The sequence below is a fragment of the Halomicrococcus pelagicus genome (genome assembly GCF_051917725.1).
GTDB lineage: Archaea > Halobacteriota > Halobacteria > Halobacteriales > Haladaptataceae > Halomicrococcus.
The window spans coordinates 331591-444544 of record NZ_JBQBLX010000004.1 but is presented as its reverse complement, the minus strand read 5'-3'; the positions used below and the strand labels follow the sequence as shown (position 1 = coordinate 444544).

Sequence of the window (112954 nt, the reverse complement as noted above, 5' to 3'; positions counted from 1 at the left end):
CGAACTCCGGCAGGTCGTTCAGCGTCGCGTCGCGATAGCGCTCGACGACGTCGTCGAGCGCGACCCGCACGTCGTCGATGTCGACGAGGTAGCCGAACTCGTTCAGCGACTCGCCCCGCAGGCGGAGGTCGGCCTCGTAGCGGTGCGAGTGCAGTTCGCCCTCCGGGCCGGGGTCCGGCACGGTGAGGTAGTGCTGTGCGACGAAGGTCCGCGAGACGCTCAGTTCGTACATGGTCGGGATGGTCAATCGTAGGTGAAGAGGACGCCGAGGGCGTCTTCGGGGTTGTCGTCGAGCAGTCGATACGCGCGGTCGGCCTCCGCGACCGGAATCCGGTGGGTGACGAGGCGCTCGACGTCGAGGTCGGCGAGGCGTCGCCACGCCACCGACAGCCGCCGGGCCTTGTCCCAGCGCCCCCGGAGTTCGGGCGCGACGGTGCTGACCTGCGTGCTCTCGATGGCGATGCGGCTCCGGTGGAACCGACCGCCGAGGTCGAGGTCGGAGCGCTTCTCGCCGTACCACGAGCCGACGAGCACGCGACCGTCGTAGCCCGTCACGGCCACCGCGTCGTCGAGCGCCGCCGGGTTGCCCGAGAGTTCGAACGTCAGGTCGGCGCCGTCGGGCGTCGCGTCGGCGTCGAGCGCGTCCCGAACTCCGTCCGGTGCGTCCTCGGGGGCGAGCGCGCGGTCCGCCCCCATCTCGCGCGCCAGTTCGCGACGCTCGGGGTAGCGGTCGAGGGTGAGGAGGTCCGCGAGCGGGCAGTCCGCGAGCAGGGCGGTCGTCAGCAGGCCGACGAGGCCCTGGCCGAAGACGACGGCCTGCTCGCCCACGCGCGGGTCGCCGTCGAGCAGGAAGTTCACCGCCGTCTCGACGTTCGGCAGGAAGGCGGCCTCGGCCGTGGACAGCCCCTTCGGCACCCGGTGGAGGTCGTCGGGCGACGCGAGGAAGTGGCTCTGGTGGGGGTGGAACGCGAACGCGCGCTCGTCCGTCCAGTCGTCTGCGACGTTCGCCCCGGTCGCGGTCACGCGCCCGACGGCGGCGTAGCCGTACTGGAGCGGGAACTGGAAGTCGCCGGTGAGCGCGTCGATGGCCTCGTCGGACGCCATCTCCTCCGGCGCATCGCCCCTGTAGACCAGCAGCTCGGTGCCGGGGCTCACGGCCGACACCTCCGTGCGGACGCGCACCTCGTCCGGTCCCGGCTCCGGAACCTCCCGCTCGCACACCGTCACTTCCCGGGGCCCGGTGAACTGGAGTGCTCTGACGGCCGTCACAGCCGCTAGGCGACGGAGACACGGAAATTCGTTTCGGCTGTCACGCTCCGAAGCGGGCGAGGGCGGTCGGCCGGACGTCGCTCGCCCTCGCTCTCCGTCTCGCCCGCCACAATGACTTTTGCCACGCCGACGCAACCCTGCGAGTGAGTACCAATGCCAATACCCGGCGACGACTCGTTCATCGAGGACGAGGTGGAGGAGGCAGCGGGGGAGGAGGACGAGGAAGGGGAAGAAGAGAGCACCGGGACCGCCCCGGACGTCGGCGGCGAGGCGTCCGGAGCCGAGGCGGACGAGGACCAGTCGGACGAGAACGAGGAGGCCTGAGATGCGCGTCGCGGTCGTCGGCGCGGGCGTGGCCGGACTCGGCGTCGCGTGCGCGCTGGGCGACGCCGCCGACGTGACGCTGTTCGAGCGCAGCGACCGTCCGGGCGGTCGTGCGGCGAGCCGTACCGCGGACGACTGTGTCTACGACACCGGCGCGAACTACGTCAAGAGCGACGACGACCGCGTCTCGCGGCTCCTGCGCGACGAACTCGGCGATGGCCTCGCCGCGGTCGAGGGCGACGTGTGGACGTTCGACGCCGACGGCGAGATCTCGGAGGGACGGGGCGACGACGCGCCGAAGTGGACCTACCGCGAGGGGCTGGCGACGCTGGGCGACCGCCTGCTCGACGAGAGCGGGGCGACGCTCGAAGCCGACGTTCCGGCCGAGACGCTCCGCCGGGGGGACGCCGCGTGGCACGTCGAGGACCCCACTGGCCGCCGGTGGGGGCCGTGGAACGCCCTCGTCCTCACGCCACCCGCACCCACGACCGCGTCGCTGCTCGACGGGGCGGACTGGCAGTCGGCCGTGCGCCGGGACCTCCGCGAGCACGTCGGCCACGTCCCCTATCGCCCCCTGCTCTCGGTCGCGCTCCACTACCCCTTCGAGGTCGAGCGGCCCTACTACGCCCTGGTGAACGACGACAAGGACCACGACGTGGGGTGGCTGGGGCGCGAGGACTGCAAGCCCGGACACGTCCCCGACGACGAGAGCCTGCTGGTCGTCCAGATGGCCCCCGACTGGTCGGCCGAGCACTACGACCGCGCGGACGACGACGTCGCCGCCGCCGTCGCCGACCGGGCGGCCGACCTGCTCTCCGACGACGCGCTCGCGGCCCCGGACTGGTTCGACGTGGTGCGCTGGCGCGACGCCCTCCCCAACGACGGCGCGGACCCCGAGACGCTCCGCCGCGCCGAGGACGACGACCTCTGGTTCGCCGGCGACTGGGTGGCGGGCGAGGGTCGCGTCCACAGCGCGCTCCGGAGCGGCCTCGACGCGGGCGAGCGCATCCGGGCGACGCGGTCGGCCGACCGCTGACTCCGTCGCTCCTCTCAGGACCCGGTGCGCTGGACGAACAGTCCCAGGACGAGGTAGGCGAACGCGGCGGCTCCCGCCGCCGTCGCGCCCGCGCCGGCCAGGACGACGCCGGCCGCTCCGGCCGCGAGGCCGAGGAGTTCGAGACCGAGTCCGCCGGCGAGCGCGGCCATCGACGCGAGCGCGGCCCGGTCGCCGGCCCCCGGAAACCGCCCGACTGCCGGTGGATAGAACTGGTACGCGACGCCCACGATGGTGAGGCCGAGGAAGCCGAGCAGGTTCGCGCGGCGGTGGACCAGCGTCAGCGACGCGTCGACGCCGCGGAACGCGAACCAGAGACCGACCGCGACGCCGACGACGCCGAAGGCGGCCCCGGCGAGGACGCCGTAGAAGCCGACGCGGTCGCGGTCCGTGCGGACGAAGAGGACGGCGTACGCGAGCGCGAACCCGCCGACGGCGGTCGCTTCGAGGACCGCGCCGGTGCGGAACCAGGGGCCGCGCCGCAGGAACCCGACGGCGAGCAAGAGCGCCCCGAGCGCGCCGGCCGGCAGGACGACCGCGACGAGCGCCCGCGGCAGCGAGGCGACGAGGAACCGCGGTAGCAGCCGGAACCCGACGGCGAAGAGCACGAGGGCGGCGAAGCCCGCACCGAGGAGGTGGGCGACCTGTGGCGCGTAGGCGACGAACAGCGTCGGCAGGCCGGTCGCGAGCGCCAGCGTCTCGTAGGTGCCGACCGCGAGGTAGGCGAACGCCGCGGGAACGACGGCGTTCGCGGCGCGGTCGACGCCGCGCCGGTGGGCGTTCGCCTCCCCCGTCCCCGTCTCGCCGCCGGTCGGGTTCGTCCGGACCGTCCACGCGAGCGTCCCGAGGAAGACGGCGACGCCGGCGGCCCACAGCACCGCACCGACGCCGTCGAGGCCGCCGAACCGGTCGACCCCCGACGGTCGGACGCCGGCGGCGGACAGCGCGAGCAGCGCCGCGCCGCCGGCCGTCAGCGGCAACTGCACCGCCGGCGCGCGAGCGAACGCCAGTTCGCGGTCGAAGTACGCGGGGACGAGCGAGTACGCCTTCCCGAAGACGACGTGGAGCACGAACCCGTAGAGGCCGAGGACGACCGCCGGAGCGAAGCCGTGCGCTCCGACCGACCGGCCGACGCCCGGCGCGCCGGCGGTCGCCGCGAGGACGAAGAGTTGCCACACGACGAGAAAGAACGCACCCACGGCGACGGTCCGGCGCGCCCAGCGCGAGACGAGTGCCGACGACATCGTCACAACTGGTCGCCGCCGCGACAAAACGTTTCCCCCGAACGCCGCCGCTGTGGGGTCAGCGGGCGTGCCAGTCCAGTTGCGCGGCGACGGCGTCCTGGTACGTCGAATGGCGGAGCAGCGTGACGAGCACGCCGAAGTGGCCGACATCCCACTCGGTGCGGTTCTGCGGCGGCACGCCCCACGTCGACAGCACGTCGCGGGCGTCGCCGTACGGCGCCATGCGGTCCCGGCGACCGGCGAACGGGAACACTCGCTCCGGCGGGACGCCAGGGTCGTCCGGCGGCGTCAGCAGCGGGGCGAACTCGGCGAGGCGGGCGTCGGTCCAGCCGGCGTCGCGGAGCGCCTCGCGGACGCCGAGCAGTCCCGTCAGCTCGCTCCCGGCCAGCACGCGGTCGAGGCGGGCCGACGGCGCCGCCGGGAACGCGAGGTCCGGCGTCATCTCGTCGGGCCAGGGGCCACAGAAGCCGGCGAGCAGGAGGGTGGCGATGCCGCCGAGGCTGATACCGCCGACGCCGACGACCGGCGCGCCCTCCTCGCGCGCCCAGGCCGTCAGCACGGCCCACTCCCGGAGCTGGGCGGCGTAGAGCCGGACGAGCGAGACCGGCGGCTCCGCGAGATACGGTTCCCCGCTGTACCGTCCGGGGCGCTCGCGGCGGCCGTGCCACGGCGACTCCGGGAGAACGACGCGGTATCCTCGGGTGGCGAGTTCGCGCCCGACGTACTCCTCCTCGGGCCAGTACGACAGCAGGTCGTACATCATCCCGAGACCGCTCCCGAAGACGAGCGTCGGCAGGCCGTGCTCCCGCCGCGGCTCGAACACCTTCGCCGACGCCGGTTCCGCGACGTGTTCGGACACCGACGGGAATCGGACCCAGTACTCGGACGTGTCGGGACCGGGCACCGTCGCGGACGTCTCGACCGCAGGAACCCGGTCGGGCGCCGCGTACGCGCTCGCGGGGTCGTCGAGCCGCGACTCCCACGCCGCGAGCGCGTCGTCGGGGTCGGGAACGTCGAAGTCCACGGCCGCGACTCGTTCGGCGTCCGGCGTCGCCTCCAGCAGGTCGCCCGCTCGCGCCCAGCGTCCGCTGACGGTGCGGCGGTCGGTTTCGAGCGCGACACGCCCGTCGAGCGTCGCGTCGCCGCCGTCCCAGAAGACGGTCTCCCAGCGGACTTCGAGCGCGTCCCGGGCGCGCTTGCGACCGCGGTGGCGTTCGAGCGCGTCGCGGACGCGTTTGCGACCCGCGACGCGGTCGATTCCCAGTTCGTCGAGGTAGGCGTCGACGCCCACCGACGCGGTCCGGTCGGCGACCGCGCGGAGTCGCGCCGTCCGGAACTCTCGCGGGAGGTTCCGGCGCTTCAGCCACTCGTAGGGTCGCGTGGTGAGTAGTGCGCCCGCTGGCGATTCGATGGCACGGTGGACGCGCGGCGTTTCGAGGTGGGCTGGCATCGAGGGCCGTACGCCCCCGCCCGGTACGTGCGTTACGGGCGTTCGGGCGACGCGGCGACGGGTCGTCGCCACGCGGCCGCGTCGTCCGTCGGGAGGAGCGACGGCCGGAACGCGGCGTCACTCCTCGCGCTCGTAGGCTCCCTCGCGCCGGAGTTCGCCGCGTTTCGCCAGCACCGAGGGGGTCCGACAGACGCCCGCCGCGCCGGTCGCCTGCGGGACGGTGCAGTTGTTGCAGTTCTCGCAGGCGACGGCGGCCTCCTCCGCGTCGAGGATGCGGGCGGGCAGGCGCGGTTCGGCGTAGAACGGCCGACCCATCCCCACCGCGTCGCAGTCGCCCGCGGCGAGCAACCGATCAATTTGCGGTCGCTCGCGGATGCCGCCCTCCGCGAGCACCGGGACGGCGACGCGCTCGCTGACGCGCCGGGCGAATCGGCGGTTCCACGCCGGTTCGAAGTCGTACTGCAGGGACTGGAGCCAGTTCAGCGCGGCCACGCCGAGCGCGCGGAGTCGGCTTCCGAAGGCCGTCTCGTACCCCTCGCGGAAGCGGTCGTCGCGCCACGCGCGCCCCGGAAACTCGCCGCGGACGATGCTGGCGTCCCAGAACACCGAACACTGGACCGGGACGACCGCGTCGAAGCCGGCGTCGGCGAGGCGTTCGCAGAGCGCCACGCCGTCGTCGAGCGTGAGGTGGCGGCGCACGAACGCGGGGGCGGCCGTCTCGGCGGGCACCTTCGTCATCACCGGCACGTCGGGGCCGACGCGCTCGCGGACCTCGTCGTGGACCAGTTCGAGGAAGCGAGCGCGGGCCGCCCGCGACCCGCCGAACTCGTCGTCGCGGCGGTTGTAGAACGGCGAGAGGAACTGCTGGACGATGCCCATGTTCGCCCCGGCGACGTGGACGCCGTCGTAGCCGGCGTCGACCGCGTACGCGGCACAGCGCCCGAAGTCCGCCGCGAGGTCGTGCACCTCGGCCGTGGTGAGGACGTGCGGGTCGTACTCGAGGAACCCCGCGCGGTCGAGCGCCCGGAGGACCGCGGGCGGCCGCGAGACGGCGAGTTGCCGGAGGTCCGGATTGGCCGCCCGGTACCCGGCGTGCCACGTCTCCATGCTCCGGAGGCCGCCGTGTTCGAGCTGGACGAAGATGCGACTTCCGTGGGCGTGGACGGCCTCCGTGAGGCGTTCGAGGTCGGCGACGAACGAGGGGTCGTGGACGCGGGTCATCCCCGGCGCGGCACAGCCACCCCGCTCGCGGACCACGGTCGCGCCCTGGCATATCAGCCCCGCGCCGGCCGCGGCGGCGGGTTCGAGGTCCGCTATCAGCGTCTCCACGGCGTCCGGGCCGTTGCCGGCGCACTCCAGCAGCGGTGCGCGGTAGAGCCGGTTCGGCAGTTCGACGCCCCCGACGTCGAGGGGGTCTTCGAGTTCTGCCACGGTGGCCGTCGTTCGGTGTTCCGAGGTAAAGGTTTTCCGCGCTGACTCCGGCCCCGTTTCCGGGTCGCCGTCGTCCCTCGAGCGTCACACCGCTGGGAACCTGACGACCCCCGGGAATATCTTCACCGTCTGGCGGAAACGGTAGCCTGTCTCGCCGACGACAGGGCTAGCGATTGACAGGACCGTCCGCGTCTGGATAATCGAGGGAAAGGGACGGGGTGAACCTCTGTGGCCACTATCCTTTTGTCTGTCGGCAGGTTATGTAGCGCGAGGGAGAACCATGCACGACCTGACTGGTTTCCAGCGGGACTTGCTGTACGTCATCGCCGGACTGGACGAGCCGCACGGTCTCGCTATCAAAGAGGAACTCGAAACGTACTACGAGAAGGAGATTCATCACGGCCGTCTCTACCCGAATCTCGACTCGCTGGTCGACAAGGGACTCGTGGAGAAGGGACAGCGGGACCGTCGGACCAACTTCTACACGCTGACGCGCCGGGGAGCACGCGAGATAGAAGCGCGCCGCGAGTGGGAACAGCAGTACGTGAGCGAAGACCTCACGGAAACCCAGACCGCCTGACTCGGACCCCACGATTTCGAGCACTCGGCGTCGCGGCGACCCGCCGGGCCACCGACGGACTCGTCACGGCGACAGCGCCGCACCGACGACGGCCGCATCGAGCGCCCTGACGCCGCCGAACACGGAACTCTTCTCGCCGATCGCGTAGTCGTCGCCGGCCGCCACCAGCACGCCGTACTCCTCCAGGCGGTCGACGTGCATCCAGACCTGTTTGCGAGCGAGACCGCACCACTCGTGGAGGTCGGCCTGGCTCACCCGTTCGTCGTCGGCGTACAGCAGCGCGTCGAGCATCAACCGCACGGCCTCCGAGCGCGCGAGGTCGCGGAACCCCGCGCCGGCCCCCGCGGCGTCGGTGCTCTCCGCCGCGTTCCTGACGGCCGCGTCCAACCTGTCGACGCTCCGGACGACGACGCTGTCGGGATTCGGTCGGTACCCGTCCTCGTCGGCGTGGAACGCCCCCAGCGCGACGAGGTCGTCGAGCGCGCGCTCGACGCGGTCGGCGTCGTGGTCGAGGTCGTCGGCGTACGCCGCGGCCGCGCGCTCGTCGGTCGCCTCCGTGGCGACGGCGACGAGGTCCCGCGTCGCGGCGTCCCGGGTGAGAAAGAGCCAACCGGAGGGGTACGACAGCCGCGCGTCGTGGACGCCCTGCTCGTCGGCGAGCGCCCACATCTCCTCCTCGTTGCGGGCGGTTCTCAGCGACCAGTCCCGCGTGTCGACTTCGAGAGCCATCGGTCACCTTCAGTTCTTCCGGCATAATATTTAAAACTGTGCAAGAGCGCGGCGACAGTCGCGGACTCACCTCCGGCGTCAGGACGGCACGGTGCGGCGCTCGCCGGTCACCCGGGAGAGCGCGAGCGCGACCACCGGCACGAGCAGGACCGCGCCGACGGCGAACGGCGACCAGCGTCCGACGACCGTGTACAGTGCGGCCATGACGGGCGGCCCGACGGTGCGACCGAGGCTGCCCGCCCCCTGCGTGACGCCGAACGCACGACCCTGGGTCGCCCGCCCCGCGCTGGTCGAGACGAGGGTCGTCATCGACACCGTCAGCAGACCGTTGCCGACCGAGAGCACCGGGAGCACCGCCAGCAGCGCGACCAGTTCGGGCGTGAGGAACGGCGGGCCGCCGAGCGGCGGGACGAGCGCCCGCCCGAGGTCGGGCGCGAGCGGGATGGCGACGAGCGCCACCGAGAGCAGCCCCGCACCGGCCAGCGCGACCCGGGCGTCGCCGTACCGCCGCGAGAGCCGACCGACGAGCACGCCCTGGACGACGACGCCGAGCACGCCGACGTAGGTCAAAAGCAGCGCCGTCTCGCTCGCGCCGTACCCGTAGGCGTCGGCCGCGAAGGGGATGAACATCACCTGGACGCCCGAGAACGCCACCGACATGAGGAAAAACGAGACGACCAGCCCCCGGAGAGCGGCGTCCCGGAGCACCGTCGCGAAGTCGGCGAGGAGCGACGTCGGGTCCGGCGCGTCGCCGGGCGCGCCGGTCTCTTCGAGGAACGCGGCGGCGAACCCGAAGTTGACCACCGAGAACCCCGCCGCGGCGAAACTCGGCAGCGAGAACCGCGTGGCCGGGACCGCCGCGGGGAGGACGTCGCGGGCGGCGGCGACGACGGGGTCGCTGGCGAAGAAGCCGCCGATGGCCGGGCCGAAGACGAAGCCGAGGCCGAACGCCGCGCCGACCAGCCCCAGTCCCTTCGCGCGCTCCTCGGGCGGCGTCACGTCCGCGACGTACGCCTGGGCCGCCGCGATGTTACCGCCCATCGCGCCCGCCAGCATCCGCGAGACGAAGAGGACGAGGACGCTCCCGGCCAGTCCGAACAGCGTCCACGCGACCGCGCTGCCGGCGATGGACAGGAGCAGGACCGGTCGCCGACCCCGGGCGTCCGAGAGCCGACCGAGCAGGGGGGCGAACCCGAACTGCATCAGCGAGTAGGAGGCCGCCAACAGCCCGATGTACACGTCGCTGACGCCGAAGCTGCGGACGTAGAACGGCAGGATGGGGATGATGATGCCGAACCCGAGCAGGTCGACGAAGACGACGGCGACGACGGTGACGAGGGCGCGTCGTGGCGAACGGACGGTCCCCGTGGCGGCCGCGGGCGCGCTCATGGCCTCAGCGTTCCTCGATCGTCTCCGGCGTTCCGCTCAGCACGCCCTGGAGGCCGTCGAGCGGGTCGCCGACCGTGACGCCGTCCGTCGTGATGCGGAACTCCCGCAGCGTCCGCTCGAAGTCGCCGGTTCGCTTCTTGAGCACGCCGACGGCCTTGCGCAACTCGCCGGCCAGTTCGAGGTGACGCAAGAAGACGATGTTGTCGGCGAGGTAGCTGATTCCGGCGTCGGTCGCCCGAAAATCGCCGGCGACCGTCTCTACCTCGTTGACGAGGATGACGCTCACGCCCATGTCTTTCAGGTGCCGGGCGAGCGTGTGGAGTTTCCGGACCATCGTCGCCTCGTCGCCGTGCAACGACAGCTTGTACCCCTGGATACCGTCGATCATCACGACGCCGGTGTCGTTCTCCTCGACTTCCTCGCGAACCAGGTGGGCGAACTCCATCGCCGAGTGCTCCAGCGGTTCGACCGCCTCGATGCTCAGGTTGCCCCGCCGCTCCATCTCCTCGATGGGGACGCCGATGGCCTCGTTCCGCTGCACGTACGTCTTCCGCGTTTCCTCGAACATGTAGACGACCGAGCGCTCGCCGCGCCTGGCCGCTTCCTTCAGGAACTGCGTGCCGGCGGTCGTCTTGCCGACGCCCGTCGGCCCGCTCAGCATCGTCACGGTGCCGCGCTCGATCCCCCCGTGGAGCAGTTCGTCGAGCCCGTCGATGCCGGACGGGAGGGGGTCGTCGACGAGTTCGCGGCCGGGCCCGGCGGGCGTGAGTTCGGGGTAGACCGAGATGCCGCCGGACTCGATGCGCAGCGAGTGTTCGCCCTCGTGGATGGCCGACCCGCGGAACTTCGGCACCTGGACCGTGCGCCCCCTCGTCGAGCGTCGCAGTTCGATGATACCGTCGGTCATGTACTCCAGGTCGTCGTCGGGCGACCGCGACGTGTTCTCGGAGGTGAGCAGTATCGTCGCTCCCTGTTCTTTCAGGTAGCGCATGAACGAGATGACCTGCTTGCGGAACTGGTAGTCGTCGGAGGTGAGATACCGGAGCTTCGTCAGCGGGTCGATGAAGACGCGGTCGGGTTCCGTCTCCTCGATGCGTTCCGTTATCCGGCGGGTGAGCGGCTCCTGTTCGACCTCGCTCGGCGTGAAGATGTCGTAGGACTGTCCGTCGACGAACACGTCGGAGTCCGGGCTCAGGTCGAGGAAATGAACGTCCGAGAGGTCGATGTCGAGCGTCGCGGCGTTCTGTCGGATGTCCGACTCTGCTTCCTCCAGGTTGACGAAAAGCACCGTCTCGTCGGCGTCGACCCCGGCGGTGAGATAGTTCATGCCGAGGATGGTCTTGCCCGTTCCCGGGTCGCCCCTGACGAGATAGCTGCGACCGGGTATCAGTCCACCGTCGAGAACTTCGTGGAGACCGGCGACGCCTGTAGGGATTCGCGTCGAGGGAGCGTCCGTCATCGCTTGCCCGAAAATGGTTCGAGGGTGGGTATATGTTTACTGGGCAAAGATATACTGTTTGACACACTCGCGCCCACCGGCCGGGCGCTCGACGTTCGAAGGCGGTCGTCCGCGGTCGCTCGCGCTCCCGGGACGCCCCCGCGACGACCGCGTCGGTGTGGAGCGTTGGCCGACCACCTCCAGCCTTCCCGGGGATATCTAGATAGATTCCCAGAAAGATATCTGGATACGTGGTCGCGTCCTCCGCGCCGGGGGTGGACGGACGGCGGTCGCGGCCGCGACGCAATCGGAAAGAACGTGGGGGAGCGTAGCCGCTTTAGGTGCCTACTACCAAGCGACGGACACGATGAACATGCTCGTCGAGGGGGAGTGGCGGACCGACGCGTACGAGACGACCGACGAGGAGGGAGAGTTCGACCGTCAGGAGACCTCGTTCCGGGACTGGGTCGAGGACGACCCGGACGCCGAGTTCCCCGCGGAGGCCGGCCGGTACCACCTCTACGTCTCCTACGCCTGTCCGTGGGCGCACCGGACGCTGCTCACCCGGGCGCTGAAGGGGCTGGAGGACGCCATCTCCGTGTCCGTCGTCGACCCCTATCGCGAGAACGACGGCTGGGAGTTCTCGCCCGAGCGACTCGGCTGTACCGCCGACCGCATCAACGGCGCGGAGTACCTCCGCGAGGTGTACACCGCCGCCGACCCCGAGTTCACGGGCCGGGTGACGGTGCCCGTGCTATGGGACACAGAGCGCGAGACCATCGTCAACAACGAGTCCGAGGAGATAATGCGGATGTTCGACACGGCGTTCGACGACGTCGCCGCCCGCGACGTGAGCTTCTACCCGGAGGGGTACCGCGAGGCGGTCGACGAGACCATCGACGCCGTCTACGGCCCCATCAACAACGGCGTCTACCGCGCCGGATTCGCCGGAACCCAGTCGGCCTACGAGGCGGCGGTGGCCGACCTCTTCGACGCGCTCGACCACTGGGAGGCGGTCCTCGACGACCAGCGCTACCTCTGCGGACCGGTGCTGACCGAGGCGGACTTCGCCATGTTCGTCACGCTCGTCCGCTTCGACGCGGTGTACCACACCCACTTCAAATGCAACCGGCGACGCATCGTCGACTACCCGAACCTCTGGAACTACCTGAAGGAGCTGTACCAGCTGCCGGGCGTCGCCGAGACGGTGAACCTCGACCACATCAGAGAGCACTACTACCGGAGTCACGGCGACCTCAATCCGAAGCGTATCGTGGCCGTCGGCCCCGACCTCGACTTCGAGGCTCCCCACGACCGCGACCGACTTCCCGGCGGGCCGCCCGAGGCGCTCCAGCGATAACGTCGACGCGCTCGCTCGGGAGTCAGACGCCGTTGGTCTCCGCCGGTTCCTCCAGCGCCGTCGCGACCTTCTCGATGGGCGTCGGGGGCCGGCCCCCTCCGTCGCGTTCGGCGAGTTGCGTCCGGCAGGACGCGCCGGGCGCGACCACCGTCGCGGCGTCGCTCTCCCCGACCTTCTCGAAGAGGATGCGCCCGATGGCCCGCGAGAGGTCGTCGTTCTCGGTGCGGTAGCCGAAGCTACCGGCCATGCCGCAACAGCCCGAGTCGAGGGGGTCGACCGCGTAGCCCGCGCGACGGAGGACGCCGACCGCGTGGTGGTCCCGGCCCAGCGCCTTCTGGTTGCAGTGGCCGTGGTAGGCGAGCGACTCGTCGGGGTCGCCGAACGCGAGGCCGTCGTCCAGTCGCTTGCGGTCGAGGAACTCGCAGACGCCGAACGCGGCGTCGGCGACGCGCTCGACCGCCGCGCCGGAGAGCAGGTCGCGGTACTCGTCCTGGAAGACGGCGGCGTCGGAGGGTTCGACGAAGGCGACCGACCAGCCGTCGGCGACGCGGGGGGCGAGCGTCGCGACGTTCGTCTCGGCGCGCTCGCGGGCCAGATCGAGGAAGCCCTCCGAGTAGGCCGCCCGACCGCTCGGCGCGAGGTCGTCGGGCACCCGCACGTGGACGCCCGCGGCCTCCAGCACGCGGACGGCCGCCTTGCCGGGGCCGGGATAGCTGTAGTTCGTGTAGGTGTCGGGGAACAGCAGGACGCGCTCGTCGGCCTCGCTCGCGGGGACGCGGGGGCCGCGGGCGTCGAACCAGTCGGTCAGCGTCTCCCGCCGGAAGGGAGGGAGGTCGCGGCTCGACGCGACGCCGAACCGCTCCCCGAGGCGGTCGGACCCGGGCAGGTTGGCGAGCCAGTTCGAGACGGGGGCGAGCGCGCTCCCGAGGGCGGCGAGGCGGTCCGCGTTCGCGAACGCGCGCTCGCGGAGGCCGGCCCCGTTGCGGCGGTGGTGTTCGTGTTTGACCTCGGCCTTCAGCTTCGCGAGGTCGACGCCGGTCGGACAGTCGCTCGCGCATCCCTTGCAGCCGAGACAGAGGTCGAGCACCTCGCGCTGGAAGCGCTCCGTGAACAGTTCGTCGGCGGGGAGGTCGCCGCCGATGGCCGCCCGGAGCAGGTTCGCCCGGCCGCGCGTGGTCGTCATCTCGTCCCGCATGCCCCGGTAGGAGGGACACATCGTCTCGCCGTCGGTCTGTCGGCAGGTGCCACAGCCGTTGCAGAGTTCGACGAGGTTCGAGAAGCCGCCCTCGTCGGAGAAGTCCTGGACCGTCCCGGGTTCGAGCGACGAGTACTCGGGACCGTACCGCAGGTGTTCGCGCATGTCGGTCGGTCCCTCCGCGTCGTCGCGGAAGACCACCTTCCCGGGGTTCAGCCGCCAGTCCGGGTCGAACGCAGACTTCAACTCCTTGAACGCCGACCACAGCTCCGGGCCGTACAGCTTCGGGTTGAACTCGGTGCGGGCGAGGCCGTCGCCGTGCTCGCCGGAGAACGCGCCGCGGTGCTCCAGCACCAGCGAGGTGACGTCCTCCGCGATGGCGTGCATCGTCTCCACGCCCGCCTCCTCCTTGAGGTTCAGCACGGGCCGGATGTGCAGGGTTCCGCTGCCGGCGTGGGCGAAGAAGGCTGCCGAGGTGCCGTGGTCGTCCAGTATCGCCCGGAACTCGCGGGCGTAGTCGGCGAGTTCGTCGGGCGGGACGGAGGCGTCCTCGATGAAGGGGTACGGCTTCGGGTCGCCCTCCATGCTCATCAGCAGCGGGATGGCGGCCTTCCGGAGCTTCCAGAGCTTCGCCTGCTCGTCGGGGTCGTACGCCGTCAGGGCGTCGAACGCCGGCCCGTCGTCGAGCAGTCGCGCGTTCGCCCCCGCGACGGCGTCGGCGAAGTCGTCGTGCAGTTCGGAGTCGAACTCCACCATCAGGACCGCCGCGGCGTCCGCGGGAATCAGCTCGGCGTAGGCGGCGTACTCCGTCGACTCGCTGGCCAGCCGGACCACCTCGTCGTCCATCAGTTCGACGGCGCTGGGGGCCAGGTCGAGCGCCTCGGGCACGGCTTCGAGCGCGTCGAGCAGGTCGTCGTAGCAGTACACCGCGAGCGCCGTCTCCTCCGGGCGCGTGACGAGGTCGAGCGTCGCCGCGACGACGACGCCCAGCGTCCCCTCCGCGCCGACGAACAGCTTCGAGAGGTCGATGCAGCGCTCGCCGTCCTCGCGCTCGTAGACGACCTTCTGGAGGTTGTAGCCGGAGACGCTGCGTTTGAGTTCGGGATACCGGCGGTCTATCTCCTCGCGGTTGTCCTCGACGAGCGCCCGGACCGTCCGGTAGAGTTCGGCCTCGCGGTCGTCCCTCGCGACGATGTCGTCCCACTCCGCCGAGTCGAGGACGACCTCGCGGGTGGAGACCAGCGACCCGTCGGCGAGCACCACGTCGAGGCCGGCGACGTAGGCGTCGGTGATGCCGTACCGGACCGAGTGTGCGCCCGTCGAGTTGTTGCCGATACCGCCGCCGACGGTCGCGCGGTTCGAGGAGGCAGGGTCTGGCGCGAACTTCAGCCCCCACTGCGCGAGGTGGTCGTCCAGGTCGTCCTGGACGACGCCCGGTTCGACCACCGCGCGGCGGGCGTCGGGGTCGACGTCGCGGATGGCGTCCATGTGGCGCGAGCAGTCGAGGACGACGCAGCCGGGGCCGACCGCCTGTCCCGCGAGCGACGACCCCGCGCCGCGGGGCAGCACCGGGGCGTCGTGGTCGGCCGCGACGCGCACGGCGGCCTGCACGTCCGCGGCGTTCCGGGGGAAGACGACGCCCGCCGGTCGCGCCTGGTAGACGCTCCCGTCGGTCGCGTACAGCACCTGGGTGTACTCGTCGAACCGTACCTCGCCGTCGACGGCGTCGCGCAGGTCGGCCGCGAGTTCGGGCGACTCGTCCGGCCGGTCGTGGCCCAGCGAGTCGCGGTACCGCTCGAAGTCGGGGGCGTCGTCCGGGGTGGCCATGCCAGTGAGAAACAGGCACGGAACAATAAAACCGAGGCCGGACGAGACGGTTACTTCCACTTGATGGAGCAGCCCCGCGACGGCAGGAACTCCAGGTCGACGTCCTCGCCGGCGAGCACGGCGTCGATGGCGTCGCGGACGTAGAACTCGGTAGGTTCGTCGTCGGGGTTGAGCGCGTCGTCCAGCCGACCGTGGTACGCCAGCGTGAACGTGTCGCCCTCGTTCCGGAGCAGGAACGGGTCGGGGGTGCAGACCGCGCCGTACGCCTCCGCGGCAGTCTGGCTCTCGTCCCGCAGGTAGACGTCGTACCGGATGCGACCCTCCTCGACCCACTCGACCATCGTCTCGAAGGAGTCCTCGGGGTACTCCTCGGCGTCGTTGGGGTTGACGCCGACGACCGCGACGTCGTCGTACTCGTCGGCGACGTCGTTCAGGAGGTCCATCTTCGCCTGGGCGTACGGGCAGTGGTTGCAGGTGAACACGAGCAGGACCGCGTCGTGGTCCGCGAAGTCCCCGAGGGTGTACGTCTCCCCGTCGGTGCCCGGAAGTTCGACGTTCGGTACCGGCTCTCCGCGTTCGAGGGTCTCTTCGGACTCTTTTGCGACCATGTCCGTCGCTTCGCTCGCCGACACCAAAGAAGTTCGCCGCCGGAGATGTCGACGGCGAGACGGGAGGGAAACACTAACGAACCGACCGGGCGTGGGGCCGGGTGTGAGAGAAGCCACCGCGGTTCGGACGAAAACGGGGGACGGAGCGTGACGAGCACCGCCGAACGGGTCGTCGACACCCTCGAGACGCTGGGCGTCGAGTACGTCTTCGGCTACCCCGGCGGTCGCGTCATCGAACTGCTGGACGAACTGCCCGAGTCGGACGTGTCGGTCGTCCGACCCCGCGACGAGCGGGAGGGCAGCGTCATGGCCGAGATGTACGGCCGCCTCCACGGCGAGCCCGCGGTGCTCGCCGGTCAGGGCCCCTGGATAGGGAGCCTCGGCACCATCGGCCAGATGGAGGCCCGCCTCGCGTCCTCGCCGATGGTCGTCCTGACGGAGGCGAGTGAACGCGGCGACTACTCGACGCTCGCACCGTACCAGCAGTCGCGCGGCGACTACGGCGGTCTCGACCTCCCGAAGATTCTGGACGGCGTGACGAAGGAACACTGGTTCCCGCGGTCGCCGACCGAGACGCTGCGGAGCGTCCAGCTGGCGTTCAAGCACGCGACGGCGGGCCGGCCCGGTCCCACGGCGGTCATCTTCGACGGCGACGCCATCACCGAGGCGGTTCCGGAGGACCCGATTCCGCCGGTCTGGAACGCCGACGAGCAGGTGCGAAACTGGGAGTCGAAACCCACCGACTGCGACGTCGACGCGGCGGTCGCGGCGCTCGCCGACGCCGACCGCCCCGTGATAATCGCGGGCAACGGCGTCCACGCCGCCGGAGCCTACGACGACCTCGAAGCGGTCGCGGAGACGTACGACGCCGCGGTCGCCACGTCGTATCTCGGAAAGTCGACGTTCCCCGAGACCCACGACCTCGCGGCGGGCGTCATCGGCTCGTTCGGTCACGAGGGTGCGAACCGGGTGGTCAGCGAGGCCGACGCGCTGCTCGTCGTCGGCTGTCGGATGAACCCGATGGACACCAACTGGCAGGCCCCGGACTTCATCCGACCGGACGAGCAGACCATCGTCCACGCCGACGTCGACACCCGCAACGCGGGCTGGGTGTACCCCGCGGACGTGGGTCTCGTCGGCGACGCGAAAGAGAGCCTGCGGGCGCTCGCCGACGCGGCGGGCGCGGCGGACGCCGGCAACGACTGGGCGCGCGACCGGGCGGCGACGGCCCGCGACTCGTTCCACGCGCCGAACTGCGAGAGCGACGCCGCGCCCATCAAGCCCCAGCGCGCGGTGAAGGAGATCGAGGCAGTGGTCGACGAGGACACCATCGTCACGGCCGACTCCGGCAACAACCGCTTCTGGCTGCTGAACTACCTCCAGACCCCCGCCACGCGAACGTACTTCGGTTCGGGCGGCGTCGGGGGGATGGGGTGGGCGACCCCGGCGGCCGTCAGCGCCGCCATCTCGACCGACAAGGACGTCGTCGGCGTCGCGGGCGACGGCGGGTTCACGATGACGATGACGAGCGTCGAAATCGCCGTCGAGCAGGGCGTCGCGCCCACGTTCGTCGTGCTCAACGACACAAGTCTCGGGATGGTCCGCCAGATGCAGGAGGGCGAGGACGACATCGCCGGCGTGGAGTTCCACGACACCGACTTCGTGACGGTCGCGGAGGGGTTCGGCGCGGACGGTACCCGCGCCGTCTCGCCCGACGAACTCGCTGACGCGCTCGCGGCGGGCCGGGAGAGCGAGGTGCCGTTCGTCGTCGACGTGCGCATCGACCGCGAGGAGGAGATGGCCGAGCAGTTGCAGTCGTCGTTCTACGAGGCGGTCGGCGGGCTACACGAGTAGCGGGGGCAGGTCGCCCGCTTCGCCCTCACCCGCAGGCGTCGCTCCTCGTACCGGGGTCGTCGCTGGGCGGAACCGTGAGGGGGCGAGATTCGGGACCGTCTCAGGCGCTACAGATGCTGTGGAGGTCGTCCAGCGACTCTATCTCCCAGGTGGGCCAGACGTTGAGGTCCCAATCGCGGCGGTGGGGGCGACGGATGAACGCCGAGTCGATGCCGGCGTTCTCGGCGGCCCTGACGTCCGACTCGTTGTCGCCGACGAACAGCGCGGAGTCCGCGTCGAGGTCGGCCAGCGCGCAGTCGATGTAGTAGGAGTTCGGCTTCCGGCGGTCGAGGCTCTTGACGGTCGCCTCGCGACCGTAGGCCGTGCCGAACATGCTCGTGTAGTCGAAGTGGTCGAGGAGGAAGTCGACCGTCTGCTGCTGATTCGAACTGACGATTCCCATCGCGGCGTCGAGGTTGGCCAGCGTGTCGATGTCTCCGTATGGAGTCTTTCGTCCCGCGCGGGCCTCCTCCTGCTGGGCCAGCGAGGACGTGCGGTCGAGTGTGCGCCAGAACGTCTCCCGGTCGAGGTCGTACTCGTCGCAGACGACGTCGACCTGTCTGGGGGTCGTTCCGACGGTCATGTTCTCTACGTGGTCGGGGTCCGGGTCGGTCACACCGAACTGCGCGAACGTCTCCTGCGTGGCTTCCCGCAAGACGTCGAAGCTGGTTCGACCGACGAGGACACCGTCGTTGTCGAAGACGACGGTATCGTAGCTCATATTACTTAGTGGGGTGTCGGGGTGATAAGCTTTTCAGTCCGCTCGCGGCGGACCGCGAATTACTTGCCACGGCCGCCCCTCGTTCGACCGATGGATTCGGAGCTACCGTCGCCCGCACACCTCGTCGCGGCCCACCTCGCCGTCGTCGTCGCAGTCGTCCACCTCACGCTTGGCGTCTTCAACTGGGTCCGGTGGGCGAGCGCCGGCTTCCTCGTTCCGCGCGACCTCCGATGGCCGCTGTTCGTCGTCTCCGGTCTCGCGCTGGTCGCCGGTCTCCTGCTCGCCGCGCAGGGTCGACATCGCCGTCCCCTGTATCTCGGCGGCATCCTCCTGATGGTCGGGTACGTCGTCGGCTACTTCTGGTGGCATCTCGGCGGTCACCGACCGCTACTCGTCGTCGGGTCCGGTACGTACCACCGCGGCCCGCTCGTCCCCTTCCTGCTGGACCACCTCTTCGCCGGACCGGTCGAGTTCCTCGCCATCGCGTCGGAGGTCGCGCTCGCAGTGGTCCTCTCGTACCTCCTCGTCGCGGAGTCGGCGTAGCCGCGACCGACCGCTACACCTCGTCCATCACGTCGTCGGCGAACTCCTCCAAGACCGTCCGGACGTCGCGGTCGGTTCCCCGGACGTTGACGGCCAGGTGGTCGACGCCGCGCTCGGCGAGCGCCCGGAGGTGGTCGACGAACCACTCGCTCCCCGCGGCGAACCCCTGATGGACGTGCTCCATCCCGGCGGCGGGGTCGGCTCGCAGGTCGACGCGCATCGCCTGGGCGAACGGCTTCTCTTCGTCGGTCGCCGCCTGCCAGTCCGCGACGACGCTCTCGACCGTGTTCAGCGGTAGCTGGTAGTGGAGCCAGCCGTCGCCGTGCTCGCCGATCCACTCGACCGACTGGCGGGCGTTGCCGGTGACGAGCAGCGGCAGCGTCTCGGTCGTCGGCTTCGGCACCACGTCGAGTCGCCCGTCCATCGTCCCGAACGACGAGTCCACCTCGGGGAACTCCTCGGACCAGACCGTCCGGAGGACGCGGACGCTCTCGCGGAACAGTTCGCCGCGCTCGTCCTGTTCGACGCCGAACGCGGGGAACTCTGGCGGCCGGTCCCCGCTGGCCACCCCGAGGACCAGCCGTCCGTCCGAGAGCCGGTCGACCGACGCCGCCGACTTCGCGACGTGGAGGGGGTGGCGCAGCGGGAGGACGACGCTCCCGGTCGCGAGCGCGACGTCGTCGGTGTGGGCGGCGACGTGCGAGAGGTAGACCCAGGGGTCGTACACCTGCCCGGCGTCGCCGAACTTCGGCCAGTAGGTCGGGACGTCGCGGAACCAGAGCGCGTCGAACCCCAGTTCGCTGGCGTACCGCGCCAGTTCGACCTGGTCCTCCATCGGCGGTACGTCCTCCGTCGAGGACGTGATGGGGAAGAACAGGCCGACGGAGAGGTCGCCGTCGAACAGCCGCCGGAAGCCGCGGTTCTCGTGGTCGGGCATCGCCGACGGTACGGACGCCACCGGGGAGAAACCAGCGGCTTCGGCGATGGCCACGCTCGCGGTTCGTCGGGCTATCTTGGCGAGTCGTATTGTACACATTTTTTAACACGCCGGACGGACTTCAGGTCGTCATGACCGACACCGAAACGGTGCTGGTGACGGGCGGGACAGGCTTCATCGGGTCGTACGTGGCCGAGGAGTTCCTCGACCGGGGCCACGACGTTGTCGCCTACGACCTCTCGACGGACACGCGAATCCTCGAAAAGCTCGGGGTCGCGGACGACGTCGAGGTGCGACGCGGCGACATCAGCGACCCGACTGACGTGTTCCGGGCCGTCAGGGAGACGGGCACGACCCGCATCGTCCACCTCGCGGCGCTGTTGACCAACACCGCCCGCGAGAACCCCCGGTCGGCCATCGACGTGAACGTCCAGGGGACGAACAACGTCTTCGAGGCGGCGCGCACTCTGGACGACCAGGTCGAGCGCGTCGCGTGGGCCTCCTCGGCCGCCGCGTTCGCGCCGCCGGCGAACTACGACGACGACTGGGTGACCGAGGACGACCTCGTCTACCCCGACACGCTGTACGGCGCGACCAAGGAGTTCAACGAACACCAGGCGAAGGTGTACTTCGAGGACCACGACGTGAGCCACGTCGCCCTGCGCCCCACCGTCGCCTACGGCCCGTACCGCGAGACCGGCGGGTCGGCGTTCCTCGCCAACATCGTCGAGAAACCCGCGCTTGGCGAGTCGTTCAGCGTCGAGTACGGCGACCAGGTCATCGACTGGCAGCACGTCGAGGACATCGCGCAGGCGTTCCGCCTCGCGGCGTTCACGCCCGACGACGACCTGAGCCGGCGCGTCTACAACGTCCGCGGCACCGTGGCCACCATCCGCGAGGCGGCCGAGACTGTACGCGGTATCGTCCCCGACGCCGACCTCGACGTGAGCGACGAGGGCGAACTGCCGTGGACCCAGAAGCTCGACATGACGGCCATCCAGGAGGACATGGGCTACGAGCCGGAGTACGACCTCGAGAGCGGCTTCCGGAAGTACATCGACGTCCTGCGCGAGGAACACGGGCTGGAACCGCTCGGGTAGCGCCACGACGCCAGACCTTTATCGCGACCGGTGCTTTCGTCGCCCGTGAGCAGCGACCAGCGAGCGGCCGACGCGCCGGGCGGCGGTCCGTCGGCAGACAGCGAGCGGGACCAGGCGTCGGTCGACGCCGACGCCGAACCGGACATCGACGACGTGTTCGACGAACTCGAACAACTGGAGGAACTCGTCGACGCCGACGAGGAACTGCGGCAGGTCCGGGAGACGATGCGGGTGCTCCGCCGGGCGCGCCCTCACGGCACCATCGGCCGACTCAGGGACACCTTCGACTCGCGCGACGTCGGTGAGGCGATGGTCGGGAGCTTCGTCTTCGGCGTCCCGATGGTCGTCGAGGACGGGACGCTGACCATCGGACGGTTCATCGGGCGACAGCCGCCGCTGCTCGCGCTGACGGTCGCGTTCGGCGTCACGCTCGTGCTCGGCATCCTCCACGCCGTGGAGTTCCGACGGTTTCCGGAGGACCTGATACTCGGCGTCGTCCCCGTTCGGCTGGTCAGCATCCTGCTCGTCTCCGGCGGGATGGCGCTCGGGCTGATGACCCTCTGGGGTCGCGTCGAGTGGACGACGCCCTGGATAGCGGCCGGGCAGGTGACGGTGACCGCCATCGTCATGGCGGTCGGCGCGTCGCTCGGCGACGTGTTACCGGGAACCTGACCCCGCGCTCGCCACGAAGACGGTCGCGTCGTACCCCTCCTGTTCGGTATCGCCGTACCAGCCGAACGTCTCGACCGACAGCCCCAGCACCTCCAGCGCGCCGACCACGACGGCCCGGTCGTAGTCCGTCAGGTCGTGGACGTCGGCGAAGACGTCGCCGTCGGGCGTGACCACGAGCGAGTCCCAGCGGACCCGCCGGTCGCCGAACGGACGTTTCTGGACGAGGCGGGCGTACGTTCCCTCCGGTCGGTCGTACGTGTACAGTTGCAGCGCCGTCGGCTCCGGCGGTCGCTCGCCCATCGTGTCGAAGACCAGGAGGCCATCGTCGGCCAGCGCGTCGGCGAGCGCCCGCAGGCTCGGCGCGAACGCCTCCGGCGGGAGGTGGTCGACGACGGTGAACGGGAGGAAGACGAGGTCGAACTCGTCGTCGACCGGCAGGTCCGGTAGCCGACCGACGCGGAACTCCGCGTCGGACTTCGTTCGCGCGCGCTCGACCATCGCCTCGTACCGGTCCACGCCCGTCACCTCGAACCCGCGCTCGCGGAGTCGCGTGCTATGCTCGCCGGTGCCACAGCCGACGACCAGCGCGCGGTCGCCGCCGTTCCCCTTGGCTTCGAACTGTTCGACGACGAACTCGACCTCCGCGTCGTACTCCTTGTCCGCGTACAGCGCGTCGTACACGTCCGGACGGTCGGCGTAGAGTGCTTCGCTCATGCTCCCTTCTTCGTGACAGTCCGCGATAAAGATGGACAGTCGAACAGGTCGGTCTGCCGTTCACCGTTCACTCGTCGCCTTCCGGCGGCAGCAGCGTCGAGACGCGCGCGTTCTCCTTCAGCTGGAGGCCGCCCGGAGGGACGGCGAGCGGGACGCGGTCCAGCGACGTCACCCGGAGGCTGGGGTGGAACGCGCCGCGGGCGAGCAGTTCGTCCCGCGTCTGGACCTGCAGCGGGCGGTCCACCCGCAGGCTCTCGTTGTACTCGACGAGATACTGACCGCCGTCGAGACGCCACCACTGGTAGTCGTCGTCCTCGTTTCGCCACTGCTTCTCGTGGGGCGAGAGGGTCGCGTCTTCGAGTTCTCCGCCGCCGAAGTCGACGCGGCCGGCGTCGTCGACGACGTAGACCTCGTTCACCGTGAGATCCAGACCGCGCTCGGTCACCTGCGTCTCGTCGTGGAGCAGGCCGTCGACGAGGGTCGTCAGGTCGCTCGGTCGCATACCTGGTACGGCGGGAGCCACGGTGAAAAGCCTCTCCCCTCTCTGGGGTTCGTGTCAGTCGCTCGTCTGGCTGTACTGTTCGACCCACTCTTGGAGCGTGATGCCCATCGCGGACTGGGTGATGGCGTTCGAACTCGCGGAGTTGGCGCTCTTGACGAGTTCCGCCTCCAGGGTGCGTTTGGGTACCTCGCCGAGGAAGTGGGGGATGGCGCGCTGGACGGCGAGCGGACAGCCGACCTCGTGGGCGAGCGCGTACCCCGACAGCGAGTGGGGCACCTCCTCGGTGGCGTACGTCGGGTCCGGGTCGAGCAGCGTCTCGTCGTCGACGTGGTCGACGTACTCGTAGCACTTTCCGACGTCGTGGAGCAGGCAGGCGGCGACGACCACGTCCTCGTCCGGGTCGGCACCGTGGAACTCGCGCTGCTCCTCGGCGCTGCGCTGGGCGATGCGGGTGACCCCGCGGACGTGCTCGACGTTCGTCACCTCGTGGATGTTCCAGGCGTAGGGAACGTCCCGGATGTCCCGCCAGCCGCCGCGTTCGAGGCCGAGCACCCACGCCTCGACCACCTTCTCGCGGAGGCCGTCGTCCTCGATGTCGTCAAGTTCCGGAAACGCCTCTCGAACCTGCGTCTCGTAGTCCGGGTCGCCGTTCATGTTCGTCCGGTCGGCGCGCTGGTACGTAATGGTTCGTGACTTTCCGCTCGCGCGGGCCGGTTCCGCTCCCGGCGTTGGCACCGGACGGCGTCGAAGGGACGTCCGCGACGCTCCGACGGGCGGGTTCGTCGACTCCATCGCTCGGTCCCCCGACCTCCGGTGCCGTCCCCGCCGACGTCGACCGGCCCCTCGCTGTCGCGGCCAGCACTCACTTGCGCGACCGGGCCCACCTTCCCACGTATGAAAACCGTATTCCACCTCATCGCGGGCGACGAGGACCAGCAGAAGACCGGCCTGACCATCGCGGAGAACCTCTCGAAGGACGAGACGGTGGACATGAACGACATCGCGGTCGTCGCGCAGGCGAACGGTATCGAGCCGCTGACGAAGGGCGGCACGCACAGCGACGTCGTCGAGTCGCTGCTGGACGCGGGCATCTCGTTCAAGGCGTGTAGCAACACGCTCGACCTCAAGGACCTGGAGGAGTCCGACCTCGTCGACGGCGTCGAGACCGTATCCTCGGGCGCGGCCGAACTGACGCGGCTCCAGGACGACGGTTACGCCTACGTCCGTCCGTAACGGGACTCCCGACTCTCCTTTTCGGGCGGCGGTGCCGGACCGACGGTCGCCGTCGCCCGGGCCGCGAGGACGCCTGCGACGAGCGGCGGCTACTCGCCGGTCTCGTCTTTCACCAGGCGCTCTCGGCCGATGAACCGCGGTCGCTCGTCGACGGCGAGGAAGTTGTCCACGTCCTCGCGGGCCTCCTTCGCCTTCCCCTTGTCGGGGTCGTAGTCCCGCGAGCCCTCGCTACCCAGCGCGTCGTACAGTTTGTCGAGGTCCTCGAAGTACAGTTCGGCGACGCCGTCGAACTCGGCGTTCTCGGGGTCGGTGGGGAGGACGGTCGCGTACCGGACGACGCCGTCTATCTCGCGGGCGATGGGAGTGTGTTCGTTCTGCCAGTGGTCGACGAACTCCTCGTGGGTCATGTCCTCCTGTCGAACGAGGAACGCGGAGTGCTTGTAGAGGCCGTCGGTGTCGCCGTCGACCTCGTCCTTCTGGACGATCTCCTCGCCGATGAACCGGGGGCGACGCTCCACGTCGAGGAAGTTGTCCACGTCCTCGCGGGCCTTCGCCGCAACCTCCTTTGTCGGGTCGTAGTCCCGCGACCCCGGCGACCCGAGCGCGTCGTGGAGGTCCGAGAGGTCCTCGAAGTAGAGCTCCGCCAGTCCGTCGAACTCGGCGTTCTCGGGGTCGGTGGGGAGGACGGTCTGATACCGGACGACGCCCTCGATGTCGCGGGCGATGGGAGTGTGTTCGTTCTGCCAGTGGTCGACGAACTCCTCGTGGCTCGTCCCTTCCTGCCGGACGAGCAGGGCGACGTGCTTGTACATGGTTGCAGTGTCAGCCGGAATGGTCATAAAACCACACGGAGACGGCTCCGCCGCCGGACGCCACCGCGAAATCCCCGTTCGGACGACGCGAACGTCGCGATTCGAAGGGACGAGCGCGACCGGAACGAGTCGATACGGGGAGACACGAGCGCGTGAATCCGCGAGTGGCTTTATCTGTACGGACGACCAAGATGTACGTATGCGTTTTCACCGCTTCAAACGCGCAGTGAACCGCGCTCGTCACGCCGCCATCGGTGGAGCAATCGGCGCCGCCGTCGGTGGCCTGTTCAGTCGAAACGCCGCGAGCACCGGCGGCGCCATCGGCGCCTTCGTCGGTGCCGTGGTCGGCGAGACGCGAACGACGGCCCAGTCAAAGCTCGAACAGATGAGAGAGCAGCCCACACTCGAACGGGTGAGAGAACGCACGGAGTAACCGCCGTTCGACGGTTCCGGACGCCGGGCGTTCGAGGGGCTCTCCGAGGGTCCCGTAGCCGACGTACTGGCAGTCGCCGACGTTCAGGTGTGTCCGAACGCTCGCCAGATGAGACGACCGCCGCCGTCGAGAAGTATCACCTACTTTCATTACTCGCCTCGGAGTAGCGCCGGACATGGGATTCTACCAGCGTGACTTCATGGAGGGTACGCGCGGGACCATGGCCGTCGACTGGGAGGAACGGATAAACTTCCAGCGCCTGCGCGAACGACGCAAGGAGCGCGCCCTGGAGAAGATGCGCGAACAGGGTCTGGGAAGCATGCTCCTCATCAACGACCCGAACGTCCGCTACGTGACGGGGCTGGCCATGACCGGCGGGTCCGGCGCGGACCACTACACGCTGCTCACGGAGGACGGCGACGTCGTCCACTGGGACACCGCCGACCACGCGAGCAACCAGCGGTTCAACTGTCCGTGGCTGGACGACGTCCGGTACGCCGCGCCGGGCCTCGGTAACGTTCCCCGCGCGTCCGGGCGAGACTCGGCCAGGGACTGGCTGAAGGGCAAGATGGTCGACCTCGTCGTGGCGGCGATGGAGGAGTACGGCGTGCACAAGGAGCCGATGGGTATCGACGTGGGCAACGCCCACCTCGTCTCGAAGTTCGAGGAGCGCGGCGTCGACGTCCGCCCGGGCGAGTGCGCGCAGGCGATGGAGGACGCCCGGAAGGTCAAGACCCGGGACGAGATAGAGTGTCTGCGGATGGTCGCCGCCATCTGCGAGGCCGGCTTCCAGGCCATCACCGAGAGCGCGAAACCCGGCAAGCGCGAGTCGGAGATCTGGGGCGACGCGACGAGGGAACTCTGGCGACTCGGCGCGATGGTCCAGGGCGGCTATCTCACCTCCGGCCCGAACACCTGGCCGAAACACCAGGCCAACACGACCGACCGCATCGTCCGTCCCGGCGACCTCGTCTACGCCGACTTCTACAACATCGGCTTCATGGGCTATCGCTCCTGTTACTACCGCACCTTCTCGGTCGGCGAGCCGACCCGGGCGCAGCGAGACGCCTACGAGACGGCCCGGGACAATCTCTACGACGTGCTCGAACGCATCGAACCCGGCGCGACCACGGACGAGATAGCGGAGGGTTTCCCGGACATGGAGGGCGAGCACGCCGACTGGTACGACGCCGACGAGCACTGGCAGATGACGACCAACCACTGGGCGCACGGCCTCGGCCTGCAACTGTACGAGGTGCCGCTGATATGGCGCGGTCTCTCGCCCGACCACCCCATCGAGATAGAGGAGGGGATGACGATGGCCGTCGAGACGATGGAACCCGCCGAGAACCAGGGGGTTCGCGTCGAGGAGATGGTCGTCGTCCGGGAGAACGGCGTCGAGATTCTGAGCCAGTGGCCCGTCGAGGAGATAACGCGAATCGACCACTGACCGCGAGGACAAGACGGGCTACTTCCGCACCGTCATGACCGGGACCGGCGACGACCGGTCGCCCGCACCCTCGTTTCATCAATCGTTAAGGTCCGCCCCTCCGACGGTTCGAGCATGCAACTCGGCACGGGACTGTTCACCTGCCAGCGCCGCCCGGACGACGACCGTTCGACGAGCGCCATCTACGACGAGATGCTGGAACTCGGCGAGGCCATCGACGACGCCGGCCTCGACAGCGCCTGGGTGTCCGAACACCACTTCGCGGAGGACGGCTACCTCCCCGCCACGATGCCGTCGCTGGGTGCGCTGGCGGCCCGTACCGACGACGTGGAAATCGGGACCTGCATCGCGCTCGCACCGCTGTACGACCCGGTGCGTCTCGCGGAGGACGCCGCGACTGTCGACCTGCTCGCGGACGGTCGGCTCACGCTGGGGCTGGCCATCGGTTCGAACCCCGCGGAGTTCGAGGCGTTCGGCGTCCCGCGCGACGAACGCGTCGAGCGCCTGCGGGACACGACGAACGTCCTGCGGGCCGCGTGGTCCGACGGTCCGCTCGACTACGACGCGGAGTTCCACGACGTGTCGCCGAACGTGACGGTGACGCCGAAGCCCGAGTCGGACGTGCCGGTGCTGTTCGGCGGGTCGGCGAAACCGGCGGTACGGCGCGCGGCGCGGGAGGCCGACGCGTGGTGTGCACCCTCCGCGCTCTCCGTCGAGGGCGTCCGCAAACGCGTCGAGGACATCCGCGACGTCCGCGAACGAGAGGGTCTCGACGACGACTTCGACGTGTACGTCCTCCAGCACGGGTTCGTCGGCGACTCCCGCGAGGACGCGTGGGAGACGATGAAGCCCGGCTACTTCTACATCCAGCGCCGCTACGCCGAGATCTTCTCTGGCGAGGCGGTCGAGGAACTCGACGACGACCGCAAGCGGGAGCTACGAGAGCAGGCCATCTTCGGGACGCCCGAACAGGTCGCCGACGAACTCGACGCGTACCGCGAGGCCCTGGGCGACGACGTTCACTTCGTCTTCCGCACGTACCACCCCGGCATCGGCACCGACGCGATGGTCGAGTGCATCGAGCGCCTCGGCGACGAGGTAGCGCCGCTGGTCCGCTGAGGCGTCTCGGCTCGCGTAGCAGTCCACCGTTTCCGCTGTCCGACGGCTTCTCCTACGGGTCACTCCGACTCTCGTTCGGCGGTCAGTCGCGCGGCGAGCGTCTGGGAGACGTCCGAGAGGTGGGCGGCACCCCAGAGGGCGACGACGACGCCGCCGACCGCGTCGAAGACGAGGTCGAGCATCGTGTTCGCGAGGCTGTACTGCGCCAGGACGCTCTCGGTGCCGGTCGCCGACGCGAGGCCGTCGAGTGCGAACTCCAGCAGCTCCCAGAGGACGCCGAACGCGAGCGTGAAGAGGAGGATGAACGCGGCCACGAACTTCTGCGGAAGGTAGACGTCCTCGTAGTGGACGTCGAACGCCCGAACCGTCGTGTAGCCCGCCGCGGCGACCAGCGACGCCGACATGGCGTGGGTGAGCTGGTCCCACAGGCCGATGGACTGGTACAACCCTACCGTCCCGATGGCGTGGAGAAAGACGGGGACGACGATCCACAGCAGCAGTCCGGTGTCGATGGGGAGCCGGTAGTTTCGTTCGAGCACCCCCGGCAGCTCCAGCAGGACGAGCGCGACGCCGGCGTTGACCACGATTCCCACGCTCGCACGCGCGACGCCGACGAACAGGACGGCGACCAGCGCGAGCTGGAACGCGCGGACGAGTTGCTGCTGGCGGCGGTCCGACAGCTGGAGGCGACGCCCGGACGCCCGGTCCGACGTCCGTGGCGGTGCGGCTCGCTCGCGCGACTCGCCGGTACGGAAGCCGAGACGCTGTGCGTCGACCCGTCGGAAGTAGGCGGCGAAGAGGGCGCCGGCGACGACTCCCGCTCCGGTCGCTGCGACCAGCGACCACATCACCTGGCGGAGTCCGGTGAGGTTCTGCGTGCCGAGCGTGAGGTCCGCGACCCACTGGACGACCGCCCACGCGCCGGCCGTCGCCATCGTCGTCGTGACCGCGAAGAGGACGGCGAACCCGGGCGACATCTCGACGGCGGTGAAGGCGTCGAACTCGACCACGATGGCGAGCGCCAGCGCGGGGACGACGAGGAACGTCGCGGCCGGCCGGGGGAGGAGTCCGAGCGGCTGGCCGGCGAACGGGAGGGCGACGAAGGCGAGGACCTCCCAGGGGAGCGTGGCGGTCCACCGCCGGTACGCGACGCTCGGCACGACGACGACCGCGATGGCCGCGACGCCGAACCCGGCCCAGAGGAGGTCACCGGCGCTGGCGCTCGCCAGGGTCGCGGCGGCGAGACAGGCGACCAGCAGCCACGCGGCGACCGCGTTCCGTCGCCGCGAGACGATACCCTGGCCGGTTCTCGAGGACATGCGAACGCCTACGCGGGGCTGCCGTAAAACGGAGGCGGCCCTGGCGTGCGGGCGCGAAAAGAGGCGATAACCGCGGAGAAATCGAGGGGGAGTCGTCAGACGAGCAGCTGGATGTCGGCGTCCGCCATGTGTTCGAGCGCGGTGGCCGCGCCGACGTCGGAGACGACGCCGTCGTAGAGGTCGGCGTCGTCGTAGTCCATCAGGTCCATCGTCATCTGGCAGGCCTGGAGTTCGACGCCGCTCTCCAGCGACAGGTCGACGAGCTCCTCGATGGTCGCCGTCCCGTTCTCGTCTATCTTGCGCTCCATCATCTTCGTCGCCATGGAGTCCATGAACGGGAGCGCGGCGACCGCGTTCGGCATCGGCATGCTCGGGTTGCCCACCGCGCTGAGTTTGAGCTCCTTCGACTTCTTCTCGTGGAGGATGTCGAGTCCCCAGAACGTGTGGAAGACGACGACGTCCCAGCCGAAGGCCGCGGCGGTGCTGGCGAGGATGAGCGGCGGGTACGCCATGTCGAGCGTCCCCTTGGTGGCGATGATGGTCATCTTCTTCTGCCCCTCGCCCACCTCGCTCCTGAGGTCCGACAGCTCCCCTTCGAGTTCGTCTATCCGCTCCCGGAGGGCCGACTCGTCGATGGCGTCGGCGTCGCTACCGGGAGCGTCCGTCGATTCGTTCGGGTCTGGCGTGTCCGTGCTCATGGGCTCACTCCGTCTTCCGGACGTAGTGGCGGTAGACGGTCTCGCCGCCCTCGTCGTTCTCCTCCTGGTCGAGGAGCTCGACGCCGTTGGTCGTGTTCGCCCAGCCCTTGATGTCGCTCATGCTGCCGGAGTCCGTCGCGACGACCTCCAGCACTCCGTCCTCGTCGAGCGAGTCGATGGACTGCTTGGTCTTGACGACGGGCATCGGGCAGCCGAGTCCTTTCACGTCGAGCGTCTCCGTGACGTTGAATTCCGTACTCATTGTTGGTAATCACCCGTGGTTCGTATTGGGCTTAGAGAACAATACCGCTCCTTCGGTTAAAAGTGTGTTGGTTCGTGGGTCGAACGCGAAATACCATTTCCGATGACGTAGCCGACCCGCTCAGCGGCCGTACCGAGAGAGGTCCGAGAGCGCGTCTGCGCGCGAGTTTCAACTAGTAGAAGACGCCGAGGGAGAAAGAGGGCGCCGATATCAGCCAAGGGTATTGTATGTATTGCAAAATACTATGCAAACCCTTATGTGTCTCCGTCCGGTAGATGGAAGTGTACATGAACGAACCCGAGTTTCCGACCCCGGACGTCGAGGTCGAGTCGATCACGCCCGAGCAGCTGAAGTCCCGCATCGACGCGGGCGAGGACGTGACGCTCTTCGACGTTCGAGCGGAAAACGAGCACGAGGAGTGGAAGATAGAGGGGGAGAACGTCGAGACGGTCAACGTTCCGTACTTCAACCTGCTCGGTGACGACCCCGACGACGAACTGTTCGCGGACCTCCCCGAGGACGAGGAGATAACGGTCCTCTGCGCCAAGGGCGGCTCCAGCGAGTACGTCGCCGGGCTCCTGGCCGAGCGCGACTACGACGTGAACCACCTCGCGGAGGGGATGAACGGCTGGGCGCGCATCTACGAGCGCGCGGAGATAGAGAGCGACGCCGACGCGACGGTCGTCCAGTACCAGCGCCCATCCAGCGGCTGCCTGAGCTACCTCGTCGTCGACGACGGTGAGGCCGCGGTCGTCGACCCGCTCAGGGAGTTCGCAGACGAGTACGTCGCCGACGCCGAGGAGTACGGCGCGGACCTCAAGTACGCCATCGACACGCACGTCCACGCCGACCACGTCAGCGGCGTCCGCGAACTCGGCCGGAAGACCGACGCCGAGGCGGTCGTCCCCGCCCCCGCGGAGGACCGCGGCGTCGACTACGACGCCGACTACCGCGCGGTCGCGGACGGCGAGGAACTGGCGGTCGGTGCCGCGACCGTCGAAGTTATCCACGCGCCGGGCCACACTACTGGTATGACCTCCTACCGCGTGGGGGACGTCCTCTTTACGGGCGACGGACTGTTCACCGAGAGCGTCGCTCGCCCCGACCTCGAAGAGGGCGACGAGGGCGCGCCCGACGCCGCCGGGACGCTGTACGACACGCTCCAGGACCGCGTCCTCTCGCTGCCGGACGACACCGTCGTCGCTCCGGCGCACTTCAGCGACGCCGCCGACCAGGCCGACGACGGCACCTACACGGCCACCGTCGGCGAACTCGAGGCGTCGATGGACGCGCTCTCGATGGACCGCGACGAGTTCGTCGAGTTCGTACTCTCGGACATGCCGCCGCGTCCCGCCAACTACGAGGACATCATCGCGACGAACCTCGGCCAGCGGGACGCCAGCGACGACGAGGCGTTCGAACTCGAACTCGGTCCGAACAACTGCGCCGCCAGTCAGGACGCCATGACGAGCGACTGATTGGCACTCGATTCCAACTATGACAGGTGTACTGCCAGTGCTGACGTTCGCAGAGTTGTTCCCCAACGGGATTTCCCACTACGCCATCGGTGGCCTCCTCATCGGCCTCGGTGTCGCAGTCATCTATCTCGGGTCGGGAATCATCGCCGGGGCGAGTACGTTCCTCGAATCGACGTTGTCGTACGTCTCCGACGTCCCCCGGTTCCAAAAGCCGAAGTACGTCGCCTCCCGGGACTGGCGCGTCGTCTTCACGCTCAGCATCGTGGCCGGCGCGGCGGTCTACCAGTTCGCCTTCCACGGTGAGCCGTGGGTGACCGACGTGCAGTGGTGGCGACTGCTCGGCGGGGGCGTCCTCGTCGGCGTCGGCACCCGCATCGGGAAGGGCTGTACGTCCGGTCACGGCGTCTGTGGCGTCGGGTCGGCGTCGTTCACCTCGATAAGCAACGTCGTCACGTTCATGGCGGTGGCCATCGGGACGGCGAACCTCGTGCAGGCACTGGGGGTGTCGCCGTGAGCCGTGAGTCGCGAAGCGACGAGGAGAACGGACGCGGTCTCGTGTTCATGCTCCTCATCGTGGCTGGTGGACTGCTGTTCGGGTTCGGTCTCGGTTACAGCCACATGGCCCGCCCGGAGGTCGTGCTGAACTTCCTACAGTTGCAGGACCTCGGCCTCCTGTTCGTGATGGGCGGCGCGGCGGTCGTCAGCGGTATCACGTTCGCGGTGGCGACCCGGTTCCTCGACAGCGCACCCCTCACCGGCGACGCGTACACTCGTCGCCTGAAGTCGTTCGACAGGAACGTCCTGGTGGGCGGCGCCATCTTCGGCGTCGGGTGGGGCGTCTCGGGCATCTGTCCCGGGTCGGCCTACGCCAGCGTCGGCATCGGGAACTACCCCATGCTGCTCGGCGTCGCCGGGATGTTCATCGGCGCGTACGCCCAGGGGCTCTGGCGCAAACGCCGCGCGGAAGCGAACGCGGCGACGTCGACCGCCGACTAATCTTCTTCTCGCGTTTACCGCTCTCGTTTTTACGGTCCTCTCCCGCGATTATATTGCACGATACAATCACGACCATTATTGACGGTCCGGTCCTATCGTCTCGTCCGCGACGGCAACGCATGGCTCGCCGTCCCGCCCCGCCGAGGTGACACCGGAAAGCGACTGCCGCATCGACGACCGAAGGAGCCGTTCGTCGCCCTGACGCCGGTCGAACGATATCGTACACTCGGGACAGCGTGCCCGTTCGCCGACTGCAGAGGAACGACGGTGGCACCGCGACCGTCGACTGACCGTCGGTCCACTTCCCGGTCGGAGTTTCCCTCGCGACCCGGTTCTCTCGCCATCGATATTGTGCGACAACCCCAAAACCGTTATTACCTACCGTCCATTATCCGGTAGTAGGCAGAATAGTATGAGACACACACAACCGAACTGCACCACGGACGGTGGACGGTAAGTATGCTCGGAATCGAATCCCTCAGCGGAAACGCACTGGCCGTGGCGACGGTCGGCGTCGTCCTCGCCGAGGCGATGGTACTGTACGTGGGGTACGGCGCGCTCTCGCGCGCGGTCGGGCCGCAGTTGCTCGACGCGGTGAGTGGTGAGTGACGATGGAACTGTTCGGAATCGCGCTGGCGACGCTGGCACTGTTCGCGGGGTTCGGCCTTCTCATCGGGGTCCTCTTCGGATTCTTCGGGATGGGCGGGTCGTTCCTCGTCACGCCGGCCCTGCTCGTGATGGGATACGCGCCGAAGGTCGCCGTCGGGAGCGGACTGGCGTTCGTGTTCGGCACGTCCGTCATCGCGACGCTCAAGCACCGCGACCTCGGACAGGTCGACTACAAGCTCGGGGTGCTGATGATCGCCGGGACGACGGCCGGCATCGAGGTCGGCAAGGAGCTCGTGATGCTGCTCGAAGAGCTCGGCCTCGCCGGGAGCATCATCAGCGTGACCTACGTGGTCCTGCTCGGCGGTATCGGCCTGTTCGTCACGTACGAGGCCCTGACGGGAGACGGCGGCGGTATCGACCACGACGCCGACGCTGACGCCGAGGTCGACGCCGACGACATCCCCGACATCGCCAAGAAGATACAGCAGTACCGGATTCCGCCGATGATGTCGCTCCGCGGCGGCGTTCAGGTGTCGCTGTGGATGATACTGAGCGTGGCGTTCGCCACCGGCCTGCTCTCGGGGCTGCTCGGCGTGGGCGGCGGGTTCATCCGCATGCCCGCGCTGTTCTACCTCATCGGCGTTCCCGTTCCCATCGCGGTCGGCACCGACCTGTTCGAGATCGTGTTCTCGGGCGGCATCGGGTCGTTCCTCTACGCCCAGTCGGGCGGCGTCGAACTCTCGATCGTCGCGCCGCTTTTGGCCGGGAGCGCGCTCGGTGCGCGCGTCGGGTCGGCCGCCACGAGCATCGTCGACGAGGACGAGATCAAGCAGTACTTCGGATACATGCTGTTGGGCGGTGCGATCGCCGTGGCGTTCCGCCAGATCGGAAACGCCTACGGCATTCCGGTCCTCACCGACGTCAGCCTCGCGCTGATACTCGGCTCCGCGCTGATGGTCAGCGGGGCCGTGGTCTACAGCAGCGTGAAGAACATCCGCGACGGTCGCGCGGCGGACGCGATGAGCGCGGACTGAATCCGTCCGCTCGCGGCCTTAGCGGATGGTTTTGTGGATACCATGCAAAATCCTTTTATCCTTCTGGTTCCTATTCACCCACAAGAGATGGCTAGCTCGATGGCAGAGTACCTCCAGCAGGACATGGAGTGTGAGGGACTGCTGGAGTGTATTCACGGACTGAAGGAACTGGACCGCACGTGTTACCAGGTGGTCGTCGAGAGCGGGGAACCGCTCACCATCGACGAGATCGCCGACCGCATCGACCGCGAGCGCTCGACGGCCTACCGGGCGATTCAGCGACTGCTCCAGTCAGGATTCATCCAGAAAGAACAGGTCAACTACGACCAGGGCGGTTACTACCACGTCTACCGGCCGACCGACCCCGACCAGGTCACCGACGACATGCAGCGGATGCTGAACGAGTGGTACGCGAAGATGGGTCAGTTGATCCAGGAGTTCGAGGACAAGTACGACGCCGAGACCGAAGCCGAACAGGCAGTCAGCTGATTCGGCCGCGGTCGTAGCGCAGTCGGTATCGAACTGTACGGACGGTGTTTCTCCTCGTCGCTCGACGGTCGGTGAGACTACGTCGACGTCTCGTCCGGGGGCGCGACGTGCGAGGTCGGCCGTCGTACCCGCCGCGCTAGTCCGGACCGGTCGACTCGGGCACGTGCTCCGACCGGTAGGCGTATCCCGAGACGATTCCGAGGGCGGCGTACACGAAGACGCCGCCGACGCCGTAGTTCGTCAGCAGCGCGCCGTACATCGCGTAGTACAACAGGTTGGCGACCACCCCGCCGAGACCGATGATAGCGATAGACAGCCACGCCCAGCGACGGTTGCTCGCGGTCATAGTGTTGCGTAGCTCCGCTCCGATAACGTGCGCGACGACGTCCCTTCAAGCTAGCGGTCTGTGTCCCGCATCGGGCTTTTCGACCCTTCTTTCGTCAGATTTCCCGTAAATGCAGACTGACTTCTCCCGGCCGCGGGTCGACGGTGGTTCCGCGCTGGACTCGACCGCTACGACCGAGTTCACGGGCCCGTTCGCCCGGGCGAGAACGCTGGAGACGGCGTCTTCAGAAGCTATTTGAGCCGTCCGGCGAAAGCTCCGCCGATGACAGTTCTCGACGCGACGATGGAACTGCTGCACACGCTGTTCGCCGGAGTCTGGGCCGGTTGGGCGCTGTTCGTGGCGGCGCTCGTCGTCCCGGCGGCTCGCGATGGGCGTCTCGGAGCGGAGGCGCTCGACTGGCTCACCGGCCGGTACGCGCAGTTCTCCACGCTCGCAGCGGTCGTCCTGTTCGCCACGGGGGGTCACCTCGCCGGCACGCGCTACGAGGTCGAGTCGCTGACGGGCACCGGCCGCGGTCACCTCGTGCTGGCGATGGTGGCGCTGTGGTTCGCGCTCGCGGGGCTGAGCCACGTCGGTCGGAGTCGGCTCTCCGACGCCCTCGACCGCGAGAACGCCAGCGACGCCGCCGCCGGCGTCGCCCCCATCTTCTACGCCGCCGGAGTGGTCGCGGTCGGCCTCCTGCTCGTCGCGGGCCTGCTCTGACGTCCGTCGTTCCGTTTCGCCTCCTCCACGCCTCAGAACCGGTCGGCGCGGAACAGGTCGATGGCGTGCTCGCTCGTTCCGTCGACCGAGAGGTCGGCGAGCACCTCGCCGACCGCGCTCGACATCTTGAAGCCGTGCCCCGAGAACCCCGCGCCGACGACGACCTGCGGGTGGTCGGGGTGGCGGTCCACGACGAAGTGCTCGTCGGGCGTGTTCGTGAACATGCACGTCTCCAGGCGCATCGTCGGCCCCGCAGCATCGGGGAAGTAGCGCTCCGTGAACTCGCGGAGGACGCGTTCGTCACCCGCCGTGGGCTCCCGCGCTATCTCGTCCGGGTCGACCGTCTCGCGGAAGTGGTTGTAGCGGCCGACCTTGAAGCCGGGGACGGCGTACCGCGGGAACCCGTAGAAGTCACCCTCATCGCACGACAGGATGAACACCGGAAACTCGTCGGGTGCGAACCGGTCGGGGGTTTCGGGCTGGAACCAGCCGAGCACCTGCCGTTCGGGCGTCAGGACGTCGTCGAGGCCCGGGAGGAGCTTGCCCGTCCACGCGCCCGCCGTCACGACCAGCGAGTCGGCACCGTAGCTCCCCCGGTCCGTCTCGACGCGCACGCCGCCGTCGGCCGTCGGTCGCCAGTCGCGCACCCGTTCGCGGGCGCGAATCGTCGCGCCGTGCCGGTGGGCCGCCTCGACGTGGGCGACGACGCACTGCTCGACGTGGAGGAATCCGCCAGCGGGTTCGACGACCGCCTCGAACCCGTCGGGGAGGTCGTAGCCCGGATAGCGCTCGCCGAGTTCGCCCGCCGACAGCGTCTCGTACTCGATGCCGTGTTCCTCGCAGGACTCGCGGGCGTTCTCGACCTTCTCGCTCCCTCGGGGACCGGCGACGACGCACCCGGTCGTGTGCAGGAGCTCCGACGGGTGGTCCTCGTCCAGTTCGCGCCACAGTTCGTAGGCACGTTCGAGGAGCGGAACGTAGTCGGGATGCTCGTAGTACGCCTTCCGGATGATGCGGGTCAGGCCGTGCGACGACCCCATCCCGTGGGGGACGTCGTACCGTTCGAGGCCGAGCACCCGCTGTCCCCGGCGTGCGAGGTGGTAGGCGGCCGCGCTTCCCATCCCGCCGACGCCGACGACGATAGCGTCGTAGTCGGTCATCCCTCTCAGTCGTCGTGGCCACTCACTTAAATTCGAGCGTCGGCCTCGTTCGAGCGACGACGGCCGGCGACCGGCGTTCCGCGACCGGTACCGTCCACCCGGGAGGACAGTCCGGATTCGTTGCCGGTGTCCGATGCCTAAATCCTTCGAACTCGTCGATTGAACCATGTTCGGAACGAGCGCACGACGGCCGCGTCGTGCGACGGAACCGTCGAACAGTTCCCCACCGTCCGCGACCGACGCTCTCTCCCTCTCGAACCGATTCCGCGCCGGTCGCGACGCCGCGTTCGCCCGCACCGGAACGGGACGGCCCGGCGCTTTCGTCGCGATGCCGTCTCGACGGGGTGGCGTCCGATGAGCGCGGACTCGGGGGCGGTTCCCCGACTCGACCTCTTCGACGTCGACCTCGACCGGACGACCGTCGTCGTCGCTGCGATGCTCGCTCTCGACGCCGTCCTCTGGACCGTGCTGTACCGGGGAGCGGTCCCGATGCCCGGCGCGTCGTGGCTGATGGAACGGGGCGTCCCGATGGCGGCTCCCGGTGCGATGGAACTCGGCGTCTTCCACCTCGGCACGCTCGGCGCGGTCCTGGGCTACGTGGCGATGTGGGGCGTGATGATGTGGGCGATGATGCTCCCGGCGATGACCCGCTTCACGCGCGAGTACGTCGCCGCCCACGAGGGTTCGGCGGTCGACGCGACCGTCGCGGTGGCGGCGTTCCTCGCGAGCTACCTCCTCGTCTGGGCGGCCTCCGCGGTCGTCCCGCTCGCGTACCATGCCGTCCTCCCCGGTGGCATCTACGGGTTCACCCGGACCCACGCGACGCTCGTCGTCGGCAGCGCGCTGGTGCTCACCGGGCTGTATCAGCTGTCGGCGTTCAAGCAGTCGCACCTGCGAACGTGCTGTGCGTCGGTCGCGCCACACGAGGACGACGCCGTCGGGGCGTCCGAGGCGGGCGTCGTCCATGGGCTGCGTTGCGCGACCATCTGCTTCGGTCCGTTCTTCCTGCTGATGCCGTTCTTCGGCGAGATGAACTTCTTCTGGATGGTCGCGCTGACCACCGTCGTCACCGTCGAACGGCTCCCGGCCTGGGGACGGGAGCTGTCGGTCGCCTCGGGCGTCGTGGCGCTGGTGGCCGGGCTGGCGGTCCTCCTCGTCCGTCCGGACCTCCCGCTCGCGTTCGCGACGTCGACGTGAACGGCGGGCCGTTTCGCGGTCCGACCACCGGACGGCGTCGTGACAGAGGCCACTCGGCTTTTGCACGGCGAGGCTGTAACGACGGACGATGGTGAGTACTTCCGGGTTCGCTTCGACAGCGAAGGCGATCAAGGCCGAGTTCAGCGAGAAGAACGTGACCTTCCTCGCGGGGAGCATCGCGTACAACGCGTTCGTGTCGCTGGTACCGCTGCTCCTGTTCCTCGTTCTCGCACTCGCGCTCTTCGGGGCGAACTGGCAGAACGAGGTGCTCGGCCTGATAACGCGGAACGTCTCTCCCGTGGTCGGGAACTACCTCGAACAGATATTCCAGAGTCGGGCGAGCGGCGCTGCCGGGTCGTCGCTCGTCGGCGTCGTCGTGCTCGTCTGGGGGGCGCTGAAGCTCTTCCGGGGACTTGACACCGCCTTCTCGGAGATCTACGAGGCGAACGCGGAGAACACTATCGTCGACCAGATCAAAGACGGCCTCGTCGTTCTGGTGTCGCTCGTGGTCGCTATCGCCGCGACTATCGTCGCGACGAGCGTGTTCGGCGTCCTCCAGGACGTGATTCCGTTCATCGGGTTGCTGTTACCGCTCGTGCTCGCCGCGGGCCTCGTCGCCGCGTTCTTCCCGATGTACTACCTGTTCCCGGACGTCGACGTCTCGGCGCGAGAGGTGCTGCCCGGCGTCGTCTTCGCCGCGCTCGGCTGGGCGGTCCTCCAGGGACTCTTCCAGGTCTACGTCTCCGTCTCGACCGGCGGCGGCGAAACCAGCGTCGTCACTGGCATCATCCTCCTCCTCACCTGGCTGTACTTCAGCGGCGTCGTCCTCCTGCTCGGTGCCGTCATCAACGCCGTCACGGGCGGCCACGCGGAAGAGGACGGCGCGAGCGAGACCGAACCGGCGAGCGCTCCCGACCGCGAGGAGCGACTGGACCGGAACCAGGCGGCCGACTACCTCGGTCGACTGCGGGAGGAGTTCGGCCACTACGACGGGATGGAACCGTCGACCGACGGAATGGCCGGCGACGCGAGACCCTCCGGTCCGGTCCAGCTCGTCGAGCGAGTCGAGAACGGGGACGACGGCCGCAACTGGGAGGTCACCCTCCGGTGGCAGTCCGAGGACTGACGCCGTCTCCCGGAGCTCCCGACCCGACCGTCCGCCGACGTCTCCACTCGTAGACCGTCGCGTCGGCCGGTACTCGCGGGCAGCTCGGCACCGGCGGTCCGGACCCGCGCTCGAGCACCTCCGCGAGGATTCAAGCGCCTGCGTGGCGTCCGCTACCGCATGGAGTCAGTCACCGTCCACGACGTTACCGTTCCCAAAATCGGCCTGGGAACCGCGAGGATGACGGGACCGAAGTGCCGCGACGTCGTCGAGCGGGCGCTGGAGATGGGGTACCGACACGTCGACACCGCGCAGATGTACGACAACGAGGACGCCGTCGGGGCGGGCATCGCCGCCGCGAGCGTCGACCGGGACGACGTCTTCGTGACCACGAAGGTCGACCGGGGGAACGTGGCGTACGACGACGTCCTGTCGTCGGTCGACGCGAGCCTCGACCGCCTCGACACCGAGTACGTCGACCTCCTGTTGATTCACGCGCCGAGCGAGCGGGTCCCCATCGCGGAAACCGTCGAAGCGATGAACGACCTCCAGGACCGCGGCGTCGTGCGCCATATCGGCGTCAGCAACTTCTCGGTCGACCAGGTCCGGACGGCGATGGCGGCCTCGGAGACGCCCGTCGTCACGAACCAGGTGAAGTATCATCCGTTCTACCACCAGAACGACCTGCTGGAGTTCTGCATCGACGAGGACGTGATTCTGACCGCGTACTCGCCCCTGGCGCGTGGCCGCGTCGCGGACGACGACCTCCTCGCTGAACTCGGCGACCGGTACGGCAAGACCGGCGCGCAGGTCGCGTTGCGCTGGCTGGTTCAACAGCCGAACGTCGTCGCGATTCCAAAGGCAGCCGACGGCGACCACCTCCGGGAGAACCTCGCTATCTTCGACTTCGCGCTCGACGACGACGAGATGCGCCGCGTGTTCGAGGCGGAGGGCGGACTCGTCGACCGCCTCCGCGACCGACTTCGCCTCTAGCTCCCGGCGTGGGTCGGGTCTCCGGGCCGTCCGCCCGATGCCGACCGGTCGGGGGAAGCGACTATCGGAGTGCGGACCGTAGCACGCCAGAGGGTATCACTCATGGCCACGTTCACGGGAGTCTGGTCGGCGGAGGAGGTCGAGGCGTTCCTCGAACGAACGACCGTACCGCTTCGCCTGGCCTGTACCACGCCGTCCGGACGGCTCTGGATGGTGTCGCTCTGGTTCCGGTACCGCGACGGCGACCTGCTCTGTGCGACGTCGAAGGGCGCGGAGGTCGTCCGGTATCTCGACGACGACCCCCACGTGGCGTTCGAGGTGTCCACGAACGACCCGCCGTACAGCGGCGTCCGCGGGAACGGGACGGTGACCATCGAACCTGACGCCGGCGAGGAGACGCTTCGAGCGCTCCTCGACCGGTACCTCGGCGGGACCGACTCGGGGCTCGCTCGCCGACTCCTCTCGTCCGACAGGGAGGAGGTGGCGCTCCGCATCGAGCCGGACCGGGTGTACAGCTGGGACTTCGCGGACCGCATGCGCGACGCGACGTGACCGTCGAGTCCACTCTACCACACCGTCGTCCACAGAAGACATTTACCGGGGTGGACGGTACTGCCGGGCTATGCCCCCCCGTAATCGACGGTCGTTTCTCGGTGTCGCCGGCGCCGCCCTCGTCGGCGTCGCGGGCTGTCTCGGCGACACGCCGGCCGGAACGACCGACGAACCGTCGACCGAACCGTCGACGACGACCGCGCGCACGACGACCGCGACCACGTCGAGTTCGCCCACTGCCGCTTCCGTCCGGGTTCTCGGGGACGTTCGCGTCGCCGTCGTGGACGCGACGGTTCGGAAGGCGGTCGCCTACGAGTCGATAATGGGTTCTGGCGGCGTGCTCGCTCGCGACGACCGGCAGTTCGTCGTCGCGGCGGTCCAGAGCCAGACCGGGTCGACCGTCGACGCCACCGGTGACCCTCCTTACGACGCCTTCGAACTCGTCGTCGACGGCGAGACGTATCCCGCCGTCGAGATAGAGGACCGGACGAGGGGTGCCTACACCACGTCGCTCGCCGAACAGGCCTCGATTCGATACGACGCTCCGTACGCGGACGGGCGGACGACGGGCTGGGTCGCCTTCGAACCGCCGTCGCCGCTCGACGCCACCGACGCGGCGGTCCGCTGTCGGTACGACGGCGAGACCGTCACGTGGCCGCTGGCCAGCGACCAGACCGCGACGCTCGGCCGGCAAGCCCCCGTCTTCGAGCCCCGGTCGTTCGAAGCGACGGTCCACGACGCGGGCGTCGACCTGTCTCTCGTCGCCGAGAACGTCTCCGAGACCGAGGGTCGGTTCCTCGCCGCGGTCTACTGGCCCACGGCCCGCATCGCCGACGACGACGAGTCGACCGTCGTCGAGGACTCCGTCGCCGCGGGCGGCCGTATCGAGTGGACCGGTTCGTTCGACGCGGAGTACGCCGCCGGCGAGGACGGAACGGTCACCGCGAGCGTCGACGGAGCTGTCTCCGCCGAGACGACCGTCGACGTCGGCGTGCGAACGACGACCGACTGACGTCACGCCTTCGATTTTCGACGCCGCCGCCGTCGCTCGACGTCGTGGTGGTTCGACGCTACCGTGATGGCTACGGCCCCGCTCCGTCGCGGCCGCCCGCGCTCCGCCGCCTGCCGAGGGTGCGGGCAAGATGCGGGTCCGTCCCTTCCACGGTAGTTCTTAAGTCTCTCACGCCAGAACGGTAACGCATGACGTACGAGAAGTTCGCCGACGATCTCGGTCGTCGCGCGGTGATAGCGTGACCGTCCTCGACGACTTCGACCTCTCGGGGAGCGTCGCGGTGGTCACCGGCGGTACGCGCGGCATCGGTCGTGCCATCTCCGAGGCGTTCGCGGCGGCGGGCGCGGACGTCGTCCCGACGGCCAGGACCGAGGCGGCGGTCGACGACGCCGTCGAAGCCGTCCGGGACCGCGGCGCGTCGTCGCTCGCCTGCCCGACCGACGTGACCGACGAAGCGTCGGTCGAGGCGCTGTTCGACCGCGTCGACGACGAACTCGGCGGCGCGGACGTCGTCGTGAACAACGCGGGTATCAACCCCGACGGAGCGCTCGGACCGCCGGAAGCGGTCGACCCCGAGGCGTTCGACGCCACGGTCGACGCGAACCTCGGCGGTGCGTTCCTGTGTGCCCGCACCGCGGCCCGGACGCTCGTCGAGGACGGCGGGACGGTCATCAATATCGCCAGCGTGGGCGGTATCGTGGGCCTCCCCCGCCAGCATCCCTACGTCGCCTCCAAGCACGGCCTCGTCGGCCTCACGAAGAGCATGGCGCTCGACTGGGCGCCCGACGTCCGGGTCAACGCCATCGCGCCGGGGTACGTGAGCACCGAACTCACCGAGGAACTGGAAGCCGACGAGGACCTCCGCCGGTCCGTTCTCGACCGGACGCCGCAGCCTCGGTTCGCCGACCCGGAGGAGATCGCCGGCCCCGCGGTCTTCCTCGCCAGCGACGCCGCCTCGTTCGTCACCGGCGAGTGCCTGACGGTCGACGGCGGGTGGACCGCGCGATAGGGCAGTGGTCGTTCGGGCCCCCACGTTTGTTTGCTAGTCGTTACCGCGACAACAGTCAACACTCTTTATATCTCTCGAAAGCGTACCGGTTCGGCGGGAGGGGGTAAACGATGGGAAACGACTTCTCCGGCGATGGAGATTCGAGAAACGACAGATATCAGAGAAACGACGGTGACTTCCGAACGCCTGCGGTCGGTCGACGCGACTTCCTGAAGGCCGCGGGAGCGGGGGCAGCGGCCACCTCGCTGGCGGGCCCCGCGGTCGGGCTCTCGACCGCCAAACAGCAGGGGCCGCTCCGGTTCGGGGCTATCTACATCCTGTCCGGGTTCGCGTCGGTGTACGGCGAGTCCGCCGAACTCGGCATCGAGATGGCCGTCGAGGAGATAAACTCCCAGGGCGGCATCGACGGCCGGGAGATCGGTCAGGTGCTGTTCCGGGACAGCGAGGCGTCCGCGAGCACGGCGATCCAGCACGCCCGGAGCCTGGTCCAGCAGGACAACGTCGACGGACTCATCGGACTGGACAGCAGCGGGGTCGCGCTCAAGGTCGCACCGGTTGTCCGGCAACTCCGGCGGCCGCTGATGATCACGCACGCCGCGACGCCGTTCGTCACGACCCAGAGCGGGCCGAACGCCCAGGGGAACAGGTACGTCTACCGCGACGGCGTGAACCTCTCGCAGAACCTCTACGGCGCTGCCAACGTCGCCCAGGACCTGGACGCCCAGTCGTGGACGACCATCGGCCCGGACTACGCGTTCGGCCACCAGACGTGGGACTACTTCAAGGCGTACACCCAGGGGATGGACCTCGGCCTGAACTACATGGAGGGCGCGACGGCCTTCCCGCAACTCGGGGCCAGCGACTTCACGCCGCAGATAAACAAGGTCGTCAACGCCGACCCCGACGCGGTCGTCACGAGCCTCTGGGGCGGCGACCTCGTCACGTTCCTCAAGCAGGCCCAGAACACGGCGTTTTTCGACACCGTGGACAACCTGCTGATGACCGTCGGGGCGGCGACCGACGTGCTCCAGCCGCTGGGCTCCGACATGCCCGACGGTCTCTGGGCCGGGACTCGCTACTGGTTCCGCGCGCCCCAGTCGGACGCGAACGACCAGTTCCGCCGGAAGTTCCGGAACAGGTACGACCAGTTCCCGTCGTACAACGCCCAGAACGCCTACACCGGTATGTACCTCTACAAGAAGGCCATCGAGCAGGCGGGGAGCGCCGAACCCGACGCCGTCGTCTCCCAGTGGCAGGGGATGCAGCACACCGGTCCGGTGGGCCAGTTCACCATCGACGAGCAGAGCCACCAGGCCATACTCCCGGCCGTCTGGGGGAAGACCCAGTACTCCCAGGACCTCGGGATAAGCCTGCTCGAACCGGTCCGGCGCATCGACGCTCCGGCCGACAGGCTCCGGTCGCTGCTCGACGGAAGCGACCTGCCCGCGGGGGTGTAAGCGCGTGTGGGAAGTCCCGAGCGCCCTCCCCGTCCGGGGGATACTGACGGGGCTGAGTCTGGGGAGTCGGCTGTTTCTGCTCGCACTCGGCCTGAGCCTCATCTTCGGCGTGCTCGACGTGCTCAACTTCGCCCACGGCGCGCTGTACATGGTCGGCGCGTACGTCACCATCAGCGCCGCGACGAGCGTCCTGGACAACTTCTGGGTCGCGGTGCTCGTGGCCACGCTCGCGGTCGGCGTCCTGGGAGCCGTCATCGAGATGGGAATCATCCGCCGGGTGTACGACCGCGGCCAGCTGGACCAGCTCATCCTGACGTTCGCGCTGGTGCTCATCATCAGCGACCTCACGAGGACCATCTGGGGCGCGGGCTCGTACACGATGGCCCAGCCGGAGCTCCTCCGGTTCAACGTCTCGGTCGGGGGCAGTCCGTACCCGGCCTACCGGTTGTTCATCATCGTCGCCGGGTTCGTGGCGATGGCCGCGTTCTGGTACGTCCTCCAGCGGACCTACGTCGGACAACTGGTCCGGGCGACGTCGAACGACCGCGACATGGCCGCGATGCTGGGCGTCGACGTGCCGCGGCTCTACACCGCGGTGTTCTTCGTCGGGAGCGCCCTCGCGGGGATGGGCGGTGCCCTCGCGGCTCCGCTGCAGGCGGTCACGCCCGGCATGGGCGACCAGGTCATCATCGACGCGTTCGTCGTCGTGGTCATCGGCGGCCTCGGGTCGTTCGTCGGCGCGTTCGTCGGCGCGATGATTCTCGGCCTGCTCCGGAGCACGGGCGTGCTGGTCGTCTCCGGTGCCGGACTGTTCCTGCCGTTCGTCGCCATGATACTGGTGCTGATATTCAAGCCGCAGGGTCTCTTCGGGGGTGATGTGGAGTGAGCACCGAGGCGGTACGCGAGACCGCCTTCGAGTGGACCACCGGTCACGCGCTCGCCACCGCGCTCGTCGGCGCCGCGCTCGTGGTCGCACCGTTCGTCCTGCCGCAGTATCAGGTGTACGTCCTGACCGAGGTGCTGGTGCTCGCCCTGTTCGCGACGGGGTTCAACCTGCTGTACGGCTACACCGGCCTGCTGTCGTTCGGCCACGCGATGTTCTTCGGCGGTGCGGGGTACGGGCTGGCAATCGTTCTCCGGGACGCGGGTCCCGCACTCGGGATGCCGGGGACCTTCGGCGGCGCGGCCCCGCTCGTCGGCCTCGCAGTCGCCGCCGTCGTCGGAATCGCGTTCGCCGTGCTCCTCGCGATTCCGGTCGGCTACCTCAGCGTCCGGCTCGAGGAGATATACTTCGCCATGATCACGCTGTCGTTCAGCATGGCGCTGTACACCCTCGCGCTCAAGAACGTCGGCCAGATAACCAACGGCAGCGACGGCATCACCGTCATCCTCGGCCGCGCCAGCCTGTTCGGGATGCCGCTCGTCCTCTACGACCGGACGACCTACTACTTCCTCGTGCTCGTCGTCTTCGCGCTCTCGATGTACGCGCTCTGGCGCGTCGTCAACTCGCCGTTCGGGATGGTGTGCAAGGCCATCCGGGAGAACCCCGAACGGACGGCCGCGCTCGGCGTGGACGTCAAACGGCATCGCTGGATAGCGTTCGTGCTCTCGGCGGTCTTCAGCGCCATCGCGGGCGTGCTCATCGTTCCGCTGCACAGCGTCGTCGCGCCCGAACTGGTCAACTGGACCACGAGCGCGGAACCGGTCATCATCACGGTGTTCGGCGGTCCGTTCGCGTTCGCCGGGCCGGCGCTCGGGACGGTCGCGTTCCGGTATCTCCGGTGGGCGGTCACCCAGTCGCCGCTGCTGGAGGCACACTGGCAACTGGTGTTCGGGACGCTGGTGCTTGTGGTCGTGCTGTTCTTCAAGCAGGGCGTCTACGGCGGCGTCGCGGCGCTCGGCGACTGGCTCGCCGGTCTGTCGGCGTCCTACCGGGACGACGGCGCGTCGGGCGCGGCCGCGTTCGTCCGGACGTCGGTCGGGAACGCCGCCGACTCGCTTCGCAGGGGGACACGGCAGCGTTCGACCGGCGGCGGGTCGAAGGAGGGGTCGCAGTGACTACCGTCCTCGAAACCCGCAATCTCACGAAGGAGTTCGGAGCGCTCCGGGCGGTCGACGACGTGAGCGTGGCGGTCGACTCCGAGGACGTGACCAGCATCATCGGGCCCAACGGCGCGGGGAAGACCACCTTCTACCACCTGCTGTCGGGGCGGCTCGCGCCGACCGACGGCGAGGTGTTTCTCCGGCCGCGCGCCGGCGAGGGCCTCGAACGAATCACCGGGCTGCCACCCCACGAGATATCGCGGTCGGGGCTGTCGCGGGCGTACCAGATAAACAACAGCTTCGAGGGCCTCACCGTACTGGACAACGTTCGAACCGCTCGCATCAGTGCCGAGGGGCGGAGTCTGGACTTCCGGACCAGAGTCGCCGACGACGAGGCGCTTCGCGAACGGACGCGGGAGGTCCTCGAACTGGTCGACCTGACCGGGATAGCCGAGATGAAGTGCTCGAACCTCTCGCACGGCGACAAACGAAAGGTCGAAATCGGGCTCGCGCTGGCGACCGACCCGTCGGTCATCCTGCTCGACGAGCCGACGGCCGGCATGAACCCCTCCGAGAGCGAGCACATGGTCGACCTGATAGAGCGACTGAACGCCGAGACCGAGACCACGTTCGTGCTGACCGAACACGACATCGAGATGGTGCTGTCCATCTCGGACCGGATTCTGGTGCTCCATCGCGGCGAACTCATCGCCGACGGGACTCCCAGGGAGATAATGGAGGACGAGCAGGTGACCAGCGCCTACCTGGGTGAGAAAGCGTGACCGCGAACCCCGAACCGGTGCTCTCGCTCGACGACGTTCACGCGTACTACGGACACAGCCACGTTCTGCACGGCGTGTCGCTGGACCTCTTCGGCGGCGAGGTCGTCACGCTGCTCGGTCGGAACGGCGCGGGGAAGACGACGACGATGCGGAGCATCGTGGGCGTCGTCCCCCCGCAGCGCGGGTCGGTGGTCTACCGCGGGACGAACATCGTCGGGCGGTCGGTCCACGACATCTCCGAGATGGGCATCAAACTCGTCCCGGAGGACCGCCGGGTGTTCCCGACGCTGACGGTCCACGAGAACCTGAACCTCGCCAGACGGCTGGCGGGCGACCGCGCCGGGAACGTCGAGGAGATGTACGACCTGTTCCCGACGCTCGACGAGTTACGGTCGAACGCGGGACGGAACCTGAGCGGCGGGGAACAGCAGATGCTGTCCGTCGCGCGGGTGCTGGTCCAGAACCCCGACGTGCTGTTGCTGGACGAACCCACGGAGGGGCTCGCACCCGTCATCGTCGAGGACCTGCGCGAGGCGTTCGGCGACGTGGTCTCGGACGACGTGACGATACTGCTGACCGAGCAGAACGTGAAGTTCGCGTTCGACATCGCCGACCGCGGGTACATCATCGACAAGGGCGAGATAGTGTTCGAGGGGTCGGTCGACGAGATTCGGTCGCGAGACCGCCTGCTGGAGGACTACCTCTCCGTTTCGAGTAGCGAACTGCGAGGTGAACCATGAACGAACCCACGGCCCACGCCGGCGACCTCACGCTCCGTCCGTTCTTCTGGCGGGCGACGGAACTGTTCCCCGAGAAGGCGGTCGTCTCCGAGACGCGGGCGGGCCGCCACCGATACACGTACGCCGACTTCGGCGACCGGGTGCGGTCGCTCGCCGCCGGCCTCGACGCCATCGGGGTGACGGAGGGCGACCGCGTCGGCACGTTCGGCTGGAACCACCACCGCCACCTGGAGGCGTACTACGCGGCCCCCCTCATGGGGGCGCAACTCCACACCGTCAACGTCCTGCTCGGGGACGACCACGTCGAACACATCGTGAACGACGCGGCCGACGACGTGCTGCTGGTCGACCCCGGCGACCCCTTCGAGACGGTCGAACGCCTCTGGGACCGGTTCGAGAGCGTCCGGGAGGTGGTGGTGATGAGCGACGACGTGCCCGACACCGACGTTCCCGTTCGCGCCTACGAGGACCTCGTCGCCGGTCACGACGCCGAGTACGAGTGGCCCGACGTCGACGAGGACCAGCGGGCGGGGATGTGTTACTCCTCCGGGACGACGGGGCCGCCGAAGGGCGTCGAGTACACGCACAAGATGATCTACTCCCACGCGCTGATGGTGATGACGCCCGCCGCCATCGGCATCGAGGAGGGCGACGTGGTCATGCCGGTCGTGCCGATGTTCCACGTCAACTCGTGGGAGTTCCCCTACGCGGTGACGATGGCCGGCGCGAAGCAGGTGTATCCCGGCCCGTCGCCGGACGCGGAGACGCTGGTCTCGCTCGTCGAGGACGAGGGGGTCACGCTCACCGCGGGCGTGCCGACGGTCTGGATAGACGTCCTCGACTACCTCGACGACCACGACGCGGACGTCTCCAGCCTGGAACGCATCGTCGTCGGCGGCAGCGCCGCGCCGAAGGGCGTGATGCGCCGGTACGAGGAGGAGTACGACGTCTCCATCGACCACGCCTGGGGCATGACCGAGACGATGAGCATCGGTAGCGTCTCCCGCCCCAAATCCTGGATGGCCGACTGGGACCGCGACGACAAGCTCGACAAGCGCTCCAAGCAGGGCCTGCTGTCGCCCGGCCTGGAGATGAAGGTGGTCGACGACGACGGCGAGGAGGTTCCGTGGGACGGCGACTCGTTCGGCGAACTGTACGTCCGCGGCCCCACGGTCGCCCAGGAGTACTACAACCGCCCCGAAGCGAACGAAGAGGAGTTCGAGGACGTCCCCGCGAGCGACGAGAGCGGGGGGTCGGAAGCGGGTCGCTCTTCCGCACGGTGGCTGAAGACGGGTGACATCGTGACCGTCGACGAGGACGGCTACGTCGAGGTGGTCGACCGCGCCAAGGACGTCATCAAGAGCGGCGGCGAGTGGATATCGAGCATCGACCTCGAGAACGAACTCATCGCCCACGAGGACGTGGTCGAGGCCGCGGTCGTCGCGGTGCCACACGAGCGCTGGCAGGAGCGACCGCTGGCCTGCGTGGTCACCCGCGAGGGCGCGGACGTCGACGGCGAGGGGCTGCGGCGGTTCCTCACCGAGGAGTTCCCCGACTGGTGGCTTCCCGACGACGTCGCGTTCGTCGACGAGGTACCGAAGACGGCGACGGGCAAGTTCGACAAGAAGACGCTGCGAGAGCGGTTCGAAGACCCCGAACTGCGGTGGACGCCCGGCGAGGAGTGACGGCCGCCCCTCGTCGACGCGAACGATGGACGCCGTCCCCGATGTAAGATATATTACGGAAACCGTTAATTTACGATTCGGTCATGTGTCACACGATGTCGCAGCACAATCTCGAAGATTACGACTCCCTGCGCGAGACGTTCGACTGGAACGACGTGTTCGCCGAAGCGGACTGGGACGCACCCGAACGGTTGAACGTCGCCCACGAGACCGTCGACCGCCACGCCGACAATCGCGAGAAAGTCGCACTCTACTGGGTCGGCGAGGACGGCGACCGCGAGACGGTGAGCTTCTGGGAACTGTCGGAGCGTTCGAACCGGTTCGCGAACGTCCTCTCGGACCTGGTCGCGGACGGCGACAGGGTGTTCTCCTACATGCCTCGCATCCCCGAACACTACGTCGCCCTCGTCGGCACGCTCAAGACCGGCGCGGTCTGGGGGAGCATCAACGAACGGTACGGACCGAACGGCATCGCCGACCGCCTCGCCGACTGCGACGCCAAGGTCGTCGTTACGACCGCCGCCAACCGCGATACCGTCGCCAGCGCCCTCGACGACGTCCCCTCCGTCGAACACGTGATCGTCGTCAGCGACGACGGGACCGGCATCCGTCGCGGCGACGTCAGTTACCACGCCGCGATGGCCGACGCCGGCCGCGAGTTCGACGTCGCCGACACGAGCGGCGACGACGACGCACTCCTCTACTACACGAGCGGCACGACCGGCCCGGCGAAGGGCGTCCTCCACGAACACCGGTGGGTCGGCGGCGTCGCGGCCACCCAGCGATACGCCGTCGACCTCCAGGAAGGCGACCTCTACTGGAGCACGGGCGACCTCGGCTGGCTCACGGGGGCCATCAACACCCTCGGCGCGTGGTTCTGGGGAACCAGCCTCTTCGTCTACGAGGGCGAGTTCGACCCGGAGACCTGGGCCGACCTCCTCGACACGTACCCCATCAGCGTCCTCTTCAGCGTCCCGACCGCCTACCGGATGCTCCGCGAGAACGACGACCTCCTCGACGACGTCTCGCTCGACCTCCGGCACGCGCTCTCCATCGGCGAACCGCTGAGCGCCGGCGTCGTCGAGTGGGGCGAACGAACGCTCGGGGTCACCATCCACGACACGTACGGCCAGACCGAGACGGGCAACATGATCATCAACAACTACCCCACGATGGAGGTCCGCCCCGGGAGCATGGGGAAACCCCTGCCGGGCATCGAGGCCGCCGTCGTCGACCCCGACACCGGCGAGCCGCTCGACCCGGGCGAGACGGGCGAGATAGCCCAGCGCGGCGACTACCCCTGCTTCTTCGCGGAGTACTGGGAGCAACCGGAGAAGACCGCGAACTGCTTCGTCGACGACTGGTATCTCTCCGGGGACCTCGGCTACGTCGACGAGGACGGCTACTTCTGGTTCGAAGGCCGCGCCGACGACGTCATCCTGAGCTCCGGCTACCGCATCGGCCCCTTCGAGGTCGAGAGCTCGCTCGGCGAGCACGAGGCCGTCACGGAGGCGGCCGTCGTGCCGAAACCGCACCCCGAGCGCGGCAACATCGTGAAAGCCTACATCGTGCTCTCCGACGGCTACGACCCGTCGGAGGACCTGAAAGAGGACGTCCAGGCGCACGTCAAGTCGGAACTGGCGGCACACGAATACCCCCGCGAAATCGAGTTCGTCGACGAACTCCCCAAGACCGTCACGGGCAAGATTCGCCGGACCGAGCTACGCGACGAGACGGAGGGCGTCGACGAGTAGCGCCGCCCGGGGTTCCGTTCTCGCTCGGGCGTCGATGCTCCCCCGTTCGCTCGACCGAAGCCGGTTCGAACCGGTCGCGACCGGTCGACGCTTCCGGAGTTCGGACGCCGCGGTCATTCGGCTTCTCGTTCGGCGCCGAGGAGCGATTCGCCGCGTGACGTCAGTCGATAGATGGCCTCGCCGCTGACCGGTTCGACGAAGTCGTGTTCCACGAGTCGTTCGAATCGACGCTCGACGTACGTGAGATGGAGTCCGAGACGATTCGCGAGCAGGGGGACGTACTCGGGTTGCGTGCGTTCGAGGGCTGCGAGAATGTCCTGGTCCACCGGTCGCATCCAGTCGGGAGGTTCGGTCATAGTCACCGCAGATGGTTCCTGTTACTTCCCACCACTCTCGTCGGGTCATTAAGCCTTGGCGTGGCTTTCGTGAAAGTTCTCGCGTGCGAACTGGTCTCCGAGGACGGACCGCGTTCGGGCAACTAGCACCGTCGCTCTCGTGTTCGTTCGCGCGAACTCCGGAGGGACACTTATCACGGCGCTCCCGGTACGTCCGGACGAAGATGTCGACGCTCGACGAGCGGTACCTCGACGCCCTTCGGACGCTTTCGACGACGCTCGACGACGACGTCGAATGGGCGGTCACCGGGAGCACCGGCCTCGCGTTGCAAGGCGTTCCCCTGAGTCCGGACGACGTCGACGTGCAGACGACCGGGGGCGGGGTCTACGAGATAGCAGAACGGTTCGCTGAGCAGGTCGTCGACCCCGTCTCGTTCTCCGAATCGGCGGCGATTCGCTCTCACTTCGGAGCGCTCGAACTCGACGGCGTTCGCGTCGAACTCATGGGCGGAGTGCAGAAGCGCCGGGCGGACGGAACGTGGGAACCCCCGGTCGACGTCACCGAGCACCGCGTGTTCGTGGACGCCGGAGGCGTTCGAGTTCCCGTCCTGTCGCTCCGATACGAGGCGGAGGCGTACGAGCGACTGGGACGGTCGGAGCGGGCCGCCCTCCTCTCCGAGCACGTCGAGTGAGTCGCCCGAGCGCGGGAGACGACCACCTCGGAGTCGGCCGTCCGCCGGTGAGCGTCGCGACCGTACCGACCCAGCTCCTCAACGCCCGTCACGCTCGACGGAGTCGCTTAAACGGATTTCAGTAAGACGAGCTACAAAAATGTAATTCAGATTATCATTAAGGTGGTGGGGCTCCTCCGTCTAGACGTGATGAGACGGATTCCGACCCAGCGCCCGGACATCGACCGCGGCCCGAACCCGACGTACAGCCTCGGCCAGACGCTCACGGCGACGGTGGTGGTCGCCGCGGTGGCGGTCGGCGCGATGCTGGCTCTCAGCTACCCGGTCGCCGCCGCCGTGGTCGCGACCGTCGCGATTGCGGCCCGGACCGCCGTTCGGCAGCTCCGCCACGCGCGGGGACGCGAGTCGAGCGGAGACGCCCGGACGGTCTGCATCCCCAACACCGACGTCTGCATCGAGACGTGACGAGCGAACGACGCCGTCCATTACTTTCGGACCCGTGACGACCTGCGGTCCGTTCTCGACGAACTTCCGGGAGAACGCGGCGAGTAGCGACCGGACCCGTCGACGCCGACCTCGTGGGTCTGGCGTTTCGCACGGTCGCCGTCGGCACGCGGACGACCCCACGATTCAAGCGCGTGGCCTCGCAATCGACTCGTATGTCCGTCGCCGGTATCGTCGACGCGCACGTCCACCTCATGCCGCCGCGACTGATGGCGGCGATACGGGAGTCGCTCTCGGGGGAGGCCGGGTGGACCTTCGACCATCCGGTCGAACGGGAGCGGATGGAGGCCGCGCTGCGGTCGGCGGGCGTCGAACGGTACTTCGCGCTCCCGTACGCCCACGAGGCGGGGGTCGCCGAGGAGTTGAACGAGTGGGTGCTCGACGCCGCCGACCGGTCCGACATGGCGGTTCCGTTCGCCACCGTCCACGGTGACGACGACGTCGACGCCGTCGTTCGTCGGGCCTTCGAGGCCGGCGCGCGCGGTCTGAAGTTCCAGTGTCCGGTCCAGGAGTGTGGCCCCGCTGACCCGCGCCTGACGCCGGCGTTCGAACTCGCCGCCGAGTACGACCGTCCGGTGCTGTTTCACGCCGGGACCGCCCCGACGTTCGAGGCGAGTCCGCACGTCGGTGCCGACCAGTTCGCCCGCTTCGTCGACTCCTTCCCCGACGTTCGCGCGTGTGCTGCACACATGGGCGCGTACGAGACGCCCGAGTTCGTCGAGTTCGCACGACGGCACGACCAGGTGTTCCTGGACACGACGATGGCGCTGTCGCCGCGGTCCGAGGAGTTCCTCGGGTTCGACCCGGCGACCGTGACGGACGAGACCCTCTCGTCGCTCGCTCGCTCCATCATGTTCGGGTCCGACTTCCCGAACCTCCCGTACGCCTACGACGACGAACGTCGGGGACTGCTCGACCGCGACCTTCCCGAATCCGCCTATCGGGACATCTTCCGGCGAACCGCGGAACGGTTCCTCGGGGAGCGGTAGCGACGGTCCGACGAGACCGCGGCGCGAAGTCGGCTCTCCGCGGCGACGAGACGCCACCGAATCCGGCGACCGGCGTTCGACGACCGACCGTATCCACCGCGGTAACGGTCGTTACTCCGTCTCGTCGAGAGGTTTCGAACGGGACGCGTCCGAGGGCCCTCGCCTTCTTCGCACCGGTACCGCCGAGTTGCCGGCCCCCGTCGGAGGACTCTCTCCGTTGCCGAGACGTAGCGTGCGATTCGAGCGTCGACGGCTCCGTGAACGGAATTAACGGATTCGTGGCTTGAACGTGTCGCCCCGCGTGACCAGGGGCATGGGTCGACCAGCGACACGTCTGTTCGTCCTCTTGCTCGCCGTCGCTCTCGTCACGAGTGCGGGCGTCGCCACGATGGGAATCGCCGCGACGAACGACCGTTCTCATCGGGCCGACGCGCTCGTGGACCAGCAGACCGGTAGCGACGAGCGGAGCGCGGCGCGCCAGCGTGCCGCCGCGCGAGGCGTTCTCCGGGGTGCCCGACTCGCCGAGTTACAGGGTGCCTCGGTTCCGGACGAGAAGCGGCGTGCCGCGGCACGGGCCGCCGTCCGGGTCGTGAGCCAGAGCCAGCAGGCCAACGTCAGCCAGATTCAGGCCGCCACGCAGGGCGTCGCTCACGGGGTGTTGCTCCAGAGCCAGCGCGCGAACGTCAGCCAGATTCAGGCCGCCACGGCCGGTGCGACGCAGGGCGCACTCACCCAGAGCCAGCGCGCGAACGTCAGCCAGATTCAGGCCGCTTCGTTCGGTGCCGGCCACGGAGCGGTCGCCCAGAGTCAGCGTGCGAGCGTCGAACAGGTCCAGGTCGCTGCCCGGGGCGGTGCGCGCGGCGCCGTCGCCGGCGCGGTCCAGAACCAGCGCGTGACCGTCGCCCAGATTCAGGAGGCGGCGCAGGGCGCGGCGTACGGTGCGGTCGTGCAACGCCAACGGGTCTCGATCGACCAGGTCCAGGCCGGCGCGGTCGGTGCCGCCCGCGGCGTGCTCGTCCAGGGCCAGCGAGCCGACCCCAAACAGGTGCAGGCGGCGGCGATGGGCGCGGCCCGGGGAAGCGTCGTCCAGCGCCAGCGGGTGACGGTCGAACAGGTGCAGGCGGCGGCCCGCGGCGCTGCGACCGGGGCGATATCGCAGAGCCAGCGCGTGTCGGTCCGACAGCTCCAGTTCGCGGCGTTCGGCGCGGCGAGCGGGGCGCTCGTCCAGCGCCAGGACGTGACCGTCGAACAGGTGCAGGCGGCGTCGCAGGGCGCGGCCCGCGGCGTACTGACGGTCGTCCAGGTTCAGGTCGTCACCGTCGTCCAGATTCAGGTCGCCGCCCGGGGGAGCGCGCGAGGGGCAGTCGTCGGCGCGGTCCAGAAGCAGGTGGTGAACGTCGAGCAGGTGCAGGCCGCCGCCGCGGGGGCGGCCCAGGGCGGCGTCACGCAGGTGCAGGTCGTCGACGTCCGCCAGGTGCAGGCGGCGACCGTCGGCGCCGCCGTCGGCGCGCTCTCCCAGACCCAGCGGGCCAGCGTCAGCCAGATTCAGGCCGCCGCGCGCGGAGCGTCGAGCGGCGGCGTCCGCCAGCGCCAGGACGTGACGGTCGAGCAGATGCAGTCGGCGACGCTGGGCGCCGCTCGCGGCGCGACCCTGGCAGCGGTCGAACGAGACGTGACCGACGAGCGCCGCATCAGGGGTGCGGCCCGCGACGGCGTGTTCGCTTCGACCGGCCTCGTCGCCCAGGATCCGGACGTCGAACCGGCCCGGATGGCCGACGTGGCCCGCCAGGAGGCGTCGGACTTCGAGGACGTCGTGACGACGACCACCGCACCGACGCGAACGACCGAGACCGTGGCGGTGACGCCGCCGCCGCCCGCCGAAACGCCGACGACCGAGACGACCACGACGACTGCGACCACGACCACGGCGACGACCACTACGGAGACCACGACGACCGCGACGACGGCGCTTCTCCCGCCGCCGGCGGCCCCCACGACCGTCGCGCCGCCGAACGAGACGACCGGCACCGTCGAACTGTTCCCGAACGCGACGACCGGCACGGTCGACCTCTTCCCGAACGACACCGCGACCGGAACCCCGACGGTCGCCCCGCCGACGCCCGGTGGTACTCCCGCACCGGGGGAGACGACCACGCCCGCCGGGCCCGGGACCGCGAACCTGACGCTGCCCCCGCTCACGACGCCGGGGCCGGGTACGGCGAACGTCACGACCCCTCCGGGGACCACGACCGCCGCGGAGACGTTCGAGGCGAACCTCACCTGCACGCAGGTCTGGTTCAACACGACGAACCGGAGCCAGTACCGCTTGCAGGCGGTCGTCGTCGACCCGGCCGACACCGATGACCAGCGGTTGGTGACGCAGGACGTCGCCCCGGAGGACTTCGCTACCTCGCCGGACGACCCCGACCTGTGGACGTGGACGAACACGACGACCGACCTCGGTCTGGAGGGGTACGTCTTCGTGAACGCGTCGGTGTTCGACGCTACCGGCGAGGAGGTGGCCGCAGTCGAACAGGACGACATCGACGGATGTCTGGCCCGACAGACGACGACCCGAGGGGAGCCGACGCCCGGCGAGACGACCGAGGACGTCGGAACGACCGGGGAGACCGCGGGTCGAGCGACGACCGGCCAGGAGACGCTCCAGCCGACCGCGACCACCGCCGCGGAATCGGAAACGAGTCCGTTCGTCGGCGTGGCGATACTCGCCGTCGGCGCGCTCGTCGGCACGTCCGTCCTCCGCTTCAGGCGGTGACGTCCCTCTCGGGCCCGTCGCCGTCCGGCCCGGACGCGACGAACGCTCAGATGCCGGTTACCTCCATCCCTTCGGCGTCCCGGAACGCGCCCTGGACGACCTCCGAGAGGGCCGGATGGACGTGAATCGTCTCGGCGATGCGTTCGGCGTCGGCGCCGGCCGCCACGGCGGTGCTCACCTCGTGGACGAGCGTGGAGGCGTTCGGCCCGACGACGTGACAGCCGAGCACGTCGCCGTCGGGGGCGACGAGGACTTTCACCAGGCCGACGTCCGACCGGAGCGCCGACCCGAGGACGGTGTCGTCGTACTCGCAGCGGCCGACCTCGTACTCGCCGTCGAGTTCCGACTCGGTCTTCCCGAGGCTGGCGACCTGTGGCGCCCCGAACACGGCGTGGGCCATCCCGGGGTACTCGACCTCGCGGTGGTTCCCCCTGACGGCGTTCTCGATGGCGAACTCGGCCTCCTTGTCGCCGGAGTGCTTGAACATGTAGTTGCCCGCGATGTCGCCGATGGCCCAGACCCCGTCGGCGGAGGTCCGGAGGTACTCGTCCGTCTCGACGAACCCCTTCTCGTCGGTCTCGATGCCGGCCGCCGCGACGTTCCAGCTATCGGAGTTGGGCCGGCGGCCGGTCGCCAGCAGTAGTTCGTCGCCGCGAACCTCGACCTCGTCGCCGTCGTCCGTCTCGGCGGTGACGACCGTCTCGTCGCCGTCCCGGGCGAGCGCCGTCGCCGAGTGGCCGAGGTAGAGTTCGTGGTCGTCGGCGTAGGCGTCGGTCAGGCGCTCGGCGATCTCGCGGTCCTCGCGCGAGAGGAGCACGTCGCTCCGGCCCACGATGGCCACCTCGGCCCCCATCTCGCCGAAGAAGTAGCCCATCTCGACCGCGATGTAGCCGCCGCCGCCGACGACCAGTCGGTCGGGGAGGTCCCGCAGGCGCATGGCCTCGGCGCTCGTGAGGAACTCGACGTCGTCGGTGCCGTCGATGGCGTCCGGAACCGTCGGTCGGGACCCGCCGGCGAGGACGACCCTGTCGGCGGTGACGCGCTCCTCGCCGCCGTCGGCGTCGACCGCGACGGTTCGCTCGTCGACGAACCGACCCTCCGCCTGGTAGAACGTGACGTTGTCGTCCTCGCGGGCGTCGGCGGCCTTCGACTCGGCCTGTTCGGTGACGTCCCCGATGACGTCGTCGACGATGTCGGCGAAGCGGACGCCGTCGAGCGAGGCGTCGACCCCGAACGCCGACGCCTCGCGGACGGTCCGGACGACGTCGGCCCGGTGGATTAACTGTTTCGACGGGTTGCACCCGCGGTTGAGACACGTACCGCCGAGGCCGTCCGCCTCGACGATGGCGACGTCGAGTCCCTCCCCGGCCGCCGCCGAGGCCACGACGTTTCCCGTTCCGCCGCCGAGGACGAGCAGGTCGAACTCTGGCATCGCTGGCAGTACGTCCGGGGAAGGCAAGAAGTTCCTCGCCGACTCCGCACTCGCCACGCGGACGCGAGTCGCTCTGGTTCGACGTAGTGCTCGTCGTCCTCCCATCTCCAGGGCGACGCCCACCGCTACGGAAGACGGGCGGACGGTCGGGAGGATTCCGCTGGAGTACCGACCGCTCCGCGACGGCACGAAAGCGACGAAGCGGTCCGGAACCGGCGTCACGGTCGCCCGTTTCACTTCCGCTCCGGTCTGGTGACCTATATACTCCTGACTTCCGAACCGGCGACCATGGGACTGATGAGTCGACTCGGCGTCGGGGCTTCCGACGACGCCCCGCCGTACGAGTGCAAGGGATGTGGCAGTAACTTCGACGTGCAGTACCAGGTGTGCCCCGAATGCGGAAGCTACGCCGTCGAACGCGTCGACTGGGACTGAACGACCACCTCGTCGCCGACGGCGACCTCTTCTGCCGCTCCTTCCGGTAGTTCGACCACCACCTCGCCCGCTCCCCGCGCGGCGTCTCGCCACGCGCCGAGGTGCGCGACCCGCGTCACCCGCCCGTCGACGGTCCAGACGACGTCGAGCGCGAACGGCGTGCCGACGGTCGTCGCGCGCCGGTCGGTCACGGTCTCGAACGCGAACGCCAGTCCGTGGTCGTCCCGGCGGTAGAGTCGCGCCAGCGCTCCCGCCCGGTCGTGGAGGGTCGCCGGGTCGCCGGCGCGCCGGACGTACTCGGCGCTTCCGGCCAGCGTCCGGTCGGCGTCGCTCCCGGCACCCGCGCCGCTCGCCGTCGGTCGGTGGACGACGCACCACTCGGCGTCCCGGCTCCGTTCGTCCATGCCGTCGCGTCGTCGGCCGGTGACTCCACTGTTACGGACCCTCGGTTGCACTGGAAGAAGCATCGAGGCGACATCATTGTAAAGTATAGTATCTGTTCGCAAAGATTTATGCTGTAAGTATAGTATAACTAATATGCGATGGACGATACCAACCAGCACGTCGTAGAGTCGGAACTGACTCGTCGCGCGTTCGCGCAATCGATGGCGGGCGCGGCGGCAGTGGCGGCGGTCGGGCCCGCGGCGGCCGACGAGGACGGGACGACGAGTGCCAGGACGGCGGACGTGACCCCCGTCGACGCCGCGTTCACGCCGTCGGAGTGGGACGTCGTGGGACCGTTTCAGTACCAGCGACGCGGGGTCGAGACCGGGTGGCTGTTCCCCGAGGGCGGCGAGTCGGCGTACGCGACGGGCGAGCGGACGCCCGGCGACGACCAGCGGTTCCAGTCGGCGTTCGCGGGCGGGGCGACCGTCACCTGGAAGCGCGCCTCGCTGGGCAGCGGCGAGTCATCCGTCCCGCTCGACTTCTCGGAGCACATCGACCCGACGGACGGCGAACTGACGCCGCTGACGGGCGCGCCGGGCCTGTTCGACGACTTCCAGGACTGGTTCGGCGTGGGCGGCGTCCTCTACGGCAAGGGGTACGCCGTCGCTGCGTTCGAGATGTCGGAGCGGCGGCGCGCGGTAATCGAGACAGACGCCTCCGTCGCGTGGCTCAACGGTCGGCGCTACGAGGAACCGCCGGCGGGCGTCGTTCTGGAGGCGGGGACGAACTACCTCCTGCTGAAGAACACCGTCGTCTTCGGCAGCGGTTCGGTCTCGGTCTCGTTCCGCCCGCCGCGCGCCCCGGTCGAGGTGAACGAACTCGCCTCGTTCCGCGGCACGCCCCAGAACGTCATCGTGCCGGACCTGCGCGTCGGCGAGACGACCGACCGTCCCGCCTCCGTCCGGGTGACGAACACGACGGGCGAGGAACGCTCGCCGACGCTGACGTTCGCGCCAGACAGCGACCTCGTCGAAGAGCGGACCGTCACGGTCGACCCCCCGCTGGCACCGTTCGAGACGCGACGCGTCAACACCCGCCTCGCGACGACGAAACCGGTGCCGAAACGGGGGGCGAGCGCCGCGGGCGTCGAACGGTCGGAGTCGGTTCCCGGCCTGGCGATGACCAGCACGGCGGCCGCCGAGGTGGGTCGGAGCGAGGCGGTCGCGAACGCCGCCGAGCGGTCCGACGGTGGTTCGTTCGCCGTCCGGGCCGCGAGCGCTGGGGTGCGAGCGGTGGTCGCGGCGGGCGGCGCGACCGACGAGCGAGCCGTGCCTCTCCGCATCCGGACGCCCGAGGAGACGCGCTGGCAGACGACGTTCGTCTCCCGACACGACGGGAGCGTCCAGGAGTTCTCGATCCGGGAACCGAGCGGGTCGTCGGGGCCGTACGACCTGATAGTCTCGCTGCACGGTGCGAACGTCCCCTCCATCAACATGGCGGGCGCGAACGTCCAGCGCGAGGACGCCTACGTCGTCGCGCCCGGTGCGCGTGGCCCGGTCAACTACGACCACGAGGACCTCGGCCGACTCGACGACCTCGAAGCCATCCGGGAGATGAAAGAGCGCTTCGACGTCGACGAGGACGGCGTCTACCTGACGGGTCACTCGATGGGCGGCCACGGCACCTGGCACGTCGGCCTGACGAACCCCGACCGGTTCGCCGGTCTCGCGCCCTCCGCGGGGTGGACCGACCACGAGACGTACATCACCACCACGTACAACCGGGACGAACTCCACACGTTCCCGCGGCTGAAGGCGGTCAAGGAGACGGCGCTCCAGAAGAACCTCGCGCTCCCGAAGACCCGGAACGCCGCCGACGGAACCCTCCCCGTCTTCGCGCTCCACGGCGGTCAGGACACCGCCGTCCCGACGATGCATCCCCGGACCTACCTGCGAGCGCTGGCGAACCGCGGCCTCTCGGTGCGAGGCGAAGTCGGGGAACGCTACTCGACGCCCGACCCCGACGCCGTGGACGTCGCGTTCCTCGAAGTCCCCGGCATGTCCCACTGGTGGGACGCCGGCATCGGCGAGGGAACCGACTGCGTGAACCATCCGGACCTCCGGACCTTCCTCCGTTCGACGAGCCGCGACCCCTACCCCGAACACGTCCACTTCTTCACGACGAACCTGCGCGTCGAACACCGGAAGTACTGGGTCGCGGTCCACGACCAGGAGACGGTCCACGCGCCGACGAAGGTGGACGCCCGGGTGACGGGCGACGGCCTCGAAATCCGGGCGGAGAACGTCGCCGTCCTCTCGATCGACCCTCGCGTCTTCCGGGAAGCCGGCGTCCGCGTCCGCGGTCGGCCGACCGCGACCGTGAACGGCGACCGAATCCGGTTGCCGGGCAAGGGCGGCCGCAAGCGCGTCTACCTCGACCTCCGGGGTGAACCGTCGGCGTCCCGGACCGAACCGGACTGGCCGGCGATACGCAAGTCGCCCGACCGGTACGGCCCGCTGACGGAGGTCCACCACGACCCCTACTACCTCGTCTACGGCACGCAGGGCGACGACGGCGAGACGGCCACGAATCGGAACCTCGCCAACGTCCGTTCCCAGCGCCTCGTCCAGCGCGCCCGGGCACAGGCGACCGTCGTCCCGGACACCGCCGTGGACGACGCGCTGATGGCCGAGCACAACCTCGTGCTGTTCGGCCGGCCGTCCTCGAACGCGGTGTACCGGCGCCTCGCGGACGGCTTCCCGGTCGAGGTGGGCGACGGTCGGGCAGCGGTCGGCGACCGCGAGTACTCGGGCGACCTCGGCGTCGAGTTCGTCTATCCGAACCCCGAGCATCCGGACAACCTCGTGCAGGTCGACACCGGCACGTCGCTTGCCGGCGTGCGGTTGACCCGCGTCCGTAACTGGATTCCGACGCAGAAGGCGACGGCGGACTACGCCATCTACGACGACTCGGTCCGGTACCAGCGCTGGAACGCCTGCCGCGCCGCCGGCTTCTTCGACGGCGAGTGGAACGTCGACCCGGAACTGGGGTACCTCCGGCCGAACGCGGTCGCCGACGGCGACGACTGAACGGTAGTCACACGCTCCGAGCGTGGAGAAATCTCGCGTCGCGGCCGACGGTCCCCGCCCGGGCGAGCGCGAGAACGCAAGACGGCGTGGCGTAAGACGTCCCTCCGACCGCCACTCCCACCCCGTCCCCCGTTTCGACGACGGTCTGTCTGACGGATACAGGTCTTATGTCTGACAGGGATTTATAGAATTTCAGGTGGTATCCAGTGTGTAGCAGACCCCCGTGTCGTACGGGACGATTCCCATGAGCAAGACAGACAAGAACGCGTGGAGTGCGGGCCCCCGATCGGGAACGTACCACACGCAACACGACTGGGACGAGAGCGAGCCGCTCAGTACGACGGTCATGACCGCAGTCGCCGAAGCGATGGACGAAGACCCCACCGAGATGGACCCGCTGTACGATCGGTTCGACCCCGACGCCCTCGACTGCCTGTTCCGCCCGATGGCGGACGGCGTTCCGCCGGCAGGTGGACACGTCTCGTTCACGTTCAAGGGGTATCGCGTGTTCATCCAGAGCGACGGACACATCGCCATCCACCCGCCAGAGAACTGAGTCGGCTCCGTCGTCCGACTCGCGGTCGGGTGGCCACCGTGCCGAACGCGAACGGCGCCGTTCGCGTCGCGCTCTCGTCCGGCGCTCCGGTACGGCGTCGGTCGGCGAATCGCCGTCCCGAAGGAACGACGACGGTAAGGTACGGAATCGCTCGCACCGGCGACTGACGAGCTAGGTGCCTGCGACCCGACGGAGTCCGTCGACCGCGACGCCCCGAACGGCATCACGCGCCGGTACCCCGTGCTTACCAGATAGGACTTAAAAGGCAGTCGCGACTTCTCGTCCTGAGAACGCGCCTCTCGTTCTATAATCCTCCCCTGAGCACGGACACGTACGGCACGCCAGACGACTGCCGTCGACTATCCACGACGTCGAACGCCGGCGTCGACAGTACCCGACGTTCGTTTCGACTCTCTACCAAACATGGTTTCCGAACGACGTACACGACGCGCTATCCTCGGTAGCACCGCAGCGACGCTCGCCAGTCTCGCCGGCTGTGCCGGACTGGGAGACGAATCGAACCCCTCCACGACGAGCCGAACGACCAGTCGTACCACGACGAGAACGACGACGCGCACGACGGAGCGGACGACGACCGAGACGACGGAACAGACGACGACCGAGACGACCTCGGAGGAGGAACCGGGGTACATCGACTATCACTGGCACGGTCAGCTATTCTTCGACATCGACGGCGAACTCGTCGACTTCGACCGGCCGAAGTACTACCTCGACAACATCGAACAGCAGCGCCCCGAGACGGTGTACTTCCACTTCCACGACTCCGCGCACGGTCCCAACGAGTGGAGCAACGAGAAGGAGGTCGTCACGTTCGCGCGCGGCCTGAACCTCCTGCCGGGCATCTCGTATTCGAAGCGCGGCGGCGACCACGTCGTCGAGTACGAGGGAACGACGTACCACGGCGGCCAGTCCGGTACCGAAGTGTCGATTCACGAAGGCACCGAGAATATCGATCCGACCCGGCACGAGGTCGCACACGACGACCAGTACTGGGTCAGCGTCTCGACCGGCGACTCCTCGAACGGCGGGGCGTCCCGGTCCGGGAAGATGATGTTCGACGTGAACAACCGTCGGCTGGACTTCTCGGCGTCGAAGTACCGTCGCGCTGGGACGAAGCGGTTCCAGTTCCAGGACAGCGACCCGCCGTACTTCCGGTGGACCAGCGACGGCGACCCGATCACGCTCGCGGAGGTGTTCGAGCAGCTACCGGACATCACGTACCGGAACGACGACGGTCACGTCGTCCGATACGCCGGTGGTGGCGACCACGACGGCACCTATCGGGAGCGCGACCGGGGAACGAACATCGTCGTCCGCCAGCGGGCGACCCCGGTCGACCCGACGTCGTACGAACTGCAGGACGGCGACGTCATCTGGGTGTACGTTCACGCGCCCGACAAAGCGCCGGAGAACGAACACTGATGAGGTACGCGCTCTCGTTCAAGCCGGCGACCGGACTGTACGGCCAACACGACCCGAGCGCGGTCCTGTTCGAGGACGGCGAGGCCGTCTTCGGTATCGAAGAGGAACGACTCACCCGGGACAAACACGCGTCCGACACGTTCCCCGAGCGGGCTATTCGCACCTGCCTCGACTACCGCGACCTCGAACTCTCGGACGTCGACCGAGTGTTGCTCCCGTACGACCCGCAACTTCGCTCGAACATCCTCCCGCACTACCTCCGCGACGCCGTGGAAGCCGGCAGCGTCGTCAGGACGCTGTCGGCGCTCGAGGACACCGTCGTCACGCAGTTCCGGAGTCGGTTCGCGCCGACCCGGAAAGTCCGGAACAGACTGGCCGACGTAGGCACGCCGGTGCCGTCGGTCGAGACGCGGTCCCACCACGCCTGTCACGCCGCCAGCGCGTTCCATCCGTCCGGGTTCGACGAGGCGCTCGTGCTCACCGTCGACGCGAAGGGGGAGTACGACTCGACGGTCGTCTGGCGCGGCACCCCGAACGGCCTCTCGCGGGTGCGAACGTACGAACACCCCAACAGCCTCGGCCTCTTTTTCGCCGCCATCACCGAGTACCTCGGGTACCGCATGTTCAACGGCGAGGGGAAGGTGATGGGTCTCGCGCCGTACGGCGAGGACAACGCCGAGATAGAGACGGCGCTGCGCGAACTGGTCACGACCGGGGTGGACTACGACGTGACGGCGTTGACCAAACGCTGGGGGACCGGCCACGGCGTCCGCAAGCTCGAGGAGACGTTCGGCCGCCCTCGCAACGACACGCCCGGCGAGTTCGACCAGTGGGAGAAAGACCTCGCGTACGTCGCCCAGAAGCTCCTCGAAGAGACCGTCGTCGACATCGCGGAGACGTACGCGACGGCGCTCGGCGTCGACGACCTCGCGGTCGCGGGTGGCGTCGCGCTCAACTGCAAGATGAACCAGCGGTTCCGGGAGTCGAACGGTATCGAGAACGTCTTCGTCCAGCCGGTCGCACACGACGCGGGGCTGGCCCTCGGCGCGGGCTGGCTCGACCAGCGCCCCGCAGACGTGGCGCCGATGACGGACGTCTACCTCGGCTCCGAGTACGACACGGACGAGGTCGTCGACCTGCTGGAGACGAACAAGGTCGGGTACGAGCGCCCGGACGACCTCGAACGCCACGTGGCCGAGCGTCTCGCGGACGGCGACATCGTCGGCTGGTTCCAGGGCCGCATGGAGATGGGACCGCGCGCGCTCGGGGCCCGGAGCATCCTCGCCGACCCGCGGACCATCGACTCCCGCGACCGCGTTAACGAGTTCGTCAAGCATCGCGAGGAGTGGCGACCGTTCGCCCCGTCGATGCTCGAATCGGCGGCAGGGACGTACCTAGAGGACGCGGAACCGGCTCCGTTCATGATACAGGCGTTCGACGTGGAACCGGACGCCACCGACGACTTGGCGGCCGTCCTTCATCCGGCGGACGATTCGACGAGACCGCAGACGGTTCGCGAGGACCAGCATCCACGATACCACCGCCTCATCTCGGAGTTCGAGGACATCACGGGCGTTCCTGTCGTGCTCAACACTTCGTTCAACGACCACGCCGAACCCATCGTCGAATCGCCGACCCAGGCGCTCAAGGACTTCTTCGGGATGGGGCTGGACGTGCTCGTAGTCGAAGACTGCGTGGTGGAGAAGTAATCAGTCCCGGTCGCGTCTGAGTCGCCGCTGTCGGCTCTCGAACTCTTCCTCGGAGATGTCGCCGCGCGCGTAGGCCATCCGGAGTTCCTCCAGGGCAGGGTCGGCGCGTCGCCCGCCGCTCTCTCCGGCCGCGAGCAGGCGGTAGACGGCGTATCCGACGGCCAGGAGGACGAGAACGGCGACGAGCGCCATCGCCCAGCCCCACAGCGGCGTTCGACCGCCGTACCCCGGACCCATCATCCAGCCACCCATCATCGGGAACGCGACGACCATCATCACCACCGGCAACAGGAGCAGGAGGGCGAACAGGACGAGCACGACCCGCAGCACGGAATCGGTCTGGTCTCTCGTGGCCATATCCCGAACGACTACCTCCAGACGATTAGCCGTTGTGTCTCCACGCTGACCCTCTCGCCGACGATATCGTCCGCCTCGTCCGTCGGCCCCGCTCGAAATGCAGAGCCGCAAAAATCGGTTTACGTCTGAACCGCTAAACGGTCTTGTAGGGACACTCCAATGGTAGAGCAAATATCCGCGAACGAACTGGCGGACTGGATCGACGAGGAACGGGAGTTCACGCTCATCGACACGCGTCCGGAGGACAGCTACGAGGCGTGGCACGTCCGCGGGGCCGAGAACGTCCCCTTCGACCCACGCGAGGGGCTGAGCGAGGAGGACGCCGAGCGGGTGAAGGCGCTCGTCGACTCCGGGCCCGTCGTGACGATGTGCGGCAAGGGGCTGACGTCGACGCCGTTCGGGTTCGAACTCGACCAGCGAGGATACGACGACGTGACGGTCGTCAAGGGCGGTATGGAGGACTGGAGCAAGGTGTACGAGGTCGTCCCGGTCGAGACCCGCGACGACGACCTGGTCGTCCTGCAGTTCCAGCGCCGCGCGAAGGGCTGTCTCGGCTACCTCGTCGGCTCGAAGAGCGCGGGCGAGGCGGCCGTCGTGGACGCGACGCGCCAGACCGACGTGTTCGAGGTCGCTGCCGCGGAACACGGCCTGACCATCACCCACGTCCTCGACACCCACGTCCACGCCGACCACATCTCCGGGAGTCCCGGACTCGCCGACGCGCTCTCCGTCCCCTACCACCTCGGCCGGCAGGCCGCCGAGCGCGGCGTCGAGTACGACTACGAACCGCTGGCCGACGGCGACACCCTGGAACTCGGCGACGTCGAGGTCGAGGCGCTGCACGCGCCCGGTCACACCTCCGAGATGATGAACTACGTCGTCGACGACGAGTTCGTCCTCACGGGCGACACCCTGTTCGTCGACTCCGTGGGCCGCACCGAACTCCAGTTCGGCGAGGCGGACGCCGCCCGCGGCGCGGAACTGCTGTACGAGACGCTCCACGAGACGCTGGGCGACCTTCCGGACGACGCGACGGTGCTCCCCGGCCACCTCACCGTCACCGCCGACGGACGCTACGAGAACGGCGAACCCGGCGTGGCGGTGGCGGCGACGCTGGGCGACCTCTTCGATGGTCTCGACCTGCTCCAGCTGGACGAGGCGGCGTTCGTCGACCGGCTGTCCAGCGACCCGCCCGAGAAGCCGTCGAACTACGAGACGGTCATCGACGTGAACCGGGGCGTCGAGCACGTCGACGGCGAGCGGGAGGCGACGGAACTGGAGATGGGCCCGAACAACTGCGCCGCCTGACGACGGCGCGCGACGAGTCGCGCCGTCTCCGGTTCGGCACTTCCGCGGAGACGCCGTCGCTCGTCCGAGTCTCGCATCGGCGAAGAATGGAGGGACCGAACCTGACTGCTGGGGGGTGCCTGCGCTCTACGCCATCATGTTCCGACAGGACTCGGCGCACTCCGAGAGGACCTCTGCACAGGTCTGGCAGTGGTCGGCGTCATGGCGCGAACACTCCTCGGCGCACTCCTCACAGGCTCCAGCACAGACTTCCGCGAGTTCCTCGCTGTAGTTGGAGTTTCGCGCCATGAACCGGGCGTGCGTGCTGGCGATATCGGCGACGTCCCGGCAGAGCCGGATGCACTTCGCCATCTCCTCGCCCTCGTCGGCGCACTGGTCGGCGCAGTACTCCGCGGCCTGCACGGCTTCGAAGCAGTTGTCGATGCACTGGTCCGCTTCGTCTCCCACGTCGAGTTCACTGAGTGCCATTGCGTTTCAACAGAGGGCGGTGACGTTTTTTTCCGTTCGGGCTAACGTTGTTCGACCTGCCGACCTCGCTGGTCCCGTCTTCCCCGCCGCAGTCGGCGCTCACCCCGGACTGTAAAATCCCCGCTCGAAGACGCGGAGTCGAGCGACTCGCCGCCCACGTTCCACCGTCTCGAACTGTCGGAAATCCGAACCCCGCCGGCGTCTCGATTCTGTGCGCAACGCGGGCGTTACTGCCTGTCTGGGGGCTGTCATTTCCGAGAACGCTCTCCTTGTAACGCCGCTCGCGTCGGAGCGTCCACGCCGAGGGCCGCCGGTAACGGGCGGTGACGCTCATGCGTTCCGTCAAACTCCTTCTACTCGACTACCTGATAAGAACGACTCGCCGCATTTCGGTCGAATCTACCCGCTCCCAAATTTCATAATTCATACACCAAGGCGTAAAGATGCTCTTCACTGTTCACTTTATCAACCGAGGTCGGTCTACATATCAAGAATTAACTACATATGGCAAACGGTCGTGATTTCTGTTCGGATGTCAGAGAAATCCAACGTAACACGGAGACGATTCCTGAAGGCGACCGGTAGTGCAGCGTCGGCAGTCGCGATAGCCGGCGAGAGTGTCGCACAACAGACCACCGAGCAGCAGACGACAGGTCAAGGAACGGAGCAGGACGGCGGCGGGAGCGACCGAACGCTCCAGATGATCAACGGGACGATGACCACGCTGGACCCCATCCGGGCCACGGACACGGCCTCCGGAACGGTCATCCAGCAGATGTTCGACTCGTTGATGAACTATCCGAACGGCGAAATCGCCGTTACCGAGCTTCTAGCCCAGGAGTACAACGTTTCGGACGACCAGACGACGTACACGTTCAACCTGAAGCAGGGCGCGACGTTCCACAACGGCGACGAGGTGACGGCCCAGGACTTCGTCTACGCGTGGGAGCGACTGGCCGCTTCCGAGAACTCCCGACGGTCGTACTTCATCCTCGAATCGATCGGCGTCCAGCACGAGACGACCCAGGACGGCAGCTACGAGCCGGGGACGCTGGCGGTCGAGGCACAGGACGACTACACGCTCCGGATGCAACTGTCCGAACCGTTTCACTCGACGCTGCCGATGCTGGCGTACACCTCCTTCGCCGCGGTGCCGGAGGGCATCGTCGGCGACATCCAGGGGTACGACGGCGAGATGCCGTACGACCAGTTCGCCACGAGCAATCCCATCGGAGCCGGCGCGTTCCAGTTCGACCGCTGGCAGAGCAACCAGGAGGCGGCCGTCACGCGGTACGACGACTACCACGGAGAGGGCCCGCTCATCGGCGGCGTCCGCTGGGCCATCATCGAGGACGACCAGGCGGCGTTCACGTACACGACGAACAGGAACGCCGACGTCGTCTTCAACGAGCAGATTCCGACGGCCCAGTACGACCCCGGCAAGGTGAACGTCCAGAACACGGACGACCTCGGTCGGGAAGCGGGGACGTACGGACCGCTGGAGAACGGCGCGACGATGAACTACCTGGCCGTACCGACCATCAACTCCTTCTACATCGGGTTCAACACGAACGCGGTGGACAAGGCGGCGCGGCAGGCGGCCGCCTACGCGCTCAACCAGCAGGTCGCCGTCCAGCAGGTGTTCAAGGGTCGCGGCCAGGGGTCGTACCACTTCACGCCGCCGCGCATCTACCCTGGCGGGCCGCAACAGTACGCCCAGCACGCGGAGCAGAACTACCCGTACGGGTACAACGAGTCGCAACTCGACCGAGCTCGACAGGTGATGGAGGAGGCCGGCTACGGCCAGAACAACCGGTATCAGTTCACGCTGACGACCTATCAGTCGAACACGTGGCAGTCCATCGCCAAGATAATCCGCGACCAGTTGTCGAGCGCCTACATCGACGTGCAACTGCAGCAGGCACCGTTCGCGACGCTGCTCCAGCGCGGCCGACAGGGCAACCTCGGCGCGTACACGTTGGGCTGGATCATGGACTGGCCCGCGCCGGACAACTTCCTGCAGTTACTGTACCCGCCGCGGACCGACACGTCGCAGTCGGACCCCCTCTCGTACATCAACTGGTCGGACAGCCAAGCGGCCCAGCAGGCGACCCAGGCGTGGGAGAAGATTCAGAACAACCCGGCACCGACGGACCAGGCGCAACAGGCCCGCAACGAGGCGTACGTCACGATGGAAGAGGCAAACTGGGAGGACGTGGCGTTCCTGCCGGTGTACCACCGGACCGACGAGAAGTTCGGCTACCAGTGGGTCGACATGCCGAAGTTCGGTGCGGCCGGCGCGAGTCGACAGATGTACAACACGACGACCATCAGTCAGCGGAACTCGAACTAGTCGAGCCACTCCGCCGCCCACTCCTCCATCGCGTCGAAGACGGGACAGAGCGACCGGCCCTTCTCGGTGAGACTGTAGTAGGTCGCTATCGGCGCGTCGGCTTCCGTGCGTCGCGAGACGAACCCCGTCTCCCGGAGGTCGTCGAGCACGCGCGACAGCGTGCGCGAACTCGCTCCCGTGGAGCGCTTGAGTTCGTTGAACCGCTTCTCCTCCCCGTGGAGGTCGTAGAGGACGACCAACCGCCACTGCGAGCCGATCAGTTCGAACGATTCGACGACGGGACGGACGCCCTCCTCGTCCGCGACGGTTTCTGACGTCATTGTTGTGCCCGGTGACGGTCTTCTCGGCGAACGCGTAAACCGGTTCGGGTTCGAATTAGGTAACACTGCGACACCTGCCGCGCCCTCCGACCGGCGCGAGACTCAGCCGCGTCGGGGGCGAAATCAACGCCGCCAGCGCCCGAACCGCAGACGCACACTTTTGCTCGTCCCCGTCGCAGACGGTCTGCATGACGACGACCGCCGAACTGGCAGACTTCGTCAGGGGGACCGACTTCGACGACCTCTCGGAGGAGACCGTCGACGAACTGAAAAAGCGCGTTCTCGACTCGGTGGGCATCGCGGTCGGCGCGATGGGCGCGGAACCGGTCGAGCAGGTCCGGACGACCGTCGAGGAGCTGAACGCCGACGGCGACTGCCGGCTCTGGGGCGGCGGAACCGCGTCGCCGCCGGACGCGACGATGCTGAACACCGCGCAGGTGCGCTATCTCGACTACATGGACTCGTTTCTCGCTCCCGGGGAGACGCCGCACCCGAGCGACAACGTCGCCGCCGCGGTCGCGTGCGGCGAGTACGCCGACCGCTCGGGCGCGGAACTGCTGGCCGGCCTGGCGGTCGCCTACGAGGTCCAGGGCGAACTCGCCTGGAACGCGCCGGTGCGCGACAGGGGGTTCGACCACGTGACCCACACCGTGATTTCCGCTGCTACCGGCGCGGCCAAACTGCTGGACCTGGACCGCGAGGCGACCCGCTCCGCGGTCGGCATCGCCGGCACTGCGCACAACGCGCTCCGGGTCACCCGCACCGAGGGCATCTCGGAGTGGAAGGGCATCGCGTCGGCGAACGCGGCGCGCAACGCCGTCTACTCGGCGCTGCTGGCGAGAAACGGGATGGAGGGCCCCACGAACCTCTTCGAGGGCGGGAAGGGCTGGAACCAGGTGGTTGCGGGCACCGACTTCGAGGTCGACCTCTCGCCGGGCGAGCGCGTCCATGACGTGATGACAAAGCGGTACGTCGCGGAGACGTACGCCCAGTCCGCCGTCGAGGGCATCATCGAACTCGCGGAGCGCGAGGAGATAGACCCCGGCGAGGTCGAGAACGTTCACCTCGACACGTTCGCCGGCGCGAAACTCATCATCGGCGGCGGCGAGGGGTCGCGCTACGAGGTCGAGACGAAGGCGCAGGCCGACCACTCGCTGCCCTACATGCTCGCCGCCGCGCTCGTCGACCGCGAGATGACGAACGCCCAGTACGACCCAGAGCGCATCCGGCGCGACGACGTGCAGGAACTGCTTCGCACCGTGGAGGTGGAGGAGGACCCCGCGCTCACCGAGCGCTTCGAGAACGGCGAGATGCCCGCGGTCGTCACCGTCGAACTGGCCGACGGGACCGCGTACACCGTCGAGAAGGACGAGTTCCAGGGCCACCCCAACGCCTCGATGTCGTGGGAGCAGGTCGAGGCGAAGTTCGATAAGATGGCGAGCGAGCGTTACGACGAGGACCACCGCGAGGAGATCGTCGAGACGGTGCTGCAACTCGAAGAACGCGACGTGTCGGACCTCGTGGCGCTGCTGGAGTGAGTCTCGTCCCCGTTCCCGGGACGCTACGGGCGTACCTGTCGCTGCCCGGGCGAACTACTGCTCGAAAAATGAAACTCGGTCGGGAAGTCGGCTAATTTACGACTCGGACTCCTGCTCCTGGTCGATCTCCTGACCAGTGTTCTCTTGCTCGACTTCAGCGATCTGCGCGTTGGAGTTCGACTGCGAACTCACCTGCGTGACCGACGCAGTGTCGTCGCCGAAACCGCTACGGTAGTTCACGGCAGCAGCCTTCTGGCTGTTGTAGTTAGCCTGGCGCACGTTCTGGCGCTGGTCGACGTCCGCGTAGTTGTCCTGAGTTATGTCGCGCGCGTCGTTGCTCGCCCACTGGGCCTGGTTGGTCTTGTCGTTGTCGTGAGTGTGGGCCAGCGCACCGCCGGCGAACATCGTACTAACGACGGTCAGCGCTACCAGCATCGTAAGTGTCTTTTTCACGTTCATAGGTCTCACTGGGCGGTACTGTTCGGCGATGACAGCCACACGTGCGTGGACCGCGACACGTGCAGGTCGGAACTGTCTCGCCCGGACCACCCAGAAGGTGCTGACGACAGATTCCCACATTAAGCCGTCAGACCGTTGTTTCTGTTCAACCGTTCGATTCAGCCGCGTTTTATCCCGTTTAGAAATTAGGGAAAATTAACTCGCGACGGGCAGTGCGATATCGTGATTACTCCCGGGTGACGAAAACTTCACGCGTACTCCCCTTCTCCGCCCTCAAACCTCCGGTTCTGGCCGGCCTCCGCATCTCAGATGCGGTAGGGAAACTGTGCGTGATTCTGCCATAGTTTCCGGTCGTTCATCATCACCAGCCAGCGTTAAGCCCCACAGGCGGCCAGAATACGGCAACCGAGGTTCGAAATCATCGGGTTCTTCGTCGAACTGTAGCGACGGACACATTATCCTTCCCGGAGAGTTATCCGCAGATGAGACGGACGTAACGCTGGTTTCAGCGGCGCTGCCGGAAAATAACAAAGTATCGTAGCGTCGACGCTCCGGCGGGAGAAACCAATGACAGTCACCGATAGCGCACACGCTTCCCACCGGTTTCCCGTGGGGAGCGCCGACGCGAGCGGTCGCCGACGCACGCCCGAGGTGGAGCGATGAGAGAGACGAGCGGGGTCGTCGCCCTGCTGACCGTCGTACTGCTCGGCGGCGTCCTCGTCGGCCTGACCGGTGTCGGTGCGGGAACTCCGACCGACGCCGTTTCCGACGACTCGGCGGTGGTGAACGCCGAACCGGTGCAGTCCGCGCCTCACGACGAGTGCGTCGAGCGGGGCGGGAAGGACTGCCGGCCGAGCTGGTTCCAGCCGGTCGACCGCGTCGGTGAACCGCCGTGGATACTGTAACCACGCACGCCCACGGAGCGTCACGGGCCCCTCCGGGGAGGGTGGGGCTCGACGCCGCAGGGGACCGTTCCCCCGTCGAGCGTCGCGACTGCTCGAAACGGGTCCCCCCGTTCGCGTCACCGCCGTGGCGCCGGGACGGTGTTCGTCCGTGAGTCGATACCGCCTGCTGGCGCTTCTCGTCGCTCTCCTCGCCGGTCTCGTGGTCGGCACCCAGTTCGCCGCCCCGTCGACCGCGGGACCGTTCGACTGTTCCTCCGACGACGGGGCGTCCGACCTCTCGTGGCACCTCCACCGTTACGGCGGGGGCTGTGGACCCGTCGACGTCGGACGCGTCTTCCCGTCCTCGCCGCGGGACGCGGTCGACCGCGACGGCGAATCGCCCGGTTCGGCGAGCGAACCGTCGCCCGGTCGCTGACGGACCACTCGCTGCCCGGTACGGCGCTCGTGTTCTTTCGAAGACAGCATCGCGGAGCGTAGTGCGAACGTACGCCTTCGAGAGTCGCTGTTCAACTGTCGAACGTACGTAGTGATCGGACGGAACGTCGCGGGGAGGGGAAGGACGGGGGCCGACTGCGCCGATTTTCGTCGATGAAGATGGCCGCACTGACTCTCCAGTGGTCGGAGGACGTATCGTCGAACTGGTCGTTAGCTCCTCCCCCGTCGAAACTGTAGCTCCGTACCGACCGCGTTCAAACTATCAATAACGGAGGTAAACGCCGGGTTCGAGCCGCGCCAGGCCAGCGCCGGAATCACGAACGAGGGTCGAGACGGAGACCAGCCACAGTCCGATAGAACCGTGCGCGAACTGCGCGCGCCGCGGGCACTGCTGCTCGTCACGGCGAACACGGGTAGCGACGGGCGGCGGCGAGGACGAGCGTCGGAAAGCGAGTCGGGAGCTACCCGCTCAGGAACTTCTTCAGTCGGACGAGGATGCTCTTCTCCCGGTCCCCGCCGCGGCGTTCGCGGGCGTCCTCGCTCCCGCCGCCCGCGTCGCAATCGTCCGTTTCGCCGTCAGGTTCCGCACTTCCTTGCGGCCGTACTTACGCTCCTGGCCGACCGTCGTGACGGGAAACGCCCGTCGTGGGACCGCTCTACCTCGTTCTCCGATTCGAGTTCGCGCAGGTCGCGTCGTATCGTCGCCCGCGCCAAGACCTTCGTAGCAGTTCGTCGTACCTCGTCCGGGGTTTCCGTGAGCGACGGAGCATTCGACGTCCTGCACGTCGACGAACGCGAATCGAAGCCGCGCGAGAAAGGTATCACCGAGATGCGGGGACCGTACTACGACCCGGCGGGGCGCGGGAGTTGCAGGACGTCCTCGACGCGATTGGCGAGAACGTCGACATCTACGCGGTGTCTCACGCGACCGTCGGGGCCATTCTGGACGAAACGCACCGTCGCACTGAGCCCAAGTCACTAAGTAATCACCCGTCGTGCTAATGACTCCCATGTCAATGGAAAACCGAGCTTTCGACTTCCTGCACCACAACGACCGACCGGACAAACCCCGAGAGACGGGAATCACCGAGATTCGGGGGCCGTACTACGACCCGATGGGGCCCCGCGAGTTACGGGACATCCTGGAAACGATGGGCTGGTACGTCGACATCTACAAATTCAGCGGTGGGTCGTTCGCACTGATGCCGGAGGACGCCGTCCGCGAACTCATCGACGTCTGCCACGAGCACGACGTCAGGGTGTCGACCGGTGGCTTCATCGAGAACGTCCTCGTGCGCGACCACGACAAGGTCGAAGACTACATCGAGGAAGCAGAGGACCTCGGTTTCGACATCGTCGAGATCTCCAGCGGATTCCTCGCCACCGGCACCGACGACATGGTGGCACTCACCGAGATGGTACAGGAGTACGACGTAAAACCCAAACCCGAGATCAACGTCCAGTTCGGCGCTGGCGGTGCCTCCGACCCGGAGGAGTTGGAGCGGGGTGGGCAACAGAGCCCCGAGCAGGCCATCGAGGAGGGCAAGCGCCACCTCGAGGCCGGTGCCGATCTGCTGATGGTCGAGGCCGAGGGCATCACCGAAGAGGTCAAGGAATGGCGTACGGACGTCGCCTACCAGATCGCCAACGAGCTGGGAATCGAGAACCTGGTGTTCGAAGCCCCGGGCCCCGAAATGTTCGAGTGGTACATCAAGAACTTCGGTCCGAACGTGAACCTGTTCGTCGACAACTCCCAGATCGTCGAACTCGAATGCATGCGTTCGGGCCTCTGGGGGAAGATAAGTAGCTGGGGGCGAACCGTCACGTACAATCCCGACTGAGATGGGCGGTACGGTAGCTCCAGCCGGGGCTCAGCTCTGGGTTTGACGGACGAACTCGTCGAGCTCCTCTTCGAGGAGTGTCGCGACGCGCTCGCTGTATCGCCAGAGTGCTGCATTGAGTCGCTCTTCGGTCTCGTCGTCGAGACTGTCTCTCCCACGAAGGACGGAGTCACTGGTGATCTGTGGGTGATAGACGCAGACGACTCCGAGCGAGGTGTCGGAACTCGAGGGTCCCGCGGTGTGGATTCCGTATTGATCGGTTCCCCAGACGCCATCGCCGCCCCGTCGCTCCAGTTCGGAGTCGAGCGCGTCGAGGAGTTGCACCTCTTCGGGGGAGAGGATCGAATCGTCGCCTTCGAACAGTTCGGCGTACGCCTCTATCCGGGCACTTCTCGTCCATTGGTCCAGCTGAGATCGCGCCCGTACGACGAGCTGTCTTTCGTCTGGGAACTCGGCCATGCTTCTATGACGACGGCCACGTCAATCAACGTTGGGTCATGCCGACGGTCGGTGGACGTGGTGCGCTGACGTCGCGCCGAACGGCTCGAATCACGCACGGACGCCCCAGAAGAACGCGATTCCGAGGACGGTGACGATCGATAGCAGGAACTGCAACGGCGCGCCGACGCGGAGGAAGTCCGAGAACGTGTAGCCACCGGGCCCGTAGACGAAGAGATTCGTCTGGTAGCCCACCGGCGTCATGAACGCCGTCGAAGCCGCGAACGTCACGGCCAGTACGAACGCGAACGCGTTCGCACCGATCGACTGTGCAGTACTGGCGGCGACCGGGATCATCAACACGACGCTCGCATTGTTGCTGATGACGCTCGTCAACAGGCCGGTCGCGAGATAGAACACCCACAGGACGCCAATCGCTGGCAGGACGGTTTCCGTCGAGGCGACGGCGTCCCCGAGAAGCGCAGCAGCCCCCGTCTGCTGGAGGGCGATTCCGAGCGGGATGACGCCTGCGAGGAGGAAGATCACGTTCCACTCGACGGACGAATAGAGTTCGTTCGGCTCGAGGACGCCGGTGAAGACCATCGCCACCACTCCTGCTAACGCCGAGACGACGATGGGGAGGACGTTCAGCGCTGGGAGCGCGACGACCCCGGCGATGATGCCGACCGCGAACGGAATCTTCTCGGTCCGATAGGTCACCTCGTCGAACTCGTGGGCGACGATGAAGTCCTCGTTCTGGACGAGTCGAGAGAGGCTATCGGGGGGCGCCTGCACGAGGAGCGTGTCACCGACTCGAATACGGATGTCTTCGAACCGGTCACGCACGACGTCGCCACGGGTTCGAAAGGCGAGGACGTTCGCGTCGTAGCGCTGTCGGAACGTCGAACTCGTGAGGGTTTCGCCGACGAGGAACGATCCCGATGGAATGACGACCTCGACGAGGACTGGTTCCTCTTCGTCCGGATGGAGGTCGTCTTCGCTTTGGGGTCCTCCCGCCAGCGTGAGCCCTTCCGCGTCCATAATGTGTTCGAGCGTCTCCCGGTTCGTCCTGAGCCGGAGCGTGTCGTTCTCGTGAATCTCCTTGCGATCGAGGGGCTCGTCGAACTGCTCGCCGTAGCGAACTAGCTGTAACACGTCGATGTCGAGGTCGTCGTCTCCGAGGGCCTCCCCGACGGTCTGCCCGATCAACGGCGAGTTCGCGGGGACGACGACGTCTGCGAGATACTCCTGTAGCGCGTACTCCTCGACGAGGTCCTCGTCGGCTGGAATCCGTTTGGGAAGCAGTCGAACGCCAATCGTCATGAGATAGATGGCGCCGACCGCGAAGACGATGGCCCCGAGTTTGGTAAATTCGAACATCCCGAACGCGTGCAGTCCGAGGCCGGGAGACTCCGCCCCGAGCTGGGCCGCGATGTCGCTCGCGAGGATGTTCGTCGACGTCCCGATGAGCGTCAGCGTCCCCCCGAGCATCGAAGCGAACGACAGCGGCATGAGCAGCTTCGACGGGGAGGTCTTGCCCTCGTGTGCGAGGTCGGCGATGACCGGAACCAGAATGGCGACGACCGGCGTGTTGTTGACGAATCCGGAGACGGGCCCGGTGACGCTGATCGTCGCGGCGAGTTGCTTGCGCCGGTCGGTCCCGGCGAACGCGGCCATCTTCCGGCCGATCAGTTGGACGATGCCGGTTCGGTTGATTCCGGTGCTCAGAATGAGCATGGCCAGCACGGTGATGGTGGCCGGATTAGCGAACCCCGAGATTCCCTCCCGTGGAGAAATCTGTGTCCACGGTTCGAGAACCATCAACAAAACCATCAACAGGATGGCGGTAACGTCGATGGGGAACCATTCGGTCGCGAACAAGACGAGAGCGAGGAGAATGATGACGAAAACGACGAGCATATCGACCGTAACCGGAGTCGATGCCAAGCCCTGGGCTGCCAGAGGAACGGAGGAAAAGGACATACGAAAACGAGACACCAACGATGCAAAAGGGCTGGTATTCCCGCCGACGCTTCGAATCCTATTCGGCGCCTGCTGTCGAGCGTGTAGCGCTGCCCGCTCGACGTCCTCGACGCGCCGACGCCCGAACTCTTAGGGGAGTAGCGACCCTGGTAGGGACGGATGGCCCGCCAGCACGCCCTCGGATTCCACTCGATCACGGACGAGGTCGCGCACGAACTGTCGGTCGACGGGACGGTGCCCGACTGGCTCTCGGGAAGCCTCGTCCGCAACGGCCCCGGCGCGTTCGAACTCGGGGGACGGTCGGTCGACCACTGGTTCGACGGCCTGGCGATGCTCCACCGGTACACGTTCGACGACGGCGTCACCTACCGGAACCGCTTCCTGCGGACGGAAGCGTACGCGGCGGCGCGGGCCGGCGAGTTCGACGGCGGATTCGCGACAGGAGAGACGACGCTGCGCCAGCGCCTGAAGTCGTTCGTCCTCGACGACCCCTACGACAACGCCAACGTCATCGCCGAGCGCGTCGGCGAGCGGTATCTCGCGCTGACGGAGACGCCGCGCTGGGTGGCGTTCGACCCCGAGACGCTGGAAACCCGCGGCCACGTCCGGTACGACGGACCGGAACCGAGCGGTCGCCTCGCCTGCGCGCACATGAACCGCGACCCGGCGACCGACCAGATGGTGAACTTCGAGGTCGCGTTCGGCCCGACGAGCCAGTACCACGTCTACGCGATGTCGACCCCGACCGAGCGCGACCACGTCGGTTCCGTCTCCGTCGAGGAACCGGCGTACATGCACAGTTTCGCGCTGACGCCGAACTACGTCGTGCTCACCGAGTTCCCGTTCGTCGTCGACCCCATGGCGTTCCTCAGGCCCGGCAAGCAGGGTCCGTTCGTCGACAACTTCGAGTGGAAACCCGAGCGCGGCACCCGGTTTCTCGTCCTCGACCGGGCGAGCGGCGACCTCGTCGCCGAACCGCGGACCGAGCCGTTCTTCGGGTTCCATCACGCCAACGCCTACGAGGACGGCGACGAACTCGTGCTCGACCTCGAAACGGTGCCGGACCCGTCGGCCATCGACAGCCTCTACCTCGACGGACTGCGGTCGGGCGACCTCGACGCGCTCGGCGGTCGCCTCGAACGGTTCCGCGTCGACCTCGCTTCGCCCGCCGTCGACCGCACGGAGCTGTACCGCGGCACGGCGCTGCCGACCGTCTCGCCGGCGCGCTGGTGTCGCGAGCACCGCTACGTGTACGCCCAGGGTACCGACCTCCCGGTGACCGAGTGGCCGGGGTCGGTGGTGAAAATCGACGCCGAGACGGGCGACGCCGCGACGTTCGGCGACCCGGACGACCACTACAGCGAACCCATCTTCGTCCCGCGACCCGCGGGAACGCGCGAGGACGACGGCGTCGTGCTCGTCGTCGCGCTCGACGACGACGCCGAGCGGTCCGACCTCGTCGTCCTCGACGGCGAGTCGCTGTCGGAACTGGCGCGAGCGCGACTCCCCCACGCTATCCCGTTCGACTTCCACGGTCGCTTCTTCCCGGAACTCACCTGACCCGGGGGCCGTCGGAATCGACGCCGGCGTTTCCCGCCCGGAAACCGAGACGGCGCCGGGAACGGTGGACGACCGACAGCGAGTCTCGGCGGTCGACGTGGCCCGGCGACGTCGCCGTCGAGGCTGTGCCGGCGAACCGTTTCGGGTCACGCCGAAGCCTTATCTCCGCTCGACCCCGAGAACCTGTATGAATCCGAGGGGGAACCGAGGTCCGGGCCGGGGTCGCCTGTTCCGGCTCCTGTTACTGTTCGTCCTGCTGTCGACCGGCGGGCGCTTCCTTGGCGGCGGTGGCGGCCGCTTGCTGCAGACGCCGGACGCGCTGGTGCTGCCGGTCGTCGGCACCGTCGGCCTGCCGGTCGTTTTCGGAGTCGCCGTCGGTGTGGTTGCAGTCGGCGGCGCGCTGGCGCTGCGCGCCGGCGTCTTCGACGGCCGGAGCGACGGGGACGCGCCGCCGGGCGACTACACGTGCCGGTACTGCGGGACGAACCTGGAGCGCTATCGGAACCGCTGCCCGCACTGCGAGACGCGGGACCCGGTAGCGTACCAGGACGACCTCTGACCTGCGGCTCTCTTCGTCTCCGACCACCCACGTCCGTACTTCGAGCGGGACGCTCCGCCAGTGCCTCGTCCTTCGCTGCCCGAAAGTCGGGGTCCGTCGTCCTGATACACCCTTGACTTCTAACGGTCGGTTGCAGTTCGAGTCGCCCGATATCGCTGGTTTCGAAATCGATAGTAATCTCTGTATCCACACATAAAATTGAGAAACTATACTAGCGTTTTACGACGACGATGCACGTAGTCCGCTCCTGGGGAACGGGGTACTATGCCAACCAGACGTGCACGAACGTATCGAGCGAGACACATCGACCGACGAACCGTCTTGAAGACGGGGGCTGTGCTGGCGAGTGGGGTGCTCGCGACTGGCACCGTCGGCGCGAGCGTGAAGCAAGAAGACCATGAGGTTCACGAGGGTGAATCAGTCGACGTTGGGGACGGGACCGTAACGGCGTACGCGACGACGAACTCGGCAGAGGAACTCTCGTCGTTGGGTGTTCACGTCGACGACGACGCGCTCGCGTCGGTCGACGTGGACGAATCGAAACCGCACGACAGCGTTGCAGCCCACCTTTCGTTCCCGGATGCGGTAGACACGCTTCAGTTCACGTTCGTGGGCTTCCACTTCAACCCGGTGGGACACCCGCCACCTGATATCTACACCGTCCCTCACTTCGACTTCCACTTCTACATGATGGCGGAAGACGCCGTGGAAGGGATTCCACTGGGCGTGGCCGCCTACGACGTTCCCGACAAACAGCACCCGTCCGGATTCGTGTTCGAAGATTCGCGTCTCATCGAGCCCGAGATGGGCGAACATCTGCTCGACGGGACGGCCCCGGAGTTCAACGACGGCGAGTTCACCCACACGTACGTCTACGGGGCGTACGATTCGAGTATCGACCCGGAGAACCCGAGCGGCGTCGAAGAGCTGGAACTGGGGGGCGAGACGCGAGAGGTGCCCGTCTTCGAGGGTGATGGGGAGGGGCGGATTCACTTCGTCGAGCCGATGGTCACGACCGAGTTCTTCGCCAGCCTCGACGAGGAGATGTCTGTGGACGTGACGACGCCCGAGACGTTTTTCACAGAAGGCCGGTACCCGACGGAGTACGTCCTGAAGCCGGACCGGAGCGACGGCGTGCATATCTCCATCGACGGCTTCGAGGAGTTCCCCGGGCCGAGCTAGGGGTCCCGGACGACTGCTGGCTCGCTTCGCGGGAGAGGATAGTGGAATTACACGTCGTTGCAGATGCACTCGTGGCTCTTCCCGGCAAGTTAAAGGACGTGCCGGTGGATCTCCTCCGCGAGTCGTAGCATCGCCGCTGCTCGCTTTTCCGTCGCGATGCCCTCCCGGTAGTACGTGTCTGACCGGTTGTTCCGCCAGCGATCGGCCAGCTTGCCGGCAAATTCTCGATCGTACAGTCCGGCTTCTCTCCCTCGCCGATACACCTCTTCGTGGTCGACGTATTCGTCTTCGCGTCGTCGAAGACGGCGGTAAAGCGCTTACCGTCGGCTAACTTCGCGACCGTTTCGAGTACACGTGGCGTTCAGTCGGCGCTCTGTTCGGGCGTTTCCGACTGATCGACCTGCAGAGGGTCTCCCGAGGAGGTCGCGGTCACCAACCGCAGGAACTCTCCCGCGTTCGTGAGGAGTTTGTTCTCCGCCTTCCGGAGGTGTTCTTCGTACGTCGAACGGGCCACGGCCGTCCGATCGGCCAGTTCGCGTAGCGACGTCTTCCGGGGCTGCTCGTAGTACCCGCTCTCGAGGGCCAACCGTAGTGCTGCCAGCTGTCGCTCGGTAATCTCCTCGAATAGCTGATCGACCGGAGCTAACATACTGTGTGGAATCCGTTGTTCCGTGATGGCGGTCTTGGAGAGCACGTCGATGTCTCGGTCGGACTCCAGATTCCGAATCAGTGCCCGAACGTCGGCTTCGTCGAACGCGATCACCGTGTAGTGCTCCCAGCCCTGGCGGTGAATCGTCGGTGGTTGGTACAGGCAGTTGTACTCCTCGAATCGGTCGATGATAGAGCCCTCGACCGGACAGAGGCAGGACTGTGTGACGACGTGCAGACCAGAATCGTCGACCGACCGGTGGAGAATCGTTCCCAGGTCGTCGATCTCTTCGAGCAGGTCGTCCGTCGGCGTTTCCGAGGAGGTGATTTCGAGCACCTGGCAGTCGCTCAAATACCACTCGCGTATCGTGAGGTCCGGGTGCCGTTCCGAAATCTCCCGGTAAGGACACTCGTGTTTCACCCGGAACGAGGCCTCGTACAGGCTCATACACACTATTCAGTCTCCATCCAAATATCTGTGCCGGTCATGACCGGCACCACCTATATTCAAAAACACCTCTTATGAGTAAACACCAATGACAGCAGTGGCCCCAGACGAACTCAGCGCACATTTGCAGGCCGACGAGGACGACGTTCTCGTCCTCGACATTCGGCACCAGGAGGACTACGACGACTGGCACATCCCGGACAGCGTCAACGTCGACGTCTACGACGAACTGGCGGACGAACCGGAGACGGCAAAGGATGCCCTCGAAGACCTACCGGACGAACGGGAGATCGTCACCGTCTGTGCCGCGGGGGTCGTCTCGCAGACTGCGACGGACGTCCTGCGGGAGATGGGCTACGACGCCGCGACGCTCACCGACGGGATGAACGGGTGGAGTCGCGTCCACCGAAGTGCCCCTGTCCAGACCGGCCTCGACGGTACGCTCGTTCAGGTCGCCCGTCCCGGGAAGGGGTGTCTCTCTCACGTCCTGATTTCGGACGGCGACGCCGCCGTGTTCGATCCCTCCCACTATCTCGACGAGTACGAAGCGATTCTCGACGACCACGACGCCGAACTCGTCGCTGTCTTCGACACGCACGCCCACGCCGACCACGTCTCCGGCGGTGCGGAACTCGCCGAGCGTCACGACGTTCCGTACTACCTCCATCCGGAGGACGCACTCGCGATCGACGCGACCCCGGTCGAAGACGGAGAGACGATCGAGATCGGAACCGTCGACGTCGACGTGATCCACACGCCGGGACACAGCGAAGGAAGCGTCTCGTTCGACGTCGACGGCGAGGCGCTCGTCACGGGCGACACACTCTTCCACGAGAGCGTCGGCCGCGTCGAACTCGGCGTCGAAGCCGGTATCGAAGAGTCCGACGTCGAAGGGAACGCTGCTACGCTCTACGAGAGTCTCCAGCGCTTGCTGGACCGGGCGGACGACGCGGTCGTTCTCCCGGCACACGACCCCGGGTCACCCGAGCCACCGGTGACTGCGACACTCGGTGCAGTCGAAGAGCAAAACCAAGACCTCGGACGTGACCGCGAGGAGTTCGTCGAGACGCTCGCCTCGGACGTACCGGACCATCCGCCGAACTTCGAGCGCGTCAAGCGCACGAACGTCGGGCAGGAATCGGTCCCCGACGAAGAGCTGTCCGAGCTCGAACTGGGCCCCAACCGCTGTGCAGCCGAGTAATCCATGAGCGGGAAAACCGACCTGAAACAGGGCATTCGCGAGCATCTCGGACAGTTCTCGTTACACGTCCTGCTGGTGTTCGCGACGGGGTTGACCATCGGCTCGGAGCGCACCGTCGTGCCAGTCCTGGGCGAAGAGGTACTCGGCGTCGAGTCGTTTTTCGTCATCGGCTCGTTCGTCGTCTCGTTCGGCTTCGTCAAGGCGCTGCTCAACCTCTACGCCGGTAAGTGGGGTGAGGAGTACGGACGCAAGCCAGTGCTCGTTCTCGGCTGGCTCACCGCGCTGCCGATTCCCGTGATACTCATCTTCGCGCCGAGCTGGAGCTGGATCACCGTCGGGAACATCCTGCTGGGGATCAACCAAGCCCTGACCTGGAGCATGGCGATCAACGCCAAGATCGACCTCGCGAGCCCCGACCAGCGCGGGCTCGCCGTCGGCATCGACGAGGCGTTCGGCTACACCGGCGTCGCGGCTGGAGCGTGGATCACGGGCGTCATCGCTGGCCGGACCAATCTTCGGCCGGAACCGTTCTACTTCCTCGCCGCCGTCGTGGTGTTAGCGTTCCTCATCTCGGTCTTCCTCATCAAGGAGACGGTCCATCTCGCCCAGCTGGAGGGCGACGACGACCACCACGATGCGAACCTCCCGTTCAACGAGGTTTTGAAGCGAGCAACCTATGGCGATAAGACGCTGTTCGCGGCGGCGCAGGCCGGCCACATCGAGAACTTCGTAGACACGCTGTTCTGGATCGCTGTCCCGCTGTATCTCACGAGCCAGGGCCTCGCGATCGAAGCCGTCGGTGTCGTCGTCGGCATCCACAGCGCGATGTACTTCCTCCAGATTGGAACCGGCGGGCTCGCCGACCGCATCGGCCGACGCCCGCCGGTCGTCGCGGGGATGTTCCTTGCCGGCGCAGGCGTCCTCGGGATGGTGTTCGTCGACGGTTACCTCCCATGGGCGGCCCTGGCTGGAATTTCCGGGCTCGGGATGGCGCTGCTCTACCCGAACCTGATGACGGTCCCGAGCGACGCTGCCCACCCGACCTGGCGGTCGGCAGGGATGGGCGTCTACCGGATGTGGCGCGACGCCGGCTATGGCGTCGGCGCGATTCTGATTGGCCTCTCGATGGAGTTCGTGAACGCTGAGGCCGCCTTCTATATGACTGCCATCTTGATGTTCGTCTCCGGCGCGGTCGTGTATCTGTGGATGGAAGAGACGCATCCGGACTTCGGCACCCACGAGCCACCGGCTCCTGCACCGGATGCGTCGACTGGAGCGACGGTCGACGACTGATGCATATCTGTCACCGAAGCGCTGGATTCCGTCTTCCGTTCGGCGATGGTCGACGTTATCGGCTCACGAGATTATTCGGACTGAGAGCGTTCGTGCCGATAGAAGTCGATGTTGGTATTCCGATGCGTAACGAAGATGGGTCTTAACTCCCTGGCCACGAGACGGTCTGTATGGAACCGGACGACGATTATCACGGCTGGGCCGAACGCTCGGGAAAGTTTTCGCCCGCGTACTACGCCCAGATCGGGCCGAACGAGGTGAGCGAGACCCTCGCCACCGTGGTCGAGTACTACGCGCGTGAGAACGCCGCGATCCTCGAGGTCGGCTGTGGCTCCGGCCGTCATCTCGCTCACCTCCGCGAGAACGGATTCGAGAACCTCACCGGTATCGATATCAACGACGAATCGTTCGACGTGATGGCCGAGCAGTACCCGAAACTCGCCGCGACGGGAACGTTTCACACCGGGGCGATCGAAGACGTCGTCCCCGAGTTTCCCGACGACGCGTTCGACGTCGTCTACTCGGTGGAAACCCTTCAGCACATCCGTCCCGACAACGAGTGGGTGTTCGAGGAGCTGGCTCGCATTACCAGCGACCTGCTCATAACCGCCGAGAACGAGGGGAACAGCCCCCAGCGCGGCCGGGAGGGTGAGGAAGTGAGCTACGTCAACGACGATTTCCCGCTCTACTACCGTAACTGGAAGCGAGTGTTCTCCGACCTCGGCCTCGCCCAACTCGTCTCCGAACCGAGCAAGCGCGACACAGTTCGCGTGTTCAGGGTCGTTTGAGAACTCCGGAAGCGCTGCTTCGTCACTGCCCGGAAACTCCATCCAGGTGAGTGGCACGCACGAACGCCCGGAAAAGGGGAAACGGATCGAAGAGCCGCGCTGGAACCGGGTCCACTGCCGAGTGCCACACCTCCGCGAGGAGAGGTTCGACTTCGACGGTAGAACGGCGTGATTCGTTCGAAACAACTCGCCTCTCGTATCCGGCGAGTATCCCTTCTACATAGGCGCTAAAGGGTAGAGAACCATCCTGAGAAGGGAACTGAACGGTTGAGGGGCGGAGAGTACGTTATTTTTTGTCCGGGTCGTCGGCACCCTGGCCGAGGATGAGCGCGTTCTTCACGAGGCTTTCGTGCCCACGACGCAAGCGCTCGGACACGGCCTGGTGCGAAATATCCAACTCATCTGCGAGGTCGTTGGCCGTCGACTCGCGAGGAATCTGATAGTAGCCGTGTTCGTGTGCGAGCGTCAGTATGTCCTGCTGGTCGTCCGTGAGTCCGAAACGCCCTTGCCGTCCTTTGTCCAGGTGATAAATGTTCAGAATCTCGAGCGTGAGACCGTTCTCTTCGCAGTACTCGTGCGTCCGTGAGAGCGCCTCCCGGTCGGGAAACAGGATTCGGAGGTTCCACCAGCGGTCGTCACCCGTCGCCGCGAGAATCGTTCCCTGCTCCGTAACGAGAATCTGGACGAGCGTCTCGATCTGATTGATCCACTCCATCTGATACAGCCACTCTTCGTCCAGATCCGCGAGGAGATCGATAGTTTCGACGCTCGAATCCTTTCCGAGCACGCTTTCGATCTCCTCGCGCGTGTTCTCGTCACTACTCACCCAGACGAACGGCATAACGTGGGAGTCGTCGTCGGCCACGATCCGCTCGATTTCGCATTTCAACCCCTCGAGTTCGGAGAAAGACTGGCTAAGTGCAAATTGAGTAGCGGGGATTTTCACTTCGACAACGGTGGCAGTCATATCCAAACTAAGAGACTCCCGGACAATATGTCCGTTGGTGCGCTCTCTGTCGGGATACTACAGTACCCGATTTAGTGTTAACCAGTACAGTGAGTCAACTGACCAACGAGAAATAGATACGCACCACGTACGTATCGACTACTGATAGGGAGGAGTTCGTCGCTCCGGTACGTCCGGTAGAGATGCCGGAAGTCTTCCAGGCCGTGGGCGCTCACTCAATTCTATAGATTCTGTTCACGTGGCTCTCGATACAAGCAGCCACGTCTGGGCTTCACTCCCTTCTGGGGAGTGCTATTACGACCCCGGCTGTTTTCGTTGACAGATCGTGGAAACTCCATGCGGGCAGGCCCGCCGCGCTAGTCGTGGGGTTCTATACCATATGAATTCAAAAGGGGATGCCGATGGTTTGGAACGTGTCCCTCGATTTCGACACCCACGAACAGGCACGCGAGGAGTTCGCCTGGGACTTCCCCGACGACTACAACATCGCATGGGATTGTCTGCGTAAGCACGATGACGCCGACCGGCCGGCGCTCTATCAGGCCTATCCCGACGGCCGGCGAGAGACGTACACGTTCCAGGAATTGGACGAACTATCGAATCGAGTCGCCCACGCGCTCGCAGAGCGCGGTGTCGAGTACGGCGACCGCGTCGCGGTCGTAGTACCACAGAAGCCGGCGAACCCGTTGACCCACCTCGCATGCTGGAAACTGGGGGCGGTGTCGCTGCCACTGTCGGTGTTGTTCGGGCCAGATGCTCTCCGGTATCGTCTTGCGGACAGCGAGTCGCGCGTGGTCGTGGCCGACGAATCGATGCTCGATACGGTTCGGGAAGTCCGAGGAGAGTGTCCGGATTTGGAACACGTCGTTGCCGTCGGCGCTGACGATACGCCCGACGACGCCGAACCGTTCGAGGCCTTCCACGCGGACCAGCCAGAGACGTTCGAGATTGCTGCTACGGACGAGGAGACGCCAGCGATTATTATGTACACCAGCGGCTCGACCGGGCCGCCGAAAGGCGTCCTGCATACCCATGGGCTCTGGGCCGGACACTGCGCCGCGTTCCGTATGTACTTCGAACAGGACGTCTTCGACTCGGTGTACTGGACGCCGGCCGACTGGGCGTGGATCGGTGCGCTGGGCGACCTCCTGTTCCCGGCATGGCACTACGGGCAACCCGTCGTCGGCTACCCGATGGAGGGGTTCGACGCGGAGACGGCCTTCGACCTCTGCGAGGAATTCGACGTGACCAACGCGTTCCTCCCGCCGACGGCCATCCGAATGATGATGAACACCGCGAACCCCACCGAGACGTTCGACCTCTCGCTGGCGGCCATCTGCACGGGGGGTGAGCCGTTGACACCCGAGATTCTGGATTGGGCTGCCGATCAGTTGGAAGGCGTCGTCGTGAACGAACTTTACGGGCAGACGGAGGCGAACCTGCTGGTGACCAACTGTCGGCAGTGGTTTCCGGCACGGGCCGGCAGTATGGGCAAGCCCGTTCCCGGACACGAGGTGGCAGTCGTCGACTCCGAGTCCGGCGAGCGCGTACCGGACGACGAGGTTGGTATGATTGCGGTGCGCCACGGCGACGATCCGGTCATCTTCCGAGAGTACTGGAACGACCCCGAGAAGACCGAAGCGGCGCGTGTCGATGCCGCTGATGGTGGGGAGCCGTGGCACCTGACTGGCGATCTCGGCTACCGTGACGAGGACGGCTATTTCTGGTTCAAGGCACGAGACGACGATGTCATTATCACGTCGGGTTACCGCGTTGGACCCGGTGAGGTCGAGAGCGCAATTCTCGAACATCCCGGCGTCGAACAGGTCGCTGTCGTGGGGGTCCCCGACGACACTCGCGGTGAGATCATTAAAGCGTTCGTCCAGCCCGTTGGCGCTGCCACAGGCAACGATGACGATCTCCGCGGCGAGATACAGCAGTTGGTCAAACGCCGACTCGCAAAATACGAGTACCCTCGCGAAATCGAGTTCGTTGCCGACTTACCGACGACGACGACCGGGAAAATTCAACGGCGCAAACTACGTGATCGGGATACAGAATGAGGTGGTCGAGATGGAAGACGGATTACCTGACGACTGGCCGTAGGCAGAACGAATCCTTCCAAGCGCTCACTGACACCCTCACACCGGCCTCGCCGCCTACGGGAACGACGCGTCGACGACGTCGTTCGTCAGCGTTCCGACGCCATCGTACGTTATCTCGACGGTGTCACCCGGTTCGACGAGACCGGGATTCGCCGGGCTACCGAACGCGATACAGTCGCCCGGACGGAGAGTGAACCGCTCCGAGAGATGCGCGACGAGTTCGTACGGGTCGAACAGCATCAGTTCCGTGTTCGCCTCCTGCCGTTTTTCGCCGCCGACGTACGTCTCCATGTCGATATTCGTCGGGTCGACCTCGGTTTCGATCCACGGCCCGAGCGGCGCAGAGCCGTCGAACGCTTTTCGCGCAGTGCGGCCGACCTGGTCGAGCGCGTCGACGTCGTTCATGACGGTGTACCCGCGAACTACCTCGGGCACCTCCTCGGGTGTCAAGTCCCGACACCGTTCGTCGATGACGGCCACCAGTTCGCCGGCGTACGTGAGTTCGTCAGTCCACGACGGATACGAAATCGACTGGCCGTCCGCGACGATACTCGCCGGGGGCTTGATGAAGAAGTCCGGCTCCTCCGGACGTTCGTACTCCATCTGTTCGAGCGTCTCGGCGTAGTTGCGGCCGACGCAGTAGAGTGCGCTCGGTTCGCAGGGCGGGAGAAGCCGACCATCGACACCGACCTCGTAGATACCCTCGGTGGCGTAAATGGTGCCTTCGTCGTACCTGCCGGTGACGGGGCCGTCCGGAGTGAGCAATCGTGCAAGCCGCATAGGCTTGTCTGCCACGCTCTGGCGCAAAAACCCAGTGATTGCGTTCCAGCGCACGCAAACGCTCTACGCGGTTCACGACCGCTTCGTCAGAGCCGTCGCCGTTCTGCAGGATTTCTGCGTCAGCAAGCGCTAGATGCACACCACGAACTGAACGCCTTCAGCGGACTGGTAGGCAGACGGAGCTTCTATCTTTCAGGTGCAGCGAAGTCAGGGGACTCCTACGAAAGCAAGTCGAAGAATTCGGTCGGAGAGGAACTCAGTCCTCGATTTTACCGTCCTGACGGTCGCGGTCTCGTGCTTCAGGATCGCGGTCGGCAGGGGTCCCGTGTCCGCCACCACCGGGTGTACGGACCGTAACGGTAGTCCCTGCCTCCACGTCGACGGTGGTTTTCGCGGAGACGGGTTCGCCGTCGACGAGATTTTGGCCGGTAGCACCGTTCTCACCGCCAGCGACACCCCGTGGCTGGGAACGTCGCCGTTCGGTAAGGAGCGAGACGGAGGCATCACGCCCGACAGTGAGCGACCGTTCGAGACCGAGTCCGCCACGATACTCGCCGCTCCCGCCGGTCCCGGGGCGGAGAGCATAGCGTTCCACGGTCAGCGGATACTCCGCTTCGAGCACCTCGACGGGAGTGTTCAGTGTGTTCGTCATTCCGACCTGCACGCCGTCCAGGCCGTCGGCCTCGCTCGTCGCACCTGCGCCACCACCGATGGTTTCGTAGTAGGCGAAACCACCGTCGCGAGAGCCGATGATGAGGTTGTTCATCGTGCCCTGTCCCTGTGCAGGAACCCTCTCGGGAACTGCATCGGCGAGCGCCGCGAACACTACGTCGGTGACGCGCTGACTCGTCTCGACGTTTCCCCCGACGACTGCGGCCGGCGATGTCGGATTCAGGAGCGACCCCTCGGGTGCGTCGACGGTAACGGGGTCGTAGCAGCCCTGGTTCGGCGGAATTTCGGGGTCCGTGAGACAGCGGACGACGAAGTAGACCGCGCTTTTGGCCACCGCGAGCGGTGCGTTGAGGTTCCCCCGGACCTGTTCCGCAGTCCCTGCGAAATCGACGTCGAGAGTACTGTCGTCGACGGTCACCGTCACGTCGATCGGGATGTCCTCGTCGGTCACGCCGTCGCCTTCGAGCACGTCCTGGGCGGTGTAGGTGCCGTCGGGAAACTCAGCGAGTTCGGATTCGATGCGTTCACGCGAGTAGTCGACGACCGCGTCGAAGGCGTCGAGAACGGTCTCGCCGTAGCTGTCGAACAGGTCACCGAGTCGCTCCGTCGCACGGTCGTGGGCTGCGAGTTGCGCACGGATGTCGGCTCGGCGTTCGTCGGGCGTACGGACGTTTGCGAGGAACAGCTCGAACACGTCTTCGACGACGTCACCGTCGCGGACCAGACGTACGCCCGGAAGACGGATGCCCTCCTCGTAGATTTCGCGTGCGCCGGCGGGCATGCTTCCTGGCGTCGATCCGCCGACGTCGGCGTGGTGAGCGCGAGAGACGGCGTAGCCGATGATTTCGTCTTCCGTTTTCGTGTCGGTGTCGAGGGCCAGTGGCGAGACGAGCGTTATGTCCGGCAGGTGGGTTCCGCCGTCGTACGGATCGTTGAGCGCCCAGACTTCCCCGGGTTCGGGGTCTCGTTCACGGACGGTAGCGACGGCTTCGGGCATCGCGCCGAGGTGGACTGGGATGTGTTCTGCCTGGGCGATCATTCGTCCGTCGGCATCGAAGAGCGCTGTCGAGCAGTCCTGCCGCTCCTTGATGTTCGGCGAGTACGCCCCGCGGATGAGGACCTGCCCCATCTCTTCGGCGATTCCTTCGAGTTGGTTTCGCAGTATTTCGAGCGTGACCGGATCGACGTGGCTCTCGCTTTCGGTGTCGTTCTGAGTCATGTCTCTTCCTCCGTGAGGACGAGCGAACCGTCTACACGAACTTCGGCCGTCCATGCGGGCGGGACGACGACCGTGCTTTCGGCCTGTTCGACGACGGCGGGACCGTCGAATGTCCGGTCGGTCGGCAGCGCCGACCGCCGATAGACCGGCGTTTCGTGGACCGTTCCATCGGCAAATCGCGCCTCGCGGATTCCGGACCGTTCTCCCTCCGTGGACTCGTGGGCGACGACAGGGTCGCTCCGGGTAGTCGTCGCGGTCACTCGCAAGTTCACGAGGTGGACCGGTTCGTCCATCTGGTAGCCGTAGGTCGACCGGTGCGTCTCGTGGAAGCGCTCGGCGGTCCGCGTCGGACGAAACTCGTCACCGACCTCGACCGAGAGTTCGAAACTCTGGCCGGCATACTGCAGGTCGGCGTGACGCTGAATGCTCGCTGACGCGACGTCGCGAGCCTCTTCGAGGACCTCGGATTCGAGCCCTTCGTACAGGTCGTCGACGCGTTCGGGATCGACCTCGTCGAGCGCGACGCGGTGGGTACGGACGGCGTCGTGTTTCTCGTCGGCGGCCAGCAGTCCGTAGGCCGAGAGGACACCGCACGCAGGTGGCACGACGACGGTTCCGATGTCGAGGTCGGCAGCGAGCGCACCCGCGTGCATCGGCCCGGCGCCACCGAACGCGACCAGACCGAACTCTCGCGGGTCGTGGCCTCGCTCGACCGTCGCCGAGCGAATCGCGCGGGCCATGTTCGCGTTCGCGACGCGGTAGACGCCCCGTGCCGCCTCGACCGGTCCGCCGAGGCTGGCCTCGTCTGCAAGTCCGGCGAGCGCATCGTGGGCTGCGTCCGCGTCCAGCGAGAGTTCGCCGCCGAGTTCCGTGCTGTCGCCGATGTAGCCGAGGACGAGGTTCGCGTCGGTGACGGTCGGTTCCGTACCGCCCTTCCCGTAGCAGGCCGGGCCAGGCTCTGCGCCTGCCGACCGGGGACCGACGCGGAGCGCGCCACCGTCGTCGACCCACGCGATGGATCCTCCACCCGCACCGACGGTGGTCACGTCGACCATCGGCGTCCGGACGGGTTGGCCGTTGATCTCCGCGTCGGTCGTCCGTTCGGCTTCCCCGTCGCGGACGAGACTCACGTCGCTTGACGTCCCACCCATGTCGAAGGTGACGAGCCCGCGCAGGCCGCGTTCGTCCGCCAGTTTGCCTGCGGCAGCGTTTGCGCCGACGACACCGGCTGCGGGACCGGACATCGTAGTAGTGACTGCGTGGTCGCGGACCGTGTCTACGTCAGCGATACCGCCGTTGGCCTGCATGACGAGCGGTTCGGGGAGCCCCTCTTCGGTAGCGTCGCGGGTAAGACGTCCCAGATAACTGTCGATCTTCGGGGTGACGTACGCATCGACGACCGTCGTCGACGTCCGTTCGTACTCCCGGAACTCTGCGAGCACTTCGTGAGAGGCGGAAATAGGGACGTCGAGTTCGTCTTCGAGAATCTCGACGACTCGCTTCTCGTTGCGCGGATTGGCGTACGCGTGGAGGAGCGAGACCGCGACGCTTTCGGCGTTACTGTCCCGAATCTGTGCCCCGACCTCGCGGACGGCTCTTTCGTCGACTGTCTCTTCGACGGCGTTCGGCGTCGCTCGCTCGGGAATCTCGAAGCGGCGACGTCGCGGAACCAGCGGCTCCGAACGGCTCGCAGAGAGGTCGTACAGGTCTGGGCGGTCCTGCCGGCCGATCTCGAGGACGTCGCGGAAGCCTTCGGTCGTGACGAGCGCCGTCTTTGCGCCCGTCTTCTCCAGAAGGGCGTTGACCGAGACCGTCATCGCGTGCGTGAACTCGTCGACAGCAGACGGGTCGATGCCGGCTTCGGAACACGCTTTCTGGATGCCGTTCATCACACCGACGCTCTGGTCGGCAGTACTCGGAACCTTTGCCGTAACGAGGTCGTCTCCGGTGACGAGTACTACGTCGGTGAACGTTCCGCCTACGTCTGCACCAAGTCGAGGTCGTTCTGTCATTTTACAGGAGCTGAACGTTAGCGATGGACAACAGCGTTCGGAGACCGAGCCAGATAACGACGAGGGTCACTATCCCACCTGCGACGTTCGACCACGTCCCGTTCGTGTACTTGCCGAGCGAATGGAGCGAGACGTCCGCTGGAAGCGCACTCGCGCACTCCGGCTCGTTCGTCGTGTTCGATGACGGAACGATGAGACCGACGCGCCCTCGTTCACCGTGCATAAGAACTCAGTGGAGTACACTGACCTATAAACGTTACAGGCGACATCTCCGTTTATCCCGCTCGAAGTCGACTAAATCGATCGCTCGGCGTGCGTTCGAACCCATAAGTGTAGACCGCTCACGGGCGCGTCAAGACTATCGACTCGGCGAAGTCGACTTCGCCGAGAGGTGTACCGCTCAGAACCTGTATTTGACAAGAGCGTACAGGAGTACGAAGAACAGCGGTACGAGAGGGGCCGCAACTTCGACCGGGACCAGGAGAAATATCGCTACTGCGAGGACGACGAACTCGAGGGCGATAATCACGCTCAGAAGCTCTCGCTGATCGGCCATCTACGGAGAGTATTCGAGTTGGGGGTTTGAAACTATCGGGCTGCTTCGGTGCTTCCCCCTCGGACTCCCGTCTTCCCCGATTCCCAGATGAGGAGTAACCGATCTGGCACTGACCGGCGCGCTACCGGGGGAGACCTCGAACCTGCCCCGTTTTACGCGCGAAACTCGACAGTCGAATAGAATCCCGACCGACTCGGTTGTGTCACGACAGGAACCCTACTCCGGGAAGGATGGACCGACGTAGTACAGTTCGATGCCGGGGGAGGGACGGCGTTCGCCCGCGGCCGAACGCGGGCCGGCGGCGTTCGCGAGCGATGCCGACCAGCGGGCCGTGACGGTGGGACGAACGCGGCCGATGCCGACCCCGTGTAGCTCAGTTCCGTATCCGTCCCCTCAAGACCCTACGGGGCGATGATACAGTATGGTAGATTTGATCTCGATCGGTGGTTTGCTGCTCGCGTTCTTCCTCGTCGTCATGAACGGGATATTCGTGGCTGCTGAGTTCGCGTTCGTCAAGATTCGGCCGACTCAGGTGAACGCGCTCGTCGAACGAGGGAAGCCGGGTGCGAAACTGGTACAGGACGCCATCGAGAACCTGGACGACTATCTCGCGGTCAGTCAGCTCGGGATCACGCTTTCCTCACTCGGCCTCGGTTGGATCGGCGAACCCGCTGTGGCAGCACTCATCGAACCCGTTCTCGGCCAGGTAGTTCCCGCTGGAACGATTCATCTCGTCTCGTTCGCGGTCGGATTCGGCTTCATCACGTTCCTCCACGTCGTCTTCGGTGAGCTCGCGCCGAAGACGTTCGCCATCCAGGAGGCCGACCGTATCGCGCTCCTCGTCGCCCCGCTCATGAAGTTCTTCTACTACGCGTTCATGCCCGGCATCATCGTCTTCAACGGTACTGCCAACTACTTCACCCGCCTCGTCGGCGTCTCGCCAGCGTCCGAAAGCGAGGAAACCCACAGCGAAGAAGAGATTCGGATGATCCTCACCCGGTCCGAGGAGACGGGACACATCGATTTCGACGAGGTCGAGATGATCGAGAGCGTCTTCGAACTCGGGGACACGGTCGCTCGTGAGATCATGATTCCGCGTCCGGACGTGGAAACCGTCCCCGCCTCGATGTCTCTTCAGGAGATCCAGTCAGTTGCGGCTACCGGGACCTACACGCGGTATCTCGTGCTCGACGAGGACGGGGAGCAACCGGTCGGGTTCGTCCACGCCAAGGACATACTCCGGGCGAGCGAAACGGAACGGAGCCACGACGATGCCCCTACCGCTCGTGAACTCGCACGAGAGGTGCTCGTGGTCCCGGAAACGCGACGGATCGACGAAATCCTCGCCGAGTTCCAGTCGCACGGAGGCGGGCAAATGGCCGTCGTGATCGACGAATGGGGGGTCTTCGAGGGAATCGTGACCATCGAGGACATTCTCGAGGAGATCGTCGGTGACATCCAGGACGAATTCGACACGGCGGCCCAGGATCCCTCCATCGAGCGACGAGAGGACGGGACATACGACGTCGACGGTGGCGTTCCAGTCCAGGAAGTGAACGAGCAACTAGACGCTGGATTCGAGAGTGACGACGTCGAGACGATAGGGGGGTTCGTCTTCAGTCTCCTGGGACGAGTGCCCGAGGTTGGTGATCAGGTCGAACAGAGTGGGTACATCTTCCAAGTCGACGCCGTGGAGGACGCTCGAATCGAACGTCTCGTGATCCAGCGGGCCCAATCGACCCAAGAGGCGGGCGAGGGGTGACTTCTCCCGGCCCACTCGCTCACGGGTGACGCCGTTCGGTCGATGCGGAAATGACTTCCCGTATCGACGACGCGCTGTGTTGGGACCGAACTGGCCCCGGAGCTGTTTCCCGCCGTTGCTGACGTTGCGGTCGGCGAGGGTATAGCGGGAATACGTCTGTTTTCACGTTTGGATCTACGACTCTTTCACGTAGGTCGGCGGTTTCGAGTCGACGTGGCCTCGTGACAAACGTCGGTAACTTCGTTCTCGGACTGCTCGTTGGCGGGATGACTGTGTAGTCACCCGGGGAATCGTACCGCCACCGCTCGCGATGGGGTTGGCGCTCGTCGCCATGGTCCTCCGGCATCGCTACCGCCGATAGATGGCTAACCGACCAGTTCGCACCACGAACTGAGCAGTTGAGAGTCGGCGACGATGAGTATAGAGACTGTATCCAGTACGTCGGACGGGCGGTTCGAGTGGTCTGTCGATGGGTGGCGAAGAAGGGTTTCGTCCTATCTCGGTAGACGATGGTTAGAGTTCGCTTGGTGTAGGTATTCCATGTGCATCCTCGATGAGTTCTCTCAATCGTCGAGTGAATCTGGTAGCAGCCGCGCCATCAACAACATCGTGATCGAACGTGACTGTGAGGTTGAGGATCTCCCGTGGCGTAACCTCTCCGTTACTGTACCGGGGCTTTGTGTCGATCCCGCCAACGGTCAACTGGACGGTGTAGTTCGTCGGAGTGACCGCCCAGCCACTTCCCTGACCAAACATACCGACGGAAGTCACAGTGACGGTGCCCGCCATCCTTTTCCAACGCGTAGGAAACATCTGCGGGAGGCGCCACACTTGTCGTCGAATGATTCCAGGGAGTTGGAACGCGAGTTTACTCCATCGTGAGAGTTCTGTCGGATCTGGGGACCCCTGTGCAGTTCGAATCTCGTCGTGAATCGATCGAAGTGACCGTCGATTCGTCGCTCTAATGACGTGGGGGACACCCAGCTGTTCGCCCTGAATCGTCGTCTCGACGAGAACGTTCACGTCCACGTCGTCGAAGACGTGGATGCGACCTCGCCAATCGCGATACGCATTGATCTGCGGGTGGTCTTCGATGGCCCGGCCCAGACAAAACACGATGAATCCAGTAAACGAGAGCTGTTCGCCGGTTTTCTCCTCTATGGTCTGGATAGAGTCTCTGGCATCGGTAACGTCTATTTCGATGAGGCCATGGATGTTACTTCGGGAGCCTGCCATTCGCATGTAATCGATCGTCCCGTGACGACGCGAGAAAGACGGCTCCACCCGGTTACCCTCGTTGTCCATGTCCATTGTTAGTCCGGATGAACCATACCTCTTGACGCCCCAAGCCGTCCAAGGTGGACATTGGAAGCCTCTTCCAGCAATCGAATGCTGACTATGCGCCCCCTGTTCAGCAGTAACTGAACGTACTGCCGAACTGCTGTCAAGATCGCCCTGCTGAATACACCCTCTGTATTCAGCACGTTCTTCTTGTCAGCTAGGGAGGTTTCAACAGGGCCGATTACGTCTGTTTGTTCGACGTGCTCTTCTCTCCCCTGTCGTGCTGTTGTACTCTCGATCCACAACCGCAACCCGTACTCGTTAGTATATTCGGCCTTGTTTAGACGCAGAGCAACAGCCCGATCCTTCCGCTAGTGATGCCACGAATCAGCTGCTCAGTATGCGTGCGCATTGAGCAGACCAGCGCCCACCGAACAAGCGAAGCGAGTGAGGCGGTTCACCGGACGCGAGCGATGCGAGGTCGAACAGAGTGAGACCTCGAAGCGAAACGATGAGCAAAGCCAGTCGTGGAGCAATCACAGGGAGCGAGCCGTCCGGATTTTCACCGCAGATTTTCAGACCCTGCAGTATCGTAAGATATAGAAAACCCTAGCAGAACCTATTCCGAAACAACGATATATGTCTGATTCTCCAGAACGTTCACCGTCGGACGTCATTCGGGAGTTTTTCGCTGGCTCTGGATGTGAACCCTCTACTGCGCTCGAAATCGCCTGCGAAACCCAACATTCGCGCCAAACAATCCAAACGGAACTACAGAAATTCGTCGAACAAGGCCTTCTGCAAACAAAGGAACTAGAGGTGGGCGGCCAGGTGTGGTGGCCAGCCCGTTGGGTTCGCGAAAATGATACGCAATCGGAATCGAGACGCCCACTCACGGACACGACTCTCAGGGAGAAGACTCAGCCCTCACGCCAGCAGCTGATGCAAAATCACCGCCGGCTCGCCCAGCTCGTCACTCGACTCAATATAACCGACGACTTGGACGAGATTCTGCACCTCATCACCGAAAAAGCCCGAGACCTGGTCGGAGCCCACCAATCTGTAACGAGCCGAACGATTAATCAGGATTGGGAGCAGGCGATCAATGCAGTTTCGCTGTCGGAGAAGTACGCCGACTACCGCGACTACGACACCGAACCCGACGGAAGCGGTATTTACACGCTGGTCTGCGAGCAAAACGAGCCAATACGAATGACGCAGACTGAACTGGAATCCCATCACGCCTGGAAAGCCTTCGGCGACCAGGGGGAGGAACACCCGCCGATGAGAGGGTGGCTGGCAGTCCCGATTGTCGGAGCAGGAGGGCAGAACATGGGAGTCATTCAGCTCTCGGACAAATATCAGGGCGAGTTCACACAGGCGGACGAAACAATCCTCATCCAACTGGCCAACGTCGCCTCCGCAGCTATCGAGAACGCCCAGCTCTACGACGAGTTGCGCGAATCCGAGGAACGCTACCGCACCCTATTCGACTCGATGACCGAAGGCTATTGCGTCATCGAGAAAATCGACACCACTCCAGAGAAAGAGAAACCAATTGACTTCCGCTATATGGAGGCCAACCCGGCCTTAAAGGAACACTGTGGCCTCCAAAACGTGGTCGGGAAGACGATTCGCGAGTGCGTACCGGGCGATCCAGACGAGTGGGTCGATATCTTCGAAGAAGTCGTGCAGACTGGCGACGTAGTCACGTTCCAGCGCAAAATTGAATCGACAGAGCGCGTCCTAGAGTGCCGGGTATTTCCGATCGAGGACACGCCGAACTGGCAAGTGGGCATGACCGTCCAGAATATCACCGAACGGGTCGAGCGCGAGCGGAGACTCGAGGAGTCGAACCAGCGCCTCGAGAGCTTCGCTAGCATGCTTGCCCACGAACTCCGCAACCCTCTCATGATTGGCCAGATGTACTGCCACGAGCTGCCGGCGGAGACCTCCCCAGAAGCGGTCGAGTACATCACAGAGGCGTTCGACCGCATCGAGGACATGATCGACGTCTCGTTAATGTTGACCACGGGTGGGAACGCGATTGATGCAAGCGAGCCACTCTCGCTCGCAGAAACCGCACGTGAAGCATGGAGCGAGGTGGACACACCTGAAGCGACACTAAGACTCGACATCGATGTCCGAATCGAGACCGATCGGACGTACATCCGCCACCTATTCCAGAACCTGTTCGAGAACGCCGTCCAGCACGGCGGGCGAGATGTCACGGTCCGTATCGGTGAGATGGAGGACGGGTTTTTCGTAGCGGACGACGGAGTTGGAATCCCAGCGGCAAAACGGGAAGACGTGTTCGAGGTGGGCATGACGACGGCCGCCAGCGAGGGTGGAACTGGATTAGGGTTGGCGTTCGTGCAGGAACTGGCGACAGTGTATGGATGGTCATGTCGGCTAACTGAGGGTGAACGTGGCGGGGCCCGATTCGAGTTCCGCAACGTGGACTTCCTTGAGCAAGGCTCCTAACTCTACGCGATTCCCACCGTGTTCGTACTGCTCGAAGAACGTTCGCCCACGAGAACCATTTTCTGTACGTGCCCGCACCCTCCTGGACACACAGCCATAGACAGTGATATCAGCGCTCGTGAATCGTCATTCGGATATCTTCCTTCGGGCGCGAGGTGATTGTCTGAACTACCTCTAGATTCCGATCCGATCTGAGCTCGAGATGGTAGTTCTGATAAATCATCGCGAGCAGGAGTCGGGCTTCGAGCATCGCGAACCGATCACCGATACAGCGACGCGGTCCAGCGGCGAACGGGAAATATGCAAGCTGAGGCAGCGAGGATTGCATGTCATTCGCCCAGCGCTCAGGTCGAAACGCGAGCGGGTCATCGTACCACCGGTTGTCTCGATGGACGACCCACTGACTCAGGAAGATCTTCGCACCTTCTGGAATCCGATAACCGCTGATCTGATCCGTTTCTTTCGCTTCTCGAACAATGCTTGGTACTGGAGGGAACAGCCGCATTGACTCTTTGACGATCTGCTCAGTGTAGGTTAGCTCGGACAAGTCGCCCATTGTTGGGCGCCCACCGTCGAGAACTGTATCGAGCTCCCCGACAAATTTCTCTTCAATTTCGGGGTGTTGAGCGAGCAGATACATCGTATAGGTCAACGAAACCGCAGTGGTTTCGTGACCCGCAGTAATGAGGGTGATCGCCTCATCACGAATTTGTTTGTCGCTTAGCGGATTGCCGTCATCATCACGTGCATCGAGTAGCATCGAGATGACGTCGTGTTCACCCGGGTTGGCGCGTTTCCGCTGGATGATTTCGGTCACGACACCGTCGAGCGTTTCACGAGCACGCGCCATCCTTCGGCGAGACGGGAGTGGAACACTCTCCGGAAGAAGGAGATTCGAGAGGCTAGACGTTGCGGGCAGGAACGTGTTGACTGCAGATTCAATATCATCCACGTAGCGGTCGATATCAACCCCAAATAACGCCTGAGAGACGATTCGGAGCGTCAACTCCATCATGTCCTCGTGGATGGAGCGTGTCTCTCCATCTGTCCATCTATCCAACATTGCCTCGGTCTGGTCTGTCATCATCTCTGCGTAGACATTGATCCGATTCGGGTGGAACGCAGGTTGGATGAGATGACGGTTCCGCCGCCATTCTTGACCTTCACTGTTGAGAATGCCGTTACCGGTCAGCGGCCTGAGAACGCGCTGGAACTGTTCGCCCTTTACGTAGTTGGTATTATTGTGGACAAGAACATGCCCGATATCTTCGGGGTAATTAAGCTGATAGAAATGATCGCCGGGACCTTTCCAGTGGACAATATCACCATACTCACGTGCCATCCGTTCCCTAAATTCCAACCCTCCCAGAATCGAACGCGGCATCGCACCAACAATCGGCAATCCAGACGGTCCCGGAGGGAATTCCTTAATCGCTGGGTCCGTACTCATCAAGAGCACGTATGCTCGTACAACTGATGAGACTGACTTCTAGCATACTAGGATGAATTAACGCCATCACCTACCCGTGTAGAAGTCTGCACTACTATGTACGCACACTGTAAAAGATCAGTATGCCGGCTGAAACGCTTCGCCAAGCTACTATCTTGCTCTCTCAGACGCAACAGACTGATATTTTCAATTCAATACACCAGTCTGACGTAGTTTCCCTCGAATCAACTCGATACCTAGGTCCGTCAGCGAACGAGTATTTCATCGGATTATCCAGGCTGACTGGCAATCTCGCGGCCGCTGAAGAACTATTCGACGCGAACGATCAGGTACTGCAGTATGCTATCACAGGCACTGATGAGTACAGCCTCGTCTATGCCCATTATCAGAATATCGAGCCGGTTGAGGAACTAATTTCGATTCTGTATCACCACGATCTCGTCGTCAACTGGCCGATGGTACATCAACAAACTGGTGATACCCCCGAGACCAAGATTACGGTCATCGGAACAAGTACAGGTATCCAGGGTGCAACTGCTGATCTCCCTAGCACAGTTACTATTTCTGTCGAGAAAATCAAGCATGTTCACCCGAGTGAAAATGATGAAATCGCTCAGTTGACTGATCGCCAGCAGGCACTGCTCAAGTACGCAATCCAAACGGGCTATTATGAAGTACCGCGACAGACGACCCACCAAGAACTCGCCGAATCCTTGAATATCGCTCCCGGAACAGTAAGCGACCGTCTTCAGCGCATCGAGCGCCGAGTGATGAAGGCGTATACACAGCAACTTCTTTGACGGTCAATATCCAAGAAATAGCAGATATGCAATACAATGAATTACCTCTTTGGCTCATAGCCGATAGACGCCGACGAATTCCTCGTCCCATCGGAAGCCGAGGACCACTTTAGGGATCAGAAGGATTCGTCGGTGTACCGAGTGGATAGATGTCTTCAGCGGCATCAAAACCATCATTGAATACGCACAAGTATCCTAATATTTCAGAATGAATATAGGAGGTGAGAGTGACATCAGCAAACGAAAATGGTGGGCGCTGTCGAAAGAGGGCTATCGCCGTCGCGAACGTATCTGCAGTTAGGGATTCAACGTGGAAGCGAGCATTTTCTTCGATTCGGTCAAGAAAGTCGACAGCCGCCTCATGTCCTGTATGTGTCGTCAGTCCGTTCAACGTCTCCACCAGAATAAAGTCGAGAATCACTACCTCCGGTAGTGACCCGTCATCGACATCCCGGACTATTGCAGTCCGTCAGCGTGTGCACTATCCTGCTGGTAGGCGGCTGTAAAGAGCACAGTCGTACCGACAAGTGCACATGGCATCTATTCGACGTCGATACGCCGTTGTCTCTTCGCAGTCGGCCTGATCAAGTTCGTAGTCGCCACGACGTAGTTTAGGGACAAAGGTGCGGCCGGCGTGCTTTGCCCGCGCGATGTCTTCGAGCCAGCGGACGAGGTTGTGGTGCCCGTCGTCTCGCAGTTCGTCGTCTGTGGCGTCGGTGTCGGCGCTGGCCTGCGTCCAGGCGTCGAAGTCGGTGAGGGTGTCGGCGTGTTCGGCGACGGATTCTCGTAGAGCTGGTCAGTGACAAGGTTCGTGTACGTCCCGCGGATGTGTTCCTCGCCGCGCTCTTGCTCGGTGTTCGTAACGCGGTTGGTGAGATGCAGACAGTTGGTATCGACGAGGTCGTCGATCGTCTTCTGCGGTACGACACCGTTCTCGTAGGCCTGTGAGCGCGGAAGTCCAGTGAGAACGCGAGCCGCCGGCCGGTGACTCGCCTACAGCGTGTCCTCACCGACGCGGCTCTCGTGGATTTTGAGATCGCCATTCCAGTACCCACCATCCTCGGGATTCTTGATGGCGTCCCGCAACACCCCTTACTAACCATAATTATTGTTTTGAAAATATTGATGTGGGGGAGTAACATTGGTGCGCTCGATGGTTCGACTTAAGACCAGACGAGCGCTACTCAAAACGATCGGTGGCACAGCGACTGCAGCCGGTTTTGTCGGTACCGCGAGCGGTCGACAGCGGACCCGACACGGAAAACAGAATCGTGGGACACGCTACGCGGCGTTCAACGTGATCGAACTGGAGACAGAGCAGGTCCAGAAGCCGGGCGATCCGCAGGCGGAAGCGGCCGCCCGAGTCATTCAGGAGGTTCGGCCAGACGTCCTCGTCGTCAACGAACTCACTAATAACCTCCAGCAGGGCAAATACACCGACAGAACGAACATCGACGCTTTCGTTGAGAACTACCTCAGCGTCCCGCAACGGGACGATCTCGACGGCATTGACTACGAATACACGCTCCAGCCAAAGAGCAACACGGGCGTCCTCCCGGAACAGGACTACGACTTCAATAAAGACGGGACTTTCGGCAAACGGCCGGGTGACGCGTTCGGGTTCGGGGTGTATCCAGGTCACTATGCGTTCGCGATCGCGAGCAAATACCCAATCGACACCTCGAGCGTTCGTTCCTTCCAGACGTTCAACTGGGCGGATATGCCCGGGAACCTCATTCCGGTAGCAGGCGAAGAAGGCGTCGTCACGGACCCCGAGGACGACGAAATCGCAATCTACCTTACGGAGGAGGACCTCGACGTCTATCGGCTTCCTTCGAAGACCCACATCGATATCCCGTTTGAGGTCGAGGGGGGAACGGTCCACGGCCTCTTCGCGCACCCGACGCCACCCGGCTTCGACGGGGTGAACAACTTCAACGGAAGGTGGAACCACGACGAAGTCCGGTTCTTCGCAGATTACGTCGCTGGCGAAGACTACATCTACGACGACAGTGGCGTCCGCGGCGGTCTCGACGACGACGCCTCCTACGTTCTGATGGGTGACATGAATGCAGGCCCAGGTCTGGGTCGGGACGAGCGGCCACTCCATCCCGCCCAGGAGTTCCTCGTCGACAACGACGACTTCTACACCGACCGCCTCCCAAAGAGTCCAGGCGGGGCGCAACGCGGTCTCCCCACTGCAACACGGTTCGGCGGTGACTTCGAGGGCGTTGTCGAACAGATCGACTACGTCCTCCCCTCCCCGGACCTCTCGCTTCGCTCCTCATCGGTCGTCTGGCCAAGCAAGAACGCAACGAAGCAGAACCTCGGCGAGGACGTCAGTACGGCCTCGGACCACCGGCTCGTCTGGGCCGACATCGCGACGCATCCCGGCCACTGAAGGAAATTCGCCTGCACCGCCAGTAAATCGCCTCAAGGTCACACCCCGAGGCACCCGGCCTTCTTCGCCTATAGAGGCTCCCGATTGCGAGAGTAATATCACAACCTCGAGTGTTCTCGTCGTCCCAGAGACGCTAACAACACCCCCGGGACGGGGGTATAATTTCCCGTAGATAACGGCCGTTTGCAGTACTATCGGTTGTGATCACGTGCTGATTCCTCTATATAGAAGTTTAATCCAATTATCTATACGAACAATCTTTATACGGCAAGTGAATCTAGACGTCCGTACGACAGCCATTGGAGTGACGGACGACTACAGGGAGTCCGGAACGGCACTCTCTTTCCGCTCTGCGTGTGGTTTCTCGTTCTGCGTGCAATCGACGGCTGACTGGCGTAAGCGTCTCGTGTTGCCTCCACCCGCCCCATGGGTCAGTGGCGGAGCGTGGACGAAAACAATAGCAGCGATTGTGATATCACTTGCGTCGGCCTGCTGTCACGTCCGATGCAGCATCGAGCATTCCATCACGTAGTGCGTCACGGCTAGTCGAAGTTCCCGTGTTCTCGGATGTCGGTATCACTGTCGTGTCGTTACTGACGGACAGCGACCGGCACCGACGGACCGAGACCTCGTTGCTGCGGTGAGAATGCCGCTCACGTCAGTGAGTCGTCGACGGCTCTGCCTCGACGTTTCGTTCGACACCGGCATCGAACGTGACGGTCTAGTTGACTCGGAGGATTTTGACCATGATGCGACGAAAATCAGCACGACGATTCCAGGCCATCGGTAGTTCGTGCTACGTATCGAGCGTACATGAGCAGGCCACTCCAAAGATTGAATTGTTCTAGCTCGATATCTCTCGTTGATGGTTGAGAAGGACGCTGTGCGTCGCGCATACGATGAACTGAGTGAAGCGTACGCCACCCATCGTTCTGAAGATGGTCGTGGAATGGAAGTCCTGGCGGAATTTCTCGACTCGTGCTCGGAGTTGTCTCGCATTCTCGACGCCGGCTGTGGACAGGGAACACCTGTTCTTCCGCGCATCAGTTCCGAAACGACGGCTATCGGCGTTGATTTTTCACGCGAACAACTCCAGCTTGCCAGGGAGAACGCCCCCGGTGTTTCGCTCCTGCAGAGCGATATGACTGCCCTTCCATTCGATGACGGTGTTTTCGATGCCGTCATCGCTTACTGGTCATTAATCCACGTCCCGATGGAGGACCACCAGACCGTGATCGACGAGTTTGCACGCGTCTTGCGTCCCAGTGGTCGAGTCCTCGTGTGCGAAGGGACCAACGAATGGATTGGTGAAAATCCAGATTGGCTCGATAGTGGCGTTGAGATGCAGTGGAACATCGCTGGAGCGAAAACGACCCGAGACCAGTTACGGAATGCCGGTTTCGATGTCGTCGACAGTTGGGGTGTTCCCGAGACGCTGCAAGACGAGAGCGACTCCAACGAGGACGAGACTGACCTCCCGTGGACGTTCTTTGCTGCCCAACTCGATGCGTAGATACGTACCTGGGGCTGACGATCATGAAGGGCCGAGCGAGTATGATCCTGAAGTCGATCACGAACGGCTTCAATTGTCGGCGGCGATGCACTGCGAGCAGGACGAACGGAATACCGATCGGATTGTCGAACAGCTCCAAGAGAACGGTATCGAACCACCGTACTCCGTCCTTGACGCCGGCTGTGGCTATGGGACCGTCACGCAGTCGCGATTTGGCGATGATGACCGCTTCCAGGTCGTTGCAATCGATGAGGCCGAGGACGTTCTGGAACATCGTCCTCAGAAACCTCCGTGATATCGGAATCAGTACTGTCGACGATACTGAACTCGGTAAGGTGATTCCTTTATGGTTATTTCAAGAGACGAGGTAGAATCGCAGTTCGAGTTCACGAAGGAGCTGATGGAGGATGCTCAGGAAGACCTAGAGGACGGTAACGTTCCATCTGAAAGACTTCACCTCGTCTATAGAGAACTCGGCGGCGACGCGAGCACGCTCGGTACGTATTCACTTGCACTTGGACACAGCGAGCAGGCACGGAAATCAATCGCTTTGGCGAGGATGTAACTTCTTCTGGGAGAGGCTGTAACTGTTGCAATCAGTAGCGCGATAATTCATTACGTGGCTTAAAGTGTGGGCAATTGAACGCGTACACTTTGAGTCCTGGCCTGTGCAGACGCGCATAACAATGAGAGAGTGTGTCACTCGGTCGGTGCGTCAATGAATAAGTTAGGGCACTGGGGCATCGTGCTGTTCATTTTTAGTTTCGTTGTGTATGGACTGGTCGTCCGCGAACAGACGAGGGCGGCAAAAATCATCACGGTAAGCGGACTTGGGATGGGTATCTCACCAGATATCGATCTCTACACTGCGTGGTTCGCACATCGCGGTGTCACCCATACGATTCCAGCTGCTCTCTTTGCCGGTGGTGTACTTGCAACACTCGCCTGGTTCATCACGCCATTTGCGCTCACGAGTCGCAGCGAGGAAGCGGTGTATGGTTTTCTCACTGGTGGAATCGGCGTCGGCTGCCACATTCTTGGTGACATCATTACCCCAATGGGGATCAAAATTCTCTATCCACTGGCTCCCCAGGCATATACGTTTGATATCATCTCCGCACACAATCTGGCTGCCAACCTGCTGTTGCTATTGTTTGGTGTGATAACATTCCAACTAACGGTACGTCACGCTCAGAGTCGCGAATCTGGTCTGCCATACGCGCCAAAATACCGGGTTCCCTTCAGGGGCGAATCAGACACGGAGACAGGACAGTATAGAACGTGACATCCTCCCCGGCGTCATCGTCTTGGGGAGTGAACTCCTCGCCTGACTCGCTTCGTGCCTGCAGGTGACGGGAACTACCATTCAGGCCGCGCCACGGAGAGAACGGTTCAAGTGATAAATATGAGGTAAGTATAGGGTTCTATTCTGGACCGGATTTGGCCATGTAAGTGAACTGAACAGCCGCAAGAATTTCTTTACGCGTCGGACTGCCGATGCTATATATTCGGCCAACCTCAACGTTATTACAATATAGAGTAGTTACAATCCTGCTAGATATTTATCGGCTAAAGTCCTGCTCGATAACCATGACTCAAGAGATACCCTCCAAAGAGTATGAGGTTGTTATCGTTGGTGGTGGCCCTGCGGGAATGACGGCAGCACTGTATAGTACGCGACTCAGTCATCAAACAGCGGTTGTCAGTCGCGGCGGGGGTCGGGCGGCGATGATGCAGGACGTCCACAACCTGTTGGGCGTTCGCGAAGAAACCAGCGGTGCCGAATTCCTCGATATCGGACGGGAGCAACTCAAAGGATACGGCTGTCACCTCTACCAGGACATGATCACATCGTGTTCCCGCGACGAGGAAGAACTGATTCGACTGTCAGGTAGCAGCGGCGACTACGAAGCAGAGATCGTAATTCTCGCAACGGGATTCAACGATGTCCGTCCGGAGCCGCCACTTCCGCGGACTGGGCGTGGCCTCCACTATTGTCTGCACTGTGATGCCCATATGTTCGTCGATGAGGCGGTCTACGTCATGGGCCACTCAGAAAGTGCCGCCCACGTGGCTGGAATCATGCTCAATTTCACCGACGAAGTCGACTTGCTCACCCGTGGTGACGACCCCGAGTGGAGCGACAAGACCAGCAACATGCTTGACAACCATCCCATCGACATCGTCCACGCAGACGTGACAGGGGTTCAGAACGGCGAGGACGGCTGGTTGAAATCCCTTGAATTCGAAGATGGAACTATCCGAGAGTACAAGGGTGGGTTCGCGATGTATGGCGCTGAATACAACAATGGTCTCGCCAGCGAACTCGGCTGCGAAATCAACGATGATGGGACTATCGAAGTCAATGACCACGGACAGACTTCTATTGAGAATGTCTACGCTGTCGGTGACTGCACGCCAGGACACAACCAACTTCCAGTCGGAATGGGGGAAGGAGCGAAAGCAGGTATCGACGTTCATTTCCGACTACGCGACTTCCCACGGGATCCCGAAATACTCGAAGAACAGGGCCCGGTCCGCTCGGAGGAAGTTCCAGGAATACCGGACGAACTACTCGAACAAGCAGTTGATTTCCACACCTACGACTGATTCACGCCACCAAAGTCTACCGCTGGCAACCGACATCTATTCGCCCACTATTTGTATACTATATTACCACTGATAATGATATCATAACTTCAGGTGTTCTCGTCGCCCCACTACTGCTCACAGCACTCCCAGTACATTCGTTCTTTTTGAACACCGAAAAGATTCGGCGGAGATGCACGTCAATTGCACATTTAGTATACAAATAGCAGTCAATCAAAAGATATCCTGAAATGCATTCGTCTTGCATTCGAGCCGAGGAGTTAACTATAATCCTGTTGCGTCTGTAGCAGTATGGCAGACGAACACGAATGCCAAGTCTGTGGTGAAACGTTCAACTCAGAAGACGAACTCAATGAGCACGCACAGGAGGAACACGAGAACGAAATGTGACATCGGAACCTCGCGAGAAGCGTTGCCCTTCAAGGCGGCGAGGATGCCACCCTACCGTTCTCAACGTCGTTGTATTCAGTGTTCAACTTGCTGTGCCCAATCATCAGCTACACTGAACAGCATCCCACAGTTCAGACAGAGGTATGGATGGGCCTGTGAGGGAGCAATACGGGTATCTTGTGAATCGCATTTCGGACAACGCGGGAGGTCTTCATATCGCCGACTCACAAAAACGCCCCCCTCGAGAACTGGCGCTGCCACTGTTCGTCACGACCGCTGATTACGATACCGCCGCTGTCTCGACCCCTTTTGTCCAGTGCTGGTGATTTAGACCTTCTGGAACGCATTTCGAATCACCTCGTTTAGCGCCGGATGGATGTGAATAATACGTCGAACATCTGCGACTGTTCCCGACCCGCTCACCATCACAGCCAGCACTTGGTGGAGGAGCGTTGACGCGTCCGAACCCACGATGTGACAGCCCAGAATATCGCCGTTATCAGGATCGGCGAGGACTTTCACGAAGCCCTCTTCGTCCTTTATTGCCATTCCCATCGCCACATTTCGATATGCTTCTACCCCTACGTCGTAGTCTCGATCAGCGTCGATCAGTTCGTCTTCTGTCTGCCCGACGCCTGCGACTTGCGGTGATGTGAAAATCGCATGCGGCATCGCCGTGTAATCGACTTCCCGTCGACGTTCGGCGATCGCATTATAATACACGTACTGTGCCTCTCGATTAGCGGAGTGTTTGAACATGTAGTTCCCGGCGATGTCGCCCAATGCCCATACATTCTCCGCCGTCGTTTCGAGATATCCGTTTGTTTTGACGAACCCACGGTCGTCGGTTTCGATACCGGCCTTCTCCACGGCAAGTGTATCTGTGTTCGGAGTCCGCCCAGTCGCCACCAGCAATTCATCCCCCGTCGGTTCGATTTCCTCGCCGTCATCGTTTTGTGCAGTCACCGTTATCGTGTCGTTCGTAGCCGCGATACGTGACGGTTCGAAGCCAGTGTGCACGGTGTACTTTTCGCTGAACGTGTCGGTTACTGTCTCTCGAACATCGACATCTTCGTTCGAAATGAGGGTATTGCTTCGTCCGATGATCGTAATATCGGTGCCAAGCGCCCCATAGAAATGCCCCAGTTCAGCGGCGATGTATCCACCGCCAATGATGATGAGACGGTCGGGTTGTTCCTCCAGCTCGAGCGCTTCCTTGCTCGTGAGATAGGAGATTGAGTCAAGCCCCTCAATTGGAGGGATTTTTGGTCGAGCTCCAGCTGCGACGACAATCTTCTCCGCCGTAATCTGCTCATCGTCGACACGAAGCGTTCGCTCATCAGTAAACTCGGCTGCTGACCGGTAGAGGGTATGCTGCTCGGAATGTTCGAGTCCTTGCCTGATGTTTTGCGCGCTCTCGGCGATTTCCGCAGTCACCTCCTGTACCATCGCCGAAAAATCAATGTCCTCGATGTCAGCGTGAATTCCGAATTGTTCAGAACCGGCGATCTCCTCCACGAGATCGGCACGATGAATGAGCATTTTCGAGGGAATACAGCCCCGATTGAGACAGGTCCCACCGGCCGGTCCTTTCTCGACGACCGCTACGCTTTGGCCTCGACCTGCCGCTGCAGATGCCACGTCAAGACCTGATCCCCCACCGATCACTATCAGGTCGAACTCTCTCATGGTTCTCCCTGGGTACTCCTTGCATCTACTTAGGAGTTCGTGGGGAAGAGAATAGCGTCCTCCTGTTGAGAATGCGAACTCCAGTACGGCGTCTACCTTTCAAGATGAGCGCTCACCCATCATAGTGGAAATCAGTTAGTCATAGATGACACGGTAGCACGACTCACTCGAGGGGTTGCGCGTAGTCGACTTGCTTCGGGTGGAACCCGGTTTCGCGATAGAACCGGCGCGCATCCTCGTTCTGCCACTCGCAGGAAACCTTGAGATGGTCACAACCTCGGTCGCGAGCTATCTCCTTTACTCGGTCGACGACCGCCGCGCCGTGACCGCGGTTCCGGTGGTCTTCGTCGATGGCGAGATTCACGATGCGAAGATACTGCGAGTACTGCCGAGACGAGTGGTGGCCTTCACGGAGCGTGACAAACCCGATGGTCTCGTCCTCGTGAACGACCAGGTAGTCGGTGACATCCTCGTCGTCAAGATGAGAACGGAAGCCATCGTCTGGAACTTCGTCGACATCCGTATAGGCAAGCTCGTTCAGGTCGTCGTACGCTTCCATCGTGCTCGCAAGGGAATACCACCGGTCGACGAGTGCGTCGAGGTCTTCGGCACTGGCTTCGACGAGTTTCATACGATAACTCCTCGACACTCGTTCTTTAAACAATCTTATCAGGAATAGTGTAGTAGGATTGACTATGAAGCAGACAACACGGGCGTTTCTTACCGGTATAATCGGGGTCCTCGGGACTGCTGTTTTCGTTGGACTAACTGTCTATCCCTTCCACTACGGCTTCGTGGAGAGTGCTCTCCTCGCAGGCGCATTTGTCTTCCTTGCCCTCTTCGAAACTGTACTCGACAGATCCACTCTCTGAGTCGGGTTAGAGACTTCGTCGTGGCGAGGCAGCTTGCTTTGTTCTATAGACCACAATCTACTATATATTCTACTTTTCTGTCTGTAAGAAACGTTGTGAAAGATACAGAGCACGTACCTATCACTACTTTTCCAGATATCGTAGCCATGTTAACTATGAACGCATTCTACAGGAGAAGTGAGAGCCGATGAACACCGATACCCTCGCGGAGGAGGCAGCGGACGAAGCGTTCGCGATTCTGGGGAACGAAACGCGGCTCGCCATCCTGTTCACACTCTGGGAGCACCGTAACACTGACGTCCACGTCGCTCAGCAACCACTGACGTTCACGGAGTTGCGCAAGGCCGTCGGCATGCGCGACGGCTCGCAGTTCAATTACCATCTCAAGCCACTTCTCGGGCGATTCGTCCACCATACGGAGGACGGCTACATCCTCCGGCGCGAGGGCGAGCGCGTGGTCAGCGCGATCCTCGCCGGGACGTTTACCGACGAGGTCGTTTTCGACGCAGAACCGCGCGACGAGCCCTGTCCCATCTGTGGCGGCCAGACTGTCCTCGAGTGCAACACCGACCGCACCCTCGGTCACTTCGCGGAAAGGTGCACCGAGTGCGAGGGCACATTCGGCGGTACCGGGTTCGATGGGGCACTGAGCCTGGCCGAATCGCTTTCGCCCGTCGGCACCCGCCGGCGTGACCCGGAGGCGTTCTACTCGGCGCTGACGGTCAAGATCAAACACGATATCATGTCGGCTGTGGAAGGAGTCTGTCCCGACTGTACCGGGCCCATGAGCGTGAGCCTCGCGTCTGTCCCGACCACTAGGTGGAGCCGGGCCGCCGCTGTGCGTCGTGTGACACCATCTTCGAGGTGCAGTTCATCAGGGTCTGTGACGTCTGTCACCTACTGGTCACCGGTCCGAGCAACCGATACCTGCTCACCGAGCCACGCGTGCTCGTGTTCCTCGACGAGCACGAATACGACCCTTGGGAGGACTGGCTCCGTGTCGAACTGGAGGTCGTCGAACGCCAGACAGTCCTCTCGGAGGACCCGTTCGAACTCGAAGTGGTGCTGGAGGCCGACGGTGACCGAGTGGTCGCGATTCTCGACGATTCGGGGGCCGTCACCGGTCTCCACGAGGGAGCGTCGGCGAAAGCGTAGCCCGCCAGCGAGGATGGACAGTCTTCCCTGGCGACTCGATCGGTGACTCCACCAGCAGTTCTACGCAACTTCTTATCCTGATTTTGGCATTGTGCGGTCCCGTTCAACCGGGTTGGACGACTCCGAGTCACTCTCCGCGATGAACATGCGCCCTCTGTTCAGCACGATTGTGGAACCTTTCTCCTACTGAGGATTTCGACAGAGCCGTCGAACCTGCCGCCGTATCCCATAGCCTCTTTCCGGCTAGCCGCTTACGGAGAGAGTGATGGAGTACCGCTACACCGGCAACGCCCACCACGCGCTGGTCGCCGCCTACGAGGCCGACGAGCCCCCATTCCCGGTCCACGAGCCGCGTG

General features: G+C 65.4%; 108 protein-coding genes and 4 pseudogenes (2 of these 112 running past the window's edge). 68 read left to right on the top strand and 44 right to left on the bottom strand.

All coding sequences use genetic code 11. The features are described 5' to 3' along the window. Both ACTF4R_RS13845 and ACTF4R_RS13840 read right to left on the bottom strand, forming a co-directional pair. Window positions 1–232: the 5' portion of a 6-pyruvoyl trahydropterin synthase family protein gene (locus ACTF4R_RS13845; RefSeq protein ID WP_440008470.1), read on the bottom strand. It extends 146 nt beyond the left edge of the window; the window shows 232 of its 378 coding nt (coding positions 1–232); it begins with the start codon at window positions 230–232; the stop codon falls past the left edge of the window. An 11-nt stretch (window positions 233–243) separates the two neighbouring features. Then, window positions 244–1269, bottom strand: a complete 1026-nt coding sequence (locus tag ACTF4R_RS13840; protein ID WP_440008469.1) for a zinc-dependent alcohol dehydrogenase — start codon at window positions 1267–1269, stop codon at window positions 244–246. 153 nt (window positions 1270–1422) lie between these two features. Here ACTF4R_RS13840 and ACTF4R_RS13835 point away from each other — a divergent pair, with 153 nt between their 5' ends. After that, window positions 1423–1593, top strand: coding sequence for a hypothetical protein (locus ACTF4R_RS13835; protein ID WP_440008468.1), 171 nt, complete (start codon window positions 1423–1425; stop codon window positions 1591–1593). 1 nt (window position 1594) lies between these two features. After that, window positions 1595–2629 carry an NAD(P)/FAD-dependent oxidoreductase gene (locus ACTF4R_RS13830; RefSeq protein ID WP_440008467.1) on the top strand — a complete coding sequence of 345 codons (1035 nt, stop codon included), beginning with the start codon at window positions 1595–1597 and terminating at the stop codon, window positions 2627–2629. Between the two features lie 14 nt (window positions 2630–2643). Here ACTF4R_RS13830 and ACTF4R_RS13825 read toward each other — a convergent pair whose 3' ends face one another. The 3 genes from ACTF4R_RS13825 to ACTF4R_RS13815 all read right to left on the bottom strand — a co-directional run bounded on the left by ACTF4R_RS13825 (window position 2644) and on the right by ACTF4R_RS13815 (window position 6772). Then, window positions 2644–3891, bottom strand: a complete 1248-nt coding sequence (locus ACTF4R_RS13825) for a hypothetical protein (protein WP_440008466.1) — start codon at window positions 3889–3891, stop codon at window positions 2644–2646. 58 nt (window positions 3892–3949) lie between these two features. Beyond that, window positions 3950–5341 carry an alpha/beta hydrolase family protein gene (locus ACTF4R_RS13820; protein WP_440008465.1) on the bottom strand — a complete coding sequence of 464 codons (1392 nt, stop codon included), beginning with the start codon at window positions 5339–5341 and terminating at the stop codon, window positions 3950–3952. A gap of 117 nt (window positions 5342–5458) precedes the next feature. Further along, window positions 5459–6772: an oxidoreductase gene (locus ACTF4R_RS13815; RefSeq protein ID WP_440008464.1), complete on the bottom strand. Its 1314-nt coding sequence runs from the start codon at window positions 6770–6772 to the stop codon at window positions 5459–5461. Window positions 6773–7052: 280 nt separating this feature from the next. Between ACTF4R_RS13815 and ACTF4R_RS13810 the strand changes: the two genes are divergently transcribed. Further along, complete coding sequence (locus tag ACTF4R_RS13810; protein WP_113276200.1) at window positions 7053–7352, top strand: helix-turn-helix transcriptional regulator; 300 nt, start codon at window positions 7053–7055, stop codon at window positions 7350–7352. A gap of 63 nt (window positions 7353–7415) precedes the next feature. Here ACTF4R_RS13810 and ACTF4R_RS13805 read toward each other — a convergent pair whose 3' ends face one another. The 3 genes from ACTF4R_RS13805 to ACTF4R_RS13795 form a co-directional block, all read right to left on the bottom strand. Next, a complete protein-coding gene (locus ACTF4R_RS13805) occupies window positions 7416–8081 on the bottom strand; it encodes a hypothetical protein (RefSeq protein ID WP_440008463.1) in 666 nt (221 codons plus the stop codon). Window positions 8082–8159: 78 nt separating this feature from the next. After that, the gene (locus tag ACTF4R_RS13800) at window positions 8160–9470 is read right to left on the bottom strand and encodes an MFS transporter (RefSeq protein WP_440008462.1); all 1311 of its coding nucleotides are present in this window, start codon (window positions 9468–9470) and stop codon (window positions 8160–8162) included. Between the two features lie 4 nt (window positions 9471–9474). Beyond that, window positions 9475–10929: an ATPase domain-containing protein gene (locus tag ACTF4R_RS13795; protein ID WP_440008461.1), complete on the bottom strand. Its 1455-nt coding sequence runs from the start codon at window positions 10927–10929 to the stop codon at window positions 9475–9477. Between the two features lie 346 nt (window positions 10930–11275). Between ACTF4R_RS13795 and ACTF4R_RS13790 the strand changes: the two genes are divergently transcribed. After that, entirely contained in the window at window positions 11276–12268 is a 993-nt protein-coding gene (locus tag ACTF4R_RS13790) for a glutathione S-transferase family protein (RefSeq protein WP_440008460.1), read from the top strand. 22 nt (window positions 12269–12290) lie between these two features. On the opposite strand, the gene ACTF4R_RS13785 is transcribed toward ACTF4R_RS13790, so the two are convergent. Together ACTF4R_RS13785 and ACTF4R_RS13780 are read right to left on the bottom strand one after the other, a co-directional pair. After that, complete coding sequence (locus ACTF4R_RS13785; RefSeq protein ID WP_440008459.1) at window positions 12291–15290, bottom strand: FAD-binding and (Fe-S)-binding domain-containing protein; 3000 nt, start codon at window positions 15288–15290, stop codon at window positions 12291–12293. A gap of 50 nt (window positions 15291–15340) precedes the next feature. Beyond that, the gene (locus ACTF4R_RS13780; RefSeq protein WP_440008458.1) at window positions 15341–15898 is read right to left on the bottom strand and encodes a thioredoxin family protein; all 558 of its coding nucleotides are present in this window, start codon (window positions 15896–15898) and stop codon (window positions 15341–15343) included. A 147-nt stretch (window positions 15899–16045) separates the two neighbouring features. On the opposite strand from ACTF4R_RS13780, the gene ACTF4R_RS13775 reads away from it, so the two are divergent. Continuing rightward, on the top strand, window positions 16046–17752 hold the full coding sequence (locus ACTF4R_RS13775; protein ID WP_440008457.1) for a thiamine pyrophosphate-binding protein: 1707 nt from the start codon (window positions 16046–16048) through the stop codon (window positions 17750–17752). A 100-nt stretch (window positions 17753–17852) separates the two neighbouring features. Here the strand turns inward: ACTF4R_RS13775 and ACTF4R_RS13770 are convergent, their stop codons facing one another. Further along, window positions 17853–18512 (bottom strand): HAD family hydrolase, encoded by a 660-nt coding sequence (locus ACTF4R_RS13770; RefSeq protein ID WP_440008456.1) that lies wholly within the window; start codon window positions 18510–18512, stop codon window positions 17853–17855. A 90-nt stretch (window positions 18513–18602) separates the two neighbouring features. On the opposite strand from ACTF4R_RS13770, the gene ACTF4R_RS13765 reads away from it, so the two are divergent. Beyond that, a complete protein-coding gene (locus ACTF4R_RS13765; RefSeq protein WP_440008455.1) occupies window positions 18603–19055 on the top strand; it encodes a hypothetical protein in 453 nt (150 codons plus the stop codon). 13 nt (window positions 19056–19068) lie between these two features. Here the strand turns inward: ACTF4R_RS13765 and ACTF4R_RS13760 are convergent, their stop codons facing one another. Next, complete coding sequence (locus ACTF4R_RS13760) at window positions 19069–19992, bottom strand: LLM class oxidoreductase (protein WP_440008497.1); 924 nt, start codon at window positions 19990–19992, stop codon at window positions 19069–19071. A gap of 131 nt (window positions 19993–20123) precedes the next feature. On the opposite strand from ACTF4R_RS13760, the gene ACTF4R_RS13755 reads away from it, so the two are divergent. After that, window positions 20124–21092, top strand: coding sequence for an NAD-dependent epimerase/dehydratase family protein (locus ACTF4R_RS13755; RefSeq protein ID WP_440008454.1), 969 nt, complete (start codon window positions 20124–20126; stop codon window positions 21090–21092). A gap of 45 nt (window positions 21093–21137) precedes the next feature. Beyond that, the gene (locus ACTF4R_RS13750; protein WP_440008453.1) at window positions 21138–21764 is read left to right on the top strand and encodes a hypothetical protein; all 627 of its coding nucleotides are present in this window, start codon (window positions 21138–21140) and stop codon (window positions 21762–21764) included. Here the strand turns inward: ACTF4R_RS13750 and ACTF4R_RS13745 are convergent. The 3 genes from ACTF4R_RS13745 to ACTF4R_RS13735 form a co-directional block, all read right to left on the bottom strand. Continuing rightward, window positions 21750–22478: a class I SAM-dependent methyltransferase gene (locus ACTF4R_RS13745; RefSeq protein ID WP_440008452.1), complete on the bottom strand. Its 729-nt coding sequence runs from the start codon at window positions 22476–22478 to the stop codon at window positions 21750–21752. The two genes, ACTF4R_RS13750 and ACTF4R_RS13745, sit on opposite strands and share 15 nt — an antisense overlap. Window positions 22479–22545: 67 nt before the next feature. After that, the gene (locus ACTF4R_RS13740; RefSeq protein WP_440008451.1) at window positions 22546–22980 is read right to left on the bottom strand and encodes a dCTP deaminase/dUTPase family protein; all 435 of its coding nucleotides are present in this window, start codon (window positions 22978–22980) and stop codon (window positions 22546–22548) included. Window positions 22981–23034: 54 nt separating this feature from the next. Then, a complete protein-coding gene (locus ACTF4R_RS13735; protein WP_440008450.1) occupies window positions 23035–23634 on the bottom strand; it encodes an HD domain-containing protein in 600 nt (199 codons plus the stop codon). Between the two features lie 240 nt (window positions 23635–23874). On the opposite strand from ACTF4R_RS13735, the gene ACTF4R_RS13730 reads away from it, so the two are divergent. Next, entirely contained in the window at window positions 23875–24213 is a 339-nt protein-coding gene (locus tag ACTF4R_RS13730) for a DsrE family protein (RefSeq protein WP_440008449.1), read from the top strand. An 89-nt stretch (window positions 24214–24302) separates the two neighbouring features. On the opposite strand, the gene ACTF4R_RS13725 is transcribed toward ACTF4R_RS13730, so the two are convergent. Further along, window positions 24303–25025 (bottom strand): EthD domain-containing protein, encoded by a 723-nt coding sequence (locus ACTF4R_RS13725; protein WP_440008448.1) that lies wholly within the window; start codon window positions 25023–25025, stop codon window positions 24303–24305. A 199-nt stretch (window positions 25026–25224) separates the two neighbouring features. Here ACTF4R_RS13725 and ACTF4R_RS13720 point away from each other — a divergent pair, with 199 nt between their 5' ends. The 3 genes from ACTF4R_RS13720 (at window position 25225) to ACTF4R_RS13710 (ending at window position 28027) form a co-directional block, all read left to right on the top strand. Continuing rightward, window positions 25225–25458, top strand: a complete 234-nt coding sequence (locus ACTF4R_RS13720; protein ID WP_440008447.1) for a YMGG-like glycine zipper-containing protein — start codon at window positions 25225–25227, stop codon at window positions 25456–25458. A gap of 175 nt (window positions 25459–25633) precedes the next feature. After that, window positions 25634–26908 (top strand): M24 family metallopeptidase, encoded by a 1275-nt coding sequence (locus ACTF4R_RS13715; RefSeq protein WP_440008446.1) that lies wholly within the window; start codon window positions 25634–25636, stop codon window positions 26906–26908. 114 nt (window positions 26909–27022) lie between these two features. After that, the gene (locus ACTF4R_RS13710) at window positions 27023–28027 is read left to right on the top strand and encodes an LLM class flavin-dependent oxidoreductase (protein ID WP_440008445.1); all 1005 of its coding nucleotides are present in this window, start codon (window positions 27023–27025) and stop codon (window positions 28025–28027) included. Window positions 28028–28086: 59 nt separating this feature from the next. Here the strand turns inward: ACTF4R_RS13710 and ACTF4R_RS13705 are convergent, their stop codons facing one another. The 3 genes from ACTF4R_RS13705 to ACTF4R_RS13695 all read right to left on the bottom strand — a co-directional run bounded on the left by ACTF4R_RS13705 (window position 28087) and on the right by ACTF4R_RS13695 (window position 30306). Further along, entirely contained in the window at window positions 28087–29346 is a 1260-nt protein-coding gene (locus tag ACTF4R_RS13705; RefSeq protein ID WP_440008444.1) for a DUF2238 domain-containing protein, read from the bottom strand. A gap of 95 nt (window positions 29347–29441) precedes the next feature. Further along, window positions 29442–30044, bottom strand: a complete 603-nt coding sequence (locus ACTF4R_RS13700; protein WP_440008443.1) for a DsrE/DsrF/DrsH-like family protein — start codon at window positions 30042–30044, stop codon at window positions 29442–29444. Window positions 30045–30048: 4 nt separating this feature from the next. Then, window positions 30049–30306, bottom strand: coding sequence for a sulfurtransferase TusA family protein (locus ACTF4R_RS13695; protein ID WP_440008442.1), 258 nt, complete (start codon window positions 30304–30306; stop codon window positions 30049–30051). A gap of 287 nt (window positions 30307–30593) precedes the next feature. Here ACTF4R_RS13695 and ACTF4R_RS13690 point away from each other — a divergent pair, with 287 nt between their 5' ends. The 6 genes from ACTF4R_RS13690 to ACTF4R_RS13665 all read left to right on the top strand — a co-directional run bounded on the left by ACTF4R_RS13690 (window position 30594) and on the right by ACTF4R_RS13665 (window position 34912). Beyond that, complete coding sequence (locus tag ACTF4R_RS13690) at window positions 30594–31784, top strand: MBL fold metallo-hydrolase (protein WP_440008441.1); 1191 nt, start codon at window positions 30594–30596, stop codon at window positions 31782–31784. 19 nt (window positions 31785–31803) lie between these two features. Continuing rightward, window positions 31804–32298 (top strand): YeeE/YedE family protein, encoded by a 495-nt coding sequence (locus ACTF4R_RS13685; RefSeq protein WP_440008440.1) that lies wholly within the window; start codon window positions 31804–31806, stop codon window positions 32296–32298. A 47-nt stretch (window positions 32299–32345) separates the two neighbouring features. Further along, the gene (locus ACTF4R_RS13680) at window positions 32346–32780 is read left to right on the top strand and encodes a DUF6691 family protein (protein ID WP_440008496.1); all 435 of its coding nucleotides are present in this window, start codon (window positions 32346–32348) and stop codon (window positions 32778–32780) included. A 459-nt stretch (window positions 32781–33239) separates the two neighbouring features. Next, window positions 33240–33389, top strand: coding sequence for a DUF7512 family protein (locus ACTF4R_RS13675; RefSeq protein WP_440008439.1), 150 nt, complete (start codon window positions 33240–33242; stop codon window positions 33387–33389). 2 nt (window positions 33390–33391) lie between these two features. Then, window positions 33392–34423, top strand: a complete 1032-nt coding sequence (locus tag ACTF4R_RS13670) for a sulfite exporter TauE/SafE family protein (RefSeq protein ID WP_440008438.1) — start codon at window positions 33392–33394, stop codon at window positions 34421–34423. A gap of 87 nt (window positions 34424–34510) precedes the next feature. Beyond that, the gene (locus ACTF4R_RS13665; RefSeq protein ID WP_433629828.1) at window positions 34511–34912 is read left to right on the top strand and encodes a helix-turn-helix domain-containing protein; all 402 of its coding nucleotides are present in this window, start codon (window positions 34511–34513) and stop codon (window positions 34910–34912) included. A gap of 136 nt (window positions 34913–35048) precedes the next feature. On the opposite strand, the gene ACTF4R_RS13660 is transcribed toward ACTF4R_RS13665, so the two are convergent. After that, window positions 35049–35258: a hypothetical protein gene (locus tag ACTF4R_RS13660; RefSeq protein WP_440008437.1), complete on the bottom strand. Its 210-nt coding sequence runs from the start codon at window positions 35256–35258 to the stop codon at window positions 35049–35051. Between the two features lie 261 nt (window positions 35259–35519). On the opposite strand from ACTF4R_RS13660, the gene ACTF4R_RS13655 reads away from it, so the two are divergent. After that, window positions 35520–35960 carry a CopD family protein gene (locus tag ACTF4R_RS13655; protein WP_440008436.1) on the top strand — a complete coding sequence of 147 codons (441 nt, stop codon included), beginning with the start codon at window positions 35520–35522 and terminating at the stop codon, window positions 35958–35960. A 32-nt stretch (window positions 35961–35992) separates the two neighbouring features. On the opposite strand, the gene solA is transcribed toward ACTF4R_RS13655, so the two are convergent. Then, complete coding sequence (gene solA, locus ACTF4R_RS13650; protein WP_440008435.1) at window positions 35993–37120, bottom strand: N-methyl-L-tryptophan oxidase; 1128 nt, start codon at window positions 37118–37120, stop codon at window positions 35993–35995. Between the two features lie 354 nt (window positions 37121–37474). On the opposite strand from solA, the gene ACTF4R_RS13645 reads away from it, so the two are divergent. The 13 genes from ACTF4R_RS13645 to ACTF4R_RS13585 all read left to right on the top strand — a co-directional run bounded on the left by ACTF4R_RS13645 (window position 37475) and on the right by ACTF4R_RS13585 (window position 51449). Continuing rightward, window positions 37475–38317: a copper chaperone gene (locus ACTF4R_RS13645; protein WP_440008434.1), complete on the top strand. Its 843-nt coding sequence runs from the start codon at window positions 37475–37477 to the stop codon at window positions 38315–38317. A gap of 88 nt (window positions 38318–38405) precedes the next feature. Next, window positions 38406–39443 (top strand): YihY/virulence factor BrkB family protein, encoded by a 1038-nt coding sequence (locus tag ACTF4R_RS13640; protein ID WP_440008433.1) that lies wholly within the window; start codon window positions 38406–38408, stop codon window positions 39441–39443. Window positions 39444–39602: 159 nt separating this feature from the next. Continuing rightward, a complete protein-coding gene (locus tag ACTF4R_RS13635; protein WP_440008432.1) occupies window positions 39603–40415 on the top strand; it encodes an aldo/keto reductase in 813 nt (270 codons plus the stop codon). A gap of 102 nt (window positions 40416–40517) precedes the next feature. After that, window positions 40518–40967, top strand: a complete 450-nt coding sequence (locus ACTF4R_RS13630) for a pyridoxamine 5'-phosphate oxidase family protein (protein ID WP_440008431.1) — start codon at window positions 40518–40520, stop codon at window positions 40965–40967. A 70-nt stretch (window positions 40968–41037) separates the two neighbouring features. Beyond that, the gene (locus tag ACTF4R_RS13625; protein WP_440008430.1) at window positions 41038–41979 is read left to right on the top strand and encodes a hypothetical protein; all 942 of its coding nucleotides are present in this window, start codon (window positions 41038–41040) and stop codon (window positions 41977–41979) included. A gap of 238 nt (window positions 41980–42217) precedes the next feature. Continuing rightward, a complete protein-coding gene (locus ACTF4R_RS13620) occupies window positions 42218–42988 on the top strand; it encodes an SDR family NAD(P)-dependent oxidoreductase (protein ID WP_440008429.1) in 771 nt (256 codons plus the stop codon). A gap of 110 nt (window positions 42989–43098) precedes the next feature. After that, the gene (locus ACTF4R_RS13615; protein ID WP_440008428.1) at window positions 43099–44445 is read left to right on the top strand and encodes an ABC transporter substrate-binding protein; all 1347 of its coding nucleotides are present in this window, start codon (window positions 43099–43101) and stop codon (window positions 44443–44445) included. Between the two features lie 4 nt (window positions 44446–44449). Further along, window positions 44450–45331, top strand: a complete 882-nt coding sequence (locus tag ACTF4R_RS13610) for a branched-chain amino acid ABC transporter permease (RefSeq protein ID WP_440008427.1) — start codon at window positions 44450–44452, stop codon at window positions 45329–45331. Further along, complete coding sequence (locus ACTF4R_RS13605; protein WP_440008426.1) at window positions 45328–46503, top strand: branched-chain amino acid ABC transporter permease; 1176 nt, start codon at window positions 45328–45330, stop codon at window positions 46501–46503. The genes ACTF4R_RS13610 and ACTF4R_RS13605 overlap by 4 nt, the downstream gene beginning before the upstream one ends. Then, on the top strand, window positions 46500–47270 hold the full coding sequence (locus ACTF4R_RS13600) for an ABC transporter ATP-binding protein (RefSeq protein ID WP_440008425.1): 771 nt from the start codon (window positions 46500–46502) through the stop codon (window positions 47268–47270). Before ACTF4R_RS13605 ends, ACTF4R_RS13600 begins: the two co-directional genes overlap by 4 nt. Continuing rightward, entirely contained in the window at window positions 47267–48010 is a 744-nt protein-coding gene (locus ACTF4R_RS13595) for an ABC transporter ATP-binding protein (protein ID WP_440008424.1), read from the top strand. Before ACTF4R_RS13600 ends, ACTF4R_RS13595 begins: the two co-directional genes overlap by 4 nt. Beyond that, window positions 48007–49695, top strand: a complete 1689-nt coding sequence (locus ACTF4R_RS13590; protein ID WP_440008423.1) for a long-chain fatty acid--CoA ligase — start codon at window positions 48007–48009, stop codon at window positions 49693–49695. Before ACTF4R_RS13595 ends, ACTF4R_RS13590 begins: the two co-directional genes overlap by 4 nt. A gap of 95 nt (window positions 49696–49790) precedes the next feature. Beyond that, window positions 49791–51449 carry an acetate--CoA ligase gene (locus ACTF4R_RS13585; RefSeq protein ID WP_440008422.1) on the top strand — a complete coding sequence of 553 codons (1659 nt, stop codon included), beginning with the start codon at window positions 49791–49793 and terminating at the stop codon, window positions 51447–51449. A gap of 113 nt (window positions 51450–51562) precedes the next feature. On the opposite strand, the gene ACTF4R_RS13580 is transcribed toward ACTF4R_RS13585, so the two are convergent. Then, window positions 51563–51805, bottom strand: coding sequence for a hypothetical protein (locus ACTF4R_RS13580; RefSeq protein WP_440008421.1), 243 nt, complete (start codon window positions 51803–51805; stop codon window positions 51563–51565). Window positions 51806–52008: 203 nt separating this feature from the next. On the opposite strand from ACTF4R_RS13580, the gene ACTF4R_RS13575 reads away from it, so the two are divergent. The 4 genes from ACTF4R_RS13575 to ACTF4R_RS13560 all read left to right on the top strand — a co-directional run bounded on the left by ACTF4R_RS13575 (window position 52009) and on the right by ACTF4R_RS13560 (window position 56745). Further along, window positions 52009–52476 carry a nucleotidyltransferase domain-containing protein gene (locus ACTF4R_RS13575; RefSeq protein ID WP_440008420.1) on the top strand — a complete coding sequence of 156 codons (468 nt, stop codon included), beginning with the start codon at window positions 52009–52011 and terminating at the stop codon, window positions 52474–52476. 189 nt (window positions 52477–52665) lie between these two features. Then, a complete protein-coding gene (locus ACTF4R_RS13570) occupies window positions 52666–52941 on the top strand; it encodes a hypothetical protein (RefSeq protein WP_440008419.1) in 276 nt (91 codons plus the stop codon). Window positions 52942–53135: 194 nt separating this feature from the next. Then, the gene (locus ACTF4R_RS13565) at window positions 53136–53969 is read left to right on the top strand and encodes an amidohydrolase family protein (RefSeq protein ID WP_440008418.1); all 834 of its coding nucleotides are present in this window, start codon (window positions 53136–53138) and stop codon (window positions 53967–53969) included. A gap of 313 nt (window positions 53970–54282) precedes the next feature. Further along, window positions 54283–56745, top strand: coding sequence for a hypothetical protein (locus tag ACTF4R_RS13560; protein ID WP_440008417.1), 2463 nt, complete (start codon window positions 54283–54285; stop codon window positions 56743–56745). A gap of 46 nt (window positions 56746–56791) precedes the next feature. Here the strand turns inward: ACTF4R_RS13560 and ACTF4R_RS13555 are convergent, their stop codons facing one another. Next, on the bottom strand, window positions 56792–58177 hold the full coding sequence (locus ACTF4R_RS13555; protein ID WP_440008416.1) for a dihydrolipoyl dehydrogenase family protein: 1386 nt from the start codon (window positions 58175–58177) through the stop codon (window positions 56792–56794). A gap of 288 nt (window positions 58178–58465) precedes the next feature. Here ACTF4R_RS13555 and ACTF4R_RS13550 point away from each other — a divergent pair, with 288 nt between their 5' ends. Then, a complete protein-coding gene (locus ACTF4R_RS13550) occupies window positions 58466–58612 on the top strand; it encodes an FmdB family zinc ribbon protein (RefSeq protein ID WP_440008415.1) in 147 nt (48 codons plus the stop codon). On the opposite strand, the gene ACTF4R_RS13545 is transcribed toward ACTF4R_RS13550, so the two are convergent. Beyond that, a complete protein-coding gene (locus ACTF4R_RS13545) occupies window positions 58582–59016 on the bottom strand; it encodes a DUF192 domain-containing protein (protein ID WP_440008414.1) in 435 nt (144 codons plus the stop codon). The two genes, ACTF4R_RS13550 and ACTF4R_RS13545, sit on opposite strands and share 31 nt — an antisense overlap. A gap of 138 nt (window positions 59017–59154) precedes the next feature. Between ACTF4R_RS13545 and ACTF4R_RS13540 the strand changes: the two genes are divergently transcribed. From ACTF4R_RS13540 to ACTF4R_RS13525, 4 genes are all read left to right on the top strand, one after another. Further along, a complete protein-coding gene (locus tag ACTF4R_RS13540) occupies window positions 59155–62088 on the top strand; it encodes a carboxylesterase family protein (RefSeq protein ID WP_440008413.1) in 2934 nt (977 codons plus the stop codon). Window positions 62089–62332: 244 nt separating this feature from the next. Further along, on the top strand, window positions 62333–62644 hold the full coding sequence (locus ACTF4R_RS13535) for a DdfA family disk-determining factor (protein WP_113276244.1): 312 nt from the start codon (window positions 62333–62335) through the stop codon (window positions 62642–62644). Window positions 62645–63067: 423 nt separating this feature from the next. After that, window positions 63068–64087, top strand: a complete 1020-nt coding sequence (locus ACTF4R_RS13530; protein ID WP_440008412.1) for a hypothetical protein — start codon at window positions 63068–63070, stop codon at window positions 64085–64087. Continuing rightward, window positions 64087–65796 carry a carbamoyltransferase family protein gene (locus tag ACTF4R_RS13525; protein ID WP_440008411.1) on the top strand — a complete coding sequence of 570 codons (1710 nt, stop codon included), beginning with the start codon at window positions 64087–64089 and terminating at the stop codon, window positions 65794–65796. The genes ACTF4R_RS13530 and ACTF4R_RS13525 overlap by 1 nt, the downstream gene beginning before the upstream one ends. Here the strand turns inward: ACTF4R_RS13525 and ACTF4R_RS13520 are convergent, their stop codons facing one another. Next, window positions 65797–66153, bottom strand: coding sequence for an SHOCT domain-containing protein (locus tag ACTF4R_RS13520; RefSeq protein ID WP_440008410.1), 357 nt, complete (start codon window positions 66151–66153; stop codon window positions 65797–65799). 159 nt (window positions 66154–66312) lie between these two features. On the opposite strand from ACTF4R_RS13520, the gene ACTF4R_RS13515 reads away from it, so the two are divergent. Beyond that, entirely contained in the window at window positions 66313–67461 is a 1149-nt protein-coding gene (locus ACTF4R_RS13515) for an MBL fold metallo-hydrolase (protein ID WP_440008409.1), read from the top strand. A gap of 126 nt (window positions 67462–67587) precedes the next feature. Here ACTF4R_RS13515 and ACTF4R_RS13510 read toward each other — a convergent pair whose 3' ends face one another. Beyond that, window positions 67588–67929, bottom strand: coding sequence for a four-helix bundle copper-binding protein (locus ACTF4R_RS13510; RefSeq protein ID WP_433629910.1), 342 nt, complete (start codon window positions 67927–67929; stop codon window positions 67588–67590). Between the two features lie 532 nt (window positions 67930–68461). On the opposite strand from ACTF4R_RS13510, the gene ACTF4R_RS13505 reads away from it, so the two are divergent. Continuing rightward, window positions 68462–70282 carry an ABC transporter substrate-binding protein gene (locus ACTF4R_RS13505; RefSeq protein WP_440008408.1) on the top strand — a complete coding sequence of 607 codons (1821 nt, stop codon included), beginning with the start codon at window positions 68462–68464 and terminating at the stop codon, window positions 70280–70282. Here ACTF4R_RS13505 and ACTF4R_RS13500 read toward each other — a convergent pair. Then, window positions 70279–70602 carry a winged helix-turn-helix transcriptional regulator gene (locus ACTF4R_RS13500; RefSeq protein WP_440008407.1) on the bottom strand — a complete coding sequence of 108 codons (324 nt, stop codon included), beginning with the start codon at window positions 70600–70602 and terminating at the stop codon, window positions 70279–70281. The genes ACTF4R_RS13505 and ACTF4R_RS13500 overlap by 4 nt on opposite strands. 188 nt (window positions 70603–70790) lie before the next feature. Here ACTF4R_RS13500 and ACTF4R_RS13495 point away from each other — a divergent pair, with 188 nt between their 5' ends. Next, complete coding sequence (locus ACTF4R_RS13495; RefSeq protein WP_440008406.1) at window positions 70791–72140, top strand: MmgE/PrpD family protein; 1350 nt, start codon at window positions 70791–70793, stop codon at window positions 72138–72140. A 96-nt stretch (window positions 72141–72236) separates the two neighbouring features. Here the strand turns inward: ACTF4R_RS13495 and ACTF4R_RS13490 are convergent, their stop codons facing one another. Continuing rightward, window positions 72237–72593, bottom strand: coding sequence for a toxin transporter (locus tag ACTF4R_RS13490; RefSeq protein ID WP_440008405.1), 357 nt, complete (start codon window positions 72591–72593; stop codon window positions 72237–72239). 665 nt (window positions 72594–73258) lie between these two features. On the opposite strand from ACTF4R_RS13490, the gene ACTF4R_RS13485 reads away from it, so the two are divergent. Continuing rightward, complete coding sequence (locus ACTF4R_RS13485; RefSeq protein WP_440008404.1) at window positions 73259–73504, top strand: hypothetical protein; 246 nt, start codon at window positions 73259–73261, stop codon at window positions 73502–73504. A gap of 148 nt (window positions 73505–73652) precedes the next feature. Further along, window positions 73653–73919, top strand: coding sequence for a hypothetical protein (locus tag ACTF4R_RS13480; protein WP_440008403.1), 267 nt, complete (start codon window positions 73653–73655; stop codon window positions 73917–73919). A gap of 596 nt (window positions 73920–74515) precedes the next feature. Here the strand turns inward: ACTF4R_RS13480 and ACTF4R_RS13475 are convergent. After that, window positions 74516–74764, bottom strand: a complete 249-nt coding sequence (locus ACTF4R_RS13475) for a DeoR family transcriptional regulator (RefSeq protein WP_440008402.1) — start codon at window positions 74762–74764, stop codon at window positions 74516–74518. A gap of 191 nt (window positions 74765–74955) precedes the next feature. On the opposite strand from ACTF4R_RS13475, the gene ACTF4R_RS13470 reads away from it, so the two are divergent. Next, complete coding sequence (locus ACTF4R_RS13470) at window positions 74956–75780, top strand: phosphosulfolactate synthase (RefSeq protein WP_440008401.1); 825 nt, start codon at window positions 74956–74958, stop codon at window positions 75778–75780. 30 nt (window positions 75781–75810) lie between these two features. Here ACTF4R_RS13470 and ACTF4R_RS13465 read toward each other — a convergent pair whose 3' ends face one another. Further along, window positions 75811–76239, bottom strand: coding sequence for a DUF7539 family protein (locus ACTF4R_RS13465; RefSeq protein ID WP_440008400.1), 429 nt, complete (start codon window positions 76237–76239; stop codon window positions 75811–75813). Window positions 76240–76329: 90 nt separating this feature from the next. Continuing rightward, entirely contained in the window at window positions 76330–78138 is a 1809-nt protein-coding gene (locus ACTF4R_RS13460; protein WP_440008399.1) for an SLC13 family permease, read from the bottom strand. Window positions 78139–78360: 222 nt separating this feature from the next. On the opposite strand from ACTF4R_RS13460, the gene ACTF4R_RS13455 reads away from it, so the two are divergent. The 3 genes from ACTF4R_RS13455 (at window position 78361) to ACTF4R_RS13445 (ending at window position 81502) form a co-directional block, all read left to right on the top strand. Continuing rightward, on the top strand, window positions 78361–79761 hold the full coding sequence (locus ACTF4R_RS13455) for a carotenoid oxygenase family protein (protein WP_440008398.1): 1401 nt from the start codon (window positions 78361–78363) through the stop codon (window positions 79759–79761). A 187-nt stretch (window positions 79762–79948) separates the two neighbouring features. Further along, window positions 79949–80320: a hypothetical protein gene (locus ACTF4R_RS13450; RefSeq protein ID WP_440008397.1), complete on the top strand. Its 372-nt coding sequence runs from the start codon at window positions 79949–79951 to the stop codon at window positions 80318–80320. 321 nt (window positions 80321–80641) lie between these two features. Continuing rightward, window positions 80642–81502 (top strand): hypothetical protein, encoded by an 861-nt coding sequence (locus ACTF4R_RS13445; RefSeq protein WP_440008396.1) that lies wholly within the window; start codon window positions 80642–80644, stop codon window positions 81500–81502. Window positions 81503–81591: 89 nt separating this feature from the next. Here the strand turns inward: ACTF4R_RS13445 and ACTF4R_RS21190 are convergent. Next, a pseudogene (locus ACTF4R_RS21190) lies at window positions 81592–81789 on the bottom strand (DUF8154 family protein); the annotation flags it as partial. Window positions 81790–81863: 74 nt separating this feature from the next. Next, entirely contained in the window at window positions 81864–82598 is a 735-nt protein-coding gene (locus ACTF4R_RS13440; protein ID WP_440008395.1) for a helix-turn-helix domain-containing protein, read from the bottom strand. Window positions 82599–82686: 88 nt separating this feature from the next. Here ACTF4R_RS13440 and ACTF4R_RS13435 point away from each other — a divergent pair, with 88 nt between their 5' ends. The 3 genes from ACTF4R_RS13435 (at window position 82687) to ACTF4R_RS13425 (ending at window position 85880) form a co-directional block, all read left to right on the top strand. Continuing rightward, window positions 82687–83799: an MBL fold metallo-hydrolase gene (locus ACTF4R_RS13435; protein ID WP_440008394.1), complete on the top strand. Its 1113-nt coding sequence runs from the start codon at window positions 82687–82689 to the stop codon at window positions 83797–83799. A gap of 3 nt (window positions 83800–83802) precedes the next feature. Then, entirely contained in the window at window positions 83803–85092 is a 1290-nt protein-coding gene (locus ACTF4R_RS13430; protein WP_440008393.1) for an MFS transporter, read from the top strand. A gap of 170 nt (window positions 85093–85262) precedes the next feature. Beyond that, window positions 85263–85880: a class I SAM-dependent methyltransferase gene (locus tag ACTF4R_RS13425; protein WP_440008392.1), complete on the top strand. Its 618-nt coding sequence runs from the start codon at window positions 85263–85265 to the stop codon at window positions 85878–85880. A gap of 286 nt (window positions 85881–86166) precedes the next feature. On the opposite strand, the gene ACTF4R_RS13420 is transcribed toward ACTF4R_RS13425, so the two are convergent. Next, the gene (locus ACTF4R_RS13420; protein ID WP_440008391.1) at window positions 86167–86847 is read right to left on the bottom strand and encodes a helix-turn-helix domain-containing protein; all 681 of its coding nucleotides are present in this window, start codon (window positions 86845–86847) and stop codon (window positions 86167–86169) included. A gap of 401 nt (window positions 86848–87248) precedes the next feature. Here ACTF4R_RS13420 and ACTF4R_RS13415 point away from each other — a divergent pair, with 401 nt between their 5' ends. Next, on the top strand, window positions 87249–88910 hold the full coding sequence (locus tag ACTF4R_RS13415) for an acetate--CoA ligase (RefSeq protein WP_440008390.1): 1662 nt from the start codon (window positions 87249–87251) through the stop codon (window positions 88908–88910). A gap of 96 nt (window positions 88911–89006) precedes the next feature. Here ACTF4R_RS13415 and ACTF4R_RS13410 read toward each other — a convergent pair whose 3' ends face one another. From ACTF4R_RS13410 to ACTF4R_RS13390, 5 genes and pseudogenes are all read right to left on the bottom strand, one after another. Beyond that, window positions 89007–89732 carry a fumarylacetoacetate hydrolase family protein gene (locus ACTF4R_RS13410; protein ID WP_440008389.1) on the bottom strand — a complete coding sequence of 242 codons (726 nt, stop codon included), beginning with the start codon at window positions 89730–89732 and terminating at the stop codon, window positions 89007–89009. Window positions 89733–89988: 256 nt separating this feature from the next. Continuing rightward, window positions 89989–91623, bottom strand: a complete 1635-nt coding sequence (locus ACTF4R_RS13405; RefSeq protein ID WP_440008388.1) for a hydantoinase B/oxoprolinase family protein — start codon at window positions 91621–91623, stop codon at window positions 89989–89991. After that, window positions 91620–93635, bottom strand: a complete 2016-nt coding sequence (locus ACTF4R_RS13400; protein ID WP_440008387.1) for a hydantoinase/oxoprolinase family protein — start codon at window positions 93633–93635, stop codon at window positions 91620–91622. Before ACTF4R_RS13400 ends, ACTF4R_RS13405 begins: the two co-directional genes overlap by 4 nt. 121 nt (window positions 93636–93756) lie before the next feature. Continuing rightward, window positions 93757–93858, bottom strand: a pseudogene (locus ACTF4R_RS21185) (maleate cis-trans isomerase); the annotation flags it as partial. A gap of 177 nt (window positions 93859–94035) precedes the next feature. Beyond that, entirely contained in the window at window positions 94036–94191 is a 156-nt protein-coding gene (locus ACTF4R_RS13390) for a hypothetical protein (RefSeq protein ID WP_440008386.1), read from the bottom strand. A 421-nt stretch (window positions 94192–94612) separates the two neighbouring features. On the opposite strand from ACTF4R_RS13390, the gene ACTF4R_RS13385 reads away from it, so the two are divergent. Beyond that, entirely contained in the window at window positions 94613–95953 is a 1341-nt protein-coding gene (locus ACTF4R_RS13385; RefSeq protein WP_440008385.1) for a hemolysin family protein, read from the top strand. Window positions 95954–96466: 513 nt separating this feature from the next. On the opposite strand, the gene ACTF4R_RS13380 is transcribed toward ACTF4R_RS13385, so the two are convergent. Continuing rightward, window positions 96467–97258: a 2-oxo acid dehydrogenase subunit E2 gene (locus ACTF4R_RS13380; protein ID WP_440008495.1), complete on the bottom strand. Its 792-nt coding sequence runs from the start codon at window positions 97256–97258 to the stop codon at window positions 96467–96469. A 918-nt stretch (window positions 97259–98176) separates the two neighbouring features. Between ACTF4R_RS13380 and ACTF4R_RS13375 the strand changes: the two genes are divergently transcribed. After that, entirely contained in the window at window positions 98177–99718 is a 1542-nt protein-coding gene (locus ACTF4R_RS13375; RefSeq protein ID WP_440008384.1) for a GAF domain-containing sensor histidine kinase, read from the top strand. Between the two features lie 109 nt (window positions 99719–99827). On the opposite strand, the gene ACTF4R_RS13370 is transcribed toward ACTF4R_RS13375, so the two are convergent. Continuing rightward, on the bottom strand, window positions 99828–101168 hold the full coding sequence (locus tag ACTF4R_RS13370) for a cytochrome P450 (RefSeq protein ID WP_440008383.1): 1341 nt from the start codon (window positions 101166–101168) through the stop codon (window positions 99828–99830). A gap of 122 nt (window positions 101169–101290) precedes the next feature. On the opposite strand from ACTF4R_RS13370, the gene ACTF4R_RS13365 reads away from it, so the two are divergent. After that, window positions 101291–101968 (top strand): helix-turn-helix domain-containing protein, encoded by a 678-nt coding sequence (locus ACTF4R_RS13365; RefSeq protein WP_440008382.1) that lies wholly within the window; start codon window positions 101291–101293, stop codon window positions 101966–101968. 109 nt (window positions 101969–102077) lie between these two features. Here ACTF4R_RS13365 and ACTF4R_RS13360 read toward each other — a convergent pair. After that, a pseudogene (locus ACTF4R_RS13360) lies at window positions 102078–102508 on the bottom strand (type II toxin-antitoxin system VapC family toxin). Window positions 102509–103121: 613 nt separating this feature from the next. Between ACTF4R_RS13360 and ACTF4R_RS13355 the strand changes: the two are divergent. The 7 genes from ACTF4R_RS13355 to ACTF4R_RS13325 all read left to right on the top strand — a co-directional run bounded on the left by ACTF4R_RS13355 (window position 103122) and on the right by ACTF4R_RS13325 (window position 108882). Further along, on the top strand, window positions 103122–104369 hold the full coding sequence (locus ACTF4R_RS13355; RefSeq protein WP_440008381.1) for an endonuclease/exonuclease/phosphatase family protein: 1248 nt from the start codon (window positions 103122–103124) through the stop codon (window positions 104367–104369). Between the two features lie 865 nt (window positions 104370–105234). Continuing rightward, complete coding sequence (locus ACTF4R_RS13350; RefSeq protein ID WP_440008380.1) at window positions 105235–105882, top strand: class I SAM-dependent methyltransferase; 648 nt, start codon at window positions 105235–105237, stop codon at window positions 105880–105882. Continuing rightward, a complete protein-coding gene (locus ACTF4R_RS13345) occupies window positions 105875–106177 on the top strand; it encodes a class I SAM-dependent methyltransferase (protein WP_440008379.1) in 303 nt (100 codons plus the stop codon). The genes ACTF4R_RS13350 and ACTF4R_RS13345 overlap by 8 nt, the downstream gene beginning before the upstream one ends. A gap of 51 nt (window positions 106178–106228) precedes the next feature. Beyond that, the gene (locus ACTF4R_RS13340) at window positions 106229–106447 is read left to right on the top strand and encodes a hypothetical protein (protein ID WP_440008378.1); all 219 of its coding nucleotides are present in this window, start codon (window positions 106229–106231) and stop codon (window positions 106445–106447) included. Between the two features lie 153 nt (window positions 106448–106600). Beyond that, on the top strand, window positions 106601–107167 hold the full coding sequence (locus ACTF4R_RS13335; protein WP_440008377.1) for a metal-dependent hydrolase: 567 nt from the start codon (window positions 106601–106603) through the stop codon (window positions 107165–107167). A gap of 305 nt (window positions 107168–107472) precedes the next feature. Continuing rightward, window positions 107473–108492: an NAD(P)/FAD-dependent oxidoreductase gene (locus ACTF4R_RS13330; RefSeq protein ID WP_440008376.1), complete on the top strand. Its 1020-nt coding sequence runs from the start codon at window positions 107473–107475 to the stop codon at window positions 108490–108492. Between the two features lie 291 nt (window positions 108493–108783). Continuing rightward, window positions 108784–108882: a C2H2-type zinc finger protein gene (locus tag ACTF4R_RS13325; RefSeq protein WP_440008375.1), complete on the top strand. Its 99-nt coding sequence runs from the start codon at window positions 108784–108786 to the stop codon at window positions 108880–108882. 327 nt (window positions 108883–109209) lie between these two features. Here the strand turns inward: ACTF4R_RS13325 and ACTF4R_RS13320 are convergent, their stop codons facing one another. Together ACTF4R_RS13320 and ACTF4R_RS13315 are read right to left on the bottom strand one after the other, a co-directional pair. Beyond that, entirely contained in the window at window positions 109210–110571 is a 1362-nt protein-coding gene (locus ACTF4R_RS13320) for a dihydrolipoyl dehydrogenase (RefSeq protein ID WP_440008374.1), read from the bottom strand. A gap of 163 nt (window positions 110572–110734) precedes the next feature. Beyond that, on the bottom strand, window positions 110735–111202 hold the full coding sequence (locus tag ACTF4R_RS13315; RefSeq protein WP_440008373.1) for a GNAT family N-acetyltransferase: 468 nt from the start codon (window positions 111200–111202) through the stop codon (window positions 110735–110737). 64 nt (window positions 111203–111266) lie between these two features. On the opposite strand from ACTF4R_RS13315, the gene ACTF4R_RS13310 reads away from it, so the two are divergent. The 4 genes and pseudogenes from ACTF4R_RS13310 to epsC form a co-directional block, all read left to right on the top strand. Then, window positions 111267–111443 carry a hypothetical protein gene (locus tag ACTF4R_RS13310; RefSeq protein WP_440008372.1) on the top strand — a complete coding sequence of 59 codons (177 nt, stop codon included), beginning with the start codon at window positions 111267–111269 and terminating at the stop codon, window positions 111441–111443. A 187-nt stretch (window positions 111444–111630) separates the two neighbouring features. Continuing rightward, window positions 111631–112275: pseudogene (locus ACTF4R_RS13305) on the top strand (winged helix-turn-helix domain-containing protein); the annotation flags it as partial. Continuing rightward, a complete protein-coding gene (locus tag ACTF4R_RS13300; protein WP_440008371.1) occupies window positions 112263–112598 on the top strand; it encodes a DUF7351 domain-containing protein in 336 nt (111 codons plus the stop codon). The pseudogene ACTF4R_RS13305 and the gene ACTF4R_RS13300, both read left to right, overlap by 13 nt. A gap of 265 nt (window positions 112599–112863) precedes the next feature. Next, window positions 112864–112954 carry the 5' portion of a serine O-acetyltransferase EpsC gene (epsC, locus tag ACTF4R_RS13295; RefSeq protein ID WP_440008370.1) on the top strand. The gene runs 794 nt beyond the window's last position, so 91 of the gene's 885 nt are visible here — the first part of the coding sequence; its start codon is at window positions 112864–112866; the stop codon falls past the right edge of the window.

Coding starts and splice junctions, on each gene's coding strand:
- ACTF4R_RS13405 (WP_440008388.1), bottom strand. CDS start 91,623: ATGACTCAGAACGACACCGAAAGCGAGAGCCACGTCGATCCGGTCACG.
- ACTF4R_RS13580 (WP_440008421.1), bottom strand. CDS start 51,805: ATGACCGAACCTCCCGACTGGATGCGACCGGTGGACCAGGACATTCTC.
- ACTF4R_RS13550 (WP_440008415.1), top strand. CDS start 58,466: ATGGGACTGATGAGTCGACTCGGCGTCGGGGCTTCCGACGACGCCCCG.
- ACTF4R_RS13635 (WP_440008432.1), top strand. CDS start 39,603: ATGGAGTCAGTCACCGTCCACGACGTTACCGTTCCCAAAATCGGCCTG.
- ACTF4R_RS13400 (WP_440008387.1), bottom strand. CDS start 93,635: ATGACAGAACGACCTCGACTTGGTGCAGACGTAGGCGGAACGTTCACC.
- ACTF4R_RS13645 (WP_440008434.1), top strand. CDS start 37,475: ATGAGCGCGGACTCGGGGGCGGTTCCCCGACTCGACCTCTTCGACGTC.
- ACTF4R_RS13640 (WP_440008433.1), top strand. CDS start 38,406: ATGGTGAGTACTTCCGGGTTCGCTTCGACAGCGAAGGCGATCAAGGCC.
- ACTF4R_RS13820 (WP_440008465.1), bottom strand. CDS start 5,341: ATGCCAGCCCACCTCGAAACGCCGCGCGTCCACCGTGCCATCGAATCG.
- ACTF4R_RS13825 (WP_440008466.1), bottom strand. CDS start 3,891: ATGTCGTCGGCACTCGTCTCGCGCTGGGCGCGCCGGACCGTCGCCGTG.
- ACTF4R_RS13520 (WP_440008410.1), bottom strand. CDS start 66,153: ATGGCCACGAGAGACCAGACCGATTCCGTGCTGCGGGTCGTGCTCGTC.
- ACTF4R_RS13310 (WP_440008372.1), top strand. CDS start 111,267: ATGAAGCAGACAACACGGGCGTTTCTTACCGGTATAATCGGGGTCCTC.
- ACTF4R_RS13335 (WP_440008377.1), top strand. CDS start 106,601: ATGAATAAGTTAGGGCACTGGGGCATCGTGCTGTTCATTTTTAGTTTC.
- ACTF4R_RS13630 (WP_440008431.1), top strand. CDS start 40,518: ATGGCCACGTTCACGGGAGTCTGGTCGGCGGAGGAGGTCGAGGCGTTC.
- ACTF4R_RS13555 (WP_440008416.1), bottom strand. CDS start 58,177: ATGCCAGAGTTCGACCTGCTCGTCCTCGGCGGCGGAACGGGAAACGTC.
- ACTF4R_RS13440 (WP_440008395.1), bottom strand. CDS start 82,598: ATGAGCCTGTACGAGGCCTCGTTCCGGGTGAAACACGAGTGTCCTTAC.
- ACTF4R_RS13510 (WP_433629910.1), bottom strand. CDS start 67,929: ATGGCACTCAGTGAACTCGACGTGGGAGACGAAGCGGACCAGTGCATC.
- ACTF4R_RS13690 (WP_440008441.1), top strand. CDS start 30,594: ATGAACGAACCCGAGTTTCCGACCCCGGACGTCGAGGTCGAGTCGATC.
- ACTF4R_RS13515 (WP_440008409.1), top strand. CDS start 66,313: ATGGTAGAGCAAATATCCGCGAACGAACTGGCGGACTGGATCGACGAG.
- solA (WP_440008435.1), bottom strand. CDS start 37,120: ATGACCGACTACGACGCTATCGTCGTCGGCGTCGGCGGGATGGGAAGC.
- ACTF4R_RS13745 (WP_440008452.1), bottom strand. CDS start 22,478: ATGAGCGAAGCACTCTACGCCGACCGTCCGGACGTGTACGACGCGCTG.
- ACTF4R_RS13315 (WP_440008373.1), bottom strand. CDS start 111,202: ATGAAACTCGTCGAAGCCAGTGCCGAAGACCTCGACGCACTCGTCGAC.
- ACTF4R_RS13810 (WP_113276200.1), top strand. CDS start 7,053: ATGCACGACCTGACTGGTTTCCAGCGGGACTTGCTGTACGTCATCGCC.
- ACTF4R_RS13680 (WP_440008496.1), top strand. CDS start 32,346: ATGCTCCTCATCGTGGCTGGTGGACTGCTGTTCGGGTTCGGTCTCGGT.
- ACTF4R_RS13795 (WP_440008461.1), bottom strand. CDS start 10,929: ATGACGGACGCTCCCTCGACGCGAATCCCTACAGGCGTCGCCGGTCTC.
- ACTF4R_RS13355 (WP_440008381.1), top strand. CDS start 103,122: ATGGTTCGACTTAAGACCAGACGAGCGCTACTCAAAACGATCGGTGGC.
- ACTF4R_RS13615 (WP_440008428.1), top strand. CDS start 43,099: ATGGGAAACGACTTCTCCGGCGATGGAGATTCGAGAAACGACAGATAT.
- ACTF4R_RS13540 (WP_440008413.1), top strand. CDS start 59,155: ATGGACGATACCAACCAGCACGTCGTAGAGTCGGAACTGACTCGTCGC.
- ACTF4R_RS13535 (WP_113276244.1), top strand. CDS start 62,333: ATGAGCAAGACAGACAAGAACGCGTGGAGTGCGGGCCCCCGATCGGGA.
- ACTF4R_RS13565 (WP_440008418.1), top strand. CDS start 53,136: ATGTCCGTCGCCGGTATCGTCGACGCGCACGTCCACCTCATGCCGCCG.
- ACTF4R_RS13715 (WP_440008446.1), top strand. CDS start 25,634: ATGGGATTCTACCAGCGTGACTTCATGGAGGGTACGCGCGGGACCATG.
- ACTF4R_RS13675 (WP_440008439.1), top strand. CDS start 33,240: ATGCTCGGAATCGAATCCCTCAGCGGAAACGCACTGGCCGTGGCGACG.
- ACTF4R_RS13375 (WP_440008384.1), top strand. CDS start 98,177: ATGCAAAATCACCGCCGGCTCGCCCAGCTCGTCACTCGACTCAATATA.
- ACTF4R_RS13430 (WP_440008393.1), top strand. CDS start 83,803: ATGAGCGGGAAAACCGACCTGAAACAGGGCATTCGCGAGCATCTCGGA.
- ACTF4R_RS13460 (WP_440008399.1), bottom strand. CDS start 78,138: ATGCTCGTCGTTTTCGTCATCATTCTCCTCGCTCTCGTCTTGTTCGCG.
- ACTF4R_RS13720 (WP_440008447.1), top strand. CDS start 25,225: ATGCGTTTTCACCGCTTCAAACGCGCAGTGAACCGCGCTCGTCACGCC.
- ACTF4R_RS13455 (WP_440008398.1), top strand. CDS start 78,361: ATGGCCCGCCAGCACGCCCTCGGATTCCACTCGATCACGGACGAGGTC.
- ACTF4R_RS13765 (WP_440008455.1), top strand. CDS start 18,603: ATGGATTCGGAGCTACCGTCGCCCGCACACCTCGTCGCGGCCCACCTC.
- ACTF4R_RS13770 (WP_440008456.1), bottom strand. CDS start 18,512: ATGAGCTACGATACCGTCGTCTTCGACAACGACGGTGTCCTCGTCGGT.
- ACTF4R_RS13410 (WP_440008389.1), bottom strand. CDS start 89,732: ATGCGGCTTGCACGATTGCTCACTCCGGACGGCCCCGTCACCGGCAGG.
- ACTF4R_RS13830 (WP_440008467.1), top strand. CDS start 1,595: ATGCGCGTCGCGGTCGTCGGCGCGGGCGTGGCCGGACTCGGCGTCGCG.
- ACTF4R_RS13695 (WP_440008442.1), bottom strand. CDS start 30,306: ATGAGTACGGAATTCAACGTCACGGAGACGCTCGACGTGAAAGGACTC.
- ACTF4R_RS13325 (WP_440008375.1), top strand. CDS start 108,784: ATGGCAGACGAACACGAATGCCAAGTCTGTGGTGAAACGTTCAACTCA.
- ACTF4R_RS13365 (WP_440008382.1), top strand. CDS start 101,291: ATGCCGGCTGAAACGCTTCGCCAAGCTACTATCTTGCTCTCTCAGACG.
- ACTF4R_RS13470 (WP_440008401.1), top strand. CDS start 74,956: ATGGAAAACCGAGCTTTCGACTTCCTGCACCACAACGACCGACCGGAC.
- ACTF4R_RS13805 (WP_440008463.1), bottom strand. CDS start 8,081: ATGGCTCTCGAAGTCGACACGCGGGACTGGTCGCTGAGAACCGCCCGC.
- ACTF4R_RS13760 (WP_440008497.1), bottom strand. CDS start 19,992: ATGCCCGACCACGAGAACCGCGGCTTCCGGCGGCTGTTCGACGGCGAC.
- ACTF4R_RS13590 (WP_440008423.1), top strand. CDS start 48,007: ATGAACGAACCCACGGCCCACGCCGGCGACCTCACGCTCCGTCCGTTC.
- ACTF4R_RS13350 (WP_440008380.1), top strand. CDS start 105,235: ATGGTTGAGAAGGACGCTGTGCGTCGCGCATACGATGAACTGAGTGAA.
- ACTF4R_RS13725 (WP_440008448.1), bottom strand. CDS start 25,025: ATGTACAAGCACGTCGCCCTGCTCGTCCGGCAGGAAGGGACGAGCCAC.
- ACTF4R_RS13495 (WP_440008406.1), top strand. CDS start 70,791: ATGACGACGACCGCCGAACTGGCAGACTTCGTCAGGGGGACCGACTTC.
- ACTF4R_RS13385 (WP_440008385.1), top strand. CDS start 94,613: ATGGTAGATTTGATCTCGATCGGTGGTTTGCTGCTCGCGTTCTTCCTC.
- ACTF4R_RS13785 (WP_440008459.1), bottom strand. CDS start 15,290: ATGGCCACCCCGGACGACGCCCCCGACTTCGAGCGGTACCGCGACTCG.
- ACTF4R_RS13705 (WP_440008444.1), bottom strand. CDS start 29,346: ATGTCCTCGAGAACCGGCCAGGGTATCGTCTCGCGGCGACGGAACGCG.
- ACTF4R_RS13530 (WP_440008412.1), top strand. CDS start 63,068: ATGGTTTCCGAACGACGTACACGACGCGCTATCCTCGGTAGCACCGCA.
- ACTF4R_RS13835 (WP_440008468.1), top strand. CDS start 1,423: ATGCCAATACCCGGCGACGACTCGTTCATCGAGGACGAGGTGGAGGAG.
- ACTF4R_RS13525 (WP_440008411.1), top strand. CDS start 64,087: ATGAGGTACGCGCTCTCGTTCAAGCCGGCGACCGGACTGTACGGCCAA.
- ACTF4R_RS13685 (WP_440008440.1), top strand. CDS start 31,804: ATGACAGGTGTACTGCCAGTGCTGACGTTCGCAGAGTTGTTCCCCAAC.
- ACTF4R_RS13740 (WP_440008451.1), bottom strand. CDS start 22,980: ATGCGACCGAGCGACCTGACGACCCTCGTCGACGGCCTGCTCCACGAC.
- ACTF4R_RS13575 (WP_440008420.1), top strand. CDS start 52,009: ATGTCGACGCTCGACGAGCGGTACCTCGACGCCCTTCGGACGCTTTCG.
- ACTF4R_RS13585 (WP_440008422.1), top strand. CDS start 49,791: ATGTCGCAGCACAATCTCGAAGATTACGACTCCCTGCGCGAGACGTTC.
- ACTF4R_RS13570 (WP_440008419.1), top strand. CDS start 52,666: ATGAGACGGATTCCGACCCAGCGCCCGGACATCGACCGCGGCCCGAAC.
- ACTF4R_RS13730 (WP_440008449.1), top strand. CDS start 23,875: ATGAAAACCGTATTCCACCTCATCGCGGGCGACGAGGACCAGCAGAAG.
- ACTF4R_RS13485 (WP_440008404.1), top strand. CDS start 73,259: ATGAGAGAGACGAGCGGGGTCGTCGCCCTGCTGACCGTCGTACTGCTC.
- ACTF4R_RS13380 (WP_440008495.1), bottom strand. CDS start 97,258: ATGGACAACGAGGGTAACCGGGTGGAGCCGTCTTTCTCGCGTCGTCAC.
- ACTF4R_RS13505 (WP_440008408.1), top strand. CDS start 68,462: ATGTCAGAGAAATCCAACGTAACACGGAGACGATTCCTGAAGGCGACC.
- ACTF4R_RS13710 (WP_440008445.1), top strand. CDS start 27,023: ATGCAACTCGGCACGGGACTGTTCACCTGCCAGCGCCGCCCGGACGAC.
- ACTF4R_RS13800 (WP_440008462.1), bottom strand. CDS start 9,470: ATGAGCGCGCCCGCGGCCGCCACGGGGACCGTCCGTTCGCCACGACGC.
- ACTF4R_RS13660 (WP_440008437.1), bottom strand. CDS start 35,258: ATGACCGCGAGCAACCGTCGCTGGGCGTGGCTGTCTATCGCTATCATC.
- ACTF4R_RS13345 (WP_440008379.1), top strand. CDS start 105,875: ATGCGTAGATACGTACCTGGGGCTGACGATCATGAAGGGCCGAGCGAG.
- ACTF4R_RS13450 (WP_440008397.1), top strand. CDS start 79,949: ATGAATCCGAGGGGGAACCGAGGTCCGGGCCGGGGTCGCCTGTTCCGG.
- ACTF4R_RS13370 (WP_440008383.1), bottom strand. CDS start 101,168: ATGAGTACGGACCCAGCGATTAAGGAATTCCCTCCGGGACCGTCTGGA.
- ACTF4R_RS13390 (WP_440008386.1), bottom strand. CDS start 94,191: ATGGCCGATCAGCGAGAGCTTCTGAGCGTGATTATCGCCCTCGAGTTC.
- ACTF4R_RS13500 (WP_440008407.1), bottom strand. CDS start 70,602: ATGACGTCAGAAACCGTCGCGGACGAGGAGGGCGTCCGTCCCGTCGTC.
- ACTF4R_RS13415 (WP_440008390.1), top strand. CDS start 87,249: ATGGTTTGGAACGTGTCCCTCGATTTCGACACCCACGAACAGGCACGC.
- ACTF4R_RS13465 (WP_440008400.1), bottom strand. CDS start 76,239: ATGGCCGAGTTCCCAGACGAAAGACAGCTCGTCGTACGGGCGCGATCT.
- ACTF4R_RS13320 (WP_440008374.1), bottom strand. CDS start 110,571: ATGAGAGAGTTCGACCTGATAGTGATCGGTGGGGGATCAGGTCTTGAC.
- ACTF4R_RS13435 (WP_440008394.1), top strand. CDS start 82,687: ATGACAGCAGTGGCCCCAGACGAACTCAGCGCACATTTGCAGGCCGAC.
- ACTF4R_RS13655 (WP_440008436.1), top strand. CDS start 35,520: ATGACAGTTCTCGACGCGACGATGGAACTGCTGCACACGCTGTTCGCC.
- ACTF4R_RS13670 (WP_440008438.1), top strand. CDS start 33,392: ATGGAACTGTTCGGAATCGCGCTGGCGACGCTGGCACTGTTCGCGGGG.
- ACTF4R_RS13780 (WP_440008458.1), bottom strand. CDS start 15,898: ATGGTCGCAAAAGAGTCCGAAGAGACCCTCGAACGCGGAGAGCCGGTA.
- ACTF4R_RS13420 (WP_440008391.1), bottom strand. CDS start 86,847: ATGACTGCCACCGTTGTCGAAGTGAAAATCCCCGCTACTCAATTTGCA.
- ACTF4R_RS13560 (WP_440008417.1), top strand. CDS start 54,283: ATGGGTCGACCAGCGACACGTCTGTTCGTCCTCTTGCTCGCCGTCGCT.
- ACTF4R_RS13735 (WP_440008450.1), bottom strand. CDS start 23,634: ATGAACGGCGACCCGGACTACGAGACGCAGGTTCGAGAGGCGTTTCCG.
- ACTF4R_RS13625 (WP_440008430.1), top strand. CDS start 41,038: ATGCCCCCCCGTAATCGACGGTCGTTTCTCGGTGTCGCCGGCGCCGCC.
- ACTF4R_RS13340 (WP_440008378.1), top strand. CDS start 106,229: ATGGTTATTTCAAGAGACGAGGTAGAATCGCAGTTCGAGTTCACGAAG.
- ACTF4R_RS13665 (WP_433629828.1), top strand. CDS start 34,511: ATGGCTAGCTCGATGGCAGAGTACCTCCAGCAGGACATGGAGTGTGAG.
- ACTF4R_RS13700 (WP_440008443.1), bottom strand. CDS start 30,044: ATGAGCACGGACACGCCAGACCCGAACGAATCGACGGACGCTCCCGGT.
- ACTF4R_RS13330 (WP_440008376.1), top strand. CDS start 107,473: ATGACTCAAGAGATACCCTCCAAAGAGTATGAGGTTGTTATCGTTGGT.
- ACTF4R_RS13545 (WP_440008414.1), bottom strand. CDS start 59,016: ATGGACGAACGGAGCCGGGACGCCGAGTGGTGCGTCGTCCACCGACCG.
- ACTF4R_RS13425 (WP_440008392.1), top strand. CDS start 85,263: ATGGAACCGGACGACGATTATCACGGCTGGGCCGAACGCTCGGGAAAG.
- ACTF4R_RS13755 (WP_440008454.1), top strand. CDS start 20,124: ATGACCGACACCGAAACGGTGCTGGTGACGGGCGGGACAGGCTTCATC.
- ACTF4R_RS13790 (WP_440008460.1), top strand. CDS start 11,276: ATGAACATGCTCGTCGAGGGGGAGTGGCGGACCGACGCGTACGAGACG.